General features: G+C 71.9%; 93 protein-coding genes, 1 pseudogene and 1 riboswitch (2 of these 95 running past the window's edge). Of the genes and pseudogenes, 34 read left to right on the forward strand and 60 right to left on the reverse strand.

Features of this window, described 5'->3' with window-relative positions; translation table 11 throughout:
• Both KB893_RS03975 and KB893_RS03980 read left to right on the forward strand, forming a co-directional pair.
• Positions 1-673 carry the 3' portion of a TonB-dependent receptor gene (locus tag KB893_RS03975; RefSeq protein ID WP_213173452.1) on the forward strand. It extends 2,321 nt beyond the left edge of the window, so the window shows 673 of its 2,994 coding nt (coding positions 2,322-2,994); its start codon lies off the left edge, out of view; the stop codon is at positions 671-673.
• Positions 674-842: 169 nt separating this feature from the next.
• Positions 843-2,342 carry a tetratricopeptide repeat-containing sulfotransferase family protein gene (locus tag KB893_RS03980; RefSeq protein ID WP_211926192.1) on the forward strand — a complete coding sequence of 500 codons (1,500 nt, stop codon included), beginning with the start codon at positions 843-845 and terminating at the stop codon, positions 2,340-2,342.
• Positions 2,343-2,360: 18 nt separating this feature from the next.
• On the opposite strand, the gene KB893_RS03985 is transcribed toward KB893_RS03980, so the two are convergent.
• On the reverse strand, positions 2,361-2,840 hold the full coding sequence (locus KB893_RS03985; RefSeq protein WP_211926193.1) for a peroxiredoxin: 480 nt from the start codon (positions 2,838-2,840) through the stop codon (positions 2,361-2,363).
• 160 nt (positions 2,841-3,000) lie between these two features.
• Between KB893_RS03985 and KB893_RS03990 the strand changes: the two genes are divergently transcribed.
• Together KB893_RS03990 and KB893_RS03995 are read left to right on the forward strand one after the other, a co-directional pair.
• Complete coding sequence (locus KB893_RS03990) at positions 3,001-3,453, forward strand: Hsp20/alpha crystallin family protein (protein ID WP_211926194.1); 453 nt, start codon at positions 3,001-3,003, stop codon at positions 3,451-3,453.
• Between the two features lie 126 nt (positions 3,454-3,579).
• A complete protein-coding gene (locus tag KB893_RS03995) occupies positions 3,580-4,464 on the forward strand; it encodes a DnaJ C-terminal domain-containing protein (RefSeq protein WP_211926195.1) in 885 nt (294 codons plus the stop codon).
• 21 nt (positions 4,465-4,485) lie between these two features.
• Here the strand turns inward: KB893_RS03995 and KB893_RS04000 are convergent, their stop codons facing one another.
• From KB893_RS04000 to purB, 10 genes are all read right to left on the reverse strand, one after another.
• Positions 4,486-5,850: a phospholipase D-like domain-containing protein gene (locus KB893_RS04000; RefSeq protein ID WP_211926196.1), complete on the reverse strand. Its 1,365-nt coding sequence runs from the start codon at positions 5,848-5,850 to the stop codon at positions 4,486-4,488.
• A gap of 40 nt (positions 5,851-5,890) precedes the next feature.
• Positions 5,891-6,286, reverse strand: a complete 396-nt coding sequence (locus KB893_RS04005; protein ID WP_211926197.1) for a response regulator — start codon at positions 6,284-6,286, stop codon at positions 5,891-5,893.
• Between the two features lie 134 nt (positions 6,287-6,420).
• The gene (locus tag KB893_RS04010) at positions 6,421-7,020 is read right to left on the reverse strand and encodes an LOG family protein (RefSeq protein ID WP_211926213.1); all 600 of its coding nucleotides are present in this window, start codon (positions 7,018-7,020) and stop codon (positions 6,421-6,423) included.
• A gap of 104 nt (positions 7,021-7,124) precedes the next feature.
• Positions 7,125-8,549, reverse strand: a complete 1,425-nt coding sequence (gene lpdA / locus KB893_RS04015) for a dihydrolipoyl dehydrogenase (RefSeq protein ID WP_211926198.1) — start codon at positions 8,547-8,549, stop codon at positions 7,125-7,127.
• Positions 8,550-8,659: 110 nt separating this feature from the next.
• On the reverse strand, positions 8,660-9,898 hold the full coding sequence (sucB, locus tag KB893_RS04020; protein WP_211926199.1) for a dihydrolipoyllysine-residue succinyltransferase: 1,239 nt from the start codon (positions 9,896-9,898) through the stop codon (positions 8,660-8,662).
• Between the two features lie 57 nt (positions 9,899-9,955).
• On the reverse strand, positions 9,956-12,796 hold the full coding sequence (locus tag KB893_RS04025) for a 2-oxoglutarate dehydrogenase E1 component (RefSeq protein WP_338026844.1): 2,841 nt from the start codon (positions 12,794-12,796) through the stop codon (positions 9,956-9,958).
• Between the two features lie 146 nt (positions 12,797-12,942).
• Complete coding sequence (locus tag KB893_RS04030) at positions 12,943-13,434, reverse strand: DUF7931 domain-containing protein (RefSeq protein WP_211926201.1); 492 nt, start codon at positions 13,432-13,434, stop codon at positions 12,943-12,945.
• 16 nt (positions 13,435-13,450) lie between these two features.
• A complete protein-coding gene (locus KB893_RS04035; RefSeq protein WP_211926202.1) occupies positions 13,451-13,891 on the reverse strand; it encodes a GNAT family N-acetyltransferase in 441 nt (146 codons plus the stop codon).
• Entirely contained in the window at positions 13,888-15,078 is a 1,191-nt protein-coding gene (locus KB893_RS04040) for a JmjC domain-containing protein (RefSeq protein WP_338026845.1), read from the reverse strand. The genes KB893_RS04035 and KB893_RS04040 overlap by 4 nt, the downstream gene beginning before the upstream one ends.
• A gap of 1 nt (position 15,079) precedes the next feature.
• Positions 15,080-16,459 carry an adenylosuccinate lyase gene (gene purB, locus KB893_RS04045; RefSeq protein WP_211926203.1) on the reverse strand — a complete coding sequence of 460 codons (1,380 nt, stop codon included), beginning with the start codon at positions 16,457-16,459 and terminating at the stop codon, positions 15,080-15,082.
• Positions 16,460-16,664: 205 nt separating this feature from the next.
• On the opposite strand from purB, the gene KB893_RS04050 reads away from it, so the two are divergent.
• Positions 16,665-18,071 (forward strand): class II fumarate hydratase, encoded by a 1,407-nt coding sequence (locus KB893_RS04050; protein ID WP_211926204.1) that lies wholly within the window; start codon positions 16,665-16,667, stop codon positions 18,069-18,071.
• 83 nt (positions 18,072-18,154) lie between these two features.
• On the opposite strand, the gene KB893_RS04055 is transcribed toward KB893_RS04050, so the two are convergent.
• The 5 genes from KB893_RS04055 to KB893_RS04075 are packed head-to-tail and all read right to left on the reverse strand — an operon-like array spanning position 18,155 to position 21,559.
• A complete protein-coding gene (locus KB893_RS04055) occupies positions 18,155-19,006 on the reverse strand; it encodes a DUF4097 family beta strand repeat-containing protein (RefSeq protein WP_211926205.1) in 852 nt (283 codons plus the stop codon).
• Between the two features lie 40 nt (positions 19,007-19,046).
• Positions 19,047-20,018, reverse strand: coding sequence for a hypothetical protein (locus KB893_RS04060; protein ID WP_211926207.1), 972 nt, complete (start codon positions 20,016-20,018; stop codon positions 19,047-19,049).
• The gene (locus KB893_RS04065; protein WP_211926208.1) at positions 20,015-20,929 is read right to left on the reverse strand and encodes an ABC transporter ATP-binding protein; all 915 of its coding nucleotides are present in this window, start codon (positions 20,927-20,929) and stop codon (positions 20,015-20,017) included. Before KB893_RS04065 ends, KB893_RS04060 begins: the two co-directional genes overlap by 4 nt.
• Positions 20,926-21,297 carry a GntR family transcriptional regulator gene (locus tag KB893_RS04070; RefSeq protein ID WP_211926209.1) on the reverse strand — a complete coding sequence of 124 codons (372 nt, stop codon included), beginning with the start codon at positions 21,295-21,297 and terminating at the stop codon, positions 20,926-20,928. The genes KB893_RS04065 and KB893_RS04070 overlap by 4 nt, the downstream gene beginning before the upstream one ends.
• Before the next feature lies 1 nt (position 21,298).
• Positions 21,299-21,559: a hypothetical protein gene (locus KB893_RS04075; RefSeq protein WP_211926210.1), complete on the reverse strand. Its 261-nt coding sequence runs from the start codon at positions 21,557-21,559 to the stop codon at positions 21,299-21,301.
• A 142-nt stretch (positions 21,560-21,701) separates the two neighbouring features.
• Here KB893_RS04075 and KB893_RS04080 point away from each other — a divergent pair, with 142 nt between their 5' ends.
• The 6 genes from KB893_RS04080 (at position 21,702) to KB893_RS04105 (ending at position 26,092) form a co-directional block, all read left to right on the forward strand.
• The gene (locus KB893_RS04080) at positions 21,702-22,244 is read left to right on the forward strand and encodes a glutathione peroxidase (RefSeq protein WP_275945909.1); all 543 of its coding nucleotides are present in this window, start codon (positions 21,702-21,704) and stop codon (positions 22,242-22,244) included.
• Between the two features lie 102 nt (positions 22,245-22,346).
• A complete protein-coding gene (locus KB893_RS04085; protein ID WP_213173453.1) occupies positions 22,347-23,159 on the forward strand; it encodes an FKBP-type peptidyl-prolyl cis-trans isomerase in 813 nt (270 codons plus the stop codon).
• 145 nt (positions 23,160-23,304) lie between these two features.
• Positions 23,305-24,591: a nucleotide sugar dehydrogenase gene (locus KB893_RS04090; RefSeq protein WP_275945910.1), complete on the forward strand. Its 1,287-nt coding sequence runs from the start codon at positions 23,305-23,307 to the stop codon at positions 24,589-24,591.
• 28 nt (positions 24,592-24,619) lie between these two features.
• Positions 24,620-24,832, forward strand: coding sequence for a SlyX family protein (locus tag KB893_RS04095; RefSeq protein ID WP_211927423.1), 213 nt, complete (start codon positions 24,620-24,622; stop codon positions 24,830-24,832).
• 45 nt (positions 24,833-24,877) lie between these two features.
• The gene (locus KB893_RS04100; protein ID WP_211927422.1) at positions 24,878-25,495 is read left to right on the forward strand and encodes a DUF2058 family protein; all 618 of its coding nucleotides are present in this window, start codon (positions 24,878-24,880) and stop codon (positions 25,493-25,495) included.
• A gap of 87 nt (positions 25,496-25,582) precedes the next feature.
• Positions 25,583-26,092, forward strand: a complete 510-nt coding sequence (locus KB893_RS04105; RefSeq protein ID WP_211927421.1) for a hypothetical protein — start codon at positions 25,583-25,585, stop codon at positions 26,090-26,092.
• 17 nt (positions 26,093-26,109) lie between these two features.
• Here KB893_RS04105 and cysG read toward each other — a convergent pair whose 3' ends face one another.
• Positions 26,110-27,537 (reverse strand): siroheme synthase CysG, encoded by a 1,428-nt coding sequence (gene cysG, locus KB893_RS04110; RefSeq protein WP_211927420.1) that lies wholly within the window; start codon positions 27,535-27,537, stop codon positions 26,110-26,112.
• A gap of 176 nt (positions 27,538-27,713) precedes the next feature.
• Between cysG and KB893_RS04115 the strand changes: the two genes are divergently transcribed.
• On the forward strand, positions 27,714-28,697 hold the full coding sequence (locus KB893_RS04115; protein WP_211927419.1) for a LysR family transcriptional regulator: 984 nt from the start codon (positions 27,714-27,716) through the stop codon (positions 28,695-28,697).
• 6 nt (positions 28,698-28,703) lie between these two features.
• On the opposite strand, the gene KB893_RS04120 is transcribed toward KB893_RS04115, so the two are convergent.
• From KB893_RS04120 to KB893_RS04130, 3 genes are read right to left on the reverse strand one after another with little or no spacing between them, the layout of a single operon-like run.
• Positions 28,704-29,420: a phosphoadenylyl-sulfate reductase gene (locus KB893_RS04120; RefSeq protein WP_211927418.1), complete on the reverse strand. Its 717-nt coding sequence runs from the start codon at positions 29,418-29,420 to the stop codon at positions 28,704-28,706.
• Positions 29,417-31,117: an assimilatory sulfite reductase (NADPH) hemoprotein subunit gene (cysI, locus tag KB893_RS04125; RefSeq protein WP_213173454.1), complete on the reverse strand. Its 1,701-nt coding sequence runs from the start codon at positions 31,115-31,117 to the stop codon at positions 29,417-29,419. Before cysI ends, KB893_RS04120 begins: the two co-directional genes overlap by 4 nt.
• A gap of 12 nt (positions 31,118-31,129) precedes the next feature.
• A complete protein-coding gene (locus KB893_RS04130) occupies positions 31,130-32,944 on the reverse strand; it encodes an assimilatory sulfite reductase (NADPH) flavoprotein subunit (RefSeq protein ID WP_213173455.1) in 1,815 nt (604 codons plus the stop codon).
• A 172-nt stretch (positions 32,945-33,116) separates the two neighbouring features.
• Here KB893_RS04130 and cysD point away from each other — a divergent pair, with 172 nt between their 5' ends.
• On the forward strand, positions 33,117-34,025 hold the full coding sequence (gene cysD, locus KB893_RS04135) for a sulfate adenylyltransferase subunit CysD (RefSeq protein ID WP_211928058.1): 909 nt from the start codon (positions 33,117-33,119) through the stop codon (positions 34,023-34,025).
• A complete protein-coding gene (cysN, locus tag KB893_RS04140) occupies positions 34,025-35,911 on the forward strand; it encodes a sulfate adenylyltransferase subunit CysN (RefSeq protein WP_213173456.1) in 1,887 nt (628 codons plus the stop codon). The genes cysD and cysN overlap by 1 nt, the downstream gene beginning before the upstream one ends.
• Positions 35,912-35,919: 8 nt before the next feature.
• On the opposite strand, the gene metH is transcribed toward cysN, so the two are convergent.
• The 3 genes and pseudogenes from metH to KB893_RS04155 all read right to left on the reverse strand — a co-directional run.
• A complete protein-coding gene (gene metH / locus KB893_RS04145; protein WP_211927740.1) occupies positions 35,920-38,616 on the reverse strand; it encodes a methionine synthase in 2,697 nt (898 codons plus the stop codon).
• Complete coding sequence (locus KB893_RS04150) at positions 38,613-39,722, reverse strand: homocysteine S-methyltransferase family protein (protein ID WP_338026847.1); 1,110 nt, start codon at positions 39,720-39,722, stop codon at positions 38,613-38,615. Before KB893_RS04150 ends, metH begins: the two co-directional genes overlap by 4 nt.
• A pseudogene (locus tag KB893_RS04155) lies at positions 39,722-40,648 on the reverse strand (ArsR/SmtB family transcription factor); the annotation flags it as partial. The pseudogene KB893_RS04155 and the gene KB893_RS04150, both read right to left, overlap by 1 nt.
• 154 nt (positions 40,649-40,802) lie before the next feature.
• Between KB893_RS04155 and KB893_RS04160 the strand changes: the two are divergent.
• The 4 genes from KB893_RS04160 to KB893_RS04175 all read left to right on the forward strand — a co-directional run bounded on the left by KB893_RS04160 (position 40,803) and on the right by KB893_RS04175 (position 49,440).
• Positions 40,803-41,966 carry an acyl-CoA dehydrogenase family protein gene (locus KB893_RS04160; RefSeq protein WP_338026848.1) on the forward strand — a complete coding sequence of 388 codons (1,164 nt, stop codon included), beginning with the start codon at positions 40,803-40,805 and terminating at the stop codon, positions 41,964-41,966.
• 417 nt (positions 41,967-42,383) lie between these two features.
• On the forward strand, positions 42,384-47,342 hold the full coding sequence (locus tag KB893_RS04165) for an NAD-glutamate dehydrogenase (protein WP_246505287.1): 4,959 nt from the start codon (positions 42,384-42,386) through the stop codon (positions 47,340-47,342).
• A 121-nt stretch (positions 47,343-47,463) separates the two neighbouring features.
• Complete coding sequence (locus KB893_RS04170) at positions 47,464-48,234, forward strand: NAD kinase (RefSeq protein ID WP_211926946.1); 771 nt, start codon at positions 47,464-47,466, stop codon at positions 48,232-48,234.
• Positions 48,235-48,465: 231 nt separating this feature from the next.
• Positions 48,466-49,440, forward strand: a complete 975-nt coding sequence (locus KB893_RS04175; protein WP_211926944.1) for a 5'-nucleotidase — start codon at positions 48,466-48,468, stop codon at positions 49,438-49,440.
• Between the two features lie 4 nt (positions 49,441-49,444).
• On the opposite strand, the gene KB893_RS04180 is transcribed toward KB893_RS04175, so the two are convergent.
• The 22 genes from KB893_RS04180 to rpsB all read right to left on the reverse strand — a co-directional run bounded on the left by KB893_RS04180 (position 49,445) and on the right by rpsB (position 75,241).
• On the reverse strand, positions 49,445-50,323 hold the full coding sequence (locus KB893_RS04180; RefSeq protein WP_211926943.1) for a polyprenyl synthetase family protein: 879 nt from the start codon (positions 50,321-50,323) through the stop codon (positions 49,445-49,447).
• A complete protein-coding gene (locus KB893_RS04185; protein WP_211926942.1) occupies positions 50,313-50,582 on the reverse strand; it encodes an exodeoxyribonuclease VII small subunit in 270 nt (89 codons plus the stop codon). The genes KB893_RS04180 and KB893_RS04185 overlap by 11 nt, the downstream gene beginning before the upstream one ends.
• Positions 50,583-50,586: 4 nt before the next feature.
• Positions 50,587-51,927, reverse strand: coding sequence for a tRNA lysidine(34) synthetase TilS (tilS, locus tag KB893_RS04190; protein ID WP_213173457.1), 1,341 nt, complete (start codon positions 51,925-51,927; stop codon positions 50,587-50,589).
• A 76-nt stretch (positions 51,928-52,003) separates the two neighbouring features.
• Positions 52,004-52,513 carry a methylated-DNA--[protein]-cysteine S-methyltransferase gene (locus tag KB893_RS04195; protein ID WP_211926940.1) on the reverse strand — a complete coding sequence of 170 codons (510 nt, stop codon included), beginning with the start codon at positions 52,511-52,513 and terminating at the stop codon, positions 52,004-52,006.
• Positions 52,462-54,000: a DNA-3-methyladenine glycosylase 2 gene (locus KB893_RS04200; RefSeq protein ID WP_211926939.1), complete on the reverse strand. Its 1,539-nt coding sequence runs from the start codon at positions 53,998-54,000 to the stop codon at positions 52,462-52,464. The genes KB893_RS04195 and KB893_RS04200 overlap by 52 nt, the downstream gene beginning before the upstream one ends.
• A gap of 236 nt (positions 54,001-54,236) precedes the next feature.
• Complete coding sequence (locus KB893_RS04205) at positions 54,237-55,196, reverse strand: acetyl-CoA carboxylase carboxyltransferase subunit alpha (protein WP_211926938.1); 960 nt, start codon at positions 55,194-55,196, stop codon at positions 54,237-54,239.
• 380 nt (positions 55,197-55,576) lie between these two features.
• Positions 55,577-59,131 carry a DNA polymerase III subunit alpha gene (gene dnaE / locus KB893_RS04210; protein WP_211927256.1) on the reverse strand — a complete coding sequence of 1,185 codons (3,555 nt, stop codon included), beginning with the start codon at positions 59,129-59,131 and terminating at the stop codon, positions 55,577-55,579.
• Positions 59,132-59,336: 205 nt separating this feature from the next.
• Positions 59,337-59,945, reverse strand: coding sequence for a ribonuclease HII (locus KB893_RS04215; RefSeq protein WP_213173458.1), 609 nt, complete (start codon positions 59,943-59,945; stop codon positions 59,337-59,339).
• Positions 59,942-61,147, reverse strand: coding sequence for a lipid-A-disaccharide synthase (gene lpxB / locus KB893_RS04220; RefSeq protein WP_213173459.1), 1,206 nt, complete (start codon positions 61,145-61,147; stop codon positions 59,942-59,944). The genes KB893_RS04215 and lpxB overlap by 4 nt, the downstream gene beginning before the upstream one ends.
• A 92-nt stretch (positions 61,148-61,239) precedes the next feature.
• A complete protein-coding gene (lpxA, locus tag KB893_RS04225; protein ID WP_213173460.1) occupies positions 61,240-62,010 on the reverse strand; it encodes an acyl-ACP--UDP-N-acetylglucosamine O-acyltransferase in 771 nt (256 codons plus the stop codon).
• 2 nt (positions 62,011-62,012) lie between these two features.
• Complete coding sequence (gene fabZ, locus KB893_RS04230) at positions 62,013-62,480, reverse strand: 3-hydroxyacyl-ACP dehydratase FabZ (RefSeq protein WP_211927259.1); 468 nt, start codon at positions 62,478-62,480, stop codon at positions 62,013-62,015.
• Positions 62,477-63,529, reverse strand: a complete 1,053-nt coding sequence (gene lpxD / locus KB893_RS04235; RefSeq protein WP_211927260.1) for a UDP-3-O-(3-hydroxymyristoyl)glucosamine N-acyltransferase — start codon at positions 63,527-63,529, stop codon at positions 62,477-62,479. The genes fabZ and lpxD overlap by 4 nt, the downstream gene beginning before the upstream one ends.
• A gap of 2 nt (positions 63,530-63,531) precedes the next feature.
• Positions 63,532-65,925 (reverse strand): outer membrane protein assembly factor BamA, encoded by a 2,394-nt coding sequence (gene bamA, locus KB893_RS04240; RefSeq protein WP_213173461.1) that lies wholly within the window; start codon positions 65,923-65,925, stop codon positions 63,532-63,534.
• A 99-nt stretch (positions 65,926-66,024) separates the two neighbouring features.
• A complete protein-coding gene (rseP, locus tag KB893_RS04245) occupies positions 66,025-67,383 on the reverse strand; it encodes an RIP metalloprotease RseP (protein ID WP_213173488.1) in 1,359 nt (452 codons plus the stop codon).
• A 16-nt stretch (positions 67,384-67,399) separates the two neighbouring features.
• Entirely contained in the window at positions 67,400-68,581 is a 1,182-nt protein-coding gene (locus KB893_RS04250; RefSeq protein WP_377730766.1) for a 1-deoxy-D-xylulose-5-phosphate reductoisomerase, read from the reverse strand.
• On the reverse strand, positions 68,578-69,387 hold the full coding sequence (locus KB893_RS18235; RefSeq protein WP_246505289.1) for a phosphatidate cytidylyltransferase: 810 nt from the start codon (positions 69,385-69,387) through the stop codon (positions 68,578-68,580). Before KB893_RS18235 ends, KB893_RS04250 begins: the two co-directional genes overlap by 4 nt.
• A 52-nt stretch (positions 69,388-69,439) precedes the next feature.
• Positions 69,440-70,186, reverse strand: a complete 747-nt coding sequence (uppS, locus tag KB893_RS04255; protein WP_211927842.1) for a polyprenyl diphosphate synthase — start codon at positions 70,184-70,186, stop codon at positions 69,440-69,442.
• Positions 70,187-70,217: 31 nt separating this feature from the next.
• Entirely contained in the window at positions 70,218-70,775 is a 558-nt protein-coding gene (frr, locus tag KB893_RS04260; protein WP_211927843.1) for a ribosome recycling factor, read from the reverse strand.
• 103 nt (positions 70,776-70,878) lie between these two features.
• Positions 70,879-71,610 (reverse strand): UMP kinase, encoded by a 732-nt coding sequence (pyrH, locus tag KB893_RS04265; RefSeq protein WP_211927844.1) that lies wholly within the window; start codon positions 71,608-71,610, stop codon positions 70,879-70,881.
• 164 nt (positions 71,611-71,774) lie between these two features.
• A complete protein-coding gene (locus KB893_RS04270; RefSeq protein ID WP_213173463.1) occupies positions 71,775-73,286 on the reverse strand; it encodes a sensor domain-containing diguanylate cyclase in 1,512 nt (503 codons plus the stop codon).
• Positions 73,287-73,437: 151 nt separating this feature from the next.
• Positions 73,438-74,313, reverse strand: coding sequence for a translation elongation factor Ts (gene tsf / locus KB893_RS04275; RefSeq protein WP_213173464.1), 876 nt, complete (start codon positions 74,311-74,313; stop codon positions 73,438-73,440).
• A gap of 136 nt (positions 74,314-74,449) precedes the next feature.
• Entirely contained in the window at positions 74,450-75,241 is a 792-nt protein-coding gene (gene rpsB, locus KB893_RS04280) for a 30S ribosomal protein S2 (protein ID WP_211926531.1), read from the reverse strand.
• A gap of 247 nt (positions 75,242-75,488) precedes the next feature.
• Here rpsB and map point away from each other — a divergent pair, with 247 nt between their 5' ends.
• The 6 genes from map to dapE all read left to right on the forward strand — a co-directional run bounded on the left by map (position 75,489) and on the right by dapE (position 81,868).
• On the forward strand, positions 75,489-76,265 hold the full coding sequence (gene map, locus KB893_RS04285; protein WP_211926532.1) for a type I methionyl aminopeptidase: 777 nt from the start codon (positions 75,489-75,491) through the stop codon (positions 76,263-76,265).
• Positions 76,262-78,907: a [protein-PII] uridylyltransferase gene (gene glnD / locus KB893_RS04290; protein WP_211926533.1), complete on the forward strand. Its 2,646-nt coding sequence runs from the start codon at positions 76,262-76,264 to the stop codon at positions 78,905-78,907. Before map ends, glnD begins: the two co-directional genes overlap by 4 nt.
• A gap of 44 nt (positions 78,908-78,951) precedes the next feature.
• On the forward strand, positions 78,952-79,827 hold the full coding sequence (gene dapD, locus KB893_RS04295; RefSeq protein ID WP_246505291.1) for a 2,3,4,5-tetrahydropyridine-2,6-dicarboxylate N-succinyltransferase: 876 nt from the start codon (positions 78,952-78,954) through the stop codon (positions 79,825-79,827).
• A gap of 17 nt (positions 79,828-79,844) precedes the next feature.
• Entirely contained in the window at positions 79,845-80,198 is a 354-nt protein-coding gene (locus KB893_RS04300; protein ID WP_211926534.1) for a Spx/MgsR family RNA polymerase-binding regulatory protein, read from the forward strand.
• A 100-nt stretch (positions 80,199-80,298) separates the two neighbouring features.
• Positions 80,299-80,625, forward strand: coding sequence for a hypothetical protein (locus tag KB893_RS04305; RefSeq protein WP_211926535.1), 327 nt, complete (start codon positions 80,299-80,301; stop codon positions 80,623-80,625).
• Between the two features lie 112 nt (positions 80,626-80,737).
• On the forward strand, positions 80,738-81,868 hold the full coding sequence (gene dapE / locus KB893_RS04310; protein WP_211926536.1) for a succinyl-diaminopimelate desuccinylase: 1,131 nt from the start codon (positions 80,738-80,740) through the stop codon (positions 81,866-81,868).
• A gap of 31 nt (positions 81,869-81,899) precedes the next feature.
• Here the strand turns inward: dapE and KB893_RS04315 are convergent, their stop codons facing one another.
• The 3 genes from KB893_RS04315 to parC all read right to left on the reverse strand — a co-directional run bounded on the left by KB893_RS04315 (position 81,900) and on the right by parC (position 87,199).
• Positions 81,900-82,334: a hypothetical protein gene (locus tag KB893_RS04315; protein ID WP_211926537.1), complete on the reverse strand. Its 435-nt coding sequence runs from the start codon at positions 82,332-82,334 to the stop codon at positions 81,900-81,902.
• Between the two features lie 173 nt (positions 82,335-82,507).
• Positions 82,508-84,856: a penicillin acylase family protein gene (locus KB893_RS04320; RefSeq protein ID WP_211926538.1), complete on the reverse strand. Its 2,349-nt coding sequence runs from the start codon at positions 84,854-84,856 to the stop codon at positions 82,508-82,510.
• Between the two features lie 96 nt (positions 84,857-84,952).
• Positions 84,953-87,199, reverse strand: a complete 2,247-nt coding sequence (gene parC / locus KB893_RS04325) for a DNA topoisomerase IV subunit A (protein WP_211926539.1) — start codon at positions 87,197-87,199, stop codon at positions 84,953-84,955.
• 151 nt (positions 87,200-87,350) lie between these two features.
• On the opposite strand from parC, the gene KB893_RS04330 reads away from it, so the two are divergent.
• From KB893_RS04330 to KB893_RS04355, 6 genes are all read left to right on the forward strand, one after another.
• Positions 87,351-87,800: a MarR family winged helix-turn-helix transcriptional regulator gene (locus KB893_RS04330; protein ID WP_211926540.1), complete on the forward strand. Its 450-nt coding sequence runs from the start codon at positions 87,351-87,353 to the stop codon at positions 87,798-87,800.
• A gap of 26 nt (positions 87,801-87,826) precedes the next feature.
• Complete coding sequence (locus KB893_RS04335) at positions 87,827-89,326, forward strand: efflux transporter outer membrane subunit (protein WP_246505293.1); 1,500 nt, start codon at positions 87,827-87,829, stop codon at positions 89,324-89,326.
• Positions 89,327-89,331: 5 nt separating this feature from the next.
• Positions 89,332-90,537 carry an HlyD/EmrA/EmrK family protein gene (locus tag KB893_RS04340; RefSeq protein WP_211926541.1) on the forward strand — a complete coding sequence of 402 codons (1,206 nt, stop codon included), beginning with the start codon at positions 89,332-89,334 and terminating at the stop codon, positions 90,535-90,537.
• A 7-nt stretch (positions 90,538-90,544) separates the two neighbouring features.
• Complete coding sequence (locus KB893_RS04345) at positions 90,545-92,110, forward strand: DHA2 family efflux MFS transporter permease subunit (RefSeq protein WP_213173466.1); 1,566 nt, start codon at positions 90,545-90,547, stop codon at positions 92,108-92,110.
• Between the two features lie 97 nt (positions 92,111-92,207).
• Complete coding sequence (locus KB893_RS04350) at positions 92,208-93,308, forward strand: hypothetical protein (RefSeq protein WP_246505295.1); 1,101 nt, start codon at positions 92,208-92,210, stop codon at positions 93,306-93,308.
• A gap of 70 nt (positions 93,309-93,378) precedes the next feature.
• The gene (locus tag KB893_RS04355) at positions 93,379-94,626 is read left to right on the forward strand and encodes a multidrug effflux MFS transporter (protein WP_211927338.1); all 1,248 of its coding nucleotides are present in this window, start codon (positions 93,379-93,381) and stop codon (positions 94,624-94,626) included.
• A 58-nt stretch (positions 94,627-94,684) separates the two neighbouring features.
• On the opposite strand, the gene KB893_RS04360 is transcribed toward KB893_RS04355, so the two are convergent.
• From KB893_RS04360 to KB893_RS04385, 6 genes are all read right to left on the reverse strand, one after another.
• Complete coding sequence (locus KB893_RS04360) at positions 94,685-96,688, reverse strand: M2 family metallopeptidase (protein WP_211927337.1); 2,004 nt, start codon at positions 96,686-96,688, stop codon at positions 94,685-94,687.
• Positions 96,689-96,774: 86 nt separating this feature from the next.
• On the reverse strand, positions 96,775-98,766 hold the full coding sequence (locus tag KB893_RS04365) for an AsmA family protein (protein ID WP_211927336.1): 1,992 nt from the start codon (positions 98,764-98,766) through the stop codon (positions 96,775-96,777).
• Between the two features lie 81 nt (positions 98,767-98,847).
• Positions 98,848-99,315: an MliC family protein gene (locus KB893_RS04370; RefSeq protein WP_211927335.1), complete on the reverse strand. Its 468-nt coding sequence runs from the start codon at positions 99,313-99,315 to the stop codon at positions 98,848-98,850.
• Positions 99,316-99,388: 73 nt separating this feature from the next.
• Complete coding sequence (trhA, locus tag KB893_RS04375) at positions 99,389-100,048, reverse strand: PAQR family membrane homeostasis protein TrhA (RefSeq protein WP_246505297.1); 660 nt, start codon at positions 100,046-100,048, stop codon at positions 99,389-99,391.
• Positions 100,049-100,138: 90 nt separating this feature from the next.
• Positions 100,139-100,330 carry a hypothetical protein gene (locus tag KB893_RS04380; RefSeq protein WP_213173467.1) on the reverse strand — a complete coding sequence of 64 codons (192 nt, stop codon included), beginning with the start codon at positions 100,328-100,330 and terminating at the stop codon, positions 100,139-100,141.
• A gap of 66 nt (positions 100,331-100,396) precedes the next feature.
• Positions 100,397-102,004 (reverse strand): peptide chain release factor 3, encoded by a 1,608-nt coding sequence (locus KB893_RS04385; RefSeq protein ID WP_213173468.1) that lies wholly within the window; start codon positions 102,002-102,004, stop codon positions 100,397-100,399.
• Between the two features lie 162 nt (positions 102,005-102,166).
• On the opposite strand from KB893_RS04385, the gene KB893_RS04390 reads away from it, so the two are divergent.
• Positions 102,167-102,970, forward strand: coding sequence for a DUF1521 domain-containing protein (locus tag KB893_RS04390; RefSeq protein ID WP_211926398.1), 804 nt, complete (start codon positions 102,167-102,169; stop codon positions 102,968-102,970).
• 32 nt (positions 102,971-103,002) lie between these two features.
• Here KB893_RS04390 and KB893_RS04395 read toward each other — a convergent pair whose 3' ends face one another.
• From KB893_RS04395 to KB893_RS04405, 3 genes are all read right to left on the reverse strand, one after another.
• A complete protein-coding gene (locus KB893_RS04395; RefSeq protein WP_246505399.1) occupies positions 103,003-103,848 on the reverse strand; it encodes a M23 family metallopeptidase in 846 nt (281 codons plus the stop codon).
• 128 nt (positions 103,849-103,976) lie between these two features.
• The gene (locus KB893_RS04400; protein WP_211926397.1) at positions 103,977-105,356 is read right to left on the reverse strand and encodes a phospholipase effector Tle1 domain-containing protein; all 1,380 of its coding nucleotides are present in this window, start codon (positions 105,354-105,356) and stop codon (positions 103,977-103,979) included.
• 25 nt (positions 105,357-105,381) lie between these two features.
• A complete protein-coding gene (locus KB893_RS04405; RefSeq protein ID WP_211926396.1) occupies positions 105,382-106,092 on the reverse strand; it encodes a hypothetical protein in 711 nt (236 codons plus the stop codon).
• Positions 106,093-106,197: 105 nt separating this feature from the next.
• Positions 106,198-106,321: riboswitch (SAM riboswitch) on the forward strand.
• A 95-nt stretch (positions 106,322-106,416) separates the two neighbouring features.
• Here KB893_RS04405 and metX point away from each other — a divergent pair.
• The 3 genes from metX to KB893_RS04420 are packed head-to-tail and all read left to right on the forward strand — an operon-like array spanning position 106,417 to position 109,732.
• Positions 106,417-107,472, forward strand: a complete 1,056-nt coding sequence (metX, locus tag KB893_RS04410) for a homoserine O-succinyltransferase MetX (RefSeq protein WP_213173469.1) — start codon at positions 106,417-106,419, stop codon at positions 107,470-107,472.
• Positions 107,469-108,674, forward strand: coding sequence for an O-succinylhomoserine (thiol)-lyase (locus KB893_RS04415; protein WP_211926394.1), 1,206 nt, complete (start codon positions 107,469-107,471; stop codon positions 108,672-108,674). Before metX ends, KB893_RS04415 begins: the two co-directional genes overlap by 4 nt.
• Positions 108,671-109,732: a homoserine dehydrogenase family protein gene (locus KB893_RS04420; protein WP_213173470.1), complete on the forward strand. Its 1,062-nt coding sequence runs from the start codon at positions 108,671-108,673 to the stop codon at positions 109,730-109,732. The genes KB893_RS04415 and KB893_RS04420 overlap by 4 nt, the downstream gene beginning before the upstream one ends.
• Positions 109,733-109,744: 12 nt before the next feature.
• Here the strand turns inward: KB893_RS04420 and KB893_RS04425 are convergent, their stop codons facing one another.
• From KB893_RS04425 to KB893_RS04435, 3 genes are all read right to left on the reverse strand, one after another.
• The gene (locus KB893_RS04425; RefSeq protein ID WP_211926392.1) at positions 109,745-111,295 is read right to left on the reverse strand and encodes a sulfatase family protein; all 1,551 of its coding nucleotides are present in this window, start codon (positions 111,293-111,295) and stop codon (positions 109,745-109,747) included.
• Between the two features lie 216 nt (positions 111,296-111,511).
• Positions 111,512-114,325, reverse strand: coding sequence for a TonB-dependent receptor (locus KB893_RS04430; protein WP_211926391.1), 2,814 nt, complete (start codon positions 114,323-114,325; stop codon positions 111,512-111,514).
• 111 nt (positions 114,326-114,436) lie between these two features.
• On the reverse strand, positions 114,437-114,482 hold the 3' portion of the coding sequence (locus tag KB893_RS04435; RefSeq protein ID WP_211926390.1) for an L-serine ammonia-lyase. It continues 1,337 nt past the right edge of the window; the window shows 46 of its 1,383 coding nt (coding positions 1,338-1,383); its start codon lies beyond the right edge, outside the window; its stop codon occupies positions 114,437-114,439.

Here is a 114,482-nt window from a genome sequence, read left to right on the forward strand (position 1 = left end):
ACCCAAGGCCAAGCGCAACTACCAGGCCGTCGAGTTCAACCTGCGCGGGCAGTGGGACGACCTGTTCCTGCAGGGCTCCTACGTCTGGGCCAAGAGCTACGGCAACACCGAGGGCGGGGTGAAGTCGGACATCGGCCAGGCCGACACCAACGTCACCCAGGACTTCGACTACCCGGAGCTGGCGATAGGTTCCAACGGCTACCTGCCCAACGACCGCCGCCACACCATCAAGCTCTTCGGTAGCTACGACTTGACCGAGGAGTGGACCGTTGGCGGCAACCTGCTGGTGCAGTCCGGGCGTCCGGTGAACTGCTTCGGGTTCCTCGGCGACGAGAACACCAGCCTGTACGGCAACTCCTACTTCTCGTGCGATCCGGGTGTGCCGGACGAGAACGCGGACAATGGCTCGACCGTCGTCTCGCGCGGCACCGCGGGCCGCACGCCGTGGATCTACACCTTCGACGCAAACCTGGCGTACACCCCGACGTTCGCCGACGGGCGCCTGCGCTTCCAGGTCGACGTATTCAACCTCTTCGGGGGCGAGCGCGCTCTGGCCGTGGACGAGGACGGCGAAGACTCGAGCGGCAACCCGGTCTTGGGCACCACCTACCGCAATCCTCTGGTGTTCCAGTCCCCTCGGCAGGTCCGCTTCATGGTCAGGTACCAGTGGTAAACAAGATCAGGGGGCTCTCTCTCCATTGAGTCTCTTCGCGGCCGCCTCAGGGCGGCCGCCTTTTTCGTGCGTGTTGATCTAGGCTCGAATGATGGACATGCGGTCGCAGCGGCGCTGGCAGCGCGCAGACGGATACTTCGCCGCCCGGCAGTGGCCGGCCGCAAAGGCGATGCTGGAGTCGATCGTGGCCGCACAGCCCGACGATGCCCGTGCCTGGCTGCAGCTTTCCTACGTCGAAAGCTGGCTCGGCGGCCACCGGGCTGCGCGCAGCGCGGTCCTGCAGGCGCATGCGCTGGCGCCGACCGATCCGGAGCGGCTGGTCGAGCTCGCGTCGCGGCTGCGGACCTTCAATCTGATCCCCGAGCTGCATGCGCTGGTCGCGCGACTGCCGCCGCCGGAGCGACTGCCGATCCCGGTGCTGCTGGGGCTGGCCGCGGTGCTGAGCTACATCAACGACCAGACCGGCGCGTTGCGCCTTCTCGACGAGGCGGTGCGTGCGGATCCGGACTACCCGCCCAGCCGGGTGAGCCGTGCGCAGGTGCTCGGCTACTTCGGGCGCAACAAGGAGGCGGCCCGGGACCTCGAGGCCTGCCTGGCGCGTGCGCCGGGGCTCGCGCAGGCGCACTGGCACCGCAGCCGGCTGCGTCGCCAGAGCGCGGAGCGCAACCACGTGCGCGAACTCGAGGTGCAGCTCGGACGGGTGCCTCGCGGCAGCGACGAGGAGGCGCTGCTCGCCTTCGCCCTGCACAAGGAGTGCGACGACATCGGCCGCACGGAACAGGCCTGGGCAGCACTGGAGCGCGGCTGCCGGGCCAAGCGCGCGCGCCTGCCGTACTCGGCGGCGGAATCGCGGACCCTGGTGGATGGGCTGGTCGCGCGCTGCGACGCGGCGTTCATGGCGGCGGAAGACGCTGCCGCGCCGGCGGCGGACGCGGTGGTTCCGGTCTTCATCGTCGGCATGCACCGCTCCGGGACCACGCTGCTCGAACGCATCCTCGCCGGGCACAGTGCCGTGCACGACGCCGGCGAACTCTACGACTTCACCGCACAGATGCGCCTGGCGACCGACCACCACTGCCGCGGACCGATCGACGGCGAGATCGTCGCGCGCGCCGGCTCGGTCGACTACACCGTCGTGGGTGCCGGCTACCTCGCCGGACTCGACTGGCGCCGGAACGGTCGCCGCTTCGTCAGCGACAAGCTGCCGTCGAACTTCCTCAATCTCGGCTTCATCCGCCGCGCGCTGCCGCAGGCCCGGATCCTGCACATGACGCGCGATCCGATGGATACCTGCTTTTCCAACCTGCGCGAACTGTTCTCCGATGCCTGCGCCTATTCCTACGACCAGGCCGAACTCGCGGACTACTTCCTGCAGTACCGCAGGCTGATGGCGCACTGGCACGCCGTCATGCCGGGCGCCATCCTCGATGTCGGCTATGCCGACCTCGTCGCCGAACCGGAAGCGGCGGCACGTCGGATCCTGGCGTTCTGCGGTCTGGACTACGAGCCTGGCGTGATCCGCATCGAAGAGGCCGGCGGCGCGGTCGCGACCGCCAGCAGTCCGCAGATCCACGGTGGCATCCACCGCCGCGGATTCGGCGCCTGGCGCCGCTACGAGCGCCAGTTGGAGCCGCTGCGGCGCGCGCTGGGCGACGCGGCGCCGCAGTGAACCGATCGGCGGCGTCGTTCAGTCCAGCTGGGCGAGCACGTGCTCGGCGCTGGAGGTGCGGAACTCGCCCGGTGCCTCGACGTTGAGGAGGCGCACCACGCCGTCCTCGGCGTAGAGCGCGAAGCGCTTGCAGCGCATGCCCATGCCGAAGGCGGTGGCGTCCATCTCCAGGCCCAGCGCCCGGGTGAACTCGCCGTTGCCGTCGGCGAGCATGCGGATGCCCGGCGGCACCTCGGCCGCGTCCGCCCAGGCGCGCATCACGAAGGCATCGTTGACCGAGAGGCAGGCGACCTCGATCCCGCGGCGGTCGAACTCGGGCATGGCCTCCACGAAACCGGGCAGGTGCTTGGCCGAGCAGGTCGGGGTGAAGGCGCCCGGCACGCCGAACAGCACCACCTTGCGGTCGCGGAAGACGCTTTCGGTATCGACGGTGCGGACCCCGTCGTCGAGCACGTTGAAGTTGGCGTTGGGGAGGCTGTCGCCGACCTGGATCGTCATGGATGTCCTTGGCTCCGGCCCAGTGCCGGCAGATGAACACAGTCTAGCCGCGCGGCGGCGGGCGGGCGCCCGCTGCCGGGGTTGAACTTGAAGCGTCGCCGCCGGGCCACATCTACCGGCCATCGGTGGCCACGGGCCGCCCCCATGTTCGGAGACATCCATGACCATCGTTCGCAATCCCGCCCGGGCCTGGACCCGGGTTCCGGCCGCCACCGCGCAGGCCGAACTCCGCCAGCTCTTCGGCCGCGTCTTCGGCGACGAGCAGGCGGCCGCCGACGCCGCGCCGTCGCGCTGGGCGCCGCGTGTCGACATCCGCGAGGAGGCCGGGCGCTTCGTCATCCTCGCCGACCTGCCGGGCGTCGACCCGCAGTCGATCGAGGTGCAGATGGACGCCGGCGAGCTCACCATCAGCGGCGAGCGCGCCATCGAGGCGCCTGGCGAGGGCGCACGCACGCTGCGCAGCGAGCGTTCGCAGGGTACGTTCCAGCGCCGCTTCACGCTGCCCGACAGCGTCGATGCGGACGGCATCGTCGCCACCGGCCGCCACGGTGTGCTGGAAGTCGTGATCCCGAAGAAGCCCGAGATCCAGCCGCGCCGCATCCAGGTGCAGTGAGCGGCGGTCCGCATCGGCTTCGGCCGGTGCGGGCGGGGCCTTAGAATCGGCCCGCGGCGCCCCCGCGGGCCTTTTCGTTTCCGTTCCCCCGGCGACCCGCGCGTCGCCCCTTCCACGGACCATCGCATGCAGTTCAAGGACTACTACGAGACCCTCGGCGTCGAACAGACCGCCGGCGATGCCGAGATCAAGACGGCCTACCGCCGGCTCGCGCGCAAGTACCACCCGGACGTGAGCAAGGAGCAGGGGGCCGAGGAGCGGTTCAAGGCCATCAACGAGGCCTACGAGGTACTGCGCGACAGGGACAAGCGCGCCGCCTACGACCAGCTGCGCTCGCGCGGCTACCGGCCGGGCGAGGAGTTCCAGCCGCCGCCGAACTTCGGCCAGGGCGGCCCGGGTGGCTTCAACTTCGAGGAGGTGTTCGGCGGCGGTGCGGGCGCCGGCGGCGCCGGGTTCAGCGACTTCTTCGAGTCGCTGTTCGGGCAGCGGCGCGGCGCGGGCGCGCGCGGCACACGCGGACCGCAGGCGGGCGGGGACACCCGCGCCAAGCTGTCGATTCCGCTGGAGCTGGCCTACACCGGGGGGCAGCAGCGCCTCGACGTCGGCGGGCGCATGCTCGACGTGCGGATCCCCGCCGGCATCCGTCCCGGGCAGGTGATCCGCCTGGCCGGGCAGGGCAGCGGCGGCGGCAACCTGCTGCTGGAGATCGACTTCCGCGCGCATCCGCAGTTCGAGGTCGACGGCCGCAACATCCTGCACACGCTGCAGGTCGCCCCGTGGGAGGCCGCGCTGGGCGCGACGGTGCAGGTGCCGACCCTCGGCGGCAACGTCGAGCTCAGGATCCCGCCGGATTCCGATGCCGGCCGCAAGCTGCGCCTGCGCGGCCGCGGCCTGCCGGGCACGCCCGCCGGCGACCAGATCGTCGAACTCGAGATCCGCGCGCCCAGGGCCACCACCGATGCGCAGCGCGCGCTCTACCGCGACATGGCCAGGGCCTTCGAGTCGGCCTGACCTGTCCGCTCGTGCCGGCGATCAGAGCTGGAAGGCGAGGGTGGTGACCAGGCCTTCGGCGGTGTCGCGCAGCACCCCGGGCCGATCGGCGACGTAGCCGCGCGCGCGGTCGCGGGCGAGCGCTTCGATCCAGCCCGCGAGCCAGGCGATGTCGTCGCCGTCGTGGAAGACGACGCCCGCCTCGTGGTTGAGCAGCAGGCTGCGCGGATCGAGGTTGAAGGAGCCGCACAGCGCCAGGCGGTCGTCGAAGACCAGGGCCTTGGCGTGGACCATGGCGTCGACCAGGCTGACCGTCGCGCCCGCCGCGGCGAGCTGGCGTAGCGCCCGGTGCCGCGCGAAGTCGGCGAGGCGATGGTTGCTGCGGGAGGGGATCACCAGGTGCACGTCGACGCCGCGGCGCGCGGCGAGCCGCAGCGCGGTCAGCAGGCCGTCGTCGGGCACGAAGTACGGGGTCACGGCCAGGATCCGCCGGCGCGCGTGCCAGCAGCCGGCGACGATCAACGCGTGCGCGGTGTCCTCGAGCTGGTCCGGTCCGCTCGGCAGGAACTGCGCGAGCCGGCCGTGCTCGGGCTGCGCGGGCGGCGCCAGTGGCGGCGCCCCGCGGCCGGTGGCGGCGAGCCAGTCGGCATCGAAGCGACGTGCTGCCGCCCCCGCGACGGCGCCCTTGAGATCGAAGCTGAGGTCGATCCACGGCGCCTCCCCGGCCCGGCCGAGGAAGTATTCGTCGGCGACGTTGCGTCCGCCGCTCCACAGGCGCGCGCCGTCGGCGATGGTGAGCTTGCGGTGGTTGCGCAGGTTTCGGGGGGCATCGCTGCGCAGCCGGGTGAGCGGGCGGAACAGCTCGACCTCGCCGCCCGCCTCTCGCAGCCGGCGGATGTCGGCCCATGGCAGCAGGGCGATGCTCAGGCCGTCGACCAGCACGCGCACGTGCACGCCGGCTTCGGCGCGTGCGCGCAGCCGCTGCATGACCTCGTGGCCGATGCCGTCGCGGGCGATGATGAAGCTGCACAGGTCGAGGCGCGCGCGGGCGGCGTCGATCGTGTCGAGCAGAGCCTGGCGTGCGGCACGGCCGTCGGCGTGGAAACGAACGGTTGCCGGCGCGGCCGGTTCGAGCTCGAAGGCCGCGGTCAGGGCCTGTGCCCAGCTGGCGACGGCCCCGGGCGCCGGTGCTGCCCGATGACGCGGCAGGCGCGGGAGCTTGCGCCGTCCGAAGCTCAGGTACAGCGGCAGGGCGAGCCACGGTACCAGGAGCAGGGAGAGCACCCAGGCGACCGCGCCCGCCGGCGCGCGGCGCTCGCGCGCGGCCCGGCTGCCGAGGATGTAGACCAGCACCGCGAGCGTGCTGGCGAAGAGATGGGAGGTGGTGAGGGCGGACCACGAGAACATGGCCCGCGAGCCTAGCAGGCGGGCGGGCGCCCGCCGTGGATCACGCCTTGGGCGCGGCCTCGCCGCTGGCGGCCGGCTGCAGCAGGTCGCGGATGACCTCGGTCAGCTGGGCCTCGTTGAAGGGCTTGGTGATGTAGGCCCTGGCGCCCTGGCGCATGCCCCACACCTTGTCGGTCTCCTGGTCCTTGGTGGTGACCAGCACGATCGGGATGTGGCCGGTGGCCGCGTCCTTGCTGATCGAGCGCGTCGCCTGGAAGCCGTTGAGGTTCGGCATGACCACGTCCATCAGGATCAGGTCCGGCAGTTCGCGCTTGGCGACCTCCACACCCGCGGCGCCGTCCTCGGCGCACAGCGGCTCGTGGCCGAGCTTCTCGACGATGCGCTTCATGCCCGCGAGCTGGGAGGGGGAGTCGTCGACGATGAGGATGCGTGCCATGGGTGTCCTGGCGCCTGGGCGCGTGCGGGCGCGGCTGCGCCGATGGTGCGCGAATTGTAGCGGTCCGCGCCGCGCGGTTGAACCGGCGGTGAAAGGCCGATGTCGGCCGGGTGACGGCTGTCGCGCCGCCGTGCTCAGCCGGCCTGCGTCTGCTCGGCGGCCGGGGGCACGATCCACTTCGAGACCGGCTCCACCCGGTAGCTCTGCATCCAGTCCAGCAGCGCGTCGATGTCGTCGCCGATCCAGACGTTGGCGCGCTGCGCGGCCCTGAGGAAGCCCTCGGCGACCATGTGGTCGAGCATCGCCTCGAGGTGACCGTAGTAGCCGGCGACGTCGAGGAAGGCGCAGGGCCGCGCGTGCATGCCGAGCTGGGTCCAGGTCAGCACCTCGAAGATCTCCTCCATCGTGCCGAAGCCGCCGGGCAGGGCGACGAAGCCCTGCGCGCGCTCGAACATGCGCGTCTTGCGCTGGTGCATGGTCTCCACGACCACCAGTTCGGTCAGCCCGGAGTGGGCGACCTCGGCCTCCACCAGCTGGCGCGGGATTACGCCGAAGGCGCGGCCGCCATCGGCGAGCACGGCATCGGCGACCGTGCCCATCAGGCCGACGCGGCCGCCGCCGTAGACCAGTTCCAGGCCGCGTCCGGCGAGCGCGCGGCCGAAGGCGCGCGCCCGGTCGGCGTAGACGGGCAGGCGCCCGGAGTTGGAGCCGCAGTAGACGCAGACGGCGGAGATCGGATCGCTCATGGTGTCCTCGTGCCGGCCCGGGCCGGAAAGCGAGAACCCCGGCGCTGAGCCGGGGTCCTGGGAGCGACGCGGCGCGGAAGGCGCCGGCGTCGTCAGTTCGCCTTGTGGATGGCGCGCTTGTCGACGGCGAGCGCCGCCTCGTGCACGGCTTCCGACAGGGTCGGGTGGGCGTGGACGATGCGCGCGAGGTCCTCGGCGGCGCCCTTGAACTCCATGGTCACCACCGCCTCGGCGATCAGCTCGGAGACGTTGGCGCCGACCATGTGCACGCCGAGCACGCGGTCGGTCTCGGCGTGGGCGAGCATCTTGACCATGCCGGCCGGCTCGTTCATCGCCACCGCACGGCCGACCGCCGCGAACGGGAAGCTGCCGACCTTGTACGGGATGCCCTCGTCCTTGAGCTGCTTCTCGGTCTTGCCGACCCAGGCGATCTCGGGCTCGGTGTAGACGACCCACGGGACGGTGTCCAGGTTGACGTGGCCCGGCAGCCCGGCGATGAGCTCGGCGACCGCGATGCCTTCCTCGAAGCCCTTGTGCGCGAGCATCGGGCCGCGCACGCAGTCGCCGACCGCCCACACGCCCTCGACCGCGGTCTTGCAGTGCGCGTCGACCTCGATGCGGCCGCGGTCGTCGAGCTTGACGCCGCAGTCCTCGGCCAGCAGGCCTTCGGTCGCCGCGCGACGGCCGACCGCGACCAGCAGCCTGTCGACGACCAGCGACTGGTCGGTCTTGCCGTCGTTGTAGGTCAGGTGCACCTCGTCGCCCTGCACCTCGGCCCTGGAGACCTTGGCGCCGAGCTTGATGTCGAGGCCCTGCTTCTTGAACTCCTTGGCGGCGACCTTGGCGACGTCGGCGTCGGCGGCGGCCAGGAACTCCGGCAGCGCCTCCAGCACGGTGACCTCGGCGCCCAGCCGCTTCCACACGCTGCCGAGCTCCAGGCCGATGACGCCGGCGCCGATCACGCCCAGACGCTTGGGCACGGCCTCGAAGTCGAGCGCGCCGGCGTTGTCGACGATGGTCTTGCCATCGAACTTCGCGAACGGCAGCTCGATCGGCACCGAGCCCGAGGCCAGGATCACGTGCTTGCCTTCCAGCGTCTGCGTGCCGCCGTCGGGTGCGGTGACCTCGACCTTGCGGCCGGCCAGCAGGCGGCCCTTGCCGAAGTACGGCGTGACCTTGTTCGCCTTGAACAGCATGGCGACGCCGCCGGTGAACTGCTTCACGATCTTGTCCTTGCGGCCGACCATGGTGCCGACATCGATCGCGGCGTTGCTGGCGGTGATGCCGTGGATCTCGAAGTTGTGCTGCAGGTTGTGGAACTGCTTGGAGGAATCCAGCAGCGCCTTGGACGGGATGCAGCCGACGTTGAGGCAGGTGCCGCCCAGGGCCTGCTTGCCGTCCTTGCCGGCGAAGGCGTCGATGCAGGCGGTCTTCATGCCCAGCTGCGCGGCGCGGATCGCGGCGTGGTAGCCGGCGGGACCGCCGCCGATGACGATGACGTCGAATTGCTCGCTCATGGCTGTTCCTTCTGGAGGCCCGACGCGGCGCGCGCGCGGGCTGAGGTTCCGAGAACCGTCATGCCCGCGGACGCGGGCATGACCGGGGTGGCACGGGACGCCGGCGGCGATCAGAGGCCGACCAGCATCCGGTGCGGGTTCTCGAGCTGGTTCTTGATGTCGACGAGGAACTGCACCGCGTCCTTGCCGTCGATGATGCGGTGATCGTAGGAGAGCGCGATGTACATCATCGGCGCGATCACGATCTGGCCGTTCTCGGCGATCGGACGCTCCTTGATCGCGTGCATGCCCAGGATTGCCGACTGCGGCGGGTTCACGATCGGCGTGGACATCAGCGAGCCGAAGGTGCCGCCGTTGGTGATGGTGAAGGTGCCGCCCTGCAGGTCGTCGAGGCCGAGCTTGCCGTCGCGCGCCTTCTTGGCGAAGCCGGCGATGGTCTTCTCGACGTCGGCGAAGCCCATCGACTCCACGTTGCGCAGCACCGGCGTGACCAGGCCCTTGTCGGTCGAGACCGCCACCGAGATGTCGGCGTAGCCGTGGTAGATGATGTCCTTGTTGTCGACCGAGGCGTTGACGACCGGGTAGCGCTGCAGCGCGTTGGCGCAGGCCTTGGCGAAGAAGCTCATGAAGCCGAGCTTGATGCCGTTGGCCTTCTCGAACTGCTCGTTGAGCGACTTGCGCAGCGCCATGACCTCGCGAAGGTTGACCTCGTTGAAGGTGGTGAGCATCGCGATGGAGTCCTTGGACTGCATCAGGCGCTCGGCGATGCGCTGGCGGATGCGCGTCATCGGCACGCGCTGCTCCGGCCGTGCGCCGCCCGGGGTGGACACGCCGCCGTCCTTGAGGAAGTTGACCAGGTCCTCCTTGGTCACCTGGCCGCGGCGGCCGGTGCCCTCGACGTCCTTCGGGTCGATGCCTTCCTGCTCGGCCACGCGGCGGCCGGCGGGAGACAGGCCGGAGGTGTCGCCCTTGGCCGCGGGCTCGGGCTTGCGCGCGTTGGATTCCTCCTTCGCCGGCGCCGTCTCGCTGGCGGCCTGTGCGGGCGCCTGGCCCTTGTCCTTGCCCTCGGTCTCGTCCTTGGCCGGTGCGGCTTCGGTGGCGGCCGCGGCGGCGCCTTCCTCGATCACCGCGATGACCTGCTGGCCGGTGACGGTGTCGCCCTCGGCCACCTTGAGCTCCTTGAGCACGCCGTCCGCGGGAGCCGGGACCTCGAGCACGACCTTGTCGGTCTCGAGGTCGACCAGGTTCTCGTCGCGCTTGACCGCGTCGCCGGGCTTCTTGTGCCAGCCGGCGATGACCGCGTCGGCGACGGATTCGGGAAGGACCGGGACTTTGACTTCGATGCTCATGGGTGGCTTTCCTGGGTCAATGCAGTGCTGTTGTAGGGGGCAGGCATCCGGCCGCGGTCAGTCGGTGCCGGGGTCGCCGTCGAGCGTGCCGGTGAGGGCGTCGGCGACCAGCTTGGCCTGCTCTGCGGCATGGGTGTTGGCGTGGCCGGCGGCCGGCGCGGCGGAGCGGGCGCGGCCGGCGTAGTGCAGGGACTGCCTGGCGCCGATGCAGGCGCTGAGGTGGTGGCGGATCTGGTACCACGCGCCCTGGTTGAGCGGCTCTTCCTGGCACCAGACGACGTCGGTCGCCGACGCCAGGCGCTCGAGCTCGGCCGCGACCTCGGTCCGCGGGAACGGATACAGCTGCTCCACGCGCAGCAGCGCGACCTGGTCCAGGCCCTGCTTCTCGGCTTCCTCGAGCAGGTCGTAGTAGACGCGGCCCGAGCACAGCACCACGCGCTTGATCTTCTTCGGGGCCGCGACGCGCGCGTCCGGGATCATGCGCTGGAAGCCGCCATCGGCCAGCTCGTCGAGCGTGGAGATCGCGAGCTTGTGGCGCAGCAGCGACTTCGGCGTCATCACGATCAGCGGCTTGCGCGTGGCGCGCTTCATCTGCCGGCGGATCATGTGGAAGGCCTGCGCAGGGGTGGTGGGCACGCACACCTGCATGTTGTTCAGCGCGCACAGCTGCAGGAAGCGCTCGAGGCGCGCGGAGCTGTGCTCCGGACCCTGGCCCTCGTAGCCGTGCGGCAGGAACAGCGCGAGCCCGCACAGGCGGCCCCACTTCGCTTCGCCGGAGCTGATGAACTGGTCGATCACCACCTGCGCGCCGTTGGCGAAGTCGCCGAACTGGCCTTCCCAGATGCACAGCGTGCGCGGGTCGGCGGTGGCGAAGCCGTACTCGAAGCCCATCACCGCCTCCTCGCTGAGCAGCGAGTCGATGATCTCCACGTCCTCGGCGCGCTTGCCCAGGTCGCGCAGCGGCAGCACGGTGCGGCCGGTGGCCTGGTCGTGGACCACGGCGTGGCGATGGAAGAAGGTGCCGCGGCCGGAATCCTGGCCGACCAGGCGCAGCTTGAAGCCTTCCTCGACGAGGGTGGCGTAGGCCAGGTTCTCGGCGAAGCCCCAGTCCATGGCCTGCTCGCCGGCGGCCATCCTGCGGCGGTCGTCGTAGATCTTGGCGACGCGCGCATGCGGCTTGACGCTCTCGGGCAGGGTGTTGATCCGCTGCGCCAGGCGGTCGAGCGTCTCGCGCGGCACCGCGGTCTCCACGGCGTCGGCGAGGCTGCCCTTGAGGTAGGGCGACCAGTCGGTGCTGCTGAAGGAGGTGTCCGGCCGGGCCAGGTCGGCGGCGGCCACGGCACCTTCGTCGAGCCCCTTGCGGTAGGCGTCGACCAGCGCCTGCGCCTCGTCCCCGGCGATCACGCCCTCGCCCTGCAGGCGCTGGGCGTAGAGATCGCGCGTGGTCTTGCGCGCGCGGATGGTCTTGTACATCAGCGGCTGCGTGGCCGCCGGCTCGTCGGCCTCGTTGTGGCCGTGGCGGCGATAGCAGACGAGGTCGATGACGACATCCTTCTTGAACTGCTGGCGGAAGTCGAGCGCGAGCTTGGCGCAGTAGGCCACCGCGTCCGGATCGTCGCCGTTCACGTGCAGGATCGGCGCGCCGACCATCTTGGCGACGTCGGTGCAGTACAGCGTGGAGCGGGCGTCGTCGGGGCGGCTGGTGGTGAAGCCGACCTGGTTGTTGATCACCACGTGCACGGTGCCGCCGACGGCGAAGCCGCGCGCCTGCGACATCTGGAACAGCTCCATCACCACGCCCTGGCCGGCGAAGGCGGCGTCGCCGTGGATCAGGATCGGCATGACCTGGTCGTGCGTCGCGTCCTGGCGGTTCATCTGCCGGGCGCGTACGGAGCCTGCGACCACCGGGTCGACGATCTCCAGGTGCGAGGGGTTGAAGGCCAGCGCCAGGTGCACGCCCTTGCCCTCGGGCGCGACGTCGGCGGAGAAGCCCATGTGGTACTTCACGTCGCCGGAGTGCGCCGGGTCGTCGACGTGCTCGAAGCGGCCCTCGAACTCGGCGAAGAGCTGCTGCGGCGGCTTGCCGAGCACGTTGACCAGCAGGTTCAGGCGGCCGCGGTGGGCCATGCCGATGACGATCTCCTTGATCCCGCCGACGCCGGCGTCGTGGATCAGGGTGTCCATCATCGGGATCAGGCTGTCGCCGCCCTCGAGCGAGAAGCGCTTCTGGCCGACGTACTTGGTGTGCAGGTAGCGCTCCAGCCCCTCCGCGGCGGTGAGCCGTTCGAGGATGCGCTTGCGCTGCTGGGTGCCGAAGCCGAACTGGCCGGCGGTGCGCTCGAGCCTGCTCCACACCCAGCGCCGCTGCTCGGTGTCGGTGATGTGCATGAACTCCGCGCCGATCGAGGCGCAGTAGGTCGCGCGCAGGCGCTCGACCAGTTCACGCAGGCGCAGGCGCTCGGGACCGCCGAACGGGCCGGTCGGGAACTCGACGTCGAGGTCGGCCTTGCCCAGGCCGTGGAATTCGATCCCGAGGTCGGGCGCCTCCGGCTTCTCGCGCATGCCCAGCGGATCGAGGTCCGCGGCGAGATGGCCGCGCGAGCGGTAGGCGGTGATCAGCTTCTGCACCGCGCCCTGCTTGCGCGCGTCGGCGTCGCCGCCCGGGGCGGCCGGGGCCATGCGCCCGGCCTGCTTCGCGGCCTCGGCGATCTGCGCGATCACCGCCGAATGCGGCAGGTCGCGCGCCTCGCGGCCCTTGACGTCGTCGAAGTAGCGTTTCCACTCCGGCCCGATGCTGTCCGGCGCGACCAGGTACTGCTCGTACAGGTCCTCGATGTATGCGGCATTGCCGCCGCCGAGCTGGGAGGTGCGGGAGAACTGCTTCAGTAGATTGTCCACGGCAGAGGCTGGCCTAGCGATCGAGTCTTGGGATGTGGATCCGGAGGCTGGGCGACGGGCCGTGGGGGCGAAACGAGAACGGCGTTCGCCGCGTCGCAGCATGAATCCTCGGGAGTATAGTCCTTGACCTCGCCACCCGGAACCGCTTACAGGCCCAGCGCGCGCAGTTCGACGCAGGGCCGGGCGCGTTCCCAGAGGGTGTCGAAGTGCATCTGCAGCTGGCGCGCGCGGGCCGGATCGCCCAGCGTCGCCTCGCCCTCGGAGCGGCCGGCGACGGGATGGAACAGCGCGTCCCCGCCGTCGCCGGCAAGATAGGCGGACGGGTAGTCCAGGTCGACGGCTTCCTCGACCACCCGCACCTGCAGCGCGCTCGACAGCCGCTGGACCAGCGGGATCAGGGCGTGCTGGTCGCGGGCGAGGAGGCCGGGGTTCTGGACCAGGAACAGCGCCTGCCCGCCGCGCCCGGCGATCGCGAAGGCCTTGAAGGCCTCCACCATCGCAGGCTGCGCGTAGAGTGTGGGGTCGAGGTTCGGGCTCAGCACGCTGAGGCGGCGGCGGGCGCCGCGCACGATCCGCAGCGCGGTGTCCAGGGCGACGTCCCGGCTGCGGACCGCGAAATGCTGGCTGTCGTCGCTCATCGGCACGGACCCCGGATCAGGTGGACAGGGCGCGCCGCATCCGGCGGTGCGCGATCCCAGCCTCCATGAACTCGTCTCCATACGCGGTGAAGCCGGCGCGCGCGTAGAAGGGAATCGCCTGGACCTGGGCGTGCAGGCTCACCTCGTCCCAGCCGCGACGCACGGCCTCCTCGACCAGCGCCTGCAGCAGTGCGCTGGCGACGCCGCGGCCGCGCCAGGCCTGCAGGACCGCCATTCGGCCGATCTTGCGCTCCGGGGTCAGGCGGCCGGTGCCGACGGGCGATCCCGAGGCGTCGAACGCGAGCACGTGGAAGCAGTGCGGGTCGAGCGCGTCCCATTCCTCCTCGATCGGCACCGCCTGTTCGACCACGAACACCGGCTCGCGCACCGCGCGCAGGGCGGGAAAGTCGCGGGTGTAGTCGGCCGGGCGGACCCGCCAGCCGGCGTCGGCGCTCATCGCCGCCTCCGTGCCGGAGCGATCGCGTAGTGGCCACGGGCGGCGAGGACCTCGAGCGCGGCGCGTCCGCGCGCGTCCAGGCGCGCGAGCGCAGCGGCGTCGAGTTCGTCCGCGGCGGCGAGTGCGCGGGCGCTGGCCGTGCCCATCGCGAAGGCGTCGCCGTGCGCGTAGAGCACCCCGCCGCGGCCGGCGCGCGCCCAGGCGTGGCGGGCGTGGGGATGCCGGACCAGGCGCCCGCCCGCCTGCAGGCGGCGCTCGATGTCGGCCGGGCGCAGCGGGCGCGGCGGCGCGGCGATGTCGCCGGCGCTGCGGTAGGTGGTCATGAAGCCGCCGAACCAGTCGCGCAGCGCCGCGTCGGGCAGCTCGCGCAGGCCCACGAGCGCCGCGCGCACGCGCTCCAGGGCCGCGGCGTCGATCTCGGTCGGGTCGGTCGGCGGCACCAGGTCGGGGTCGGCGTAGCGCGTCTCCTCGGGCAGCTGCGCCGCAAGGTGTTCGGCGAGATCCACCATGAGCTCGGCGACCGAGGGCGCGCGCATGCCGATCGAGAAGGTCAGGCAGGCATCCTCGGCCACGCCGTGGTGCGGCACGCCCGGCGGCAGGTAGAGCATGTCGCCCGGCGCCAGCACCCACTCGTGGCTGGGGGCGAAGTCGCGCAGCAGCTTGATCTCGACGTCGTCGCGGAAGTCCGCGGGCGGGTTCGGCCGCGCGTCGATCTGCCAGCGCCGGTGGCCGTGGGCCTGCAGCAGGAACACGTCGTACTGGTCGACATGCGCGCCGACCGACCCGCCGGGCGCGGCGAAGCTGACCATGATGTCGTCCACGCGCCAGCGCGGCAGGAAGCCGAACGCCGGCAGCAGCGCGCGCACGTCGGCGTCCCACTTGTCGACGTCCTGCACCAGGAGCGTCCAGTCGTGGTCGGGCAGGCCGGGGAACTCCGCCTCGTCGAAGGGGCCGGTGCGCAGGGCGTAGTGGTCGCGGCGCCGGTCGTGGCTGATGATCCGGGCCAGCACGCCGTCCTCGCAGGCCAGGCCGGCGAGATCCTCCGGCGCGAGCGGGGAGACGAAGTCCGGGAAGGCGCTGCGGATCAGCAGCGGCTTCTTCTGCCAGTAGTCGCGCAGGAAGTCGGCCGCCGGCATGCCGAGCGGCGGCAGGCCACGCGCGTCGACCTCGATGGGATGCCGCGCCACGTCAGATCTCCGCGGCCAGGCGCGCGGCGAGACCGGTGTAGCGTGCCGGCGTCAGCGCCAGCAGTGCGTCCTTCTCGGCCTGCGGCAGGTCCAGACCCTGCACGAAGGCGCGGATCGTCTCGCGGGTCATGCCCTGGCCGCGGGTCAGCGCCTTGAGCTGCTCGTAGGGCTCGGGCAGACCGTGGCGGCGCATGACCGTCTGGATCGGCTCGGCGAGCACCTCCCACGAGGCGTCGAGGTCCTCGGCCAGGCGCGCCTCGTTGGTGCTGAGCTTGCCCAGGCCGCGCTCCAGCGCGTCGACGGCGATCAGGGTGTGCGCGAACGCCGTACCCAGCGCGCGCAGCACGGTGGAGTCGGTGAGGTCGCGCTGCCAGCGGCTGATCGGCAGCTTGGCGGCGAAGTGCTCGAACAGCGCGTTGGCGATGCCGAGGTTGCCCTCGGCGTTCTCGAAGTCGATCGGGTTGACCTTGTGCGGCATGGTCGACGATCCGACCTCGCCCGCCTTCAGCGCCTGCTTGAAATAGCCCTGCGAGATGTAGCCCCAGATGTCGCGGGCCAGGTCGATCAGGACGGTGTTGATGCGCTTGTGCGCGTCCGACAGCTCGGCGATGCCGTCGTGCGGCTCGATCTGGGTGGTGTAGGACATCCAGGCCAGGCCGAGCGACTCGACGAAGCGCCGAGACAGCGTCGGCCACTCGACCTCCGGATACGCGGCCACGTGCGCGTTGTAGTTGCCGACCGCGCCGTTGATCTTGCCGGCGATCTGCACCGCGTCGAGCGTCGCCAGCTGGCGGCGCAGGCGGTGCACCACGTTGGCCAGCTCCTTGCCGACGGTGGTCGGCGAGGCGGTCTGGCCGTGGGTGCGCGAGAGCATCGGCAGCGCCGCGTGGCGATGGGCGAGGTCGCGCAGGGTCTCGACCAGCCCCGCCAGGCGCGGCGCCAGCACGCCGCCCACGCCCTCGGCCAGCATCAGCGCGTAGGACAGGTTGTTGATGTCCTCGGAGGTGCAGGCGAAATGCACGAACTCCAGCGCCGGGCCGAGTTCGGCGTCGTCCTTCAGCCGCTCCTTGATGAAGTACTCGACCGCCTTGACGTCGTGGTTGGTGGTGCGCTCGATCGCCTTGACCCGTGCCGCGTCGTCCACCGAGAAGCCGTCGGCCAGCGCGCGCAGGCGCGCGGCGGCGCCGTCGGAGAAGGCCTCCAGCTCGACGATGCCCGGCTCGGCGGCCAGCGCCAGCAGCCACTCGACCTCGACCCGCACCCGCGCCCGGATCAGGCCGTATTCCGAGAACACCGGACGCAGCGCCTCGACCTTGGCAGCGTAGCGGCCGTCGACCGGCGACAGGGCGAGGAGGGGGGCGGAATCGGCAGTGGTGGACATCGCGCGCTCGTGTCTGCGGCGAGCCGGCAGGCCTCGCTCACCGCGGGAAGGAAGAGGCCGGGGCGGCACGGGTCGCGCGGGCGCCTGCGCCCGTGGATCGCGGCCGGCGATTGTACATCCGCAGGGCGCGCGGCCGGTGCGCGAGAGCGTCACCGGCGCGGCCTATACTCGGTCGCTTCCCCCGCCGCGACGCATTGGAGTGGAGATGAGCAAGCAGCAGACCCGCATCGAGCACGACAGCATGGGCGAGCTCAAGGTGCCCGCCGACGCGCTCTACGCCGCGCAGACCCAGCGCGCGGTGCAGAACTTCCCGATCTCCGGCCTGCGCATGCCGCGCCAGTTCATCCGCGCGCTGGGCCTGATCAAGTCGGCCTGCGCCGCCGCCAACCTCGAGCTCGGCCACCTCGGGAAGGCCGAGGCCAAGGCGATCCGCAAGGCGGCCGAGGTGGTGGCGCGGGGCGAGGTCGATGCGCACTTCCCGATCGACGTGTTCCAGACCGGGTCGGGCACCTCGTCGAACATGAATGCCAACGAGGTCATCGCCACCCTGGCCAATGCAGGCGGCAAGGTCGCGATCCACCCCAACGACCACGTCAACATGGGGCAGAGCTCCAACGACGTCATCCCGACCGCCATCCAGGTCTCCGGCCACCTCGCCGTGCAGGAGCACCTGCTGCCGGCGCTGAAGCACCTGAAGAAGACCATCGAGGCACGCGCGAAGGAGCTGTCGAAGGTCACCAAGACCGGCCGCACCCACCTGATGGACGCGATGCCGGTCACCTTCGGCCAGGAACTGGGCGGCTGGGCGGCGCAGATCGGCTCGGCCATCGAGCGCATCGAGGACGCCGGCAAGCGCCTGCGCCGGCTGCCGCAGGGCGGCACCGCGGTCGGCACCGGGATCAATGCCGATCCGAAGTTCGGGCGCCAGGTCGCCGCGGAGCTGACGACGCTGTCGGGGGTGAAGTTCGAGGCGGCGGCCAATCTCTTCGAGGGCATCTCGGCGCAGGACGCGGCGGTGGAGATGTCCGGCCAGCTCAACACCCTGGCCTGCGTGCTGATGAAGATCGCCAACGATCTGCGCTGGATGAACTCCGGGCCGCTGGCGGGCCTCGGCGAGATCGAGCTGCCGGCGCTGCAGCCGGGCTCGTCGATCATGCCGGGCAAGGTCAACCCGGTGATCCCCGAGGCCACCGCCATGGTCTGCGCCCAGGTGATGGGCAACCACACGACGGTGACGGTGGCGGGCGCCAGCGGCAACTTCCAGCTCAACGTGATGCTGCCGGTGATCGCGCTGAACCTGCTGCAGTCGATCGAGATCCTCGGCAACGCCGGCCGCCAGCTCGCCGATGCGGCGATCGCGGGCTTCCGCGTGCGCGAGGACAACATCCGCGCCGCGCTGGACCGCAACCCGATCCTGGTCACCGCGCTGAATCCGGTGATCGGCTACGAGAAGGGCGCGGCCACCGCAAAGCAGGCCTACAAGGAAGGCCGCCCGATCCTGGAGGTGGCGATGGAGACCACGGGGATGTCGGAGAAGGAGCTCAGGAAGCTTCTCGATCCGGCCGTGCTCGCCAAGGGCGGCATCCACGGCGGCGGCGGCGGGGGCGGCTGAGCCGTCGGCTCCGACCGGGCGCCAACGAGAACGCCCCGGCCTGCCGGGGCGTTTGCGTTCGGGGCCATCGCGGCAGTGCGGGCTCAGTCCTCGGGCACGTCGACCTGGCCGCCGACGCCGCTGTGCCGCACGTCGCCGCTGCCGAGCGTGCGCACCCGGAGGTTGCCGCCCACGCTCTCGACCCGGAGGTCGCCGGAACCGATGGCGCCGGCCTCGACGTTGCCGCCGACGCCGCTGAGCTCGACGTCGCCCGAGCCGATCGAGCCGATGTCCACGTTCCGCTTCACCTCGCGAAGCGTCGCGTCGCCGGAGCCCACGCTGCCGATGCGCGCGTCGCCGTCGATCCCGGTCACCTCGGCGTCGCCGGAACCCACCGCCCCGAGATCCAGCGCGCCGATATCGGAGGCGTCGAGATCGCCCGAGCCGACCGTCGCCTCCAGCGGGCCGCCGAGCTGTTCGACGACCAGATCGCCCGAGCCGACGTTGGCCTCCAGCGAGGCCGCGCCGTGGACGAGGCCGTCGCCGGAGCCGACCTTCATCTCGACCGCAAGGTCATCCGGGATGGCCGCGCGCATCTCGATGTAGGCGTAGTCCGAGCCGAACAGCCGGGTCACGATGGCGCTGTCGTCGCCGTCGCCGCGCTGCGGGCGCACGATCAGGCGCTCGCCCCTGCGCTCCTGGTGGATCTGCAGCCGGTCGAGGTCCTTTTCCGCCGCGGCGCAGGCCCGCGCCTCGACGCGGCCGTCGCCGCTGCCGCTGGCGACCAGGTGCACGGTGTGCGCGCCCCCGTCGACCACCAGGGTCTTGATGCCGGCGAGGTCGAGGGTGGTGTCGCGCGGTGCCTCGTACTCGCACTCGGCTTCGAAGATGTCGTCGGCGTGGGCCGCGGCCGGCGCGAGCAGCAGCGCGCCGGTGCACAGGATGAGATGTTTCATGGTCCCTCCGGATGGGGTGGGTGATGGGACGGAACGGGGTTCAGCCTTCGTCGCGGCGGCCGCGCAGCCACACCGCGACGGCGATCATCGCGACGCCGGCCACGGCGCCGATCCACAGGTCGGGCATGCGCAGGGCCTGGGCGGTGTTCGCCAGCGACAGCATCGACAGCACCCCCTCGGGCGACTGGCCGGCGGCGGAGGCCATTTCCGCCAGGTCACCCCGGTATAAGAGGTCCATGCCCGGGAAGGTGCCCAGCGTCAGCCGCGCGACGATGTGCTTCCAGTACCAGCCGGAGCTCTCGATCACGCTCATCAGCGCCAGCCAGCCGACCAGGATTCCGGAGAACAGCGGGATCAGCACGGCCCACAGGAAGGGCTTGCCGCGCGCCCAGGCCGAGACCAGCAGCAGCCAGCCGACGGTCGGCAGCGCCCAGAGCACGTAGACCGGAAGCGAGGCCAGCAGCAGGCCGCCGACGCGGAACGGGCTGCCCAGGCCCCACACCAGGGCGAAGGGATTGCCGCCGTGCACCGCCACCGCCAGGCTGACCAGAAGCAGCAGCCCGAGGCCGGTCAGCACCCCGACCACGGTGGCGAACACCGGCACGAGCACCAGCGCGCTCACCGCCTTCGACAGCACCGTCTGCAGGTCGGAAACCGGCAGCGACTTCCAGAACAGCACGCTGCGGTCGCGGCGGTCGTCGTACAGCGCGCCGAGGCTGTAGAAGAACACCACGAAGGCCATCACCAGCAGGGGCCAGCTGGCGATCAGGGCGGTGGCCACGTCGAGCGCCTGCCCGGCCTCGGCGCGTTCCTGCGCCGACATCTGCGCGCTGAGCGCCGCGAGGTCGACGCCGCCGATCTGCACGTCGCTGCCGCGCGCGGCCACCTCGACCAGCACCCACGCCATCAGCGTGAGCACCAGCACCACGATGCCGGCGATCACCGGCGCCCAGACGAAGCCGCCGCGGTGCTCCCAGTATTCGCGGCGGAGCAGGACGGGAAAGGTGTTCATGCGTAGGTCCCCTTCATGGTGGCGACGAACAGGTCTGCGATACCGGGGCTGCGTGTCTCGCCGAGCGCGCCGAGGGTGGCGGCGTCGGCCTGCGGCGAAGCCTGGCGGTCGTAGAGGAAGATCGACTTGCCGAAAACCTGGCGCTCGTCGAGCGGGCCCAGCGCCCGCGCCGCCTCGACGCGGTCGGCCGGCACCATCACCTCGACGAAGCGCTGGCCGACGGCCTCCATGTCCGCGTCGAGCGCGATGCGGCCGTCGCGGATGAAGATCAGGTCGGTGAGGATGTGCTGGATCTCCTCGACCTGGTGCGTGGTCACGATGATCGTGCGGTCGTGGTCGAAGTACTGCTCCAGCAGGTCCTGGTAGAACTGCTTGCGGTAGAGGATGTCCAGGCCCAGCGTGGGCTCGTCGAGCACCAGCAGCTTGGCGTCGATCGCCATCACCAGGGCCAGGTGCAGCTGCACGATCATGCCCTTGGACATCTCGCGCACCCGCATCTTCGGGTTGAGCTTTGTCTTGGCCAGGAAGGCCTCGCACTTGGCGCGGTCGAAGCCTGGATGCACGCCCTCGACGAAGGCGATCGCCTCGCGCACGCGGATCCAGCGCGGCAGCACGGCGACGTCGGCGATGAAGCAGACCTGCCGCATCAGTTCGTCGCGATCCCTGCACGGGTCCAGTCCCAGCACCTTGAGCTCGCCCTCGAACGGGATCAGCCCGAGCAGGGCCTTGAGCGCGGTGGTCTTGCCGGCGCCGTTGGGGCCGACCAGGCCGACGATGCGGCCGGTGGGGATCGCCAGGTCCACGCCCTGGAGTGCCGCGCTGCCGCGATAGGTCTTGCGCAGGCCGCGGGCCTCGACGACCAGCGGCGCCCCGGCCTCGCGCGGTGCGGTGGTATCGGCGACGGCGTTCATTTGTTCTCCTCGGGCTGGACGAGTTGCATGAGGTGCTCGGGGTCGAGGCCGAGGCGTTGGATGCGCTCGACGATCAGCGGCCACTCCTCGTGGAGGAAGCGCTCGCGCTCGCTCGACAGGAGCTGGCCGCGCGCGCCCTCGTTGACGAACATGCCCAGGCCGCGGCGCTTCTCTACCAGCTGCTCGTCGGAGAGCTCCTGGTAGGCGCGCGAGACGGTGATCGGGTTGAGCTGGTAGTCCGCCGCCACCTGGCGCACGGAGGGCAGGGGATCGCCCGGTTTCAGGATCCCGTCCAGGATCATCGCCACGACGCGCTCCTTGAGCTGCTTGTAGATCGGACTGCTGTCGTTCCAGGTCACGCCACTCATGTCAGGACTCCGAGGCAACCGGCAGCATCCGTGCGAAGGAAAAGAAGGGCATGGCCAGGTCCACCCGCGGATGGCGCGACGGGCCGGCGCCGGACAGCACGTCCGCCGGCAGGTCCAGTGCCGCGTCCAGTTCCTCGATCGACGTGGTCTCGAGCGCCATCTCTTCCCCGGCCGCTACCGGCTCCGCGAGCAGTGCGCCGGCGCCAAGCATCAGCAGGGCGGAGAGGAGGGCGACGGCGGTGTTCTTCAGCTGGGTGACCATGGCACGACTCCCGTGTCTGGTGGTTCGTTGAACCGGTGTTGTAGGTAACTATAACACTACAATCGAGCGCGTCAAGCTCCCGCTGCCCGAGGCGACGGTCCCGGCCTACACTGCGGCCTCCCTCCTGCCCATGGGTGCTGCGATGCGCGGCCTGCTCCTGACCTGCCTGCTGGCGTGTGCGCCGCTCGCGCACGCCGCCGATCTCCTCGACGTCGACATGCGCCCGCTGGCCGGGCGCGAGGCGGTGAACCTGGCGCAGGCGTTCGCCGGCCAGGTGCTGCTGGTGGTGAACACCGCCAGCAAGTGCGGGTTCACACCGCAGTACGAGGGCCTGGAGGCGCTGCACCAGCGCTATCGCGGGCGCGGGTTCGCGGTCGTCGGCTTCCCCTCCAACGACTTCAAGGGCCAGGAGCCCGGCAGCGAGGCCGAGATCCAGTCGTTCTGCACGCTGACCTACGGGGTGAAGTTCCCCATGTTCGAGAAGGTGCACGTGGTCGGCGACGACGCCACCCCCTTGTACCGCCGGCTCGCCGCCGAGGCGGGCGAGGAACCCGGCTGGAACTTCCACAAGTACCTGGTGGGCCGCGACGGCACGGTCCTGGCCAGCTTCGGCAGCCGCACCGCGCCGGAGGATCCCGCCCTGGTCGCGGCGCTGGAGGCCGCGCTGGCCGCTCCCGCAGATTGAACCTTCCGGGGCGGGCGCTGTCGCATTTGCTCGGCCGCCCGTGGCGCGGCAACAATGCCCTGCGCGCCCACTTTCCGCGCACCACCCAACCAGGAGTCACGAATGAAGGTATTCCCTCGCACCGCCCTGATGCTGGCGGTGGCTCTGTCGCTGGCCGCCTGCAACCAGGCCGCCGATGACGCCGCGCCGGACGATGCCGCTCCCGCCACTGCCGAGAGCGCCGGGACCGCGACCGAGGGCATGCCGGCGATCGAAGGCCTGCCGAGCGAGAAGGACCGGGTCAGCTACATGCTCGGCATGGACATCGCCCGCAACCTCGAGCCGATCAAGGACGAGGTCGACCCCGAGGTCGTCGCCCGGGCGATGGGAGATGTCTTCGCCGGCAACGAGCCGCTGATGACCGAGGAGCAGGGCCGCCAGGTCGCGCAGGCCTTCCAGACCAAGATGCAGCAGCGGCAGATGGAAGAGGCGCGTGCGCTGGCCGAGAAGAACAAGACCGAGGGCGATGCCTTCCTCGCCGACAACGCCGGGAAGGAAGGCGTGCAGACCACCGAGTCCGGCCTGCAGTACCAGGTGGTGACCCAGGGTGAGGGCGAGACGCCCGACGCCACCGACACCGTGCGCGTGCACTACGTCGGCACGCTGCTCGACGGCAGCACCTTCGACAGCTCGCGCGAGCGCGGTGAGCCCGCCGAATTCCGCCTCGACCAGGTCGTGCCCGGCTGGAGCGAGGGCGTGGCCCTGATGCCGGTCGGCAGCACCTACAAGTTCTGGATCCCGCCGGCCCTGGGCTACGGCGAGAGCGGCGTGCCCGGCGCGATCCCGCCGAACGCGGTGCTGAGCTTCGAGGTCGAGCTGCTCGACATCGTCGACCAGGGCGACGCGGCCGAGGAGGCCGCCCCGGCGAGCGAGTAGGCGCCGCCGCGGCAGATCCCGAGGACGCCGGCCGTTCGCGCCGGCGTTTTCGTTTCCGGCACCCGCGCCGCGCTGGACCCGGCCCGGTGCCGGCACCGACAATCCCGCACCCGCGGCGCGCCGCGTCCCGTCGAGCCACCGCCCCATGCCGCAGCTGCCCCAGGTCGAGTCCGCCCGCATCGCCGTGATCGGCCTCGGCTACGTGGGGCTGCCGCTGGCCGCCGCCTTCGCCCGCGCGGGACTGGACACGGTGGGCTTCGACATCGACCCCGCGCGCGTGGCCGAGCTCGCCGCCGGCCGCGACCGCACCGGCGAACTCGACGCCGACGAGCTCGCGCACCTGGCCGGCGTGCGGCTGGCGGCCGATCCCGCGGTGCTCGCCGACCGCGACGTGTTCGTGGTCGCGGTGCCGACGCCTGTCGACCGCCGCAAGCTGCCCGACCTCGGGCCGATGCTGGCCGCCACCCGCACCGTCGCCGCGCACCTGCGCACGGGCGCGGTGGTCGTGTACGAGTCGACCGTCTATCCCGGCGCGACCGAGGAGGCCTGCGTACCGGTGCTCGAGCGCGCGTCGGGGCTGGCCTGCGGGCGCGACTTCGCCGTGGGCTACAGTCCGGAGCGGATCAACCCCGGCGACCGTACGCGGCGCCTGCCCGACATCGTCAAGGTGGTCTCGGCGTCCTCGCCCGACGCCGCGGCCTTCCTCGAGGCGCTGTACGCGCGGGTGGTGCCGGCAGGCATCCACGTGGCGCCCGACATCCGCACCGCAGAGGCCGCCAAGGCCATCGAGAACACCCAGCGCGACGTCAACATCGCCCTGGTCAACGAGCTGGCGATGGTGTTCGCGCGGCTGGGGATGGACACCGAGGCGGTGCTCGCCGCGGCGCGGACCAAGTGGAACTTCCTGCCGTTCTCGCCGGGCCTGGTCGGCGGGCACTGCATCGGCGTCGATCCCTACTACCTGATCCACAAGGCGACCGAGGCCGGCCACGTGCCCGACCTCATCACCGCCGCGCGCCGGGTCAACGAGGGCATGGCGCCCTACGTCGCCGCGCAGCTGATCCGGCTGATGGCCCGCGCCGGGCGACCGATCGCCGGCGGCCGGGTGCTGGTGCTGGGGGTGACCTTCAAGGAGGACTGCCCGGACCTGCGCAACTCGCAGGTCGGTACCATCGTCGAGGAACTGCGGGCCTGCCGGATCGAGGTCGACCTGCACGATCCCTGGGCCGACGCATGGGCCTGCGAGGCGGAATTCGGCCTCGCACCCGTGGCCGAACCGGCCGCCGCCGCCTACGACGCGGTGCTGCTGGCGGTCGCGCACCGGGAGTTCCGCGAGCGCGGCGCGGGGCTCCGCCGTCACCTGGTGCCCGGGGGCGTGCTCTACGACGTCAAGCGCGTCCTGCCGCGCGAGGCCGCCGACGCCCGGCTCTGACGCCGGCGCCTCGTCTAGAATTCACGCGATGGATGATCTGATCGAACGCCTGGTCGAACTGGAAATGCGGGTGAGTTTCCAGGAGCAGGCCATCACCGAACTGAGCGACGCCCTCGCCGAGGCGCGGGCCGAATCGGCGCGCAATGCCCTGCAGCTCGAGCGCGTGCTCGCCGACCTCGGCCAGATGCGCGGCCTGCTCAATTCCGACCCGGGCGCGGAACCCCCGCCGCCGCATTACTGATCCGCGCGTGCCGGTCCTCCCAGCGACTTCCCAGCGATCCACCTCATGAGCAACAGCCTCCGCGACCAGCTGACCCAGCTCGGCTTCAAGTCCGCCCCGCAGCCGGAGCGCCGGTCGAAGCCGGCCGGGCCGCGTCCCGACCGCAGCGAGCGCAGGGGCGAGGGCAAGCCGCGCGACAAGGCGCCGCCGCCGCGGCGGCAGGGCGGCGAGCGCGCCGCCAAGGGCAGGCCGCGCGGCGGCGAGATGGACCTGGCCAAGGCCTACGCGATCCGCGCCCAGACCGAGAAGAACGAGCGCATCGCCGCCGAGAAGCAGAAGCAGGAGGAGGCGCGCGCGCGGCGGGAGGCGCGGGCGAAGCTCGCCGAACTCGTCAGGGACCGGACGCTCAACGTCGAGGACGCCGACATCGCGCGGCACTTCGAGTATGGCGGCAAGATCAAGCGCATCTACGTCACCGCCGACCAGCTGAAGGCGCTCAACGCCGGGGAACTCGGGGTACTGCAGATCGACGGGCGCTACAAGCTGGTGACCGCGGCGGTGCTGGCCGAGGCCGAGGCGGTGTTCGCGCCGGCGGTGGCGCTCAAGGTCGATCCCGATGCGCCCGCGGCCGACGATCCCTATGCCGACCCCAAGTACCAGGTGCCCGACGACCTGGTCTGGTGACCTCGCGCCGCGCCGTCACGTTCACGGGCGTTGCGCGCCGGTGGCGCCTAGACTCGTCGCCTCCCGAAGTGCAGGAACCCATCCGCCATGACTGAGCAGACCCACGACGCCCGTCCCGCCCGCCGCAGGAAGAGCCCCGTGCTGCCGATCGTCGCCCTGGTGGTCGCGGTCGTGCTGTTCGGCCTCGGCTTCTGGCTCGGCCGTGCCGGCCCCGCGGCCGAGGTCGAGTCGCTGACCACCGAGCTCGCCGACGCCCGCGCCGCCGGCCGCGATGCCCAGCGCCAGCAGGCGGTGGTCGAGGACTGGCTGCAGCTGCGCGAGGCCCAGCTCACGGTGCAGGGCGCGGCCGAGGAACTCGACCGCCGCAACTTCGGCAGCGCCGAGGACCGCATCAAGCAGGCGGCCGCCGCGCTGGGCGACATCGACGCCGAGGCCATGGGCATCGACCGCCAGCGGCTCGAGCAGCTGCGCCAGCGCATGGAGTCGATCACGCTTGCGGTCACCCCCGACCTGCAGCCGCAGCGCGAACGCGTGCAGCAGCTTTCCGCGCAGCTCGACGCGCTGGCGCCGTCGCCCGAGCGTCGTCGCGCCCGCTGAGGCTGCGCGCCGGCCGCTCAGGCGGCGGCCGGCAGGGGGTGCTCGCCGCGCAGCGGCGGCGCCCCGAACCAGGCCAGTTCCGTCGCCAGCCCGGCGACCTCGCCGAGGATCAGCAGCGCGGGCGAACGCACCGCATGGCGCGCCGCGTCCTCGGGCAGCCGCGCGAGCTGCCCGGCGATCACCCGCTGATCCGGCCGCGAGCCGTTCTCGACCAGGGCATAGGGCGTGGTGCCGCCGCGCCCGGCGGCGATGAGGCGCTCGCGCAGGGTGGCGAGGCTGCCGACGCCCATGTAGACCGCGAGCGTCTGCCGCTCCTGCGCCAGCGCGTCCCAGTCGAGCGTGTCCAGCGAATCGCTGCAGTGCGCGGTGACCAGGCGCACCGACTGGGCGTGCGCGCGGTGGGTCAGCGGCACGCCGGCGTAGGCCGCGCAGGCCACCGCCGCGGTGATGCCGGGGACCACGGACCAGGCGATGCCCTCGGCGCGCAGGAACTCGAGTTCCTCGCCGCCGCGCCCGAACACGAACGGATCGCCGCCCTTGAGCCGCACCACGCGGCGCCCGGCGCGCGCGTGCTCGCGCATCAGCGCGTGGATCCGGCTCTGGGCGACGCTGTGCCCGCCCGCGCTCTTGCCGACCGCGACGAAGTCGGCGTCGCGCCGCGCCAGCGCCAGCACCTCGGCGCTGACCAGCTGGTCGTGGAGGATGACGTCTGCCTCGTTCAGCGCGCGCAGCGCGGCCAGGGTCAGCAGGCCCGGATCGCCGGGGCCCGCGCCGACCAGCACCACCGAGCCGGCGGCGGCAGTCGACGCCTGCGGCTGCGCGAGGGCGGCGTCCAGCGCCGCCTCCGCCTCGGCCATGCGGCGCCGGCGGACCAGGCCGGGAAGCGGGCCGTCGAGCAGGGCGTCGAAGAAGCGGCGCCGGTCGGCGGGCGCCGGCAGGCGCGCGCGGATGTCGCCGCGGCGGCGCGCGAGCAGCGTCGCGAGGTCGCCGATCGAGGCATCGAGCTCGGTCTCGAGCCGCCGGCGCAGCAACCGCGCCAGCATCGGGACCCCGCCGCCGCTGGAGATCGCGACCTGCACCGGACCGCGATCGACGACGGCCGGCACCTGCACGCTGGACAGGGCGGCGTCGTCGACCACGTTGGCCAGGATCCGGCGCGCCTCGGCGGCGGCGGCGACCTCGCGGTTGACCTCGACGTCGTCGGTGGCGGCGACGACCAGCCAGGCGGCGTCCAGCCGCGCCGGTTCGAAGCGGCCGCGCCACCAGCGCACCGTACCGTTCCCGGCCTGGCGCAACAGGCCCTCGCACAGCGCCGGCGCCACCACCTCGACGCTGGCGCCGGCCGCGAGCAGCGCGGCGACCTTGCGCTCGGCGACGGGACCGCCGCCGACCACCACCACGGTGCGTCCGGCGAGGTCGGCGAACAGGGCGAAGAGACGGGGCATGGCGCACCTCGGGCGCGATCGCGATGCAGTCACGCTAGGCCCGCGGCGGGCGCGCCGGAAATGATTTGGCGTGCCGACGATATGCAGTGTGGTCATGAGTGCGGACCCTGCCCGCGCGGCGATCGCCTAGAGTCCCGGGACGGGCCGTGCCGCCCGCCGCCGCCGGACCCGCAAGGATGACGCTCACCCAGCTCCGCTACCTCGTCGCCATCGCCGACGCCGACCTCAACATCACCCTGGCCGCCGCGCGCGTGCACGCGACCCAGCCGGGCCTGTCCAAGCAGCTCAAGCAGCTCGAGGACGAGCTCGGTTTCCTGCTGTTCTCCCGTCGCGGCCGCAGCCTCGGCGCGGTGACCGAGGCCGGCGCCGAGATCATCGCCCATGCGCGCACGGTGCTGGCGGAGACCAACAACATCCGCAGCGTCGCCGCCAACCGCCGCCGCGAGCGCCGCGGCCGCCTCGGGGTGGCGACCACCCATACCCAGGCCAGCTTCGTGCTGCCGCCGGCGATCGCGCAGGTCCGTCGCGCCTTCCCGCTGATCAACGTGCACCTGCAGCCGGTGCCGGAGGACGCCCTGCTCGACCTGCTGCGCGCCGGCCGCGCCGATCTGGCGATCATCAGCACCGCGGGCAGCGTGCCGGTGGGCGGCGTGGCCGTGCCCCTGTACCGCTGGCGCCGCAAGGTGGTCGTGCCGACCGGCCACGCGCTGGACCGGCCCGGCCCGTCGCCCGGCCTGCGCACGCTCGCCGAGCACCCATTGATCAGCTACGAATCCTCCAACAACGACGATTCGTCGTTGCGCGGCGCCTTCGCCGCCGAGGCGCTGGAGCCGACCTTCTCGCTCACCGCGATCGACGCCGACGTCATCAAGACCTACGTGCGGCGCGGCTTCGGCGTCGGCCTGCTCGCGGAGATGGCGCTGACCGCCGCCGACACCGACCTGCGGGTGATGGACGCGCCGGCCGACATCCCCGAATGCATCACCTGGGCCCTGCTGCCGCGCGAGAGCGTGCTGCGCGACTACACCGTGGAGCTGGTGCACGCGATGGCGCCCCAGGTCGATGGCCGCGAGCTGCGCGCGGTGATGGAGGGCAACCGCGAGGCCGCGTGGAACACGCCGCCGACCTGGCAGGAGCTGACCCAGACCATCACGGTCTGAACGTCCTCAGATCTCCACGTGCAGACCGCACTCGCGGACCAGGCCGTGGAAGCGGGTGTCCTCCGGGTCCATGCCATCGGCGAGCGGGCGGGTCGAGTGGGTATCGCCTACCGACACGTAGCCCTGCTCCCACAGCGGGTGGTAGGGCAGGTCGTGGGCGCGCAGGTACTGCCAGACATCGCGGTCGCTCCAGTCGGCGAGCGGGTTGAGCTTCCACAGCGCGTCGTGGCGCTCGAGCAGGCCGATCCCGGCGCGGCTGCGCGCCTGGCGGCGGCGCAGGCCGGTGATCCAGGTGCCTGCGCCGAGCTCGGCGAGCGCGCGGCGCATGGGTTCGACCTTGCGGATCCGGTTGTAGGTCGCCAGGCCTGCGGCGCCCTGTTCCCACAGGCGCCCGTGGCGCGCCTCCATCCAGGCGGCGCCGACCTCGGCGCGGTAGACGCGCAGGTCGAGGCCGAGGCGCTCGCGCAGGGCGTCTGCGAAGCGGTAGGTCTCGGCGAACAGGTAGCCGGTGTCGATCAGCACCACCGGGATGTCGGGGCGCAAGGTCGCCGCCATGTGCAGCGACACCGCCGCCTGGGTCCCGAAGCTGGAGGACAGCACGTGTGCGCCCGGCAGCGTCGCCAGCGCCCAGGCGAGTCGTTCGGGTGCGCTGCGGTCGGCGAGCCAGGCGTCGCAGGCGGCCAGCGCCGCGTCGTCGCCTGGAACGTGCGGTGCAGCGCTCATGCCGGCGCCTCCTCCACGACGCGGTGGGTGGGGTACGGCGGCAGGGCGACGATGCCGGTGCGGTGCAGGAAGTCGCCGAAGCCCTCGTCGCCGCCGCGTTCGGCGGCGAAGCGGGCCAGCAGCGGATCGAGCGTGGCCAGGATCTCCTCCTCGGCGACGTTCTCGCGGTGCAGGGTGTTGAGGCGCTGGCCGCGGCGGTCACCGCCGAGCATGAGGTTGTAGCGACCCGGCGCCTTGCCGACCAGGGCGATCTCGGCGAGATAGGGCCGCGAGCAGCCGTTCGGGCAGCCGGAGATGCGCAGCACGATCGGCACCTCCCGCAGCCCGTGGCCATCGAGCAGCGCGTCGAGCCGTGCGCTGAAGTCCGGCAGGTAGCGCTCGGCCTCGGCCATCGCCAGGCCGCAGGTCGGCAGCGCCACGCAGGCCAGCGCACCGCGCGCCAGGGCGCTGCCGCGCAGGCCGGCGTCGAGGCCGTGGTTTTCGACGAGGGCGTCGATCCGCGCGCGCTCGGCGGGCTCGACCCCGGCCACCACCAGGTTCTGGTTCGGGGTCAGGCGGAACTCGCCGCGGTGGATCGCCGCGATCGCGCGCAGCCCGGTCAGGTGCAGCGCACCGGGACGGTCGGCGATGCGCCCGGCGACGACCTGCAGGGTCAGGTGCCAGCGTCCGTCGTCGCCCTCGGTCCAGCCGAAGCGGTCGCCGTTGTGCTCGAACCGGCCGGCACGCGGCGGCGCGAAGGCGATGCCGGCACGGCGCTCGATCTCGGCGCGGATCGCATCCAGACCGCGGTCGTCGATGGTGTACTTGAAGCGTGCGCGCTTGCGGATCTCGCGGTTGCCGAGGTCGCGCTGGGTGGTGACCACTGCGGTCGCCACCTCCAGCAGGCGCTCGCGCGGGACGAAGCCGATCACGCTGCCGACCCGCGGGTAGGTCTCGGCGTCGCCGTGGCTCGCGCCCATGCCGCCGCCGATGCTGACGTCGTAGCCGAGGATGCTGCCGTCGTCGCCAGCAACGCCGATCAGCCCCAGGTCGTTGGCGAACACGTCGACGTCGTTCAGCGGCGGCAGCGCGAAGCCGATCTTGAACTTGCGCGGCAGGTAGCGCTCGCCGTAGACCGGCTCGGTCTCCTCGCCGCTGCCGGCCACGCGCTCCTCGTCGAGCCAGATCTCGTAGTAGGCGCGGCTGTTGGGCAGCAGGTGTTCGGACACCGCCGCGGCGTCCGCGTACAGCGTGGCATGGGCGGCCGAGAGCAGCGGGTTGGCCGCGACCTGCACGTTGCGGTTGACGTCGCCGCAGGCGGCGAGGGTGTCGATGAGGCTGGCGTTTATCGCCTGCATCGTCGCCTTGAGCTCGCGCTTGATCACGCCGTGGAACTGGAACGCCTGGCGCGTGGTGATGCGCAGCGAATGGTTGGCATGGCGGGTGGCGATGGCGTCCAGCGCCAGCCACTGCGCCGGGGTGACCACGCCGCCCGGCGTGCGCGTGCGGATCATGAACTGGTAGGCCGGCTCGAGCTTTTGCCGGCGGCGCTCGTCGCGCAGGTCGCGGTCGTCCTGCTGGTAGCTGCCGTGGTACTTGATGACCGTGGTGTCGGCCTCTGACAGGGCGCCGGTGACCGGATCGGCGAGGCCGGCCTCGATCGTGCCGCGCAGGCGGCGGCTGTGCTGCTTGATGTCCTCGACGGAGTGGGTGCTCATGGTGGGTCCGGCTCAGTAGACGTCGCGGCTGTAGCGGCCTTCGGCCTGCAGCGCGGCGAGGGTGGCGGCGGCGTCCTCGGGGTCGGCGCCGGTGTGGGTGGCGAGGATCTCGACCAGCGCCGCGTGCACGTCGCGGCCCATGGCCACCGCGCCGCAGACGTAGAGGTGGGCGCCGCCGTCGATCCACTCGACCAGGGTGCGGCCGTGCTCGCGCAGGCGGTCCTGCACGTAGACCTTCTCCGCCTGGTCGCGCGAGAAGGCGAGGTCGAGGCGGTGCAGCGCACGCTCGCGCAGGGCCTGCTGCCATTCCAGCTGGTAGTGGAAGTCGCTGTGGAAGTGGCGTGCGCCGAACAGCAGCCAGTTGCGCCCGGAGGCGCCGGTCTCGGCGCGTTCCTGGACGAAGCCGCGGAACGGGGCGACGCCGGTGCCGGGGCCGATCATGACGATGTCGCGGCTGCCGTCGGCCGGCAGGCGGAAGCGCGGGTTGGGCTCCAGCCGGACCGGCACGCGGTCGCCGTCGGCGAGCCCGGCGAGGAAGCCGCTGGCGGTGCCGGTCCGCGCCTCGCCGAAGGCGTCGTAGCGCAGCACGTCGACCAGCAGGTGGGCCTCGTCGCCGACCCGGCGCCGGCTGGAGGCGATCGAGTACGAGCGCGGCGCCAGCGGGCGCAGCGCCTCGACCAGGGCCTGCGCCTCCCAGCGCGCGGGCCAGCGCCGCAGCACGTCGACCACGCGGTGGCTGGCGAGCAGCAGGGCGAGGTCGCCGGCGCCGTCGCCCTCCAGCATCGCGGTCAGCTCGCCGGCGCCGGCGCGGGCGGCGTGCGCGGCGAGGAAGGGGCGGGCGGGCCTGCCGAGCTCGCGGGCGGTGCGCAGCGCCTCGCGCAGCGGCAGGCGGGCGTCGCCGAGGACGACCTCGGCATCGGCGTCCAGCCCGGTCGCGGCCAGGACCGCCGCCGCCGCGGCCGCGTCGTTGGGCGCGTGCACGGCCAGGGCGTCGCCGGGTTCGTAGGCGAGGCCGGCGCCGTCGAGCAGCAGTTCGATGTGGCGCACGTCCTTGTCCGCGGGCGCATGCACGCCGCGCAGGCCGCGGCCGCTCAGCGGCTGGTTGGCGACCACCTCGGCCTCGACCGGGCCGGCGGGCGCCGGCACGTGCGGCACCACCCGCAGCGGCGTGACCGTACCGCCGGCGGCCGGCCGCGCCAGCAGCGCCCGCGCCTCGGCGAGGACGCGCTCGCGCCACGGGCCGGCCACGGTCTCGATGTCGAGATCGGCCTGCGCCGCCGGCAGCACGCGGCGGGCGCCGAGTTCGGCCAGGCGCGCGTCGAGGCGGTCGCCGATGGCGCAGAACTGCGGATAGCTGGAGTCGCCGAGGCCGAGCACGGCGTAGTGCAGCTCGGGCAGCTTCGGTGCGCGGCGGCTGCCGAGGAATTCGAGCAGGGCCACCGCGTCGTCCGGCGGATCGCCTTCGCCCTGGGTGCTGATGACCACGTAGAGCAGGCGCTCCTTGGCGAGTTCGCGCTGCGGATAGGCGCCCGCGGCGAGCACGCGCACCGCGAGGCCGGCGGCCTCGGCGGCGGCGGCCAGGCGCTCGGCCTCGCGCCGCGCGTTGCCGGTCTGGCTGCCGTGGACGATGGTGAGGCTCGCCGCGGGCGGCGAGGCCGCGGCCGGCGTCGCCGGAGGCGCGGCGGCCGCGCCGCCGCGGGCGAGACCGGCGGCATAGCCCGAGATCCACCACAGCGCATCGCGGTCCAGCCCTTCCAGCGCTGCGGCGAGCTGGGCGCGGCGCGGCTCGGGAAGCGGCAGCGCGAGGGCGTCGGGGAGAGAGGGCATGGCGTGACGGCTGCGGGACGGGACGGGGCGATCCTAAAAACCCGGCCCGCTGCCACGGAAAGGACGGCTGGTTATGGACTCATGCCGCGGCTTCATTTCATCCGTGCGGACGCCTGCGCGAATACTCCGCCGCAATCCGGCCCGTCCGGCTCCCCTCGCTTCCGATCCCAGCATGAGCACGCGCACCCTCACCCATCTGGACCGCCTCGAGGCCGAGAGCATCCACATCCTCCGCGAGGTGGCGGCCGAATTCGAGAACCCGGTCCTGCTGTACTCGATCGGCAAGGACAGCTCGGTGCTGCTGCACCTGCTGCTGAAGGCCTTCGCCCCGGCGCCGCCGCCGATCCCGCTGCTGCACGTCGATACCACGTGGAAGTTCCGCGAGATGATCGCCTTCCGCGACCGCCGCGCCGCCGAGACCGGCGTGCGCCTGCACGTGCACGTCAACCGCGAGGGGCTGGCCGCCGGCATCGGGCCCTTCAGCCACGGCGCCACCGTGCACACCGACGTGATGAAGACCCAGGCGCTGCGCCAGGCGCTCGCGCTGCACGGGTTCGACGCGGCCATCGGCGGCGCGCGTCGCGACGAGGAGCGCACGCGCGCCAAGGAGCGCGTGTTCTCGTTCCGCAACGCGCACCAGCGCTGGGACCCGCGCAACCAGCGGCCGGAGCTGTGGAACCTCTACAACGCGCGCATCGCGCGCGGCGAGGGTGTGCGCGTGTTCCCGCTGTCGAACTGGACCGAGCTCGACGTCTGGCTCTACATCCACCGCGAGGCCATCCCGGTGGTGCCGCTGTACTTCGCCGCGGAACGTCCGGTGGTGGAACGCGACGGCGCGCTGGTGATGGTCGACGACGCGCGCCTGCCGCTCGCCCCGGGCGAGGTGCCGCAGCGCCGCCGCGTGCGTTTCCGCACGCTGGGCTGCTACCCGCTGACCGGCGCGATCGAGTCCGGGGCGGACACGCTGGAGAAGGTCATCGCCGAGATGCTGGTCGCCCGCAGCTCGGAGCGCCAGGGCCGGATGATCGACCGCGACCAGGGCGCGTCGATGGAGAAGAAGAAGCTCGAGGGTTATTTCTGATGGACATGCACGTCGCCGCGCCGGACGCCATCGACGCCTACCTGAAGCGGCACGAGGACAGCCGTCTGCTGCGCTTCATCACCTGCGGCAGCGTCGACGACGGCAAGAGCACCCTGATCGGGCGCCTGCTGTTCGACAGCAAGCGCCTGTTCGACGACCAGCTCGCCGCGCTGGCCGCCGACAGCCGCCGCCACGGCACCCGCGGCGGCGAGATCGACTACGCGCTGCTCCTCGACGGCCTGGCCGCAGAGCGCGAGCAGGGCATCACCATCGACGTCGCCTGGCGCTACTTCGCCACCGACCGCCGCCGCTTCATCGTCGCCGACTGCCCCGGCCACGAGCAGTACACGCGCAACATGGCGACCGGCGCCTCGCAGGCGGAGCTGGCGATCGTGCTGGTCGACGCGCGCAGGGGCGTGCTGACCCAGACCCGGCGGCACAGCTACATCCTGTCGCTGTTCGGCGTGCGCCACGTGGTGCTGGCGGTCAACAAGATGGACCTGGTCGACCACTCGCAGCGACGCTTCGACCGCATCGCCTCGGACTACCTCGAGCTCGCCGAGCAGCTCGGCATCTCCCGGGTCACCTGCATCCCTATGTCGGCGCTCGAGGGCGACAACCTGTCGACGCCCTCGCGGGCCATGCCGTGGTACGCCGGTCCGACCCTGCTCGAGCACCTGGAGACGGTCGAGATCGCCGATCCCGCCGAGGCCGGCGCGCTGCGCATGCCGGTGCAGTGGGTGAACCGGCCGCACCAGGACTTCCGCGGCCTCGCCGGCACCGTCGCGGCGGGCACGGCGGTGCCGGGCGACGAGGTGGTCGCGTTGCCCTCGGGCCGGCGCTCGCGCATCGCCCGGGTGCTGCGCGCCGACGGCTCCGACGCGCCGGCGGTGGCCGGCGAGGCGGTGACCCTGGTGCTCGCCGACCAGATCGACGTCGCCCGCGGCGACGTCATCGCCGCCGCGGCCGACCCGGTGCAGGTGGCCGACGGCTTCGCCGTGCGCCTGCTGTGGATGGACGACGCGCCGCTGCTGCCGGGTCGGCGCTACCTGATGAAGCTGGGCACGCGCAGCGTGCCGGCGAGCGTCGGCGAGATCCGCCACCGCGTCGACGTCAACACCCAGCAGGAGATCGCCGCGCGGCGGCTCGAGCTCAACGAGGTCGGCCTCTGCCACCTCGTCGCCGAGGCGCCGGTCGCCTACGCGCCCTTCGTGCGCGACCGCACGCTCGGCGGCTTCATCCTGATCGACCGCGAGACCAATGCCACCGCCGCGGTGGGCACCATCGAGCACGCCCTGCGCCGCGCCGAGAACGTGCACTGGTCGGCGGCCGGCGTGGACGCCGCGGCGCGCGCCCGCATCAAGGGTCAGCGCCCGCGCGTGGTGTGGTTCACCGGGCTGTCGGGGGCAGGCAAGTCGACCATCGCCGGGCGCGTCGAGGAACGGCTCAACGCGCGTGGACTGCACAGCTTCCTGCTCGACGGCGACAACCTGCGCCACGGCCTCAACCGCGACCTCGGCTTCGGCGAGGTCGACCGGGTCGAGAACGTGCGCCGCGCCGCCGAGGTGGCGCGGCTGATGGCCGACGCCGGCCTGATCGTGCTGGTCAGCCTGATCTCGCCGTTCCGCGCCGACCGCGAGATGGCGCGCGCGCGCTTCGCCGGCGATGAGTTCGTCGAGGCCTTCGTCGACGTGCCGCTGGCGGTGGCGGAGGCGCGCGATCCCAAGGGCCTGTACCGCAAGGCGCGCTCCGGCGCGATCGCCAACTTCACCGGCATCGGCTCGCCCTACGAACCGCCCGCCGCACCGGAGCTGCACCTCGACGCGGCCGCGCGCACGGTGGACGAACTCGCCGACGCCGTGCTCGCCGCGCTCGGCATCGACTGACGCCGGCGCTACTCCGGGTCGTAGTCCAGGTTCGAGGCCAGCCAGCGCTCGACCCGGGCGCGCTCGACGCCCTTGCGCCGCGCGTAGTCCTCGACCTGGTCGCGGCCGACGCGGCCGACCACGAAGTACTGGCTGTCGGGGTGGGCGAAGTAGAAGCCGCTCACCGCCGCGGTGGGCAGCATGGCGAAGCTCTCGGTGAGCGTCATGCCGGCGTTCGCGCCGGCATCGAGCAGCTCGAAGATCGTGGTCTTCTCGCTGTGCTCGGGACAGGCCGGGTAGCCCGGTGCGGGACGGATGCCGCGGTAGCGCTCGCCGATGAGCGCGTCGTTGTCCAGCGCCTCGTCCGGCGCATAGCCCCAGAGCCCGGTGCGCACGCGCCGGTGCATGGCTTCGGCCAGGGCCTCGGCCAGGCGATCGGCGAGCGCCTTGAGCAGGATCGCGTTGTAGTCGTCGTGGGCGGCCTCGAAGCGGGCGACGTGGGCGTCGATGCCGAGCCCGGCGGTGACCGCGAAGGCGCCGATCCAGTCGCCGCGCCCGCTGTCCTTCGGCGCGACGAAATCGGCCAGGCAGAAGTCCGGCCGCTCCGGCGGCTTGTCGACCTGCTGGCGCAGGAAATGGAAGGTGGCGATGCGCCGGGCTGGATCGTCGGGCGCGTAGACCTCGACGTCGTCGCCGACCGCGCTCGCCGGCCACAGCCCGACCACCGCCCTGGCCTGCAGCCACTTCTCGCCGACGATGCGCGCGAGCATGGCCTGCGCGTCGGCGAAGAGTTCGGTGGCCTGCGCGCCGACGATCTCGTCCTCGAGGATCTGCGGATAGCGCCCGGCCAGCTCCCAGGCGTTGAAGAACGGCGACCAGTCGATGAAGGGCAGCAGGATGTCGAGGGCGACGTCGTCGAAGACGTGCACCCCGGGCCGCGCCGCCGGCGGCGGCGCATAGTCGTTCCAGCGCCCGTCGAAGCGCTGGCCGCGCGCCTTGCCCAGCGGCACCAGGCGTTTGGCGTCGCCGCGGTTGGCATGGCGACGGCGGATCTCGGCGTAGTCGGACTCGTTGGCGGCGACGAAGGCGCCGCGCAGCTCCGGGCTGATCAGCGACTGCGCCACGCCGACCGCGCGCGAGGCGTCCTTCACCCACACCGTCGGATGCGGGTAGTGCGGCGCGATGCGCAGCGCGGTATGCGCGCGCGAGGTGGTCGCACCGCCGATCAGCAGCGGGATCTGGAACCCCTGCCGCGCCAGCTCGCGGGCGACGTGGCTCATCTCCTCGAGCGAGGGCGTGATCAGGCCGGACAGGCCGATCAGGTCGGCGCCGACCTCGCGGGCGCGGTCGAGGATGGTCTGCGCCGGCACCATCACGCCGAGGTCGACGACCTCGAAGTTGTTGCAGGCCAGGACCACGCCGACGATGTTCTTGCCGATGTCGTGCACGTCGCCCTTGACCGTGGCCATGAGGATGGTGCCGTTGTTGCGGCCGACGTCGCCGGACTTCGCCTTCTCCGCCTCGATGAAGGGCAGCAGGTAGGCCACCGCCTTCTTCATCACCCGCGCGGACTTCACCACCTGCGGCAGGAACATCCTGCCCGCGCCGAAGCGGTCGCCGACGACGTTCATGCCGTCCATCAACGGGCCCTCGATGACGTCGAGCGGGCGCGTCGCGGCGGCGCGCGCCTCCTCGGTGTCGGCCTCGATGTACTGGTCGATGCCGTGCACCAGCGCGTGGCTCAGGCGCGCGCGCACGTCGGCCTCGCGCCAGGCCAGGTTCTCGACCCTGGCCGCACCCTTGCTCTCGCGGAAGCGCTCGGCGATCTCCAGCAGGCGCTCGGTGCCGTCGGCGCGGCGGTTGAGGATGACGTCCTCCACGCGCTCGCGCAGCTCCGGGTCGAGATCGTCGTAGAGCGGCATCGCGCCGGCGTTGACGATGCCGAAGTCCATGCCCGCGGCGATCGCGTGGTAGAGGAACACCGCGTGGATCGCCTGGCGCACGGTCTCGTTGCCGCGGAAGGAGAACGAGACGTTGGAGACGCCGCCGGAGACGTGGCAGTGCGGCAGGGTGCGGCGGATGATCCGCGTGGCCTCGATGAAGTCGACCGCGTAGTTGTCGTGCTCGGCGATGCCGGTGGCGACCGCGAAGATGTTGGGGTCGAAGACGATGTCCTCGGGCGGGAAGTCGAGTTCGTCGACCAGGATCCGGTAGGCCCGCGTGCAGATCTCGACCTTGCGCGCGCAGGTGTCGGCCTGGCCCTGCTCGTCGAACGCCATCACCACCACCGCCGCGCCGTAGCGGCGCACCGTCGCCGCGTGCGCGCGGAACGCGTCCTCGCCCTCCTTGAGCGAGATCGAGTTGACGATGCCCTTACCCTGCAGGCACTTCAGCCCGGCCTCGATCACGCTCCACTTCGAGCTGTCGACCATGACCGGCACCCGCGCGATGTCGGGCTCGGCGGCGATCAGGTTGAGGAAGGTCACCATCGCCTGCTCGGAATCGAGCAGGCCCTCGTCCATGTTGACGTCGATGATCTGCGCGCCGCCCTCGACCTGCTGGCGGGCGATGTCAACGGCCTCGGCGAAGCGGCCTTCCTTGACCAGCTTGCGGAACTTCGCCGAGCCGGTGACGTTGGTGCGCTCGCCGACGTTGACGAAGTTGCTCTCGGCGGTGACGACCAGCGGCTCGAGGCCGGACAGGCGCAGCGGGCGTCGCGCGCTCATGCCGCTGCTGCCGTGGGCGCGGGCAGGGCGCGCGGCGGAAGGCCGGCCACCGCCTGCGCGATCGCGGCGATGTGCTCCGGCGTGGTTCCGCAGCAGCCGCCGACGATGTTGAGCAGGCCGCTCGCGGCGAACTCGCGCAGGGTCTCGGCCATCTGCTCGGGGCTCTCGTCGTACTCGCCGAAGGCGTTCGGCAGGCCGGCGTTGGGATGGCAGGAGATCGCGGCGTCGGCGACCTGGGCCAGCACGTCGACATGCGGGCGCAGGTCCCTGGCGCCGAGCGCGCAGTTCAGGCCCACCGCCAGCGGTCGCGCATGCGCCAGCGAGATCCAGAACGCCTCGGCGGTCTGGCCCGAGAGGGTCCGTCCGGAGCGGTCGGTGATGGTGCCGGAGACCAGCACCGGCACCCGCGCGCCGCGCGCGTGGAAGCTCTCGGCGATCGCGAACAGCGCGGCCTTGGCGTTGAGCGTGTCGAACACGGTCTCGACCATGAGCACGTCGGCGCCGCCGTCCACCAGCGCGTCCGCCGCCTCACGGTAGAGCGCGACCAGATCGTCGAAGCCGACCGCGCGGAAGCCGGGGTCGTTGACGTCGGGGCTGATCGAGGCGGTGCGGCTGGTCGGGCCGATCACCCCGGCCACGAAGCGCGGTCGCGACGGATCCGCGGCCTCGGCGGCGTCGCAGGCCTCGCGCGCCAGGCGTGCGCCTTCGAGGTTGAGTTCGCGCACCAGGTGCTCGAGGTGGTAGTCGGCCTGCGACACCGAGGTGGCGTTGAAGGTGTTGGTCTCCACCATGTCGGCGCCGGCGGCGAGGTAGGCGGCGTGGATGTCGCGGATGATCTCCGGCCGGGTCAGGGTCAGCAGGTCGTTGTTGCCCTTGAGGTCGTGGCCGATGCAGCCGCAGCCGGCGCCGTGCACGTGGTCGTCGAGATGCACCAGCGCGTCGAAGCCGTGGGCGAAGCGCTCGCCGCGGTAGTCGGCCTCCTCCAGCCGGTGGCGTTGGATCATGGTGCCCATCGCGCCGTCCAGGATCAGGATCCGCTCGCCGAGCGCGGCCTGGAGCGCGGCGACGCGCGCGGGACGCAGCCAGGGCAGGGCGCGCGCGCTCACGGCTTGCGCGCCGTCATCGACAGCACCTCGAAATGCGGCGGGCGCTTCTCGCGCGTCACCGTCTCGCACACCAGGACCTGCAGGCCGGCCTTCTCCGCGAGCCGGCGCAGTTCCTTGGCGCCGAAGCCGAGGTTGGCGTGGCCGTAGGGCTGCACCACCGCGGCGTGCTCGTGGCGGGCGAGGTTGACCGCGACCAGGCGTCCGCCCGGGCGCAGCGCGCGCGCGGCTTCGGCCACCGCCTGCGCGGGCTTGGCCGCGTAGCTCAGCGCGTGCATCAGCAGCACCAGGTCGAAGCTCGCGTCCGGGACCGGCAGGGCGTGCATGTCGCCGGTCTCGACGCTGACCTGCTTCAGCGGCGCGAGCCGCTCGCGCGCGGCGGCGACCACGCGCTGGCTGGAGTCGATGCAGACATAGCGGTGCGAATGCGGGGCCAGCAGCTCGGCGAGCACGCCGTCGCCGGAGGCGATGTCGAGCACGTCGCCGGTCTCGAGCAGGGGCAGGATCGAGCGCGCCATCGCCTCCCAGGTGCGTCCGGGCGAGTAGTGGCGTTCCATGTCGCCGGCCACCGAATCCGCCCAGTTGCGGTCGGCGGCGCGCGCGGCCAGCACCACCGGCAGGCGCTCGGCGTCCTGGCGCAGCAGCGGGTCGTCGGCGTCCTGCGACAGCGTGCTCCACAGCGCGCCGGCGGCGCCGTCGAGGCCTTCCGGATCGAAGCGGTAGTAGGCCGAGACGCCGGCGCGGCGGTCGCGCACCAGGCGCGCCTCCTTGAGCTTGGCCAGGTGCGTGGACACGCGCGGCTGCGCCAGGCGAGTGATCGACGACAGCTCGGCCACGGTCAGCTCCTCGCGCTCGAGCAGGGCCAGCAGGCGCACCCGGGTCGCATCCGAGAGCACGCGCAGGCAGGCCGACCAGGCATCGAGGTCCATGCATATCCTTCTATTCGGATTCGGGGATGGAAGGCTAGGAGCCGGCTCCGGAGGCGTCAAGGCGAGCAGGTCCCGAGATCTCGATACGTCCGCGTATGGATCTGTAGAATCCGCACTCCCTCACCCGCATTCGCACCCCGCAACGGAGCAGCCCGTGGATTTCGACTTCACCGAAGAGCAGCTGATGATCCAGGACATCGCGCGGCGCATCGCGCGCGAGCGGATCGCCCCGACCGCGGCCGAGTTCGACCGCACCGGCGAGTTCCCGATGGACAACGTCCGCCTGCTCGGCGAGAACGGCCTGATGGGCATCGAGGTGCCGGTCGAATACGGCGGCGCCGGCCTGGACGCGATCGGCTACGCGCTGGCGATGATCGAGATCGCCGCGGCCGACTGCGCGCACTCGACCATCATGTCGGTCAACAACTCGCTCTACTGCGCCGGGCTGCTGAAGAACGGCAGCGAGGAGCAGAAGCAGCGTTTCGTCACCCCCATCGCCTCGGGCGAGGCGATCGGCGCCTACGCGCTGACCGAGCCGCAGTCCGGCTCCGACGCCTCGGCCATGCGCACGCGGGCGGTACTGTCGGCCGACGGCAGCCACTACGTGGTCAACGGCAAGAAGAGCTGGATCACGTCGGGCCCGGTGGCCAAGTACATCGTGCTGTTCGCGATGACCGATCCCGAGCAGGGGGCCAAGGGCATCAGCGCCTTCGTGATCGACACCGAGGAGCCCGGCTTCCACCGCGGCAAGACCGAGCCCAAGCTCGGCATCCGCGCCTCGGCCACCTGCGAGATCGAGTTCGTCGACTACCGCGTGCCGGTGGCCAATCGGATCGGCGAGGAGGGCAGGGGCTTCGGCATCGCCATGAGCGTGCTCGACGCCGGCCGCATCGGCATCGCCTCGCAGGCGGTGGGCGTGGCGCGCGCCGCATACGAGGCGACGCTCGACTACGTCAAGGAGCGCAAGTCCTTCGGTCAGCCGATCGGCAGCTTCCAGATGACCCAGGCCAAGATCGCCGACATGAAGTGCCGGCTCGACGCCGCGACCCTGCTGACCCTGCGCGCGGCCTGGGCCAAGCAGAAGGCGCAGGCTTCCGGCGGGCGCTATTCGACCGAGGCTTCGGTGGCCAAGCTCACCGCCTCGGAGACGGCCATGTGGATCGCGCACCAGGCGGTGCAGATCCACGGCGGCATGGGCTACTCCAAGGAGATGCCGCTGGAGCGCTACTTCCGCGACGCCAAGATCACCGAGATCTACGAGGGCACCAGCGAGATCCAGCGCTTGGTCATCGCCCGCAACGAGACCGGGCTGCGGTGAGGGCGGTGGGGCGGGAGCGGGAAGGATGAAGCGGGAACGGGGAACTGGAGGCAGGCGGTAGCTGGCACCACCGCCCCTGTAGGAACGGCTTCAGCCGCGACGGGGCATGGAGCGGAGTGGTAGAGCGGGAGTGGTAGAGCGGGAGTCGGGAATCGGGACCCGAAGGCACCGCGCATCCGGCGCCGCCTTCCTGTAGGAGCGGCTTCAGCCGCGACCCAGCCCAACACGAGGCGGTCGCGGCTGAAGCCGCTCCTACAGGGGAGGCATGCGCGCCGGCGGACCGACGCCGCGGGTCCCGATTCCCGCTTCATCCCTCCCGGTTCCCGCTCCACCCACCCTCCATGCTGCTGCGCAGATCGCCTGCCTTCACATCCGGGCCCTAGAATGTGCGGTCAACCCAGCCGCCCTGACGGACCCATGAGCGCGCAGCCCGCAGCAGCACCGAACGACCCCATCGAGGTCTCCCTCACGCCCATCCTGGATGCCCTGCGCGAGGTCGCGCCGGCGGAGCGATACGAGGAGGCGGCGGCGTTCGTGCGCACCTTCTACGTGCGCATGTCCAGCGAGGAATACGCGGTGCGGTCGCCGGCCGGCTGGGCGGCGCTCGCGCTGGGCGTGCTCGACTTCGCGCGCGAGCGCCAGCGCGGCAGCGCCAAGGTGCGGGTGTTCAATCCGTCCGAGGAAGGCCACGGCTGGAGTTCGCCGCACAGCGTCGTGCAGATCGTCAACGACGACATGCCGTTCCTGGTCGACTCGGTGAGCATGGCGCTGGCGCAGTCGAAGGTCGCCATCCACGTGCTCGGCCATCCGGTGCTGACCGTGCGCCGCGACGAGGCGGGCAGGCTGGTCGAGCTCGGCGCGGGCGAGGCCGAGTCGCTGATGCACATCGAGGTCGACCGCCTCGGCGACGGCGACGAGCTGGAGGCCGTGCGCGACCGCATCTGCGCGGCGCTTGCCGACGTCCGCATCTGCGTGCGCGACTGGGCCGCGATGCGGCAGGCGATGCGTGCCACCGCCGATGCGCTGCCGGGCTGGGAATCGCCGGTCTCGCCGCAGCTGCGGGCCGAGGCGCAGGAGTTCCTGCGCTGGGCCGCCGACGACCACTTCACCTTCCTCGGCTCGCGCGAATACGCATTCCGGCCGGTCGACGGCGACGAGATGCTGACCGCGGTGCCGGACACCGGCCTGGGCATCCTCGCCGACGACGACCGCGCCGGGCGTCCGCGCTCGCTGCGGTCGCTGGCGGCGCAGGGCGTAGTCGCCTCGTCGACGCCCGAGCCGGTGATCCTGACCAAGACCAATGCGCGCTCGACGGTGCACCGTCCGGGCTACATGGACTACATCGGGGTGCTGCGCTTCGGCACGGACGGCCGGCCGGTCGGCGAGGTGCGCTTCGTCGGTCTGTTCACCTCCAGCGCCTACAACCGCCGGCCCTGGGACATCCCGCTGGTGCGGCACCGCTACGAGTACGTGATGGAGCGCTCCGGCCTGCGCTCCGACAGCCACAGCGGCAAGGCGCTGCGGCACATCCTCGAGACCCTGCCGCGCGACGAGCTGTTCCAGGCCTCCGACGAGGAGCTCTACCGCACCGCGATGGGCATCCTCGGCCTGCAGGAACGCGTGCGCTCCAAGCTGTTCCTGCGCCGCGACCGCTACGGCCGCTTCTATTCGGCCCTGGTCTACATCCCGCGCGACCGCTTCAACACGGAGGTGCGCCAGCGCATCGAGGCGCTGCTGATGGAGGCGATGGGCGGCCAGCGCATCGACACCACCCTGCAGATCGGCGAGTCGCCGCTCGCCCAGCTGCACCTGATCGTGCGCCCGAAGGCGGGCACGCACGCGGTGGACCAGGCCGAGATCGACGCGCGCCTGGCCGAGATCGTGCGCAACTGGCACGACGAGCTGCGCGACCTGCTGGTGCGTCGCTGCGGCGAGGCCGAGGGCCTGCGCCTGGCCCGCGTCTACGGCCGCGCGCTGCCGGCCGGCTACATCGAGGAGGTCACCCCGGAGGGCGCGGCCGCCGACGTCGAGCGCGTGGCCGCCCTGCGCGGCCCGGACGATCTGCGCCTGAGCTTCTACCGCGCGCGCCGCGGCGACCGCGAGGGGCTGCGCTTCAAGCTGTTCCGGCAGGGCGACGACATCCCGCTCTCCGACGTGCTGCCGATGATGGAGAACATGGGGCTGCGCATCATCAGCGAGCATCCCTACGCGCTGCACACCGAGGACGGCGCGGTCTACATCCAGGACTTCGAGGTCGAGCGCTCCGGCGGCGGCGACATCGACGAGGCCACCGTGGCGCGCGTGCACGCCCGCTTCGAGGCGGCGTTCGAGCACGTCTGGCGCGGCACCGCGGAGAGCGACGGCTTCAACCGCCTGATCCTCGCCGCGGGGCTCGACTGGCACCAGGTCGCGATGCTGCGCGGCTACAGCAAGTACCTGCTGCAGACCGGCGTGCCGTTCTCGCAGGCCTACATGGAGCAGACCCTGGTCGACTACCCGCTTGCCGCGCGGGTGCTGGCGGAGCTGTTCGCCGCGCGCTTCGATCCCGGCCACGCGGCGCCCGAGCGGCGCGAGATGGAGCCGTGCCGGAAGGCGCTGCAGGCCGAGCTCGAGAGCATCGCCTCGCCCGAGCAGCGCGATCAGATCGCGACCGTGATCGAGCAGGTCGCCTATGCGCGCGGACTCGACCGCGAGGCCCAGGCCGACGCCTGCCGCGACGCGCTGGCGATCCTGCTCGACCGCGTCTCCAGCCTCGACGAGGACCGCATCCTGCGCAGCTTCCAGGGCGTGATCGAGGCGACCCTGCGCACCAACTACTACCAGTGCGACGACGCGGGCGCGCCGCGCGACTTCATCAGCTTCAAGTTCGACTCCGCGCAGGTGCCGGACCTGCCGAAGCCGCGGCCCTACCGCGAGATCTTCGTGTATTCGCCGCGGGTCGAGGGCATCCACCTGCGCTTCGGCCCGGTGGCGCGCGGCGGCCTGCGCTGGTCGGACCGGCGCGAGGACTTCCGCACCGAGGTGCTGGGCCTGGTCAAGGCGCAGATGGTCAAGAACACGGTCATCGTGCCGGTCGGCGCCAAGGGCGGCTTCATCGTCAAGCGGCCGCCGCCGGCCGGCGACCGCGACGCGGTGCAGGCCGAGGGCATCGCCTGCTACCGCATCTTCATCAGCGGCCTGCTGCAGATCACCGACAACCTCGTCGACGGCGAGGTGGTGCATCCGCAGGACGTGGTGCGCTACGACGCCGACGACCCGTACCTGGTCGTCGCCGCGGACAAGGGCACGGCGACCTTCTCCGACATCGCCAACGCGCTGTCCATCGAGCACGGCTTCTGGATGGGCGACGCCTTCGCCTCCGGCGGCTCGGTCGGCTACGACCACAAGGCGATGGGCATCACCGCCAAGGGCGCCTGGGAATCGGTGAAGCGGCACTTCCGCGCGCTGGGCGTGGATTCGCAGAGCCAGGACTTCACCTGCGCCGGCATCGGTGACATGTCCGGCGACGTGTTCGGCAACGGCATGCTGCTGTCCGGGCACATCCGCCTGGTCGCCGCCTTCGACCACCGCCACATCTTCCTCGACCCGGATCCCGACGCGGCGCGCTCGTTCGCCGAGCGCCAGCGCATGTTCGCGCTGCCGCGCTCGAGCTGGGCGGACTACGACACGTCGCTCATCAGCCGCGGCGGCGGCGTGCACCCGCGCACCGCGAAGTCGATCGCGCTGACGCCGGAGGTCAAGGCCGCGCTCGGCATCGACGCGTCGGTGCAGAAGATGACGCCCAGCGAGCTGATGACCGCGATCCTCAGGGCGCCGGTCGACCTGCTGTGGAACGGCGGCATCGGCACCTACGTCAAGGCCTCGACCGAGTCGCACGCCGACGCCGGCGACCGCGCCAACAACGCCATCCGCGTGGACGGCTGCGACCTGCGCTGCCGGGTGGTGGGCGAGGGCGGCAACCTCGGCCTGACCCAGCGCGGTCGCATCGAGGCGGCCCGCAACGGCGTGCTGCTCAACACCGACTTCATCGACAACTCCGCCGGCGTCGACACCTCCGACCACGAGGTCAACATCAAGATCCTGCTCAACGCCGCGGTGAAGGGCGGCGGGCTGGGCGAGGCCGAGCGCAACGCGCTGCTGGCGGAGATGACCGACGAGGTCGAGCGCCTGGTGCTGTGGGACAACATCCGCCAGAACCAGGCGATCAGCGTGATGGAGCGCATGAGCGTGCCGCGCCTGGGCTCCAAGCAGCACTTCATCCAGGTGCTCGAGGCGCAGGGCCTGCTCGACCGCGCGATCGAGTTCCTGCCGACCGACGCGGAGTTCGCCGACCGCCGCGAGCGTGGCGAGGGCCTGACCCGGCCGGAGCTGTCGGTGCTGCTGTCTTACTCGAAGATCGTGGCCTTCAACCAGCTGCTCGAGTCCGACGTGCCGGAGGATCCCTACCTCTCCAAGGAACTCGCGCGCTACTTCCCGGTGCCGCTGCAGGAGCGCTACGCCGACCTCATGGAGAACCACCGCCTGCGTCGCGAGATCATCGCCACGGCGGTCACCAACTCCATGGTCAACCGCATGGGCGCGACCTTCCTGCTGCGCATGCAGGAGGACACCGGGCGCGGTCCGGCCGACGTCGCCAAGGCCTACTCGATCGCGCGCGAGGCGATGGACGCGCGCGCGCTGTGGAGCGAGATCGACGAGCTCGACCTGGTCGTGCCGGAGGCCGCCCAGCTCGATGCCCTGCTGGCGGTGTGGAGCCTGCTGCGCAACCTCTGCCGCTGGCTGCTGAACCGGCCGGGCCTGTCCCTGGACATCGCCGAGGCGGTGGAGCGCATGCATCCGCGCCTGCAGGACCTGCGCGGCGCCTTTCCGGAGGTGCTGCCGGAGGCCTGGCAGGAGGAGTTCGCCGCCGCGTGCCAGGGCTGGGTCGAGCGCGGCTTCCCCGAGACGCTGGCGCGCCACCTGGCGGTGCTGCCCTACCTCAACGTCGCGCCGGACATCATCGCCGTGTCGATCGAGCGTGGGCGCCCGGTGGCGGAGATCGCACGCGCCTACTACGCGCTCGGCGAGGCCCTGCACCTGCGCTGGATGCTCGAGCGCATGGAGGAGCTGCCGGTCGAAGGGCGCTGGCATGCGAACGCGCGCGGCGTGCTCCGCGACCAGCTGCAGGCCCAGCAGGGCGCCCTGGTCGGGCAGATGCTCGACGTCGCCGGCGACAGCGCCGATCCGCTCGCCGCCTGGATCGGTCGCGACGACGCCACGCTGGCGCTGACCCGGGCCACGCTGGACGACATCCGTGCGCAGAAGGCGCTCGACTACCCGACCGCCTTCGTCGCCGTGCGGCGCGTCGCCCAGCTGCTCGGCAACATGACCGGCTGAGTGCCGCGGCGCGATGCGGCGCGGCCACGGCCGCCCGCATCGCGCGCCGTGCCACGCGATGCCGCCGGCGCGCTGGGTTAGGCTTGCGCGGCCCATTCCTCCAGGGATCCCGCTCCCGGTGCTGCCCGACCATCCCCGCATCGCCTTCCTCGCCAGCCGCGCCGACGATGCGCAGGCGGCGCTCGCCTGGTTCACCGAGCGCTACGACCAGCACGCCCCGCAGGACGCCGACGTGCTCTGCGCGCTCGGCGGCGACGGCTTCATGCTGCAGACCCTGCATCGCCACGGTGCGCTGGGCCTGCCGGTGTTCGGGATGAAGCGCGGCACCGTCGGCTTCCTCATGAACCACTACCGCGAGGACGACCTGCACGCGCGTCTCGCCCAGGCGCAGGGCGCCGTGCTCAAGCCGCTGGAGATGCAGGCGGTGACCGAGAGCGGCGCGAGTGTGCAGTCGCTGGCCTACAACGAGGTCTCGCTGCTGCGGCAGACGCGGCAGGCCTCGAAGATCGCCATCCACCTCAACGGCCGCCGCCGCCTCGATGAGCTGGTCTCCGACGGCGTGCTGGTGGCCACGCCCGCCGGCAGCACCGCCTACAACTACTCGGCGCACGGCCCGATCCTGCCGCTCGGCGCCGGCGTCATCGCGCTGACCCCGATCGCCCCGTTCCGCCCGCGCCGCTGGCGCGGCGCCCTGCTGCGCGCCGGCACCGAGATCCGCTTCGAGGTGCTCGATCCGGACAAGCGCCCGGTCAGCGCCACCGCCGATTCGCACGAGGTCCGCGACGTGGTCGAGGTCACCGTGCGCGAATCCCAGGCGCACACGGTCACCCTCCTGTTCGACCCCGAGCACAATCTCGAGGAGCGGATCATGAACGAGCAGTTCGTGACGTGAGGGATGGAGCGGGAAGCGGGCGTGGTGAGGCGGGACTCGGGACCTGGAGGTCGCGCTGAAGCTGGGCGCAGGGTCAGGGGTCCAAGGCTCGAAGCCCGGCATGAAGTTCCTGCCCGCCTCACGCCCTGGGCCCCGCAGCCCGTTCGGGCCCCGTCATTCCCGATTCCCGATTCCCGCTCCATCCCTCCCGCTTCACCCCACGAACCCATGCCCACTCCCGACCCCAGCCCCATGCCGCCCGCCGAACCCGATCCCGACCGCCTGGTGGTGGCGATCACGGCGCGGGCGCTGTTCGACCTGGAGGAGAGCCATCGCCTGTTCGAGGCGGAGGGGCTGGATGCCTATTCCGACTACCAGCGCACGCACGAGAACGAGCCGCTGTCGCCAGGCATCGCGTTCCCGCTGGTGAAGAAGCTGATCGGGCTCAACGCCAACGACGACCCGGAGGCGCCGCGGGTCGAGGTGATCCTGCTGTCGCGCAACTCCTCGGACACCGGCCTGCGCATCTTCAACTCGATCGAGCACTACGGCCTGCGCATCATCCGCGCGGTGTTCACCGGCGGCGCGCCGACCACGCCCTATATCCGCCCGTTCGGCGCGCAGCTGTTCCTGTCGGCGAACCCGGAGTCGGTGCGGCATGCGCTCGACCACGGCGTGGCTGCCGCCACCATCCTGCCGGCGCGGGCGACCTCGATGGAGCCGGCGCATCCGCAGCTGCGCATCGCCTTCGACGGCGACGCGGTGATCTTCTCCGACGAGTCCGAGCGCATCTCGCAGGAGCGCGGCGTCGCCGCCTTCCACGCCAACGAGCGCGAGCTGGCGAACACGCCGCTGTCGGGCGGCCCGTTCCGCGCCTTCCTCGCCGCACTGCATTCGCTGCAGCAGGCCTTCCCGCCCGAGGACTCGCCGATACGCACCGCCCTGGTCACCGCGCGCTCGGCACCGGCGCACAAGCGCGTGATCCTGACGCTCCGCGAATGGGGCGTACGCCTGGACGAGGCGCTGTTCCTCGGCGGCCGCGACAAGGGGCCGTTCCTGCGCGCGTTCGGCGCCGACCTGTTCTTCGACGACTCCCAGCGCAACATCGACAACGCCAGCCTGCACGTCGCCGCCGGCCACGTTCCGCACGGCGTGTCCAACCCGCGCCCCGCGGCCGCCGACCTCGCCCGCGCCGCCTTCGTCCCGCCCGACCCGGACGGGCCCTGAAGGCTCAGCGGTCGCGCTCGACCGCGAGGCGGCCGAGGGCGAGGAGGGCGCCGGCGCGCTCGCCGTCGGCGGCGAGGAGCGCCTGCATGCTCCGCCACTGCGCCTGCAGGTGGGCGCGGGCGCCGTCGAGGCCGAGCAGGGCGGGATAGGTCGACTTGGCCTGCGCCGCGTCCTTGCCGGCGGTCTTGCCGAGCGCGGCCGCGTCGCCTTCGACATCGAGGATGTCGTCGCGGATCTGGAAGGCCAGGCCGAGTGCCGCGGCGTAGCGGTCGAGCCGCGCCAGGGTCTCGATGTCGGCCTCCGCCGCCAACGCGCCCATGCGCACCGCGGCGCGGATCAGGGCGCCGGTCTTGGCGCCGTGCATGCGCTCCAGCGCGGCGAGCGGCTGTGGGCTCCCGGTCGCCTCGATGTCGAGCGCCTGGCCGCCGCACATGCCCGCCGCGCCGCTGGCGTCGGCCAGCGAGCGCACCAGGGCGACGACCGTCGCCGCCGGCAGCGGCGCGCGCGCCAGGGTCTCGAAGGCCAGGGTCTGCAGCGCGTCGCCGGCGAGGATGGCGGTGGCCTCGTCGTAGGCCACGTGCACCGTCGGCCGCCCGCGGCGCAGGGCGTCGTCGTCCATCGCCGGCAGGTCGTCGTGGACCAGCGAATAGGCGTGGACCAGCTCCACCGCCACCGCGGGCGCGTCGAGCAGGGCTTCGTCGGCGCCGGCGAAGGTGCCCGCGGCGTAGACCAGCAGCGGGCGCAGGCGCTTGCCGCCGCCGAGGCTGGCGTGGCGCATGGCGGCGAGCAGGCGCTCGGGGACCGTCCCGGACGCGCCCAGCAACGCCTCGAGGCCGGATTCGGTGCGGACGCGCCAGGCGTCGAACCGCGGCTCAGGTGGCATCGGGCTCGAACGGCTGCGCGCTGTCCGGGTCGGCGGCGTCGCTGAGCAGCCTGACCCGCAGCTCGGCCTGTTCCAGCGCGCTGCGGCACTGGCGGTACAGGCCGACGCCGCGCTCGTAGGCGGAGAGCGATTCGTCGAGCGGGAGATCGCCCTGCTCCATCTTCTGCACCAGGGCCTCGAGCGCGTCGAGCGACTGCTCGAAGGCGGCCACGGCGGAGGGCGGGGCGGCGCTGGCGTCGTTGTTCGGGGGCGTCGGCATGCGCCTAATTTTGCCACACCAGCCGCAGTGCCCGGGCGTCGAGCAGGTCGCGCATCCGTGCGGAGACGACGAGGTCGCCGGCGGCGAGCAGCTCGCCGTCGAGGCTCGACACCAGCGGCAGGCGCGTGCGCTCCCAGGGCGGCACGCCGAGGTCCTGCAGGACGTGCTTGAGCGCGTGCGAATGGGCGCGGCCTGGCAGGCGGATGCGTTCGCCGCCGCGCCGGGCGTGCACGCGCAGGCGCAGGGGCTCGCCCGTGCCCGGGGTGGCGCCGGCGACCGGTTCGACATCGAGCCAGCCGCCGCCGGGCAGGGCGAGGCGGCCGCGCGCCTCCCAGGCCAGGTCGAGGTCGGCGGGCAGGGGCGCACGCGCGGTACCGGCGTGGAGCAGGCCACCCCAGCGCAGGATGCGCACGTCGCGCCAGGCGAAGGCCGGCAGCGCGTCGGCCGGCGCCGGCAGGAGTTCGCGCTCGATCGCGTCGATCCCCACGGCCGGCAGGGGCGGCAGGCCGAGGCCGGCGACCCAGCGGCGCAGCAGGCGTGCGCGTCGCGGCGCCGGCTGTGCGGCCAGCGCGTGCACGTGCAGGGTGGCCGGGTCCAGGCCCTGTGCCCGCGCGAGCGCCGCGGCGTCCTCGCGCTCGAGCAGGTCGGCGGCCTCGGCGCACAGCGCCGCGCTGCGCGCGAACGCCGCGGCCACGTGCGGCCAGCGCGCGGCCAGGCTCGGCATCACCTCGCCGCGCAGGCGGCTGCGGTCGTGGCGCAGGTCGGCGTTGGCGGGGTCCTCGACCACCGGCAGGGCGTGCGCGCGGACGTAGTCCGCGAGTGTCGCCCGCGACAGATCGAGCAGCGGCCGCCACAGCAGCCCGCGGCCGAGCGGGCGCAGCGTGCGCATCCCGCGCAGCCCGTCCGGCCCCGAGGCGCGCAGCGCGCGCAGGAGGAAGGTCTCGGCCTGGTCGTCCCGGTGATGCGCGACGACCAGACGCTCGCCCTCGTGCAGCGCAGCGCCCAGCGCACGGTAGCGGGCGTCGCGGGCGGCGGCCTCGAGTCCGTCGCCGGCATCGCGTGCGACGTCGACGCGGACCACCTCGAGCGGCACCTCGAGGCGCCGCGCGAGCGTGCGGCAGGCCTGTGCCCACTGCCGGCTGTCCGGCGCAAGGCCATGGTCCACATGCAGCGCCCGGAGCCCCAGCGCCCGCGCGCGCGGAAGCGCGGCCAGCGCGTGCAGCAGGGCGGTCGAGTCGGGGCCGCCGCTGTAGCCGACGCACAGGCCGGCGTCGACGTCGTCGAGCGCACGGGCCAGATGGGTGCCGAGGGGGCAGGACGCGGCGTCGGCGGGTGGCACGGGCATGGGCGGAACGGGGCGCGGGCTCCTGCGGCCGGCCATGGTGAGCGCGGGCAGGGCCGCCCGCAACGGCGGACGCCGGTCAGGCCGCCCGCGCCGCCGCGTGGCGGCGTTCGTGCTGCAGCAGCCAGCGCTTGACCGGGAGCCCCCACAGGAAGCCACCGAGGCTGCCGTCGCTGCGCAGCACGCGGTGGCAGGGCACGACCACGGCGATGCGGTTGCCGGCGCAGGCGCCGCCCGCGGCACGCACCGCCGTCGGGCGGCCGGCGCGTGCGGCGAGGTCGCGGTAGCTGAGCGTGGTGCCGGCAGGAATCGCGCGCATCGCCGCCCGCGCCGCCTGCACGAAGCCGCCGCCCGGCTGCGCGACCGCGAGCGCGCCGACCGCCTCCACGTCGCCCTCGAGGTAGGCGCGCAGCGCCCGGGTGACGGCGCCGAGCTCGCCCCGCTCCCGCCACCTCGCGTCCGGACGCGGCAGCAGGGCCTGCGGCCGGGCGGTGAAGCCGGCGGCGTGGAGCACGCCGTCGGCGTCGGCGAGCAGGCTCAGCGGGCCGGCGGGCGTGGCGAGGGTGGTGCCATCGGGACAGGCGGGCATGACGGGCTCCGGCGTGCGGTGGAAGCGGGGCGCGGCGTCGCCGCGGCGAGATGCGCCCACAGGTGCAGGGCGGCGTAGGCGCGCCAGGGTCGCCAGCTTTCGGCGCGCGCCTGCAGGCTGCGCGGATCGTCGGGCAGGCAGAGCAGGCGCAGGGCGTTGCGCAGGCCCAGGTCGGTCAGCGGCATCGCGTCCGGGTCGCCGAGCGCGCGCATCGCGATGTAGTCGGCGGTCCAGGCGCCGAAACCGGGCAGGGCGAGCAGCGCGTGCCGGGTGGCCGCACGATCGGCGCCGGCATCGAGCTGCAGCCGGCCTTCGACCACCGCGTTCGCCAGCGCATGCAGCGCGCGGATGCGGCCCCCGGTGAGACCGAGGCCGGAGAGGGCGTCGCCGGCGATCGCCGCCGACGTCGGGAAGAGGTGGGTCAGCCCATCGACCTGCCGTTCGAGCGGCGCACCGAGGCGGGCGACCAGGCGCGCGGCCAGGGTGCGCGCGCCCTGCACCGTGACCTGCTGGCCCAGCACCGCGCGGACCGCCAGCTCGAAGCCGTCGACGTGTCCCGGCACGCGCAGGCCGGGCCGTGCGGCGACCAGTGGCGCCAGGGCCGGATCGAGGGCGAGCACGCCGGCGACGGCCTGCGGATCGGCGTCCATGTCGAACAGGCGCCGGCAGGCGGCGACGGCCGCGCCGAGATCGCGCAGGTCGCCGAGGCGCAGGCGCAGCTGGGCGTAGCCGCCGTCGCCGTCGGGCGTGACCGCGACCAGCGCCGTGCCATGGGCCAGGCGCAGGCTGCGTCGGTAGGTGCTGCCGTCGCAGGCCTCGATGCCGGGCACGGCGCGCGTGGCGAGAAACGCCAGCAGGCCGCGCGCGTCGTACGGACGCCGCACCGCGAGCCGCAGCGCCAGCTCGCCGCTGTCGTCGGCGGCAGCGGGCCGCCGCGCGCGCAGTGCGCCCGGCGCGCAGCCGTAGGCCTCGCGGATGTGCGTGTTGAACTGGCGCACGCTGCCGTAGCCGGCGACGAAGGCGATCTCGGTGGCCGGCAGCGCCGTGGCCTCGAGCAGCAGGCGGGCGGTCTGCGCGCGTCGGGTGCGGGCAAGCGCCAGTGGACCGACGCCGACCTCGGCCAGCATCTCGCGGTGCAGGTGGCGCGGACTCACCGCCAGGCGCGCGGCCAGCGCGCCGACGCCGGCATCGTCCAGCGCGCCGGCGTGGATCAGCCGCAGCGCGCGGGCGACGCGGTCGGCGCGCACGTCCCAGGCGCTCGAGCCCGGGGTGGCGTCGGGCCGGCAGCGCCGACAGGCGCGAAACCCCGCCGCCTGCGCCGCCGCCGCGGTGTCGAAGAAGCGCACGTTCTCCGCCCGCGGCGTTCGCGCCGGGCAGCTCGGTCGGCAGTAGATGCCGGTCGTGCGCACCGCGGTGAAGAACACGCCGTCGTAGCGCTCGTCGCGGCTGGCGATGGCCCGGTAGCGGGTGTCGAAGCTGTCGCTCATGGCCGCAGTATCGGCCGCGCCAGGGCGGCGGGCTGGCGGGTTTCGGACGGGGCGGTGGGGGTGAAGCGGGGTGGGAAGGCGGGGGTAAACGGGAATCGGGAATCGGGACCTGGAGGGTCTCGCGCTTGTCGCGGCCGCCCTTCGTGCGGCGCTGCCCAGAGGCGAAGCGGGTCGGGCGATCGCCGAAGCCGGGGTCCCTATTCCCTATTCCCGATTCCCTCGCCACCGACGAGGCATCACGCCCCCTCGTACGCCCCGTAGGAGCGCAGCCGCTCGTAGCGGCGCTGCAGCAGGACGTCGACGTCGAGCGTCTCCAGCGCCTTGATCTCGTTGAGCAGCACTGCCTTCAGGCGGACCGCCATCGAGCGCGGGTTGCGGTGCGCACCGCCGGTGGGCTCGCGCACCACCTTGTCGATCAGGCCCTGCCTGTGCAGGCGCGACGCGGTCAGGCCCATGGCCTCGGCGGCGTCCCTGGCCTTGTCGGCCGACTTCCACAGGATCGAGGCGCAGCCTTCCGGCGAGATCACCGAGTAGGTGCTGAACTCCAGCATCAGGGTGCGGTCGCCGACGCCGATGGCCAGCGCGCCGCCGGAGCCGCCCTCGCCGATCACGGTGCACACGATCGGCACCCGCAGCTCGCTCATCTCCAGCAGGTTGCGCGCGATCGCCTCGGACTGGCCGCGCTCCTCCGCGCCGACGCCGGGATAGGCGCCGGGCGTGTCGATGAAGGTCAGGATCGGCAGGCCGAAGCGTTCGGCCAGCTTCATCAGCCGTAGCGCCTTGCGGTAGCCCTCCGGGCGCGGCATGCCGAAGTTGCGGCGGATCTTGCTCTTGGTGTCGCGGCCCTTCTGGTGGCCGATCAGCACCAGCGGACGCCCGCCGATGCGCGCCAGGCCGCCGACGATGGCAGGGTCGTCGGCGAAGGCGCGGTCGCCGGCCAGCTCGTGGAACTCGTCGCAGATGAGCCCGACGTAGTCGAGCGTGTAGGGCCGCGCGGGATGGCGCGCGACCTGGGAGACCTGCCAGGGCGCGAGGTTGCGGAAGATCTCGGCGCTGCGCTGGCGCAGCTTGGCCTCGAGCGTGCGGATCTCGGCGGTGGCGTCGACCTCGGAGCCGGTGCTGGCGTGCCGCAGTTCCTGGATGCGTGCTTCTAGGTCGGCGATGGGCTGTTCGAAATCGAGGAAATTCGGGTTCATGCGGTCGTGGATCGCGGCCCGGAGGGCACAAGACGGGCAGGATAGCCGATCGCCTCCGAGGGCCCCAGTTCGCGGGGGTATGGTGGGGGGGCGGGTGAAGCGGGAAGAGGGAAGAGGGAAGAGGGAATCGGGAAGCGGGAACGGGGAACGGGGAACGGGGAACAGGGAACAGGGAACAGGGAACGGGGAACAGGGAACAGGGAACAGGGAACAGGGAACAGGGAACAGGGGGCCTGCCCAGGCACGGAGCTGGCGCCTCTGCGCGACGCTCTGGAAACACGATCGCAGCCGCGCAGCCTCCAGGTCCCGGTTCCCGATTCCCGATTCCCGATTCCCGGTTCCCGCTCCACCCTTCCCCGTTCCCGCTTCACCGCCATACCTCAGTCAGCCCACGGCCTCCCCAGCGCCAGGGCCACGTTGCTGACGAAGGGCAGGGCGCGGAGGTGGCCGAGCAGTTCGGCGCTGGGGCGGATGGAATGGCTGCCGTTGAGGTCGAGCACGCCCCTGGAGCCGCGGGTCACCAGTTGCAGGCGCATCGGCACCCGGCCGGGGCGATACGGCGCCAGCGCGCTCTCGAAGCGGTCGAGCGCGCCGTCGCCGCGGACGTCGAGGGTCAGCTGCAGGCGGCGGCCGTTCTGGGCGCAGACCTGGTCGAACTCCCAGCAGCCGCGCACGCGCAGCGCGTAGCCGCCGGAGAATTCGTCCTCGCGCAGGCCGCCGTCGAGGATCAGCACGCGGTCGCGGCCCAGCAGCGGCGCGTACTGGCCGAAGGCCTCGCCGAAGAAGGCGCATTCCAGCCGCCCGTGGCCGTCCTCGATCTGCACGAAGGCCTGGGTCTCGCCCTTGCGCCTCACCGCGGTCACCACGCCGGCGACCTTGACCTGCACCTCGCGGCGGCCGCGGGTGTCGCCGAGCATCTGCGCCAGTTCGCCCAGGCTGCGCCCGGTGAGCGAGGCGAGCTCAGGTCGGTAGGGATCGAGCGGATGGCCGCTGCGGTAGTGGCCGAGCGTGTCGCGCTCGCCGTCCAGGCGCTGCTTGAGCGGCCATTCGTCGACGCGCGGCAGGTCCAGGTGCAGGGCCGGCGCGGCGTCGTCGCTCGCGCCGCCGAACAGCGAGACCTGGCCGGCCTCGCGCTCGCGCGCCATCTGCTCGGTGGCGCGCATCACCTCCGGCAGCTGCAGCATCAGCGTGGCGCGGTTCTCGCCGAGGCCGTCGAGCGCGCCCGACAGCACCATCGCCTCGAGCACGCGGCGGTTGAGCCTGCCCGCCTCGACGCGGCGGCAGAACGTGAGCAGGTCGGTGAACGGACCGCCGCTCTCGCGCGCGGCGACCACCGCCTCGATCGCGCCCTGGCCCACGCCCTTGATCGCGCCGAGGCCGTAGCGGATGGTCTTCGGGTCGGTGGCCTCGAACATCCAGGTCGAGGCGTTGACGTCCGGCGACAGCACCGTGAGGCCCATGGCCCGCGCCTCCTCGAGGAAGCCGGTCACCTTCTCGGTGTTGTCCATGTCCGAGGACATCACCGCGGCCATGAACTCCGCCGGGTAGTGCGCCTTGAGCCACGCGGTCTGGTAGGCGACCAGCGCGTAGGCGGCCGAATGCGACTTGTTGAAGCCGTACTCGGCGAACTTCTCCATCAGGTCGAAGATCGAGGTCGCCGTCTGCGGATCGACCCCGCGCTCGGCGGCGCCCGCCTCGAACATCTGGCGCTGCTTGGCCATCTCCTCGGGCTTCTTCTTGCCCATCGCGCGGCGCAGCAGGTCGGCGCCGCCCAGCGAGTAGCCGGCCAGGACCTGGGCGATCTGCATCACCTGTTCCTGGTAGACGATGACGCCGTAGGTCGGCTTCAGCACCGGCTCCAGCGACGGGTGGGGGTAGGTCACCTCGGCGTTGCCGTGCTTGCGGTCGACCCAGTCGCGGTCCATCCCCGAGCCCAGGGGGCCGGGACGGAACAGCGCGGCGAGCGCGATGATGTCCTCGAACACGTCGGGCTTGGCGCGCTTGAGCAGCTCGCGCATGCCGCGGGATTCGAACTGGAACACGGCCACCGTGTCACCGGCGGCGAAGATGCGGTAGGCCTCGCGGTCGTCGAGCTTGAGCGCGGTGATGTCGAGCGCCGGCCGGCCCTCGCGCGCGTGGCGCGCGTTGATGGCCTTCACCGCCCAGTCGATGATGGTGAGCGTGCGCAGGCCGAGGAAGTCGAACTTCACCAGGCCGACGGACTCGACGTCGTCCTTGTCGTACTGGGTGACGATGCTCTTGGCGGTCTCGCCCTTGGCCGCCTGCTCGGCGAACAGCGGCGCGAAGTCGGTCAGCGGCGACGGCGCGATGACCACGCCGCCGGCGTGCTTGCCGGCGTTGCGGGTGAGGTCCTCGAGCTTGAGCGCGAGGTCGATGAGGTCGCGGACCTCCTCCTCGGTCTCGTAGCGCTGCATCAGCTCGGCCGAGGACAGCTCCGGATCGGCCTGCGCCTTCTTGGTGCGCCCGAGCGCGTCGGAGAGGGTGATGCCCAGCGTGTTCGGGATCAGCTTGGCGATACCGTCGACGAACCCGTACGGGTGGCCCAGCACGCGGCCGCAGTCTCGCACCACCGCCTTCGCGGCCATGGTGCCGTAGGTGATGATCTGGCTGACCCGGTCGCGGCCGTACTTGCGCGCGACGTAGTCGATGACCTCGTCGCGGCGGTCCATGCAGAAGTCGATGTCGAAGTCCGGCATCGACACGCGCTCGGGATTGAGGAAGCGCTCGAACAGCAGGTCGTAGGGCAGCGGGTCGAGGTCGGTGATGCCCAGCGCCCAGGCCACCAGCGAACCCGCACCCGAGCCGCGGCCCGGCCCCACCGGGATGCCGTTGTGCTTACCCCAGTTGATGAAGTCCGCGACGATCAGGAAGTAGCCCGGGAACCCCATCTTGATGATGACGTCGAGCTCGATGTCCAGCCGTGCCTCGTAGCTGGCGCGGTCGTGCCCCGGCGCCAGCGGCTGCCTGGCCAGCCGCGCGTCCAGCCCCTCGTGCGCCTGCTTGCGGATCCAGGTCTCCAGGGTCTCGTCGTCGGGCACCGGGAACTGCGGCAGGTAGTAGGTGCCGAAGCTCAGCTCGATGTTGCAGCGCTTGGCCAGCTCGACCGTGTTCTCCAGCGCCTCGGGAAGGTCGGCGAACAGCTCGGCCATCTCGGCCGCCGACTTCAGGTACTGCTCGGGGCTGGTGTCGCGCGGCCGGCGCGGGTCGTCGAGGACGCGGCCGGTGGAGATGCACACCCGCGCCTCGTGCGCGTCGAAGTCCTCGCGCGCGATGAAGCGCACGTCGTTGGTCGCCAGCAGCGGCAGGTCGCGGCGCGCGGCGAGTTCCAGCGCCGCGGCGTTGAAGGCCTCCTCGCCGTCGCGGCCGGTGCGGGTCAGGGCGAGGTACAGGCGCTCGTCGAAGTGGCGCAGCCAGGGGTCGAGCGTGCGCTCGGCGAGCTCGATCTTCCCGGCCGCGGCGTCGGCGCCGACCATGCTCTCGCGCCCGGCCAGCACGAACAGCCCGGCGCCGTCGTCGAACAGCCACTGCGGCCGCGCCACCACGCAGTCGCCGCGATGGCCCTCCAGGTAGGCGCGGGAGAGCAGGCGCGACAGCGAGAGGTAGCCGTCGCGGTCGCGGCACAGCAGGGTCATCCGCGACGGGGCTTCCTCGCCCTCGGCGAACCAGACGTCGGCGCCGGCGATCGGCTTGACCCCCGCGCCCTCGGCGGCGCGATAGAACTTGACCAGGCCGAAGAGGTTGCTGTCGTCGGTCAGCGCCAGCGCGGGGTGGCCGTGCTCCAGCGCGCGGCTGAGCAGGTTCGGCGTCGGCGCCTTGGCCGGGTCGACGTACTCGGACTTTTCCGGCAGGCGGATGATCGAATCCCGCAGCGAGAACTCGCTGTGGATGCGGAGGTGGACGAACCCAGGAGACATGACGACCGTGGCGCAGCGCGACCGGACAGCTTAGGTCCGGTGCGGATGCCCCACAAGCTTTCCTTTTCGAGGGAATGCATTCCCGAACGGGCTACCGATCATGCCGCGGCGGCGCCGGTCAGCGGGGCAGTGGGTAGTGGCCGTCGGGTGCCGGGAATCGGGAACCGGGAATTGGGACCTGAGCCCTGAGGAGCCCCGGCCCGCCTCACCCCACGAACAGGTCCCGCGCCATCCGTTCCCGCACCGGCGCGAAGCTGCGGCGGTGGATCGCGCAGGGCCCGAGCGCCGCCAGCCGCTCGAGGTGCTCGGGCGTGCCGTAGCCCTTGTGCCGGGCGAAGCCGTAGCCAGGATAGACGCGGTCGAGGTCGCACATCAGGCGGTCGCGGGTGACCTTGGCGAGGATCGAGGCGGCCATGATCTCGCGCACGCGCGCGTCGCCGCCGACCACGGCCTCGCCGGGGCAGCACAGGGCCTTCGGCACCAGGTTGCCGTCGATCCGTGCGCGCGCCGCCGCCGGGGCCAGCGCGGCGACCGCGCGGCACATGCCGGCGAAGGTGGCCTGCAGGATGTTGATGCGGTCGATCTCGTCGACGTCGACGATCTCCACCCGCCAGGCGATGGCGCGCGCCTGGATCTTCGGGAACAGCGTCTCGCGCGCCGCCTCGTTGAGCGCCTTGGAGTCGCCGAGGCCGTGGAAGCGCCGCTTCGGATCGAGGATCACCGCCGCCACCACCACCGGCCCGGCGAGCGGCCCGCGACCGGCCTCGTCGACGCCCGCGATCAACGCGCGTGCGGTTTCGATCACGGCACTCATGGCGCCTCCACGAGGTCGACCACCGCGTCCGCCGCGAGCCGGTCGGCGTCGCGGCGCAGGCGCTCGTGCTGGGCGCGGAACACCGGAACCAGCGCCGCGGCCTCCTCCGGATGCTCGAACCAGCGCGCCACCGCCTCGGCGAGCCTCGGCCCGGTGCAGTCGTCCTGCATCAGCTCCGGGATCACCTCGGCGTCGGCCAGCACGTTCGGCAGGCTGTAGCGCTGGATCTTGAGCATCCCCAGGCGCCTGACCAGGAAATGGGTCGAGGGCGCGATGCGGTAGCCGACCACGGTCGGACGCTTGGCCAGCATCGCCTCCAGGGCCGCGGTGCCGGAGGCGAGGAGAACCACGTCCGCGGCGATCATGGCCTCGTGCGAGCGACCGTCGATCACGTGCAGCGCGGCGGTCAGGGCGTCGCGGGCATGGTGCGCGGACAGCGCGGCCTCGAAGCTCGCCCGTGCCGCCGCACCGGCCATCGGCGCGACCGCCAGCAGGCCGGGGATGCGGTCGAGGAGCAGGGCGAGCGCATCGAGGAAGGGCGGCGCCAGGCGCTGGATCTCGCCGCCGCGGCTGCCGGGCAGGAGTGCCAGGAGCGGACGCCCGGCCGGCAGCGCCAGCGCCGCGCGCGCGGCGGCATGGTCGGGCGCCATCGCGAAGCGCTCGGCCAGCGGATGGCCGACGAAGCGCGCGTCGACGCCGAAGCGGGCATAGATCTCCGGCTCCATCGGGAACAGGCACAGCACCCGGTCGGCGCTGACGCCGATCTTCTGCGCGCGCTTCTCGCGCCAGGCCCAGACCGAGGGACTGACGTAGTGGACGGTGCGGATGCCCCCCGCCTTGAGCCGCTTCTCCAGGCCGAGGTTGAAGTCCGGCGCGTCGATGCCGACGAAGACGTCAGGGCCCCAGTCGAGCAGGCGGCGGGTCAGGTCGCGGCGCAGCCTCAGCAGGCGAGGCAGGTGGCGCACCACCTCGGCCAGGCCCATCACCGCGAGCGCCTGGCTGTCGTGCCAGGCCTCGAAGCCCTCGGCGCGCATGCGCTCGCCGCCGATGCCGGCGAACTCCGCGTCCGGCCAGCGCGCGCGCAGGGCGCGGAGCAGGCCGGCGCCGAGCTGGTCGCCCGAGGCCTCGCCGGCGACGAGCGCCACGCGCCGGGGCCGGCGCGCTGCGGGCTGGAGATCGGTGATCGGGGGTTCGGGTGGCATCGCGGGAATCGCAGGAGGCGCCGCGGCGGTCGCGCCGCGGTCCGCGCATCCTAGGTCAGGCACGCATGCCGGCGCGACCGGCCGCGGGGTCGTCAGCGCGCGAGCGGGCGCCCGGCGGTGGCGAGGAAGTCGACGAAGCCGCGCACGTCGTCGCTGTCCTCGGCCGCGGCGTGCAGGGCGGTCATCGCCTCGGCGCGTGGCAGGCCCGACATGTACAGCGTGCGGTAGGCGCGGCGGATCGCGCCGATGCGCTCGGCGTCGAAGCCGCGCCGCTTGAGGCCCTCGGCGTTGATCCCGCGCGGGCGGCCGTACTCGTCGGCCACCATCACGAAGGGCGGCACGTCGCCGTTGACCAGGCAGCCCATGCCGATGAAGGCGTGGGCGCCGATCCGGCAGAACTGGTGCACCCCGGCGAAGCCCGACAGGATGGCGTGGTCGCCGACCTCGACGTGGCCGGCGATCGTGGCGTTGTTGGACATGATCACGTGGTTGCCGACGCAGCAGTCGTGGGCGACGTGCGCGTAGGCCTGGATCCAGTTGTCGTCGCCGATGCGGGTGATGCCGCCGCCTCCCTCGGTGCCGCGGTTGATGGTGACGAACTCGCGGATGTGGTTGCGGTCGCCGATCACCAGTTCCGCGCGCTCGCCGTGGAACTTCTTGTCCTGCGCGTCGCCGCCGATCGCGGCGAAGGCGTGCACGCGGTTGTCGCGGCCGATGCGGGTGGGCCCCAGCACCACGCAGTGCGCGCCGATGTGGGTGCCGTCGCCGATGCGGACGTTCGCGCCGATCACGCTGAACGCGCCGACGTGGACGTCGGCGCCGAGCTCGGCGGCCGGATCGATCTGCGCGGTGGGATGGATCATGGTCAGGCGCTCCGGTCGGCGCAGACGATCTCGGCGCGCGCCGCCTCCTCGCCGTCCACCAGCGCGCGCGCGCTGTAGAAGCCCATCCGGCGCAGCGTGCGGCGCAGCTCGACCTCGAGCACCAGCTGGTCGCCCGGCACCACCATGCGCGAGAAGCGGACCTCGTCGACCTTGACCAGGAAGTACTGCTTGTTGTCGCAGGCGCTGGCCTGCTCGGAGAGCTGGGTCAGCAGGCCGCCGGCCTGGGCCATGGCCTCGATGATCAGCACGCCCGGCATCACCGGCTTGTTCGGGAAGTGGCCGTCGAAGAAGGGCTCGTTGCGGGTGACGTTCTTCAGCGCGCGGATGCGCTTGCCCGGTTCGACCTCGACCACGCGATCCACCAGCAGGAAGGGATAGCGGTGCGGCAGCATCTCCTGGATGCGCGCCGAGTCGATCGGCAGCGTGATCTGGGGTGCGGTGTCGGTCATGTCGGGTCCTTCGTGGCCGCGTTGATCCTGCGGGCCAGGGTGTCGAGGTGCTTGAAGCGGGCGGCGTTGCGGCGCCAGCTGCGGTTGTCCTGGATCGGCGTGCCGGAGGAGTACTCGCCCGGTTCGCGGATCGAATGGGTCACCAGGCTCATCGCGGTGATGGTGACGCGGTCGGCGAGTTCGAGGTGGCCGAGCACGCCGGCGCTGCCGCCGATCAGGCAGTAGCGGCCGATCTTCGCCGACCCGGCGACCGCGCTGCAGCCGGCCAGCGCCGAATGCGCGCCGATGACCACGTTGTGCGCGATCTGGATCTGGTTGTCGAGGCGCACGTCCTCGCCGAGCACGGTGTCGTCGAGGGCACCGCGGTCGATGGTGGTGTTGGCGCCGATCTCGCAGTCGTCGCCGACCACGACGCCGCCGAGCTGCGGGACCTTGAGCCAGCGCCCCTGTTCCATCGCCAGGCCGAAGCCGTCCGCGCCGAGCACGGCGCCCGGATGGACCAGCACCCGCGCGCCCAGGCGCACGCGCGTAACCAGGGTGACGCGGGCGACCAGGCGGCTGTCCGCGCCGACGGTGCAGTCCTCGCCGATCACGCAGCCCGGTCCGACCACGGCGCCGGCCTCGATCACGCTGCGCGCGCCGATGCTGACGAAGGGGCCGATCTCGGCGGCGGGATCGACCCGCGCATCGGCGGCGACGACCGCCGAAGGATGGACACCCGCTCGCGGTGCCGGCGTCGGATCGAACAGCGCGGCGATGCGGGCGAAGGCGGAGTAGGGGTCGCGCGCGACGAGGCAGGCGACCGGGCACTCGCCGGCATCCTCCTCGCGCAGCACCACCGCTTCCGCGCCGGTGGCCATGAGTTCGGCGCGGTAGCGCGGATTGGCGAGGAAGGCGAGCTGTCCCGCCGCGGCGCGCGCCAGCGTGGCCACGCCGGTGACCGGAGTGGCGGGATCGCCGCGCAGCCCCAGACCAAAACGCTCGGCGAGGGCGCCGAGCGTGTGGGGGGAGCGGACCGCATGCGGCGCCGTGGAGGTCGGCGTCGCCATCCTCAGAACGTGCTGCCGAAGGTGAACTGGAGGCGCTCGAGCTCGTCGTCGTCCTCCTTCTTCACCGGGTAGGCGTAGCTGATCGAGATCGGGCCGATCGGCGCGCGCCACTGCAGCGCGATGCCTGCCGAGGCGCGCAGGTCGCCGGTGTCGAAGTCGTCGGTGTCGCTGTAGACGTTGCCGACGTCGACGAAGGCGGACACGCGCGCGGCGGGGGTATCGAGCAGGCGCGGGAAGAAGAACTCGAGCTGGCCGACGGTCTTGATCGCGCCACCCAGCGGCTGCCGGTAGCTGGAGCCGGTCGCGTAGGCGTAGGGGCCGAGCGTGTTGTCGCGGAAACCGCGTACCGAGTTGACGCCACCGGCGTAGAAGTTCTCGAAGAACGGCAGGCCGCTGGCGGTCAGGGTCACCGTGCAGCTCTCCTCCTCGTCCGGGCAGTCGGCGCGCGGGCCGGTCACGGTGCGGGTGAAGTCGTCGCCGTAGGAGTCGCCGTAGCCGAGGTCGAGGCCGGTGCGCATCACCAGCCAGGAGGTCAGCGGCCAGTACTTGGAGTACTGGTAGTTGAGCTTGTAGTACTCGACCGTCGAACCCGGCAGCGCGATCTGCGCGCCCACGCGCTGGTAGGTGCCGCGGGTCGGCTGGAAGAAGTCGTTGCGGGTGTCGCGCGCCCAGGCGAGCTCGAGGCTCCAGGTCTTGAACGTGCGGTTTCCGACCGCGTCGATGTAGTCGACGATCTCCTGCGGCGTGTAGCCGGGATAGGCGAAGATCTCGTTGCTCTCGATGCCGAAGTTGGCGGAGACGGTGTCGGTCTCGGTGATCGGCAGGCCGAACAGCGCGCGGGCGCCGCGCGCGGTCGAGGAGAACTGGGCGATGTTGTAGTTCGACTGGTCGAACTCGCGCCAGTACAGGTTGTAGCCGAGCGACATGCCGTCGTCGGTGAAGTAGGGATCGAGGTAGGTGAAGTCGTAGCGCTGCAGGTAATCGTTGCGCTGCGCGGCGATCGAGAACTGGTTGCCCGAGCCCAGGAAGTTGTTCTGCGACAGCTGCACCTGGGTGATCAGGCCGGACAGCTGCGAATAGCCGAGGCCGAACACGAAGCTGCCGGAGGTGGTCTCCTTGACCGTCACCACCACGTCGACCTGGTCGGGCGAGCCCTCGACGCGCGGGGTCTGCACCTCGACGCCGCCGGACTCGAAGAAGCCCAGCCGCTGCAGGCGGATCTTGGACCGGTCGATCGCGGCCTGCGAATACCAGCTGCCCTCGAACTGGCGCATCTCGCGGCGCAGGACCTCGTCGGAGGTGCGCGCATTGCCCTTGAACTCGATGCGGCGCACGTACACGCGCGGGCCCGGCTGCACGTTGAAGTTCAGCGCGACGGTGCGGTTCTCGCGGTCGATCTCGGGGATCGGGTTCACCTCGGCGAAGGCGTAGCCGATGTTGGCCAGCACCGTGGTGATGCGCTCGGAGGTGGCCTCCAGCAGGCGCCGCGAGAAGATCTGCTCGGGGCGCACGATGACCATCTGCTCGATCTGCTCCTGCGGCAGGATGGTGTCGCCGGTGACCTTGACGTCGGAGATCGTGTAGACCTCGCCCTCGCTGACGTTGGCGACCAGGGACATGTCCTGCTTGTCCGGGCTGATCGAGACCTGGGTGGAATCGATGTTGAAGTCGACGTAGCCGCGGTCGAGGTACCAGCTGTCGAGCTTCTCCAGGTCGCCGGAGAGCTTTTCCTGCGAGTACTGGTCGTCGCGGCGGTACCACGACAGCCAGTTGCTGGTGTTGGACTCCCAGCTCTCGCGGATCGTCTCGTCCTCGTAGGTCTCGTTGCCGACCAGGTTGATGTGGCGGATCTTGGCCGCCTTGCCCTCGACGATGACGATGTTGACGTCGACGCGGTTGCGGTCGAGCTGCTTGACGTCGGGGGTGATGGTGACGCTGTACTTGCCGCGGTTGTTGTACTGGCGCGTGAGTTCCTGGGTGACCCGCTCCAGGCTCAGGCGGTTGAAGGTCTCGCCCTCGGCCAAGCCGATGTCGCGCAGGCCGCGCTGCAGGTCTTCGGTCTGGATGTCCTTGTTGCCGCTGAGGGTGATCTGGTTGATCGCCGGGCGCTCGCGCACGTTGACGACCAGGATGTCGCCCTCGCGCGAGAGGGTGATGTCCTCGAAGAAACCGGTGGAGAACAGGGCGCGGATGGCGTCGGCCGAACGCGTCGCGTCGAGCGTGTCGCCGCGCTCCACCGGAAGGTAGGTGAACACGGTACCGGCGGAGATGCGCTGCAGCCCGTCGACGCGGATGTCGGAGACGGTGAAGGGGGCCACGTTCTGCGCGGCGACCGGAGCACAGACCGCCGCCGCGAGGGCGAGGGCGAGCAGGCGGCGGTTGACGGTTCGCTTCATGTCACGTCCGGTTGAGCGGATCGCGCTGCGCGCGCCCCGCGGTTGGAGATGGGGAGTCGAGGAATCGGGCATCCGGCGTTCGCTCGGTCGTCGCCGCCGTCAGGAGACGACAAGGCGCAGGATGTCGTTGTAGAAGGCCAGCCCCATCAGGCCGGCGAGCAGCGCCAGTCCGACGTATTGGCCAGCCATGACGGCGCGTTCGCTCAACGGGCTGCCTTTGATCAGCTCGATAAGGTAATACAGCAGGTGTCCGCCGTCCAAGACGGGGATGGGAAGCAGGTTCATGACCGCCAGGCTCAGCGAGAGCAGGGCGAGGAAGTTCAGGAACCAGGCCAGGCCGAGCTGCGCCGAGCTGTTGGCGTACTGGGCGATGGAAATGGGCCCGGAGATGTTCTTCAGCGAGGCCCGGCCGTCGACCATGCGGGCGAGCATGCCGAAGGTCTCGCGGGTCAGGCGCCAGGTCTCGGCGACGGCGGCCGGCAGCGCGTCGACGACGCCGTGCTCGAGCGTGGTGTCGTAGGCGGCCTCGCCCTGCGGCGGATCGAGTCCGAGGATCCAGCGTGCGCCGCCGGCGTCGTCCTCGTACCACTCGGGCGTCAGCCACAGGCGACGGCGCTCGCCGCCGCGCTCGACCTCGACCTCCAGTGCCTGCCCGTCCGCGGCCTGCGCCTGCACCGCCGCGCCGATCTCGTCCCAGGAGCGGACGTCCCGGTCGCCGATGCGCAGCAGGCGATCGCCGGCCTCGATGCCGGCGCGGGCCGCCGGCGAATCCGCCCTGATCGCGCGGGGGGTGGCCGGCAACAGGAGCTGCTGGCGCACCAGGCCGATCTCCGACAGCAGGCGCCGCTCCTCGACGCCTTCGGGGATGCGGCTGAGCTCGAGGTCGCGGATCGCGGTACCGCCCGCCGCCGCGCGCACCTCGACCGCGACGTCGCGCCGATCCATCGCCGCGGTGACCAGGGCGAGGCCGGCGTCGGTCCAGGTCGGCACCGGGGTCTGCCCGATCCGCAGGATGCGGTCGCCGGGCTCGAATCCGGCCTCGGCGGCGATGCCTTCGGCGCGCCCGACCAGGGGCAGGTAGTCGGGCTTGCCGACCGCGAACATCGCCCACAGCAGGGCGACGCAGAGCACGAGGTTGGCGCCGGGTCCGGCGGCGACGATGGCGATGCGCTTCCACACCGGCTTGCGGTTGAAGGCGAAGTCGCGCTCCTCCGGCGCGACCTCGCCCTCGCGCTCGTCGAGCATGCGCACGTAGCCGCCGAGCGGCAGCGCCGCGACCACGTACTCGACGCCGTCGCGCCCGACGCGCTTCCACAGCGGACGTCCGAATCCGACCGAGAAGCGCAGCACGCGCACGCCGCAGCGGCGGGCGACCCAGAAGTGGCCGAACTCGTGGAAGGTGACCAGCAGCCCGAGGCTGACGATCAGCCACCAGACGGAGCCGAAGAAGGTTTGCATCATCGGGCGCGGATCATCAGGCGGCGAACCGGTGGATCAGCGCGTGCGCGGCATCGCGGGCGCGCGCGTCGGAGGCGAGCAGGGCGTCGAGCCCCTGGTGCGGCGCGTCGTGCAGCGCATCCATCACCGCGGCGATCAGGACAGGGATGTCAAGGAAACGCAAACGGCGCTGAAGAAAGGCTGAAACCGCCACCTCGTTGGCGGCGTTGAGCACGGCCGCCGCGGCGCCGCCTTCGTCCAGCGCGCGGTAGGCCAGGCGCAGGCAGGGAAAGGTGGCGTGGTCGGGCGGTTCGAAGTCGAGGCGGCCGATGCGCGCGAGGTCCAGCGGCTCGACGCCCGACGCGACCCGCTCCGGCCAGGCCAGCGCATAGGCGAGGGTCGTGCGCATGTCGGGACGGCCGAGCTGCGCGAGCATCGAGCCGTCGACGTAGTCGACCATCGAGTGCACCACGCTCTGCGGGTGCACCACGACGTCGATCCGCTCCGGCGGCATTGCGAACAGCCAGTGCGCCTCGATCACCTCCAGCCCCTTGTTCATGAGCGTGGCGGAATCCACCGAGATCTTGCGGCCCATCGACCAGTTCGGATGCGCGCAGGCCTCGTCGGGGCCGATCGCGGCGAGCGACTCGCGGCTGCGGCCGCGGAACGGGCCGCCGGATGCGGTCAGCAGCAGGCGGCGCACGCCGCCGCGGTCGGCGTCGCCGTCGTGCGGCAGGCACTGGAAGATCGCGCTGTGCTCGGAATCCACCGGGATCAGCGTCGCCCCGCCGGCGGCGACCGCATCCATCAGCAGGCGCCCGGCCAGCACCACCGACTCCTTGTTCGCCAGCAGCAGGCGCTTGCCGGCGCGGGCGGCGGCAAGCGTCGAGGCCACGCCGGCGGCGCCGACGATGGCGGCGACCACGGTGTCGACGGCGGCTTCCGAGGCCAGCGCGCACAGCGCGTCGGTGCCCGCGTGCGCCCGCGTGGCCAGGCCGGCCTCCGCCAGGCCGTCGCGCAGCCGCGGGTAGTGCGCGGCGTCGACGATCACGGCGTGCTCGGGCCGGAAGCGGCGGCACAGCGCCAGCAGCTCCTCGACCCGCGCGTGCGCGCTCAGCACCGTCGCGCGGAAGCGCTCCGGATGGCGGGCGATGACGTCGAGCGCCGAACTGCCGATGGACCCGGTCGCGCCGAGGACGGCGATGCGCTGCACGCTCACAGTCCGAACAGCCCCTTGAGCACGACGAAGACCGGCATCGCCGCGAGCACGCCGTCGATGCGGTCGAGGATGCCGCCGTGGCCGGGCAGGACGGAGCCGGAGTCCTTGATGCCGCTGTGGCGCTTCATCAGGCTCTCGAACAGATCGCCCACCACCGAGGCCACCGCCGCCACCGCGGCGGTCGCCGCCAGCCCGGGCAGCGAGGTCTCGAGTCCAAGCAGCAGCGCGAAGGCCGGCGTGATCACCACGCAGCCGACGACGCCGCCCCAGAACCCGGCCCAGGTCTTGCCGGGACTGACCCTGGGCGCGAGCTTGCGGCGGCCGAGGAAGCGCCCGGCGAAATAGGCGGCGCTGTCGGCGGCCCAGATGCCGGCCACGGCCGCCAGCGCCCAGCGCGGCGACTCCGCATGCAGGACCGCCAGCGCGGTCCAGGCCGGGATCACGCAGAGGCTGCCGGCGGCGAGCTTGAGCATCCGCATGCCCCCGCGGTCCTCCGCGCCGAAGCCGGGGCGCAGGATCCACAGCAGGGCCAGCACCCACCACAGCGCCCCGAGCAGGGTGATCAGCATGAACAGGCCGTTCTGCCCGCCCCACGTCCATGCCAGTGCGGCGAGCACCGCGGCATGCGCGAGCACGAGCACCGCACGCGGCACCGTCTCGCCGATGCCGACCAGCCGCGTGTACTCCCACAGCCCCCACAGGAACACCGCGGCCACCAGGGCGACGAACCATGCCGTCGGCAACAGCAGGACGGCGGCGATCGCCAGCGGAGTGAGCAGCAGTGCGGTGATCACGCGGGTGCGCATCTGGAACGGTCCTCGAAGACGGCGGCGGGAACGGCGATGCCGTCCCCGCGGTTCATGATGCCGGCCCGGCGGCGATCTGCGCACCGGTGAGGCCGAAGCGCCGCTCGCGCATCGCGAAGTCGGCGAGCGCCGCGCGCAGGACGTCCTCGTCCAGGTCCGGCCACAGGGTCTCGGTGAACCACAGTTCGGTGTAGGCGAGCTGCCACAGCAGGAAATTGCTGATGCGCATGTCGCCGCCGGTGCGGATGAAGAGGTCGGGCGGGGCGATGTCGGCCAGCGCCACGTGTGCGCCCAGCGCGGCTTCGTCGATCGTCGCCGGGTCGAGCCGGCCCGCCGCGGCCTCGGTCGCCAGCATGCGCGCGGCCTGGGCGATGTCCCAGCGCCCGCCATAGCCGGCGGCGATGGTGAGCTCCAGCGCGCGGTTGCCGGCGGTCAGCGCCTCGGCGTCGCGCATGCGGGCCACGATCCGCGCCGAGAAGCCGGAGCGGTCGCCGATGAAGCGCAGGCGCACCCCGCGGCGGTGCAGTTCCTCGACCTCGCGCTCGAGCGCCGACAGGAACAGGCGCATGAGCGCGCCCACCTCCTCGGCGGGACGGCTCCAGTTCTCGCTGGAGAACGCGAACAGGGTCAGCGCGCCGATGCCCTCGCGCAGGCAGAAGTCGATGCAGAGGTTGACCGCGCGCGCGCCGGCGCGGTGGCCGATCGAGCGCGGCCGGCGTCGCTGCTGCGCCCAGCGCCCGTTGCCGTCCATCACGATCGCGACGTGGCGCGGCACGCGTGCGGGAATCCGTTCGTTCATGGCATCGCACGGCGGGCGGACCCGCCCGGCCTCAGATCGCGAGCAATTCCTGCTCCTTGGCCTTGACGACTTCGTCGATGTCCTTGACGAACCTGTCGGTCAGCTTCTGCACGTCCTCCTCGGCGCGACGCTGGTCGTCCTCGGTGATCTGCTTGTCCTTGAGCAGTTCCTTGACCTGCTGGATCGCGTCGCGGCGGATGTTGCGCACGGCGATCTTGGCGTCCTCGCCGTCGGCGGCCACGCGCTTGCCCAGCTCCTTGCGCCGCTCCTCGGTGAGCGGGGGCAGGTTGATGCGGATGGTGGTGCCGGCGGTGTTGGGGGTGAGGCCCAGGTCGGAGGCGAGGATGGCCTTCTCGACCGCCTGCACCATCGGCTTCTCCCACGGCGTGATGGTGAGCGAGCGCGCGTCGGTGACCGCGACACTGGCGACCTGGGACAGCGGCACGTCCGAGCCGTAGTAGTTGACCTTGAGGTGGTCGACCAGGCTGGCCGAGGCGCGGCCGGTGCGCAGCTTGGTGAGCTCGTGCTGCAGCGCCTCGACGCTCTTGGTCATGCGCTGGCTGGCGTCCTTCTTGATCTCGTCGAGCATCGGTGACTCCGCGTCGGATTCTGTGGGCATGTCAGCAGGCCATTATAGGCCCACGGGCGCGGGCGCCCACGCCCAGCCGCCAAGCTCGGCGGACGCGCGGCGTTCAGGCCTTGGCCGCGTGCACCAGGGTACCGATCGCCTGGCCCTTGAGGATGCGCATGAGATCGCCGGGGCGGGTCATGTCGTAGATCCGCAGCGGCATGCCGTAGTCGCGGCACAGGGCGATGGCGGCGGTGTCCATCACCTGCAGGTTGCGCGCGATCACCTCGTCGTAGGACAGCTTCTCGTAGCGGCGCGCGTCCTTCTTCTTCTTCGGGTCGGCGTCGTATACGCCGTCGACCTTGGTCGCCTTGAGCAGCAGGTCCGCGCCGATCTCCACCGCGCGCAGCGCCGCCGCAGAGTCGGTGGTGAAGAAGGGATTGCCGGTCCCAGCCGCGAACAGCACGACCCGGCCCTTCTCGAAGTGGCGGATCGCGCGGCGGCGGATGAAGTCCTCGCAGACCTCGTTGATCTTGATCGCGCTGGTGGTGCGGACCTCGACGCCCAGCTTCTCCAGCGCGTCCTGCATCGCCAGGGCGTTCATGACCGTGGCGAGCATGCCCATGTGATCGCCGGTGACGCGGTCCATGCCTGCCTCGGCCAGCCCCGCGCCGCGGAAGATGTTGCCGCCGCCGATGACCACGCCGACCTCGACGCCGGCCTGCTGCACGTCGCGGATCTCCCGCGCCAGCCGGCCGATCACCTCGGGATCGATGCCGTAGTCCATGCTCCCCATGAGCGCTTCGCCGGAGAGCTTGAGGAGGATGCGGCGGTACTTGATCGGCTTGTCGGTCACGGCAGGGCTCCGGGCAGGCGCCCACCGGGCCGTTGGAACTGTGCGACGGCGCGGCGGTGGGCAGGGGGCGGCGCGGACGGCGACGGCGGGGTCGACATCGGATCAGGCGCCGGGGGCGCGGGGATTGTAGCGCCTCGGTCGCGGCGCGGGTGACCGCGATCGCCTCAGGCGTCGGGCGGCGAGGGCGGACGCGTCTCGCGCATCATGCGGTTGCGGCCGGCGCGCTTGGCGTCGTAGAGCGCCTCGTCGGCGGCGCGCAGCAGCGCCTCGACGCTCTCGTACTGCTCGTGGCCGCCCTGGGTGGCCAGGCCCGCGGACACGGTGATGTGGACGATCTCGCCCTCGGCTTCGGCCATCGGCGTCTGCGAGATGATCTCCACCAGCCGCTGCAGCACCGCCGAGGCGGCGTCGGTGGCGGTGCCCGGCAGGACCAGAAGGAATTCCTCGCCGCCGTAGCGGGCGACGATGTCGGAGCCGCGCAGGGTGTTCATGACCACCGCCGCGAACGCCCGCAGCACGTCGTCGCCGACCAGGTGCCCGAAGCGGTCGTTGATGAGCTTGAAGTCGTCGAGGTCGAGGAACGCCACCGACAGCGGCCAGCCGAAGCGGGCGGCGGAGTCGAACTCGTCGCGCAGGACCTCCTCCAGCCGCATCCGGTTGTAGAGGCCGGTGAGCGGATCGCGCCGGGACTGCTCCTCCAGCGCGCGGGCGCGGTCGGCCAGGCGCTCGCTTTCCTGGGCGCGGCGGGTCGATTCCTGGAGCTGGTTGAGGTTGCGCAGGATGATGAGCTCGCGCGCGTGCTCCAGGATCGTCTCCACCCGCTCCGGATCGGCTCCCTGCCGCTCCAGCTCGAACAGGGCGTTGATCTCCGGCAGCGCGTTGCTGACCTGGGCGAGGATCTCGGCGAAGTCGCCGCGGTCCAGGCCGAGGCGCTCGCGCAGCATCTGCCCGGCGGCGCGACGCGCGGCGACGGGGTCGTCGCGCAGCCAGATGTCGGCGACCAGGGCGGAGGCGGCGACGCAGGTGGCGAAGGTGCCGGCGCCGTCGCGGCCGTCGCTGCCGCCGATGGCCTCGACCAGGTAGTCGGGCAGCGACCATTGCCGCGCCATCCAGATGCCGATCTCGACGTGGTCGGCCTCGAAGTGTTCCAGCTCGAGGCGGCGCAGGTGCGCATCGTCCGTCGCCTCCTGCAGGACGCCGGCATAGATCCGCGGCTCGAGGTGGGCGAGGGCGAGCATGCCGAGGTCCTGCAGCAGCCCGGCCAGCATCAGCTCCTCTCCCTGCGGCAGGCGCAGGCGGGTGGCCAGCACCCGGCAGGTGGTAGCAGCCAGCGCCGCGCGCTGCCAGATGCGCGCCATGTCGGGGGAGCCGGCGGCGTCGGGGCTGCGCAGCGAGCGCGCCAGGATGAAGCCGAGCGCCAGGGTGAGTGCGGCGTTCAGCCCCAGCATCGTCAGCGCCTGGCGCAGGTTGTCGATGCGGCGCTGGGTGCCGTAGAGCGGCGAGTTGGCGATGCGCATGATCTTCGCCGCCAGCGCAGCATCCCGCGACAGCACCTGGGCGACCTCGGCCAGCTCGGCCTCGGGATTCTCGGCGAGCGCGATCATGCGCAGCGCCGCGCCCGACGGCGAGGGCAGGTTGCGGGTGTGCAGCAGGCGCGAGGCGATCTCCGGGTGCATGCGGGTCCTGCGGAGGGTCACCCGAAGTCGGGACGTCGGTTCTTGTTATCGGCCGGATGGACTCCGGCTGAACGTCATTCGACCAAGAGTGGCAGAAACGAAACGACCGCGGAAGTCCGCGGCCGTTTCGTGACGCCATTCGCAGGTCGGATCAGGCCAGGCCGGCCTGCTTCATCACCTCGGCGGCGAAGTCGTCCTGCTGCTTCTCGATGCCCTCGCCGACGGCCAGGCGCTGGAAGCCGATGACCTCGGCACCCTCCTTCTTCAGCGCCTCGCCGACGCTGACGTTGGTGTCGAGCACGTAGGCCTGGCCGGTCAGGGTGATCTCCGAGACGATCTTGTTGACCTTGCCGGAGACGATCTTGTCGAGGATGTCGGCGGGCTTGGCCTTGTCCTTGTCGGTCATCTGGCCGAGCGCGATCTCCTTCTCCTTGGCCAGGAACTCGGCCGGGACGTCCTCGGCGCGGGCGTAGGCCGGGTTCATCGCGGCCACGTGCATGGCCAGGCCGCGGGCCAGCTCCTCGCTGCCGCCCTTGATCTCGAGCAGCACGCCGATGCGGCCGCCGTGGACGTAGGCGCCCAGGGTGTTGGCGCTGTCGATGCGGACCAGGCGACGGACCTGCACGTTCTCGCCGACCTTGGCGATCAGCGCCGAGCGCGCCTCCTCGACCGTCGCGCCTTCGAGCGCGACCGCCTTGAGCGCCTCGGCGTCGGCGGCGCCGCTGGCCAGGGCGGCCTCGGCGACGGCGCGCGAGAACTTCACGAAGTTCTCGTCCTTGGCGACGAAGTCGGTCTCGGAGTTGATCTCGACCAGCACCGCCTTGCCGGCGTCCTGGGCGAGGACGACCAGGCCTTCGGCGGCGACGCGGCCGGCCTTCTTGTCGGCCTTGGCCAGGCCGGACTTGCGCAGGTGCTCCATCGCGGCGTCGATGTCACCGTTGTTCTCGGTGAGCGCCTTCTTGCATTCCATCATGCCGGCGCCGGAACGCTCGCGCAGTTCCTTGACCAGGCTGGCAGTGATTTCCATGGATAACCTCGATGCGTGGATATGTGGGCTGCGGCATACCGCACGGGTATTGCCGCCGTGGGACCGGCCTTGCGCCGGTCGCGGATTCGAAGCCGGCGCGGGCACGGTGGTCGCCCACCGTGCCGCGGGGCGCCGCTTACTGCGCGGCGTCGGCCTTGGCGCCGCGCTTGGCGGGGGCGCGGCGGGCGTCGGCGTTGTCCTCGACCTCGACGAACTCGTCGGCGTCGCTGGCGCCGGCGTTCGGCGCGGCGGCCTTGCCTTCCAGCACCGCATCGGCGGCGGCGCGGGCGTACAGCTGCACCGCACGGATGGCATCGTCGTTGCCGGGAATCGCGTAGTCGACCAGGCCCGGGTCGTAGTTGGTGTCGACCACCGCCACGACCGGAATGCCGAGCTTCTTGGCTTCCTGCACGGCGATGTTCTCGTGGCCGATGTCGATCACGAACAGCGCGTCGGGCAGGCGGCCCATGTCCTTGATGCCGCCCAGCGAGCTCTCGAGCTTGTCGCGCTCGCGGCGACGCTGCATGACCTCGTGCTTGACCAGGCGCTCGAAGGTGCCGTCGGTCTCGGCGGCCTCGAGCTCCTTGAGGCGCGCGACCGACTGCTTGACGGTGCGGAAGTTGGTCAGCGTGCCGCCCAGCCAGCGCTGCGAGATGTAGGGCATGCCGGCGCGGGTGGCCTCGTCCTTGATCGCCTCGCGCGCGGAGCGCTTGGTGCCGACGAACAGGATGGTGCCCTTCTTCTGGGCCAGGCCCGAGAGGAAGTTCATCGCGTCGGTGAACAGCGGGACGGTCTGCTCGAGGTTGATGATGTGGATCTTGCCGCGGGCGCCGAAGATGTAGGGCGCCATCTTCGGGTTCCAGTAGCGGGTCTGGTGGCCGAAATGCACGCCGGCTTCCAGCATCTGGCGCATGGTGACTTGAGGCATGGTGCGGTTCTCGCAATGGGGAGCCGGCCGCAGTGAGGGCGCGGGTCGTGGCTCCGGGGTTGGGCCTCCCCGCGACCGCCGTAGCCGAACTCCCTGAGGGAGCACCCCGGTACGGGTGGATGTCGCGGGTGTGGATTCGCCGGTGACGCCCGGCGTGGGCGGATCCGTCCCGGAACGGGCCGGGAACGAAGCCGCGGGATTCTAACGGGTGGCCCGGCTGCCCGCAACTGATGGATAATCGCCGGTTATGGCCATCACCCTGAAATCCGCAAGCGACATCGAGAAGATGCGCGTCGCCGGCCGCCTCGCGGCCGAAGTGCTCGACATGATCGGCGAGCACGTCCGCCCGGGCGTGAGCACCGAGGAGCTGGACCGCATCTGCCACGACCACATCGTCAACGTGCAGAAGGCGGTTCCCGCCAACGTCGGCTACAAGGGCTACACCAAGACCCTCTGTACCTCGGTCAACAACGTCATCTGCCACGGCATCCCGAGCGAGGCCAAGGTCCTGCGCGAGGGCGACATCGTCAACATCGACGTCACCGTGATCAAGGACGGCTGGCACGGCGACACCTCGCGCATGTACTTCGCCGGCGAGCCGTCGGTGATGGCGCGGCGCCTGGTCGAGGTGACCCACGAGGCGATGTGGCGAGGGATCCGCGCGGTACGCCCCGGCGCGACTCTGGGCGACGTCGGCCACGCCATCCAGAGCTACGCCGAGGAGCAGCGCTTCTCGGTGGTGCGCGAGTACTGCGGGCATGGGATCGGGCAGGTCTACCACGACGAGCCGCAGGTACTGCACTACGGCCGTCCCGGCACCGGCGTCGAACTCAAGCCGGGCATGACCTTCACCATCGAGCCGATGATCAACGAGGGCAGCCGCTACACCCGCGTGCTGCCCGACGGCTGGACCGTGGTGACCAAGGACCGCAAGCTCTCGGCGCAGTGGGAGCACATGGTCGCGGTGACCGAGGGCGGCGTCGAGGTGCTGACGCTCGGCGCCGGGGACAGCACCCGCCCGTGAGCGCACCCGCGCCTGCCGATGCGCTGGTGGCGCGGCTGGCGGACGCCGGCGCGGACGACGCGGCATGGCGCGAGGCGGCGCGCGAGGCGCTGGCGGCGGTCGACGCCGACCTGGCGCGGCGCTACCGCGAGGACGAGGACATCGACGTCCTGCTCGGCGACCGTGCCGCCGCGGTCGATGCGGTCGTGCGCTCGGCCTGGCTGCACTGCGTCGGCGACGATGCGCCCCTGCACCTGCTGGCGACCGGAGGCTACGGGCGGGGCGAGCTGTTCCCGCATTCCGACGTCGACCTCCTGGTGCTTGCCGAGCCCATCGCGCAGGCGGCGAACGCGGACGGGCTGGCGCGCTTCTTCACCGCGCTCTGGGACGCCGGCATCGCCCCGGGCCATGCGGTGCGCTCGCTCGACCAGTGCACGGAGGTCGCCGCCGTCGACGTGTCGGTGGCCACCGCGCTGATGGAGACGCGGCTCCTGGCCGGCGACAGCGATGCGCCGGAGTGGCTGGCGCGGGCGATCGCGCCGGATGTGATCTGGCCGGCGCACGCCTACTTCCTGGCCAAGCGCCAGGAGCAGCGCGAGCGCCACGCGCGCTTCAACGACACCGCCTACAACCTGGAGCCGAACGTCAAGGACGGCCCCGGCGGGCTGCGCGACCTGCACACCGTGCTGTGGATCGCGCGACGCATCGCCGCGGTCGGCGAACTCGGCGACCTGGTGCCGCTCGGCCAGCTCGGCGCCGACGAGCTGGCGACCCTGCGCCGCGAGCGGCGCGCGCTGTCGCACCTGCGCTTCGGCCTGCACCTGGTCGCCGGGCGCCGCGAGGAGCGCCTGCTGTTCGACTACCAGAAGCCGCTGGCGGCCTACGTCGGGCTGCGCGACCTGCGCCGCGACAATCTCGCCGTCGAGCAGATGATGCAGGGCTTCTTCCGCTGCGCGGCGACCGTCCTGCGGCTCAACGACCGCCTGCTGCAGCGCTTCGAGGAGCAGCTCGAGGGTGCCGGCGAGCAGAAGGCGCTGGATGCGGAGTTCGCGGTCCGCCGCGGCTATCTCTACGCCCGTGAACCGCAGCGGCTGGCGCGCGATCCGGAGCGGGTGTTCCGCCTGTTCGCGATGTGGGCGGCGCATCCGGAGCTGCGTGGCCTGCATTCGCAGACCGCGCGCGTGCTCGCCGAGGGGCTGCCGGACTTCCCGCCCTACGAGCGCGCGGCACCCGCGGTACGCGAGGCCTTCATGGCGCTGCTGCGCGGCGAGGGTGCGGTGTCGACCCTGGCGCGGATGGCGCGCAGCGGCGTGCTGGCGCGCTACCTGCCGGTGTTCGGCCAGGTCGCCGGGCGCATGCAGTACGACCTGTTCCACGTCTACACCGTCGACCAGCACACACTGGTGGTGCTGCGCAACCTGGAGGGCTTCGAGCGCACCGAGCGCGATCCGCGCTTCGTGCTGGCGCAGGAGATCCGCGCCACGCTTCCCGCGCCCGAGCTGCTGCTGCTGGCGGCGTTGTTCCACGACCTGGCCAAGGGCCGCGGCGGCGACCACTCCGAGCTCGGCGCCGAGGACGTGCGCGCGTTCTGCGCGGCGCACGGCCTGCCGCAGGCCGATGCTGAGCTCGTGTCCTGGCTGGTCCTGCGCCACCTGCTCATGTCGGTGACGGCGCAGAAGCAGGACATTTCCGACCCCGGGGTGGTCGCCCGCTTCGCCACCGAGGTGGCCGACCGCGAGCGCCTGGACTATCTCTACCTCCTGACCGTGGCCGACATCGCCGGCACCAGCCCGAAGCTCTGGAACGCGTGGAAGGACCGCCTGCTGGCCGACCTCTACACCGCCACCCGCCTGGCGCTGCGGCGCGGCCTGGAGAACCCGCTGCGGGCCGAGGAGCGCATTGCGCAGACGCGGCAGGCCGCGCGCGAGCGCCTGGTCGCCGAGGGCGTCGAGGCGGCACGTATCGATGCGCTGTGGCAGGAGTTCCCGCAGGAGATGTTCCTGCGCTGGCGCGCCGACGAGATCGCCTGGCAGACCCGCGGCATCCTCGAGGCGCCGCGCGACCGGCCGCTGGTGCTGGCGCGGCCGCACGTGGCGGGCAAGGGCGCGCGGCCCGGCGCGCTCGAGGTCTTCGTGCACACCTCCGACCGCGACAGCCTGTTCGCGGCGCTGGTGGCGACGCTGGATCGCATGGGCCTCAACATCGTGCAGGCGCGGGTGCTGACCTCGCGCGACGGCATGAGCCTCGACGGGCTGCGCGTGCTGGTTCCGGAAGGTCGCGAGATCGCCTGCGAGGAGGTGGAGCGCGCGCTCGCCGCGGTGCTGCTGCGGCCGCTCGAGGAAGCGCGGCCGACCCGGCGCAGCACCCCGCGCCAGCTCAGGCACTTCCGGGTGCCGGCGCGGATCGAGTTCAGCCCCTCGCGCACGCCCGGACGTACGCTCATGAGCCTGGTCTGCACCGACCGGCCGGGTCTGCTCGCCGACGTCACCCAGGTCCTGCGCCGCCATCGGCTGCGCGTGCACGACGCCCGCATCGCCACCTTCGGCGAGCGCGTGGAGGACCTGTTCCAGATCACCGACGAGGGCGACCGGCCCTTCGAGGATCCCGACCTGCAGCAGGCGCTGCGCGAGGCGCTGTTCGCCAGCGTCGGCGGCGACGCCTGATCGCATCATCCGCGGCCGCGGCCGCGGATCCCCATCCCAGGAGAATGCCCGCAATGCCCCGCAAGACCCCCAGCCGCGTCGCCACCGCCCGCGACGGTACCGAGGAACTGAAGGTGATCATCGAGGGCGCCTTCGAGCGTCGCGGCGCGCTGACCTCGGCCGAGATCGAAGGCTCGACCCGCCCTGCCGTCGAGCGGGCGCTGGAGGGCCTGGAGTCCGGCGAGTTCCGCGTCGCCGAGCCGCGTGCGGACGGCGGCTGGCAGGTCAACGAGTGGCTGAAGAAGGCGGTGCTGCTCTACTTCCGCCTGCAGGAGAACCAGCTGGTCGAGGCCGAACCGTCGAGTTTCTGGGACAAGGTGCCGCTGCGCTTCGCCGGCGCCGACGAGACGACCTTCCGCGATGTCGCCGCGCGCGTGGTGCCCGGTGCGCTGGTGCGCCGCGGCGCGCACATCGGCCGCGACGTCGTGCTGATGCCGTCCTACGTCAACATCGGCGCCTTCGTCGGCGAGGGCACGATGGTCGACACCTGGGCCACGGTGGGCTCCTGCGCGCAGATCGGCCGGCACTGCCACATTTCCGGCGGCGCCGGCATCGGCGGCGTGCTCGAGCCGCTGCAGGCGGCACCGACGATCATCGAGGACGGCTGCTTCATAGGCGCGCGCTCCGAGGTGGTGGAGGGCGTGATCGTCGAGGCCGGCAGCGTCATCGGCATGGGCGTGTTCCTGGGCCAGTCCACCCGCATCTACGACCGCGCGACCGGCGAGATCGGCTATGGCCGCGTGCCCGCGGGCAGCGTGGTGGTCGCCGGTTCGCTGCCGGCGGCGGATGCCAGCCACTCGCTGTACTGCGCGGTCATCGTCAAGAAGGTCGATGCGCGGACCCGCGCCAAGACCTCGGTCAACGAGCTCCTGCGCGCCTGACCGGGAGACCCGTCGCCATGACCACCCTTTACGGCCTCGACAACTGCGACACCTGCCGCAAGGCCCGCAACTGGCTGAAGCGCTTCGGGATCGAGCACCGCTTCGTCGACTACCGCGCGGACCGGCCCGCCCCGGACCTGCTCAAGACCTGGGCCTCGCAGCTCGGCGGCTGGGACAAGCTCGTCAACCGCGGCAGTCCGACCTGGCGCAACCTGCCCGAGGCGCGCAAGACACCGGCCAGCGACCCGGAGTGGACGCTGCTGATCAAGGAGCACCCGACCCTGGTCCGGCGCCCGGTCACGGTGACCGACGACGGCGCGGTGAGCGTGGGTTTCAGCGACAACGCCTACAAGAAGCGCTTCGGCCGCTGAACGGGGCGACGGTCGCGAAGGCGGGGTGAGCGGCGCGGCGACGCTTCCACCACGCGCGGGGTGGTTTGGTGTCGGCCACATCCCTTGAACGGAGGTCGAGATGAAACTTGCTTCTTCCGCAGCCGCTTTCGCCGCGTTCGCCCTGGTCGCCGGCGCGTCGTTCGCCAATGAGCAGGACGGCAACGAGATGGACCACAAGCGCCCGTCCAGCATCCAGGCCACGCGCATCCAGTTCAACGAGATGGACGACGACCGCAGCGACACGCTCTCCCGCGAGGAGATCGGCTCGGACCTGGTGCTGGGACGCGACTTCATGACCTACGACACCGACGCCAATGGCGAGATCTCGCCGGCCGAGTTCAACCACTACCTGGAAATGCAGGAAGACAAGGAGCAGCGTCAGAACGCGCACGACGGCCACATGTGACGCTCCGCCTGCATCGTCCCGCTGCCGCGTCCCGCAAGGGGCGCGGCATTTTCATGTGCGGACGTCGCGCGCACTCGCGCTAGGATGCGCGCCGCTCCCGCAGGATCCGTGCATGTCCGCCGTCTTCGAACTCGCCCACGCCCTGATCGCGCGCCGGTCCGTCACGCCCGACGACGCCGGCTGCCAGGCCCTGATCGCGCAGCGCCTGCGCGCCTGCGGGTTCCGCATCGAGACCCTGCACCGCGGCGACGTGTGCAATCTGTGGGCGACGCATGGCGAGGAGGGGCCGGTGCTGGCCTTCCTCGGCCATACCGACGTGGTCCCTGCGGGCCCCGTGGAGGCGTGGTGCAGCGATCCCTTCGAGCCCAGCGCGCGCGAAGGGCGGCTCTACGGCCGTGGCGCGGCGGACATGAAGGGCAGCGTGGCCGCGTTCGTGGTCGCGCTGGAGGCGTTCGTCGCCGCGCACCCGCGGCACCCGGGCACGCTCGCGCTGCTGCTCACCTCGGACGAGGAGGGTGCCGCGATCGACGGGGTGCGCCACGTGGCGCGGGTCTTCGCCGGGCGCGGGCAGCGGATCGACTGGTGCCTGGTCGGCGAGCCGTCCTCGCGCGAGGCGCTGGGCGACGTGGTGCGTGTCGGCCGCCGCGGCTCCCTGACCGCCACGATGACGGTGCACGGCGTGCAGGGCCACGTCGCCTATCCCGATCTCGCCGACAATCCGATCCATCGCGCGCTGCCGGTCCTGGCCGAGCTCGTCGGGCGCGACTGGGATCCGGATCCGTTCCCCGACTTCCCGCCGACCGGCTTCCAGATCGCCAATGTCGAGGCCGGCACCGGCGCGAGCAACGTGATCCCCGGCACTGCGCGGATCCAGTTCAACCTGCGCTACTCCCCGCGCTGGAGCGCCGATGCGCTGGTCGCCGAGATCGAGGGCATCGTCGCGCGGCACGGCCTGCGTGCGGACATCGAATGGCACCGCTCGGGCGAGCCGTTCCACACCGCCGAGGGTGCGCTGCGGTGCGCGGTGCGCGAGGCGCTGGCGGAGGAGGGCGTGGTGCCCGACGAGAACACCGGCGGCGGCACCTCCGACGGGCGCTTCATCGCACCGCTGGGCGCGGACGTGGTGGAGCTGGGGCCGGTCAACGCGAGCATCCATCAGGTCGACGAGCACATCGCGCTCGCCGACCTGACCCGGCTGCCGGCGATCTACCGCCGCATCGCCGAGGCGCTTCTCCTGCGCTAGCCGGTCGCGCGCGAAACGCGCGACCGCGGGGTCAGGCGGTGGCGACCTCGATCTCGTGCTCGCGGGCGGCGCGGGCGGCGTAGCTGCCCTTGAGGTCGCCCAGCATGCCCAGCACCTCGCGGTGCACGCCGGCGAGGCCGGGGTGGGGGCTGTTGAGGGTTTCGTAGTAGGCGACGGCGATCCACTGCGCGACGCCCTTGACCTTGAGCTGCAGCGCGCCCGACTGGGTGCGCGCCACGGCCTGCTCGGCGACGTCGGACCAGGGCTGCAGCGGAGGCACCCCGTCCGCGCCGTGCAGGTGCGGGCACTGCAGGCGGCCGGCCTTGTCCATTTCGGCGGTGGCGTGTTCGGCGGCGGCGAGGCGCGCCTCGCGCGGCAGTGCCTCCACGACGCGACGGATCTCGCGCGCCTGCCGTGAGAGCGCACGTGCGCGCAGGGTCATCAGGACCTTGAAAACCAGGCTCATGTTCTACCTCGCCATTCGACGTTGGAATGCCGGGTAGATCGCCCCCTACGATCCACACCACCCCCGGACGCCTCGCGCGTGTGACGCAGCGGGTCAGCCGGGCGCGCGCATTGTGTGCCCAGCGGCAGGTGCTGACAAGATTCGTCGCTGCCGGACGTCGGGCTGCGTGGGTTTCAGCCCCCTGGCCGCAGCTGCGGCAGCGGATCGAGCTGCAGGCGGTGCCTTGCCGCGCCGGGCAGGAACGGCGACGCCCGGCCCTGCGCCCAGTCCGCGTGCCCGGCGCCCCAGAATGGCGACAGCGGATGGCCGCTCTGGCCGCCGGGCATGTGGAAGAAGCCATCCTCCTCGTGCCCCGGCGCGACCACCATCCGTTCGGATGCGCCGAAGTCCGGACCCTGCACCCGCGGCATGTTGACGTCGCCCGGCAGCGGCTCGCGCGGCATGCACAGGCGCTCGCCCAGCAACGCCGGCAGCGCCGCCGCGAGGGGGTGGCAGATGGCGGTGGTGTCGCGCTCGCCCCAGCTGCCCGCCGCTCCGGTGTCGGCGGGGCGCACGGCGGCCCGCGCGTCGGCGAGCAGCGCATCCCAGCTGGCGAAGGCCGGCGGCAGGAGGTGGGGCGGGCGCTGTTCGACCAGGGCCCAGAGCGTGGTCTCGAACTGCGGCAGGCCCGGCGCCTCGAACTCGGCACCGAGGCGCGCGCGCACCGGCCCCAGCAGGCCGTCGCGGACGCGCTGCAGCACCTCGCCGCGGAAGGCGCGTACCAGCCGGTAGTCGATCGCGTCGATCGCGGCGCGGCCGCTCCAGGCACGGGTGGCCCGGTCGAGGCCGGCATCGGCGGGATCGTCCTCGCGTTCGATGACCTGGCGCAGCAGGCGGTGCCAGCGCGCCAGGAACAGCGCGCGGTCGTCGAGCTGGATGGCGAGGAGATCGGCCTCGGTGAAGCGTTCGCGCGCGTGCAGGGCGTCGCGGATCTGGCGCTGCCGGGCGCCGAGATCGTAGCCGCCGTCGCCGATCGCCGCCAGCGCATCGCCGTCGGCCACGCGCGCGTTCGCCGTCCACAGCCGGTCCCGGCCCAGCAGTGCCGGATGTCCGCCCCTGGGCGGAGGGAAATCGGCGTTCCGGGTCGGATCGATCGGCGCGAGGTCGGGCAGGGCCCGGCCGTCCAGCGTGCGCGGCAGCGCCGGACCGGCGATGGTCCAGGCGATCGCACCGCCGGTGTCGCCTGCCACCAGGTTCTGGGCCGGGACGCCCAATCGCGGCGCGAGCGCGACGAGGTCCTCGACGCTGCCGGCACGGGCGACGTCGAGCAGGCCCAGCGCCAGCGCCCCCGGTTCGTGCGCCTGCCAGTGCAGGGCGAGGCGGCGGCCGTCCCCGCTGCGCTCGAGCACCGGCCCGAAGCGGCTTTCCTCGACCCGCAGCAGGTCGGCGTCGGCGCCGGCCACCTCGATCTCCTCCTCGAACGTCGCCACCGCCGCCCCGTCGGGCAGCGCGATCCAGTCGGCCCAGTCGCCGTAGCTGTTGGTGAAGCCCCAGGCGACGTGGCGGTTGCTGCCGACGATCACTCCCGGCACGCCCGGCAGGCTGACGCCGGTGACGTCGACCTCGCCCTGCGGCGCGCGCGGGTCGCGGTAGCGCAGGCGCACGCGGAACCAGATGTTGGGCGCGCGCAGTCCCAGGTGCATGTCGTCGGCGACGATGGCGCGGCCGTCGGCGGTGAGCGCCCCGGACACGGCGAAGTTGTTGCTGCCGATCGTGCGCGCGTCGGCGTCCGCGGCGGCGCGCGCCACGGCGGTGGGCGCCACGTGGTCGAGCGTGCGCAGGTCGAGCTGGGCGACGTCCGGCAGGCGCGCCGGCGCGCGCGCAGCGCCCATCAGCGGCGCGTCCCACTCCCCGCCCTCCGGTGCGAGCAGGCGGTAGAGCGGCGGCGGCACGACCTCGCGCATGCGCCACAGCGCCAGTTCGCGCGCGTTGTCCTCGTCCTGCAGGTCGAAGAACATCGCATAGCCGACCATGGCGGTGTCCTCCTGCGACCACGGAACCGGTGCCGTGCGGAGCAGCAGGTAGGGCCACGGGCGCACGCGCAGGTCCTCGAGCCCCGCGTTGACGCCGTCGCGGTAGGCCGCCAGCGCGGCGCGGTGGTCGCCGGCGAAGGCGTCGAAATGTTCGCGCACCCGCGCGCGCAGACGGTGCACGCGCACCCTGCGGTCGTGCGCCAGCGCGCGCGGACCGAACAGCGCGGCCAGTTCGCCGGCGGCGGCCCGGCGCGCGAGATCCATCCCGAAATAGCGCTCCTGCGCGTGGACGAAACCGAGCGCACGCATCGCGTCGGCCTCGCTCGCGGCGACGATGGTCACCGTGCCCTGCGCGTCGCGCTCGACCTGCACCGGGCCGGCGAGGCCGGGCAGGGTGGCAGCGCCGTCGAGCACGGGCAGGCTGCCGCGCAGCAGCCACCATCCAGCCGCCAGCAGCAGCACGGCCAGCACCAGCACCGCCAGCATCGGGCGGAGGATCCATCTGCGCATCGTCGTCCCCGGTCGCGGCGCGCGGCGACGCCGCCGCGCGCGTCCGCTCCGGATCATACCGTCGCCGCAGGGCGGCGACGGCTACCGCTACCGCCCTCAGCCGGCGGCGATCGCATCGACGCGCTGGAAGCCGCGCGGCAGCAGGTGCCCGCGCTGCGCGCGGCTGCCGAGGTAGCTCTGCAGGTCCTTCCAGGTCAGGGTCAGCTTGCGCTGGCCGCAGAACAGGGTCAGCTCGCCGCCCTGGCGTACGCTGGCGATCGCCAGCACGCGCTCGTCCCCCGACTTCAGCCGCGCCGGCGGGATCTGGATCAGCTTGTTGCCCTTGCCGCGGTCGAGCTCGGGCAGTTCACCGAGCGGGAAGGCGAGCAGGTGCCCCGCGGAGGTGATCGCCACGGTCAGGTCGTCCGCGCCGTTGACCGTCACCGGCGGCAGCGCCTCGGCGCCGTCGGGCACGCTCAGCAGCGCCTTGCCCGCCTTGTTGCGCCCGAAGAAGTTCTCAAGCCGGGTCACGAAGCCGTAGCCATGGCTCGAGGCCACGATCTGGCGCGATTCGCCCTCGCCGAAGGCCACGCCGATGAAGGCGGTGCCGGCGGGCGGCGCGAACCGCCCGGTCAGCGGTTCGCCGTTGCCGCGCGCCGAGGGCAGGGTGTGGGCGAGGGCGGAGTAGGCGCGGCCGCCGGCATCCAGGAACGCGACCTGCTGGTTGCTGCGCCCGCGCGCGAAGGCGCGCAGGGTGTCGCCCTCCCGGTAGCCGAGCGAGGCCGGGTCGATCTCGTGGCCCTTGGCCGCGCGCGCCCAGCCCTTCTCCGACAGCACCACGGTCACCGGCTCGCTCGGAGTCAGGTCGGTCTCGGCCAGGGCCTGGGCGGCGCCGCGTTCGACCAGCGGCGACCGCCGCTCGTCGCCGAACTTCCTGGCGTCGGCGAGCAGCTCCTTCTTGACCAGGTTGCGGAGCTTCGTCTTCGAGCCCAGCGTCGCGATCAGGTTCTCGCGCTCCCTGGCGAGCTCGGCCTCCTCGCCGCGGATCTTCATCTCCTCCAGGCGCGCGAGCTGGCGCAGGCGGGTCTCGAGGATGTAGTCGGCCTGCACCTCGTCGAGCCCGAAGCGCGCCATCAGCACCGGCTTCGGCTCGTCCTCGCTGCGGATGATGCGGATCACCTCGTCGAGGTTGAGGAAGGCGACCAGCAGGCCGGCGAGGAGGTGCAGGCGACGCTCGACCCGCTCGAGCCGGTGGCGCAGGCGGCGGGTCACCGTCTCGATGCGGAACGCCAGCCACTCCGACAGCATGGCCTTCAGGTCGCGCACGCGTGGACGGCCGTCGATGCCGATCACGTTGAGGTTGACGCGGAAGCTCTTCTCCAGGTCGGTGGTGGCGAACAGGTGCCCCATCAGGACCTCGGCGTCGACCCGGTTGGATCGCGGCACCAGCACCAGGCGCACCGGGTTCTGGTGGTCGGACTCGTCGCGGAGGTCCTCCAGCCAGGGCAGCTTCTTGGCCCGCATCTGCTGCGCGATCTGCTCCATCACCTTGGACGGCGAGACCTGGTGCGGCAGCGCGGTGATGACCAGGTTGCCGTTCTCGCGGGTGTAGACCGCGCGCGCGCGGACCGAGCCGTTGCCGGTCTCGTACATCCTGAGCAGGTCGGCGCGCGGAGTGATGATCTCGGCCGATGTCGGGTAGTCCGGGCCGAGCACGTGCTCGCACAGGTCGCGCACGCTGGCGCCGGGTTCGTCGAGCAGACGGATGCAGGCGGTCACCACCTCGTTGAGCTGGTGCGGCGGCACGTCGGTGGCCATGCCCACGGCGATGCCGGTGGTGCCGTTGAGGAGCAGGTGCGGCAGGCGTGCCGGCAGCCAGGTCGGTTCCTCCAGCGTGCCGTCGAAGTTCGGCGACCAGTCCACCGTGCCCTGGCCGAGTTCGCCAAGCAGCACCTCGGCGATCGGGGTCAGCTTGGCCTCGGTGTAGCGCATGGCCGCGAACGACTTGGGATCGTCCGAGGAGCCGAAGTTGCCCTGGCCTTCGATCAACGGGTAGCGGAAGGAGAAGGGCTGCGCCATCAGCACCAGCGCCTCGTAGCAGGCCGAGTCGCCGTGCGGGTGGTACTTGCCGATCACGTCGCCGACGGTGCGCGCGGCCTTCTTCGGCTTGGCGGCGGCGTTGAGGCCGAGCTCGCTCATCGCGTAGACGATGCGCCGCTGCACCGGCTTGAGCCCATCGCCCAGGAACGGCAGGGCACGGTCGAGCACCACGTACATCGAGTAGTCGAGGTAGGCGCGCTCGGCGTACTCGCGCAGCGGGATCTGCTCGAAACCGTGGAAGGTGGGGCGGACGAGATCGGTCATCGGGGACTCCAGGACGCAGCCGCGCATTATCGGGCAGGGGCGGGCGGGCTCAAGCACCGTCGCGCGGCGTTGCGACGCTGCGACGCAGCATCTGTCTGCCGCGGATATATTTGCCTTGACAATTATATCTGCGGCAGCAGAATGGGCGGCCATGACCAGTCCCCGCCAGCACAGCCTGTCCAACTTCGGCCTGCTCCTGCGCCAGGTGAAGGACGGCCTCGGACGCCGGCTCGAGCACGAGCTCACCGCCGGCGGCTACGACCTCAACCTGAGCCAGTACGTGGTGATGAAGCACCTGGCCCAGCGCGGCGAGATGACCGCGATCGAGCTGGCCCGCCACCTCAACCACAACCCCGGCGCCATGACCCGCCTGCTGGACCGCCTGCAGGCCCGCGGCTGGGTCGAGCGCCGTCCGCACGGCGTCGACCGGCGCGCGCTGCTGGTCTCCCTGACCGGGGACGGCCGCGCGATGTGGGAGATCGTCCAGGTCTGCGGGCGCCGCGCGATCGACGCCGCGCTCGGGGGTCTGACGGCCGAGGAGAACGACGCGCTGCAGCGGACGCTGGAACGCATTCGCGACAACCTTTCGGGCACCCCATGAACACCTTCCGATCTTCCCTCCGGCGCATGCGTCCGCGCCGCGTCCTGCCGTTGGCCGCGCTGGCGGCGTGCGTGCTGTCGGGCTGCGTCAGCATGGGCGGGCTCGCTCCCGGCGGTCGCGTGCACGATGCCGACGCGCTCGCGACCGCGGCCTCGTTCGCCGCGGTGCGCGTGTCGCCGGGCGCCTGGCCGCGCCGCGACTGGTGGACCGACCTCGAGGCGCCGGCGCTCGACGGCCTGATCGTCGAGGCGCTGCAGGGCAACCCGGACCTCGACCTCGCCGCCGCCCGCGTGCGCCAGGCGCAGGCACGCGCGGCTGCGGCCGACGCCGCGCGGCTGCCGACCCTCGGCGCTAATGCCGGCCTGGCCACCGTGCACCTGCCGGAATCGCTCGTCCCCGCGCCCATCGGCGGCAGCACCGAGACCAGCGCCATGGTCCGGCTCGACGCCAACTGGGAGGCCGATCTCTGGGGCGGCCAGCGTGCCGCGTACGCGGCGGCGGTCGGCAGCGCCCGTGCCGCGGAGATCGACGCCAATGCCGCGCGGCTGACGCTGTCGGTGCAGGTCGCCAGCGCCTATGCGGAGCTGGCGCAGGCCGGCACCGACCGCCGCATCGCCACCGCTGAACTCGAACGCGCGCAGCACACCCTGTCGCTGGTCGACCAGCGCGTGCAGGCCGGCATCGACAGCCGCCTGCAGCTGCGCCGCGCGGAGGCGGCGGTGCCGGCCGCGCGCCAGGAGATCGAGGCCGCCAACCAGCGCATCGACGCCGCCCGCAACGCGCTGGCCGCGCTGCTCGGCGCGGGTCCCGACCGCGGCCAGGCGATCGCGCTGCCGGAGCCGCTGTCGCCGCTCGATCTCGCGCTGCCGTCGACGCTGCCGAGCGACCTGCTCGCGCGCCGCCCCGACCTCGTCGCCGCGCGCTGGCGCGTGGAGGCGGCCGACCGCGGCGTCGAGGCCGCCCGCACCGAGTTCTATCCGAGCTTCAACGTGATGGCGATCGTCGGCAGCGTCGCCGGCAGCGCCGGCGACCTGTTCACCGCGGCCTCGGGCCTGGGCCTGGCGACGCCCGGCTTCAGCCTGCCGCTGTTCGACGGCGGCCGGCTGCGGGCCAACCTCGACGCCGCCGACGCCGACTACGACCTTGCCGTGGCCGACTACAACAGCCGCGTGGTCGCGGCGCTGCGCGAGGTCGCCGACCGCGTCAGCGCAATCCGTTCGCTCGACGTCCAGGCCGTGCAGCAGGCCGACGCGGTCGCCGCCGCGCGATCGGCCTACGACCTTGCCCAGCAGCGCTATGGGGGCGGCGTCGGCAACCTGCTCGACGCCCTCGACGCGCAGGCCGTGCTGTTCCAGACCGAACGCCGCGCCGCCGCCATCGATGCCCAGCGCATCGAGGCCTCGATCGGGCTGGTACAGGCGCTCGGCGGCGGCTTCGATCCGGCCGACGCCGGCGACCTCGCCACCCTCGCATCCTCCACCTCGTCGCCACAGCCTGCCGCGGATGCGGCGGCGCAGACGGACTGACCGCCATGACCACCGAAGCCAACACCTCCAATCCGACCTCCCCCAAGCCCGGCGGCCGCCGCCGCCTGTTCCTGCGCCTGCTCGGCCTGGTGCTGGTCGTCGCGGCGATCGCGGCGGCCGCCTGGTACCTGCTGGTCGCGCGCTGGCACGAGGAGACCGACGACGCCTACGTGCAGGGCAACGTCGTGCAGATCACGCCGATGGTCGGCGGTACCGTCGTCGGCATCGATGCAGAGGACGGCATGCTCGTGCACGCCGGGCAGCGTCTGGTGCAGCTCGATCCCGCCGACACCGAGATCGCGCTGGAACAGGCCGAGGCGAATCTCGCCCGGACCGTGCGCCAGGTGCGCGGCCTGTACCGAAACGTCGGCGGCGCCCAGGCCGACGTCGACACCCGCCGCGTCACCCTGTCCCGCGCCCGTGCCGACTACGAGCGGCGCAGGGCGCTGGTCGAGACCGGTGCGATCTCGGCCGAGGAGCTGGCCCACGCCCGCGACGCGCTGGCCGCCGCCGAGGCCGCGCTTTCGGCCTCCAGCGAGCAGCTCGAGGTCAGCCAGGCGCTGGTCGAGGATACTGAGGTCCGCAGCCATCCGGACGTGATGGCCGCCGCCGCACAGGTACGGCAGGCCTGGCTCGCCCACGAGCGCTCGGAGATCCTCGCGCCGGTCACCGGCTACGTCGCACAGCGTGCGGTCCAGCTCGGCCAGCGCGTGCAGCCGGGCGCCACGCTGATGGCGGTGGTGCCGCTGGACGAGGTCTGGGTCGACGCCAACTTCAAGGAGACCCAGCTGGAGAAGATGCGCCTCGGCCAGCCGGTGACCCTGCACGCGGACCTGTACGGCGACGACGTCGCCTACCGCGGCACCGTCGAGAGCCTCGGCCTCGGCACCGGCAGCGCCTTCAGCCTGCTGCCGGCGCAGAACGCGTCGGGCAACTGGATCAAGATCGTGCAGCGCATCCCGGTGCGCATCGCGCTGGATCCGGAGACGCTGGAGGCCCACCCGCTGCGCATCGGCCTGTCGATGAACGTCGAGGTCGACCTGCACGGCGAGGGCCGGGGCGTGCTGCCGACCCAGCCGGCGAGCGAGCCGGTGCTGACCACCGACATCTATGCGCGGCAGCGCCACGAGGCCGATGCCCGCGCGCAGTCGATCATCGACCAGAACCTGCCGTCCGGGGACGGCGAGTCGGTCGCCGCCGCCACGCGCTGAGCCGGTCATGGCCGATACCCCCAATGCCGTGGCGCCCGAGGCGCCGCGCGAGTTCCGGCCGCCGAGCCTGGCGCTGGCGACGATCGGCCTGTGCCTGGCCAGCTTCATGCAGGTGCTGGACACGACCATCGCCAACGTCTCGCTGCCGACCATCGCCGGCAACCTCGGCGCCAGCGCGAACCAGGGCACCTGGGTCATCACCTCGTTCGCGGTCTCCAACGCCATCGCGCTGCCGCTCACCGGCTTCCTGAGCCGGCGCTTCGGCGAGAGCCGCCTGTTCATCTGGGCGACGCTGGCGTTCGTGGCCGCGTCGCTGCTGTGCGGCGTCGCCGCGAGCATGGAGTTCCTGGTCGGCGCGCGCGCGCTGCAGGGCTTCGTCGCCGGGCCGATGTACCCGATCACCCAGGCGCTGCTGATCTCGATCTATCCGCGTGACAAACGCGGCACCGCGCTGGCGATCCTGGCCATGGTGACGGTCGTGGCGCCGATCGCCGGCCCCATCCTCGGCGGCTGGATCACCGACAACTACAGCTGGGAGTGGATCTTCTTCATCAACGTGCCGATCGGCATCGTCGCCGCGCTCGTCGTCGGCACCCAGATGCGCGGCCGGCCCGAGAGGACCGAGCGCCCGAAGATGGACTACGTCGGCCTGGTCACCCTGGTGATCGGCGTCGGCGCGCTGCAGACCCTGCTCGACCTGGGCAACGAGCGCGACTGGTTCGCCGATCCCTTCATCGTGGTGCTGGCGGTGGTGGCGGCGGTCGCGCTTTCGGTGTTCCTGATCTGGGAGCTCACCGACGAAGACCCGATCGTCAACCTGCGCCTGTTCCGGCACCGCAACTTCTCCGCCGGCACCGCTGCGCTGGTGGTGGCCTATGCGGCGTTCTTCAGCGTCGGCCTGCTGGTGCCGCAGTGGCTGCAGCGCGACCTCGGCTACACCGCGATGTGGGCCGGGTTCGCCACCGCGCCGATCGGCGTGCTGCCGGTGCTGCTGACGCCGCTGGTGGGCAAGTTCGCGCCGCGTTTCGACCTGCGCATCCTCGCCAGCATCGCCTTCGTGGTGATGGCGATCACCAGCTTCTGGCGCTCGGACTTCAACCTCGAGGTCGACTTCGCGCGCGTCGCCGAGGTGCAGCTGCTGCAGGGCCTGGGCGTGGCGCTGTTCTTCATGCCGGTGCTGTCGATCCTGCTTTCCGATCTCGACGGCAACGAAATCGCCGCCGGCTCGGGCCTCGCGACCTTCGTGCGCACGCTCGGCGGCAGCTTCGCCGCGTCGATCACCACCTACCTCTGGAACGAGCGCACCACCGTGCACCATGCGCAGCTCACCGAGCACATCACCCCATACCAGCCGCAGGCCGCGCAGGCGGTGCAGCAGCTGGGGCAGGGCGACGTGCAGCACGGCGCGGCGATGCTCAACGCGATGATCGGCAACCAGGCCTCGCAGATCGCGTTCAACGAGATCTTCCATCTGCTCGGCTGGGCCTTCCTCAGCGTGATCGTGATGGTCTGGATCGCGAAGCCGCCGTTCACCGGCCGCGCCGGCGGCGCCGCGGCGGCGGGCGGACACTGAGCGGCCGCAGTGTGGCGCTGCGGCGCCGTGCCGCTACACGCGGCATGCATGGCGCGCCGGAGAGACTGCACCGCGTTTCGCATACGAGGTGACGGCCATGCCACGGCGACATGCCGCCATGGCGCTTGCGCTGGGGGCCCTGTGCGCGCCGCCCGAGGCGGCGGCGCAGGACATCGACGAGGGGCTGCGCCTGGGCGGTGCGATCCGCTTCACCACCGGCTGGCGCGACTACGGGCCGTCCGAGGGCAACGGCGATGCCGATCTCGAGCTGCTGCGCGTCGATGCCAGCGGTCGCCGCGACGCGCTCGAGTTCTCGCTGCAGTACCGCTGGTACGAGACCTTCGATGCCGTGCACCACGCCTGGGTCGGCTGGCGCTTCGACGAGGGCCGCGGCCTGCGAGCGGGCGTGCAGCAGGTGCCGATCGGGCTGCTGCCGACCGCCTCGCACAGCTTCTGGTTCGGGTCCGGCTATTACCTCGGCGTCGAGGACGATTACGACCTCGGCCTGGTCTGGCGCGACATCGGCCCGGGCTCGAGCTGGCACGTGGGGCTGTTCGCCGGCGACGAGTACGGCACCGGCGACCGCTACGGGCGCTACTCCTTCGATGTCGCCGATGCGGGAGGACTCCGCTATCGCGAACGCGGGCAGCTCGTGGTCCGGCACGCGCGCCAGTTCGCTGCGGGCGACTGGGACATGGAGTTCGGCGCGACCGGCGGGCTCGGCCGCATCGAGAACCTCGACGACGGCGGCCACCCGCGGCGCGCGCTGGGCGCGGTGCACGCCCAGGCCACCCGCGGCGGCCTGTCGCTGCAGCTGCAGTGGCTGCGCTACCACCATTCGGTGGACGGCGAGCGGATCGCGCTGGCGGCGTTCGACTTCCCGTTCGAGATCGCCGCGCGGGCCGACGTGCACACGTTCAACCTCGCCTACGCCTTCGACATGGACGGCCGCTGGCTGGATTCGCTGACCTGCTACAACGACTTCAGCACCACCCAGGCCGGCGGCGGAGAAGGACTCGCCGATTCCTACCAGAACGTCACCGGCTGCAGCCTCGGGAAGGGGCCGATGCTGACCTACGTGGACCTCATCACCGGGCGCAACATGTGGTTCGTCGGCGGCCCCGGGGTCGGCATCGACGCCGGCGACAGCGACCGTTGGCACTCGCGCCTCAACATCAACGTCGGCTTCTATTTCTGACCCGCGCGGTGCGCAGGGGCGCCATCGCGCGCTGCTATCCTGCCGCGCGCCCCGCTCCGCACCCATCCCCATGACCCCACAGCCTGCGGTACCCCGCGGCCGCATCGCCCTGCTGCTCGCCGGGCTGGCGATGTTCGGCCCGTTCACCATCGACACCATCTTCCCGGCCTTCGGCGCGATCGGTCGCGACTACGCGGCGGGCAAGGTCGCGGTGCAGCAGACCATCAGCGTCTATCTCGTCGCCTACGCCGCGACCTGCCTGCTGCACGGGCCGCTGTCGGACGCGTTCGGGCGCAGGCGGGTGATCCTCGTCGGCGTCTCGGTGTTCCTGCTGGCGTCGATCGGCTGCGCGCTGGCCACCGACCTGCCGATGCTGCTCGGCTTCCGCGCGCTGCAGGGCGTCTCCGCCGGCGCCGGCCTGGTGGTCGGACGCGCGGTGATCCGCGACCTGTACGAAGGGCAGGACGCGCAGAGGCTCATGAGCCTGGTGATGCTGCTGTTCGGGGTGGCGCCGGGCATCGCGCCGATCATCGGCGGCTGGATCATGGCCTGGGCGGAATGGCACGCGATCTTCTGGTTCCTCGCGGCCTTCGCCGGGCTGCTGTTCCTGGCGACCGCGCTCGGACTGCCGGAGACGCATCCGCCGCAGGCGCGCACGCCGCTGCGCATGGGCCTGCTCTGGCGCAACAGTGCGGCGATGGTGCGCGACGGCGTGTTCATGCGCCTGGCCGTGGCCGGTGCCTTCAACTTCGGCGCGCTCTTCCTCTACATCGCCTCGGCGCCGGAGATCGTGCAGCGCTTCCTGGGATTGAACGAGCAGCAGTACGGCTGGCTGTTCGTGCCGGTGATCGTGGGGATGATGACCGGGTCGTTCCTGGCAGGACGTCTGTCCGGGCGCGTCGCGCCTACCCGGCTGGCGAACGTGGGTTTCGGATTCTGCGTGGCCGGCATGGCGCTGAACCTCGCCTACAGCGTGCTGGGCGAGCCGATGCTGCCGTGGACCATCCTGCCGCTGCCGCTGCTCTCCTTCGGCGTGGCGCTGGCCTTCCCGATCCTCACCCTGGTGCTGCTGGACATGTATCCGCAGCAGCGGGGCGCGGCCTCGTCGATGCAGGCCTTCGTCGGCCTGGTCAGCAATGCGGTGATCTCGGGCCTGCTGTCGCCGCTGCTGAGCGGTACGCCATTGCGGCTGGCGCTCGGCGCGGCCGCGTTCACGGCGACCGCGTGGGTGCTGTGGCGCTGGCACGTGGCCCACGCGACGCGCCTGCCGGCGCGGACGGAGCCGCCGGACGCGCTGCAGGCGGCGGACCGGCTCTGAGGCGGAACGGAGACGCCCGGCATGGCCGGGCGTCTCCGCAGCACACCGACCGGTGTCCTCAGCCGGCGGCGGCCGGCGTCGCCGCGGGATCCCAGCCGCAGGCGCGGCCCTGGTTCTGCTGGTCGAGCCAGTCGGACAGCGGCTGGAAGTAGTCCAGGATCGCACTGGCGTCGAGCTCGCCCTTGCCGGTCAGCTCCTCGAGCGTCTGCTGCCACGGCTGGCTGGCGCCATGGGCGAGCATCGCCTGGAACTTCCGCCCGGCTTCCTCGTTGCCGTAGAAGCTGCAGCTGTGCAGCGGGCCCTCGTGCCCGGCCGCGTCGCAGAGCGCGCGGTAGAACTGGAACTGCAGGATGTGGGCGAGGAAGTAGCGCGTGTAGGGGGTGTTGCCCGGCACGTGGTACTTCGCGCCCGGGTCGAAGTAGTCCTCTCCGCGCGGGCCCGGCGGGGCTATGCCCTGGTACTCGGCGCGCAGGCGCCACCACGCGGCGTTGTACTCCTCGGGCGGGATCGACCCGTCGAACACGCCCCAGCGCCAGCGGTCGATCAGCAGGCCGAACGGCAGGAAGGCCACCTTCTCCAGCGCCATCTTCATCTGCGCGTTGATCAGCGCCTCGTTGCTCTGCGAGGGCGCGTCGAGCATGTCGATCGAGGCCAGGTACTCGGGCGTCATCGACAGCACGATGGTGTCGCCGATCGCCTCGTGGAAGCCGTCGTTGGCGCCGCTCTGGAACAGCGGCGGCTGGCCCTCGTAGGCGATGTAGTAATAGACGTGGCCGAGCTCGTGGTAGATGGTCGCGAAGTCCTCCTCGATCGGGCGGATGCACATCTTGATGCGCACGTCGTCGGCGAAGTCCATCGACCAGGCGCTGGCGTGGCAGACCACGTCGCGGTCGCGCGGCTTGACCAGCTGCGAGCGCACCCAGAAGCTCTCCGGCAACTCGGGCATGCCGAGCGAGACGTAGAAGTCCTCCGCGCGCTCGGTCATCTCGCGGGCGATGGCGACATCGGCCTCGCGCTCCAGCGTCATGGTCTCGGCGGGCGAGGGGGCATGGCCGAGCGCACGCCGGCGTTCGCCGAGCAGCGCCTCGCGGCGCGCCTCCAGCGCCGGGGTGAGGCTGATGCCGGACTCGGCCGGGTAGGGCGCCAGGATCGGCCACAGATTGCCCCACGACTGCGCCCACATGTTGCCGGTGAGGTGGGCCGGGATCATGTCGCCGACCTGGCCGCGCTCGGGGCCGTACTCCTCGACCAGCTTGGTGCGGGTGTAGCACTGCAGCTTGTCGTAGAGCGGCTTGACCTGGTTCCAGAGACGATCGGTCTCGGCCTGGAAGGCGGCGGGCTCCATGTCGTAGCCCGAGCGCCACAGCGCGCCGGTGTCGGCGAAGCCCATCGCCTGCGCGCCCTCGTTGGAGAGCTCCACGAAGCGGGCGTAGTCGTCGCGCATCGGCACCGAGATCGAGCGCCAGCCGGTCCAGGCGTCGAGCTGATCCTCGTAGCTGCTGTCCGGGTCGGCCAGCACCTCCTCGAGTTCGCCGAGCTGGCGGCACTGCTGCTGCCCGTCCACCTCGCGGCAGTAGGTGCCGGCGCCGTAGGCCTGGTCGAGTCCGGTGGCGATGCGGGTCAGCTCGGCGAGGCGTTCGGGATCCTTCGGCGCCGGCATCGGCGTCGCCAGCTTCAGCAGCGACAGCGCGCGCACGGTCTGCGCGCCGGCCCCGGCATCCTCGTACTGCCGCGCCTCCTCGACGAACTCGCCGAGCTGCTTCAGTCCGCGCTCGGTGGCCTTGGCGCTGACGGTGGCGCTGTCGGGCCCGATGTAAGTCTGCGACAGCCACTGCGCCGCGGTCTGCTCCGGATATTCCTCACGCATCGCCTGGTTGACGCGGGCGATGAAGGCGTCGGCGCCGGCGGCATCGCCTGCCGGGCGATCCGGACCGGCGGCCGACGCCGTGGCGTCCGCGGGCGGGGTGGCGGTGCCGGCCGGCGCGGCGGGTTCGGAGCCGCAGGCGGACAGGAGCAGGGTGGCGGCGATCGCGAACGCGAGCGGAGAGGATCGGAGAGTCACGGCGCAAATCCGGCGGGCGCCTCGAGGCGCGGGACCCGAAGGCTAGTGGGCGGCTCCCGCACCATGCAAGACGAGGCGCCGCACGCTCAGCCCTGCTGCTGCGCGGCGTCCTGCGCCGCGTCCGGGACCTGGCCGCAGTCGGCGTTCTCGCCGCCGCCGAAGTCGAGCAGGGCCAGCAGGGCGGCCGGCGGTGCGATGGCGCCCAGGGCCGCGGCCGCAAGACCGCGCCTGGCCAGGCCGCCGGCGTCCGGTACGATGGCGGGATCGGCCATCGTGCCGCGGATCCAGATCGGCGTGCGCACGCTCAGGAAGGTGTTGTCCTTGGGCTCGGGCTCGACGCGCAGGTCGATCTCCTCGGTCGAAAGGTTCACGCTGCCGCTGCCGACGATCAGGGTGTCTGTGGTGTCGAAGGCCAGCGCGCGTGCGCTGGCGGTGCCGTCCTCGACCTCGAGGTCGGCGAACGCGCAGCGCACGGTGACCTCGCGGTCCCTGCCGAGCCAGTAGCGCACCGACTGCGCGACGTCGAGTCCGGCCAGCTCGAGCAGCAGGTTGCTCATGTGCCCGCTGCCCATGCCGAGCCTGACCTCGCCGTTCGAGGTGCCCAGCATCTGCGCCACCGAGTTGCCGCGGCCTTCGAGGCTGATGTCCCCGGCGATGCGTCCGGCCGCCTGCTCCAGGAGGTCGGATGCCGGCACCAGACGCGGCAGTTCCAGGTTGCGCACGCCGATGTCGGCGCGCGTGCGGATCTCGGGTCGTCCGGCGTCGAGCTGGATCGTGCTGCGCACTTGGCCGCCGGCGACGCCGAAGTTCAGCGGATCCAGGCGCACCAGGCCCTTCTCCAGGGTCAGGTGCGCCTCCATGTCGTCGATCGGCCACCGCGGGGCCTCGATCCGCTGCGCGCGCAGGCGCACGTCGGCGTCGAGACTGTTGAGCTTCTCGAGGTCGTAGGGCTCGTCGGGCAACAGGCGGCCGCTGGCTTCCTGCTCGGCGGCGAGCTGCTCCTGTTCCTCGCTGGCGGTCTCGCCCTCGCCGGTCTCCGGCGGTGCGCCGATGAAGCCGGCGAGGTCGTCGATGTCCAGCAGCTGCGAGGTCAGGTCGGCCTCGAGGCGCAGGCGGTCGCCACCGATGTCGATGCTGACGTCGCCGTGGAGGTCGCTGTCACCGACCTCGCCGTCGAACCCGCGGTAGGTGAACGTGGTGCCGGCATAGCCGAAGCGGCCGTCGAGCGAATACGGCGGCGTGTCGGGCAGGGCCACGCCCAGCAGCGGGTAGAGGTCGGCGAGATTCGCGCCCGACAGCGCCAGCATGACGTCCACGCCTTCCAGCTGCAGGGCTCCCGTGACCGAGCCGCGGACATGGGCGCGGGTCGCCCCGGCGCGGGCGCTGAGGTCGAGCCGGTAGGGCGCGTCCTGATCGAGCAGCTCGAGCGGGGACTCGATCGTACCCTCGAGACTGAAGGGCGCGCCGCGGTAGGAGCCCTCACCCGCCAGCGCGACCGGCGCGGCGGCATCCTCCTGGTCGGGCTCGCGCGTCTCCACCGCCAGGCTGAGGTCGGTGCGGCGGTTGCCTTCGCGGAACACCAGCTCGCCGTCGGACACGCGCAGCGCGCGGAGGTCGGGCAGATCCGGCGGCCCCTCGTCCTGCTGCGGCTCGTCGTCGCCGAACTCCCAGTTGCCGACGCCCTCCTCGTTGGTCTCGAGGACCACGCGGGGCGCCTCGAGGTCCAGGCGCGGCAGCACGATGTCGCCCGCGAGCAGCGGGAAGAGCCGGATCTGGGCCTCCAGCCGGCCGACCTCGACCATGGCCGGATCCTCCGACCACTCGGCGTTGCCGAGGCGCAGCCCGTCGGCCCGGACCACCGGCGCCCAGGGTGGGAAGTCGACGTCGAGGTCGCCGCGGATCTCGAACTCGCGGCCGGTGGCGGCCTCGACCTGGCGCTCGATCGGCCCCTTGAACCAGTTCCAGTCCCAGATCAGGGCGAGCACGAGGATGACGACGGCCACAACGGCGAGCGCGATCAACCATCCGCGCCGCCGCGTGCGCTTGCCCTGCCGGGCACGGGTCACGGGAGTGTTCATCGCCGCAGGATCGGCGGCGCGATGTTCACGACGTGCGAAGCGTCGCGCGGGCGGGCCGCCTGCCGCCGCGCGCGGCCTGCGTCAGCGCGCGCGGGCGATCTCGACGCAGTCCAGCGACGGCTGCGCGTCCTGCTCCAGCGTGCCGGCGTTGCCCTTGTTCCACCACGAGACGCCTTCGGCCTCGTAGTGCGCGCCATCGGCGGAACGCACCTGCGGCGCTTCGACGGTGCGGCTGTTGGACAGCTTCACCGAAGCACGGTCGGGGAAGTAGGTGACGTGGAAATGGAAGCCGTTCTGGCACTCGTAGGTGACCGGACCGGCCACCGGAGTGTCCGGATCGGGCTGCGGTGGAGGCGCGGGCTCCGGCTCCGGCGCCGCGGGTTCGGGCTCCGGCTCGGGAACCGGCTGCGGCGCTTCGGGCGCCGGCTGCGGCGCGGGTTCGGGAGCAGTGGCGGCGTCGCGGTCGGCTTCGCTCCCGTCGCGGCCGCAGCCGCCGAGGACGAGGACGCCGAGGAAGAGGGAGATGGCGAGGTGTGCGGGTCGGATCATGCCGGGCTCCGGATCGATACGGGCGGCACATTAGAACCCGCCGCGGCGCGGGATGGTGAAGCCCGCTCTCCGATCAGCCCGGCTCGCCCAGTACCTGCGAGGCCACGGCGACGAAATGGCACACGCTGCCGCCGAGGACGAAGAGGTGCCAGATCGCGTGCGCGAAGGGCAGCTGCTCGCGGTGGTAGAAGACCGTGCCGAGGGTGTAGGAGATCCCGCCCGCGAGGAGCCAGCCGAAGGTCCAGTCGTCGATGGCGCGCAGCAGCGGGACGATCGCGACGATCACCAGCCAGCCCATCGCCACGTAGATCGCGGTCGACAGCAGCTTGAAGCGGCCGGTGAAGAACAGCTTGAACACCACCCCCGCCAGCGCCAGCGACCAGATCGCCGCGAACAGCCCCCAGCCCCAGGCGCCGCGCAGGCCGATCAGGGTGAAGGGCGTATAGGTGCCCGCGATCAGCAGGTAGATCGCGCAGTGGTCGAAGACCTTGAGACAGGCCTTGGCGCGTGCGAAGGGGATGGCGTGGTAGAGGGTGGACGCCGTGTAGAGCAGCAGCAGCGCGATGCCGAAGACGATGGCGCCGGCGAGCTGCCAGCCGTCGCCGTGGATCGCGGCCAGCGTGATCAGGACGGCGCCGCCTGCGAGGCTGGCGATGACGCCGAAACCATGCGTCAGCGCGCTCGCGACCTCCTCGCGGACCGGCGCCTCGGGCTCGTGCATGACCTGGATCATGGACTGATTGTTCGGTGCTCCTCGATGCGGCGCAAGCCGTGCCCGCGGCCGGCCTTCATCCGCCGTGCGGCAGGAGGCCGCCGGCGGCGGTCAACGCAGGCCGGCGACGGCGCGCCCCGTCGTGGCGCATGCAGCGCCGCCGTCGGCGCAGAGCGCCTGGCTGGACTTGCCGGTCGCGGCGTCCGCCGCCGGCGCCGCCGGCTGCGGCGGGTGCAGGTTCGCCACCACGGTGAGCACGACCGCGAGCGCGAGCGTGCCCAGGGAGAAGCCGACATCACGCATGGGAGGACTCGATGCTGGGGGGCGGCGACAAGCCTCGCCGCCGCCGCGTCGAGACGCGATGAAGCCTCAGCTCCGCTCGGCCAGCGCCTGCGCGTGCTCGCGGGTGGCGGCGAACTCGAAGTCCGGCCAGCGCTCCTGGGTCAGCTGCAGGTTGACCCGCGACGGCGCCAGGTAGACGAGCTCGCCGGCGGCATCCAGTGCGAGGTTGGTGGCGTTCTTCTCGCGGAACTCCTCGCGCTTCTTCTCGGTGCCGCCGCGGATCCAGCGCGCGGTGGCGACCTGCACCGGCTCGAAGCTGGCGTCCACCCCGTACTCGTCGCGCAGGCGATAGGCGACCACGTCGAACTGCAGCACGCCGACCGCACCCAGGATCAGGTCGTTGGACATCAGCGGGCGGAAGAACTGGGTGGCGCCTTCCTCGGACAGCTGGGCCAGGCCCTTCTGCAGCTGCTTGAGCTTGAGCGGGTCGCGCAGGCGCGCGCGGCGGAACAGCTCCGGCGCGAAGTTGGGAATTCCGGTGAAGGCCAGCGACTCGCCGGCGGTGAAGGTGTCGCCGATCGAGATCGTGCCGTGGTTGTGCAGGCCGATGACGTCGCCCGGCCAGGCCTTGTCGACGTGCTCGCGGTCGGAGGCCATGAAGGTCAGCGCATTGGCGAGCTTGGCGTCCTTGCCGGTGCGCACGTGAAAGGCCTTCATGCCGGCCTCGTAGTGCCCGGAGCACACGCGCAGGAAAGCCACGCGGTCGCGGTGCTGCGGGTCCATGTTCGCCTGGATCTTGAACACGAAGCCGGAGAACGCCTCTTCCCCGGGCTGCACCTCGCGGCTGGTGGTCGCGTGCGACTTCGGCGGCGGCGCGTGCTCGACGAAGAAGTCCAGCAGCGGCTGCACGCCGAAGTTGGAGACCGCCGAACCGAAGAACACCGGCGTCTGCCGTCCGGCCAGGTATTCGCCCTTGTCGAAGGGATGGCTGGCGCCCTGTACGAGCTCCAGCTCGTCGCGCAGCTCGGAGAGCATCGCCGCGCCGATGCGCGCCTCGACGCCGGGGTCGTCCAGCGACGGGAAGATGGTCGAGTCCTGGCGGGTGAAGTTGCGGCCCGGCTCGTACAGGTGCACCTCGCCGGTGACCAGGTGCACGACGCCCTTGAGGCGCTGGCCCATGCCGATCGGCCAGGTCACCGGCGCGCACTGGATGCCCAGCACCGACTCAACCTCGTCGAGCAGCTCGATCGGCTCGCGGCCCTCGCGGTCGAGCTTGTTGATGAAGCTCATGATCGGCGTGTCGCGCAGGCGGCAGACCTCCATCAGCTTGATCGTGCGCTCCTCCACCCCCTTGGCCACGTCGATGACCATCAGCGCCGAGTCCACCGCGGTGAGCACGCGATAGGTGTCCTCGGAGAAGTCGGCGTGGCCCGGGGTGTCGAGCAGGTTGACGATGCGCCCGGCGTAGGGGAACTGCATCACCGAGCTGGTCACCGAGATGCCGCGCTCCTTCTCCAGCGCCATCCAGTCGGAGGTGGCGTGGCGGGCGGCCTTGCGCGACTTCACCGAGCCCGCCATCTGGATCGCCCCGCCGAACAGCAGCAGCTTCTCGGTGAGCGTGGTCTTGCCGGCGTCGGGGTGCGAGACGATCGCGAAGGTGCGGCGACGGCCGGATTCGGTGCGTTGTTCGGACATGCGCGAACGCGCCGCTGCGGCGGCGCCCTGGGCGAGGGAAACCGCGGATTATAGCCTGCACCCCGGTCTAGGGCCGACCCCAGCTAGGGTCCGTACCGGCTGTCGCCCCTCCTGCGCAGGCGCTTGACTGTCGCCACCAATCAACCGGCGAGGGGACGTTCGATGACCACCACCACGGAAGCCAGCTTCTCGATCGACATCCGCGTGAACCTGGAGACGGCGCAGCGTGCGGAGGGGCCGACCACCTCGAGGACGCCGGACGGCCAGGTCCGCTGGGAGAACGACAGCTACAAGATCGACGTCAGCGACGACGGCACCGTGCACGTCTTCAACAAGGAGACCGGCGAGGACTACCGGGTGTGGGGCGATCCGCACGTGGCCGTCGACGGCAAGCAGGCCTTCGATTTCTACGGCGACACCACCTTCGTCCTCGACGACGGCAGCAAGCTCACGATCCAGACCAAGCCCGCTCCGAACAACGACAGCGTGACCTACGCCTCGCAGGTCACCATCACCGACGGCGCCAGCGGCGAGACCGCGCAGATCTCCGGCGTGGATCCCTTCACCCGCGGCGACCTCGAGTTCACCGAGTACGCCGCGCTCGGTGGCGCGATCGAGGCTGCCGTGGACGACGGCAACACGATCTACGAGAACCCCTTCGGCAGCGGCTTCATCGGCGTGGACGCCAATGGCGGCATGAGCGTGGTCGACCAGGCCTTCATCAACGACACCGACCTCATGCTCAACGGCCAGCAGACCGGGTCGACGATCGAGCCGTCGCTGGAGGCGGCGCTGCAGCCCTATGCCAACATGATCGCGCTGTTCTCGGGCCTGGTGGGCATGGTCTTCTCGGGTTCGCTCGCCGGGCTCGACCTCGGCGGGAACGAAGGCGCGCCCGACATGACGCACGGCCTGCCGGCGCAGTTCTCGTTCTCGCTCAGCGCATCGTTCGGGTATTCCGCCTGAGACGCGCTCCGCCGTCGCGGCAGCGGCGGTTGCTAGCGGCCACCGGCGCCGGGTGCGCCGGTCGCCACCGGCGTCGTCGCCGCATCCAGCCCCTCCATGCGGAACGGCACCGACTCCACGCGCATGCCGCGGTTGACCTGCACCGCGAAGTGCAGGTGCGGTCCGCTCGAGAAGCCGGTATCGCCGGAGAGCGCAAGCACGTCCCCCGCCTCCACGTGCTGGCCGGCACCGACCGCGATGCCGTCGGCGGCGAGGTGGGCGTATAGCGCCATGCTGCCGTCCTCGTGCAGCACCCGCACGACATTGGCCCGGCGCGCAAGCGCCGGGTCGGTACCGCCCTCGACGAAGCCGCTCTCGACCTGCATCACCGTGCCCGCCCGCGCCGCCAGGACCGGCGTGCCCGGGGGAAGGGCGAAGTCCACTGCGTAGCGCGACTCGCCGGTGGCATGGCTGAACCCGCCGAACCAGCCCTGGGCGACGGCAGCGCTGCCCGCGAAGGGCTGCAGGTAGTCGACGTCCGCCGCCGTCGCCGCCGGGTCGCCAGGCGCGCTGCGCGCCGCCATCCGGTGCCGCGCCGGCAGGCGCGCATCGCGCACCGCGAGCCGCGCGACCAGCCGTTCCTCGTGCGCGCCGAGCACGGCACGCGTGGGCAGGTCGGGCAGGCTGCGCATGTTCTCGGCCTCGACGAATGCCACCTCGACCTCCAGCGGCCCCGCGGTGCGGTTGCGCACCAGCACGTCGAACTGGCGCCCGTTCTGCACCGTGCGCAGCTGCGCCGGTTCCGGCGTGCCGTCGGCGGTACGCAGGACGGTACGGGTGGCGGTGGGCGACGCCGCGTGCGCCGACACCGCGAAGGCGGCGAGGGCGACGAGCGGCATCCAGGACACGCGGGGCATCGGCAGGCGGCGGGGCATCGCCGGAGTATGCGTGCCGCTTCGGGGTCCAGATCGAACGCGCGTGCATAAGCGTGCACGCCATCGCAGGTCGTCAGGCGCGGACGACGGCGTCAGTACACCATCGTCGGCTGCGCCGGGGCCTGCTGCACCGGGACCTGCAGGCCCGGCTGTGGCGGTCCGCTGCGCTCGGCCTCCTGCAACTGCGCCTGGCCGCGCTGCAGCCAGGCCTGGCCTTCCGCACTTGCGGCATGGTCGCGGGTGAGCCGCTCGACCTTCGCGATGTCGCCCTCGCGCGCCGCCTCGAGCAGGCGGCCGACCATCGACACGTGGGGCAGCGCCTCGATCTGCGCCGCCATGCCGGGCGGCACGGGACCGATCGCCACCGGCCGCCACGTCAGGCCTGCCGCCATGACCTCGTTCCGGGGCTCCGCGTCGCGGCAGTCGATCCGGCACAGCGCCGGCGGGGCGAGCAGGTCCACATGGCCACGTTCGCCGGTGCGGTCGTGGATCGAGGTGCGGTAGATGAAGAGGTGTTCCTCGGAGCGGTGGATCACGTTGCGTCGTGGGTCCGTCGGCTCCTCGGCCTTCTGCAGGAAGGGCCGGTCGCTGAGCGAATTGAGGTAGTCGATCATCAGGTTGCCACTGCGGATGCCCAGCCCGTCGAGCGCGTAGCCGCGGCCGATGTCGCTGTGGGCGCCGGCGACGCGGACGCTGAGGAAGCGGCCGTCGGCGGTCGCCCCGGGATCGAGGATGTAGGTGCCCTTGAACAGGTCGCGGAATTCGTCCGCGGCCCAGATCTGGAAGCCCGACACGACTGCGGGCGGCGGCCGGCGGTCGTGGTCGCGCGGCTCGCCGGTGCCCACGGGGTCGAACAGGCCGACCGCCTGCACCACGCTGCCGGGCGCGCGCAGCGGCGGGCCGGGATAGGTCGCGCTGGTGATCAGGCCGTGGCGGTCGCGCTCGATCACCGCGCCGACCGGGTTCTGGATGCCGCGCTCCTCGACCAGGCGGGTGAAGCCCGCCGCCTGCTCGCCGCCGCGGCTGAAGCCGATGGTGGCGAGTCGGACCTCGGCACCGGGATCCTTGAGCATCCATTCGTGCGCCTGCCTCACGAACTGGAGGTACATCTCCTCCAGGCGTGGATCGTAGGTGCGGCCGGTCATCTGGTCCCACAGGCCGGACCACCCGCCCTGCGTGCCGACGCCCTCGACATAGCCGCCGCGGATGGTGTCGACGCCGCTGTCGTTTAGTTGCTCGACCTGCTGATAGATTCGTGCAACGTTCGTATGCCTCTCCGGCTCGTCGTGCAACATGCTGTTGCCGGTGCCGTCGAAGGCGGCGAGGTAGAGCCGTTCGTGCGGCCGGGCGTCGCTGACCAGCACGGGCGACCGGAAGGCCGCCAGCTCCTGACTTGCGCGTGCATACGTCTCGAGATCTTCCGCCGTCGCCGGCACGGTGGAGACACCGTCCGGATGCTTCTCGCCGCCCATCTCGACACTCCCTGTCGTGTTCGGATCAGTAGGTCCTGCTCCACACCAGTACCGGCTCGTCCCTGGCGTTGCTGATTTCATTGCCGGGGATCTGCGGCGTCTTCATCGGGATGAAGGCGCGCATCCAGACATTGATCGTGCGGTCGTTGACCTCGAGGATGATGTCGGGGTTCATGATCGACGAGCCTTCGAGCACCTCCTCGCGCGGCACCTCGTGGCGGATCAGCTGGTCGGCGAAGATGACCGCCATGTCGACGTCCGCCTCGTGCGATGCGCCGTCCTTCGATCGCCAACGAACCTTTGCCGGCGGCGGGAAATTGAAGATGCCCAGCCAGCCTCCCCGTAGGTTGTCGGGGTACTTGTCGCCAAGCGACTCGGATGAAAGCTTGAGCTGGTCATCGGGCTCGTCCCTCACCAGCCGGCCCGCATAGGTGATGTGGCAGCCATACGTGGAATAGCACGCCACACCGAAGTTGTGCTGCACGAACTTCAGCGGCCAGTCCGCCACCGTGTTGTCCGGCCGGATCGTCCGTCCGTCGTCTGTCTTCGCGGTCACGCCCTGGCATCCCGTCGTCGTGATAAGTGCCGCCAGCAGGGCGATCGTGAGCGGGCGCGCGCGCCGACGTGGCGTCGGCCGCAGGTTGCATCCATCGTCCATGACAGCGTCCCGAAGCTTCCGCGAGGCGGAAGTGCCGGCCGACTCTAGCGGCGGCGGATGGTGGCGGGCAACCGGCATCGGCGCGTCCTGTCGTCGGGGCTGCGGCAGTTCCGACGGAAGTGCATCGCATGATCCGGATGAAAGGATTTGACACGGCCGCGGCGGCACGGCAGGCTGCGCGACATTCCATCGAGACCGGCTGAGGGACAGGCCCGAAGACGCCGGGGCAACCTCTGCGGTGGCGCAAGCCGCCGTACAAGGTGCCAATTCCTGCGGGGACGCCGTGCCGTCCACCGGAAGATGGGTCGTGTCATGGCTGCCGTGCAGCCCTGGTCCGACGATCGACCGTTCTATCCGCGGAATGTCCCGGTGGGCGCTGCCCAATCTGCCGAGGATCCGCCGATGACGCTCAACGCCTGCCTGACTCCCTTCGCCGAATCGCTGCGCGAGTCGCTGTTCGACGATGCCGATGCTCCGACCGCGCTGCCCGCGGCGCAGCGGATCGAGTTCGACCACATCCTCCACCTGCGCCACGCCGGAGAGACCCGCTGCCGCCTGCGCGCCGAGCTGGTGGGCGCGGAAGGCGCACCGCTGGTCGCCGTGCTCGGCGGCATCTCCGCCGACCGCCACCTCGCCGCCAACGGCGCCTGCGCGGCGCCGGGGTGGTGGGAGGCGCAGGTCGGCGAGGGCAGGCCGGTCGATACCGCGCGGCTGCGGGTGCTGTCGTTCGACTGGCTCGGAGCCGACGGTGGTCTCGACGTGCCGATCGACACCGCGGACCAGGCCGATGCGCTGCTCGCCGTGCTGGACCACCTGGCGATCCCGCGGATCGAGGTCCTGGTCGGCGCATCCTACGGCGCCATGGTCGGCCTGCAGTTCGCCGCCCGCTTCCCGGAGCGGATCGGCGAACTGGTCGCGCTGTCCGGCGCGCACCGGCCGCATCCCTATGCCAGCGCCTGGCGGGCGATCCAGCGCAAGATCGTCGCGCTGGGCCAGCTGCAGTGCGCGGACGCACAGGGCGTCGCGCTGGCGCGCCAGCTCGCGATGCTGAGCTACCGGGCGCCGGAGGAGTTCGCCGATCGCTTCGCCGCCGAGGCCACCGTCGAGAACGGCCGCGTGCGGGTCGCCGCCGAGGACTACCTCGACAGCTGCGGCCTGCGCTACGCGCAGAAGTGGCAGGCGACGGCCTTCCTGCGCCTCTCGGAGTCGATCGACCTGCACCGCGTCGAGGCATCCGCGATCCGCATCCCGCTGAGCCTGCTCGCGGTCGAGGGCGACCGCCTGGCGCCGCCGGAGGAGATCTACGCGCTGGCCGAGGGCTGCGCCGCCGACTGCCGCGTGCGCGTGCTGCGCTCGAAGTACGGCCACGACGCCTTCCTGAAGGAGGTGGACGCCATCGGCGAGGTGCTGGCCGACGCGCTGCAGGACCTGGTCTGCCGCGAGGAGGACCGGGCATGAGCGCGGGCGATGCGCCCTGTCGTCCCGCCACCGCGGCGGTGCGCGCCGGCATCGACCGCGATGCCGCCTTCGGCGCGGTGACGCCGCCGATCGTGCTGTCGTCGAACTTCAGCTTCGCCGGCTTCGGCAACAAGCGGCAGTACGACTACACCCGCAGCGGCAACCCGACCCGCGACTTGCTCGCCGAGGCGCTGGCCGAGCTGGAGGGCGGCGCCGGCGCGGTGGTGACCTCGACCGGCATGTCGGCGATCACCCTGGTGCTCAACGCGCTGCTGTCGCCCGGCGACCGCCTGGTGGTGCCGCACGACGCCTACGGCGGCAGCTGGCGGCTGTTCGACGCGCTCGCGCGCAAGGGCCATTTCGAGCTGGTCACCGCCGATCTCACCGATCCGCGCGCGCTCGCCGAGGCGCTCGCCGCGGCGCCGAAGCTGGTGCTGGTCGAGACGCCGTCGAACCCGCTGCTGCGCATCACCGACCTGCGTTTCGTCATCGAGGCCGCGCAGCGCGCCGGCGCGCTGGCGGTGGTCGACAACACCTTCCTGTCGCCGGCGCTGCAGCGCCCGCTCGCCTTCGGCGCCGACGTGGTCCTGCATTCGACGACCAAGTACATCAACGGCCACAGCGACGTGGTCGGCGGCGCCGTCGTCGCGCGCGATGCGGAACTGCATGCGCAGCTGGTCTGGTGGGCGAACGCGCTCGGCCTCACCGGCTCGCCGTTCGACAGCTTCCTGACCCTGCGCGGCCTGCGCACGCTGGATGCGCGCCTGCGCGTGCACCAGGAGAACGCGCAGGCGGTGGCCGCCACGCTCGAGGCGCATCCGGCGGTGGCGCGCGTGCATTACCCGGGCCTGGCCTCGCATCCGGGGCATGCGCTGGCGAAGCGGCAGCAGGCCGGGTTCGGGGCGATGCTCAGCGTCGAGCTGGACGGCGGCGAGGCGGCGGTGCGCGCCTTCATCGACGCGCTGCGCCACTTCACCCTGGCCGAGTCGCTGGGCGGGGTCGAGAGCCTCGTCGCACATCCGGCGTCCATGACCCACGCGGCGATGACGCCGGAGGCGCGCGCGCGCGCCGGCATCCCCGACGGCCTGCTGCGCCTGTCGGTGGGCATCGAGGCGGCCGAGGATCTGCTCGCCGACATCGCCGCCGGGCTCGCCGCGGCCGGTGCCGCCGCGGCCGCGCAGGCGCGGCGGGTCGACGCATGAGCGCGCTCGCGACGGCGGCGACGACACCGGTTCCGGCGCCGCGCCTCGCCCTGCTCGGCACCGGCCTGGTCGGCAGCGCCTTCGTCGCGCGGCACGCGCGGCTCGGCGGCGCGGCGGCCGGCCTGCCGGGTTTCCGCTGGTTGGCCAACTCGCGCACCTGCGCCGGCTGCGGCGAGGATGCGGGCACCGCGCTGGACGCGGCCCGGGCGGCGCCGCAGGGCGCCGCGGGCCACGTGCTGGCGGCGATCGAGCGCGGCGACATCGTCGTCGACGCCACCGCCAGCGACGCCGTCGCCGCACGCCACGCGGAGTGGCTCGCGCGCGGCATCCACGTCGTCACCGCCAACAAGCTCGGCCACGGCGCCGGGATCGACCGCTCGCGCGCGATCTGCGATGCGCAGGCGCGGCACCGCAGCCGCTACGGCGATGGCGCCACGGTGGGCGCGGGCCTGCCGCTGCTGGCCAGCCTGCGCACGCTGGTCGCCGGCGGCGACCGCGTGCATGCGATCGAGGGCGTGCTGTCGGGCTCGCTGGCCTGGCTGTTCAACGGCTACGACGGCCGCGAGCCGTTCTCCGCGCGCCTGCGCGCCGCGCGCGAGGCCGGCTACACCGAGCCGGACCCGCGCATCGACCTTTCCGGCGAGGACGTGCGCCGCAAGCTGCTGATCCTGGCCCGTGCCGCCGGCTGGCCGATCGCGGCCGAGGCGGTCGCGGTGCGCTCGCTGGTCCCCGCGGCCCTGGCGTCGGTGCAGGGCGAGGTCGCCGACGAGGCATGGCGCGCCCTCGACGTCCCGCTCGCGGACCGGCTCGCCGAGGCGCGCCGCGACGGCGGCGTGCTGCGGATGGTGGGCCGCGTCGACGCGGCCGGTGCGACGGTGGGCCTGCGCGTGCTCGCGCCGACGCATCCGCTCGCCGGCGGCGAGGGCACCGACAACCGCGTGGCGATCTGGTCGGACCGCTATCCGGCGCAGCCGCTGGTGATCCAGGGCCCGGGCGCCGGCGCCGAGGTCACCGCCGCCGCGCTGCTGGACGACGTGCTGCGCATCGCCGCCGGCTGATCCGCCCGGTGCTCAGGCCGGGCATTTGCCCGGCTCCAGCGCGGGCGCGACCGCGCCGGGCGGATCGATGTCGCCGGTCTCGGCACGCAACTGCGCCAGGCGCTGCCTGAGCAGGGTGACCGTGGTCGCGTGCGCGGGGTCGTCGATCAGGTTGCGCTGTTCGTCGGGATCGTTCTCCAGGTCGTAGAGCGCCCACTCGTCGGGCTCCTGGTAGAAGTGCATGAGCTTCCACCTGGCGGTGCGGACGCCGCGGTGCTTGCGCGCGCAATGCACCGCCGGGTACTCGAACCATTCGTAGAGGAAGGCGTCGCGCCAGGCGACCTCGGCGTCGGCATCGAGCAGGAAGGGCTTCCAGCTTTCGCCCTGCATCCACGGCGGCGGCGCCTGGCCGGCCAGGTCGAGCAGGGTCGGGGCCACGTCGATGTTGAGCACCATGTGCTCGGCGTCCACGCGGCCGGGGCGGATCCTTTCGGGCCAGCGCAGCATCATCGGCACCCGGATCGAGGGCTCCAGCATCTGGCGCTTGTCCCAGAAGTTGTGCTCGCCCAGGAAATTGCCGTTGTCCGAGGTGTAGACGACGATCGTGTTGTCGGCGAGCCCTTCGGCGTCGAGGAAGTCGAGCACCCGGCCCACGTTCTCGTCGACGCCGAGCAGCACCCGGTAGTAGTTGCGCAGGTAGGCCTGGTAGACCGCGCGCAGGCGCTCGTCCTCGGGCAGGTCCTCGTCGACCTGCGGCGGCCTGCGCTCGGCGGCGCGGAAGAACATGTTCATGTCCTCCATCTCCTGCGTGGTCCTGGAGAAGGCCTCCGGCGCGCCTTCCGGCTGCGGCTTGCCGAAGCCGACCGGATAGGGGAACTCGACGTCGGCGAACTTCTCGTAGAAGCGCGGGTCCGGCTCCCATGGCCCGTGCGGCGCCTTGAAGTGGAAGCACAGCGCGAACGGCCGGTCCTTCGGCCGATGCCGCAGGTAGGCCATGGCCTGGTCGGTGATGACGTCGTCGGTGTGGCCGCGGAACTTGGCCGGCTCGCCGTTGATGAGGAAGTCCGGGTCGAAGTAGCTGCCCTGGCCGGGCAGGATCGACCAGTGGTCGAATCCGGTGGGTTCCGACTTGATGTGCCACTTGCCGACCAGGGCGGTGTGCCAGCCGGCCTCGCGCAGCAGCATCGGCCAGGTGACCTGGTCCGGACGCAGCGCGCCCTGGCCGTACCAGCCGGGTTCCTCGCCGTTGGTGGTGACGCCGTGGCTGTGGGCGTAGAGGCCGGTCACGTAGGAGGCGCGGCTCGGCGAGCACAGCGAGGTCGTCACGAAGGACTCGGTGAAGCGAAGCCCCTCGTTGCCGATGCGGTCGAGGTTGGGCGTCGCGATGATGGGATCGCCGTAGACGCCCAGCGCCTTCTGCGCGTGGTCGTCGGTCATGATGAAGACGACGTTCGGCGCTGCCGCGCCCGGCTTCTGGGCGCGCGCGGCGGCGATCACGCCGGGCACCAGGCCGGCGGCGGTCAGCCCGAGGGCGCCGCCCCCGAACAGGCGCAGCGCGCGGCGGCGCTGGTGGTCATGCTGCATCAGGGTCTCCCGTCTGGTGGTCGCCGGCGCGGGGCGCCAGGCACGGGACGACCCTAGCGCCTGATGTAAACGTTTACATGCTGCTTCGCAGCACGCCGCCCATGGATGTCCTGCGCTTCCGGCGCAGCCGCGTCCCCGCGTACCCGGCATGACCGCCCGGCGACGCCGGCGGGCGGCTGCGGGGCCGCACGCGCCGCCGCCCCCCGCGCCCCGACCTCAGAAATTGACCTGCAGGCCCAGCTCGAACGTGCGCCCGTAGCTCTCGAACTGGCTGTTGAAGCGGCGCTGGCCGAGATAGGCGTACAGCGGCCGGTCGTTGAGGTTGATCGCGTTGAAGTACAGCTGCGCGGCGTCGCTGAAGCGGTATTTCGCGGACAGGTCGAGCTGGAAATGGTCGTCGACGTAGCGGTCGAAGGCCGGATCGTCGAGCTCCTCCAGCGAGTCCAGGTAGGCGCTGCGGTAGTTGCCGGCCAGGCGCAGTGACACCGTCTCGTTCTCGTAGCCGAGGGCGACGTTGCCGACGCGGTCGGACTGTCGCGGCAGCGGGAACTCGCCCTCGCGCGAGGGCAGGGTGGATTCGCTGTCGATCCAAGCATGGTTGATCGAGAACAGCATGCCGTCGAAGGGGGCGGGCAGGAAGGCCAGCTTCTGCGTCCACGCGAGCTCGAGGCCGCGGACCGAGGCCTCGTCGCCGTTGAGCGGCTGGATCGCCTCGTCGAAGTCGGCGAAGGCGCCGCTGCCGGCGACGTCGGCCAGCACGATGAAGTCGGCGATGTCCTTGTAGAACAGCGCGGCCGAGAGCATCGAGACGTCGCCCGGATAGAGCTCGACCGACAGGTCGACGTTGGTCGACCGCAGCGGCTCGAGCTCGGGGTTGCCGAGTTCGGCGTTGCGCTCGAAGTCGCCGTCGTCCTCCTCGATCTCCACCACCTGGTAGGGGGCGGCGTAGGCGAAGTTCGGCCGCGACACGGTCTTGTTGGCGGAGGCGCGGACGACCAGGCCGTCGCGCGGCTCCCAGCGCGCGTGCAGGCCGGGCAGCCAGTTGGTGTAGCTCCTGCCCAGGGCCACCGGTGCAAACACCGGATCGCCGCTGCCGTTCTCCTCGTCGATCTCGATGCGCGTGCCGGCCGCGTCGAACTCGGTGCGCTCGGCGCGCACGCCGCCGATCAGGCGCAGGCCGCCGAGGTCGAAGGTGGCCATGGCGTAGGCGGCGTGGATGTCCTCGTCGACCCGGTAGTCGCCGCCCTGGCGCTCGATCGCGGTCTCCTCCTCGTCGATCTCGAACTCGTCGCGGTTGGCGTCGATGAAGTCGGCCAAGTCGCCGGCGTCGGCGATCGGCTGGAACGGCGCATAGGGGTAGTCGAGCCCGGCGCGGGCGAAATCGGCGAGGCTGTAGTCGCCGCCGTAGCCGCCGAACACGGTCGAGTCGAAGTCGGCGCTCTTGTCGCGCAGCCTGGACTTGGCGCCGAACTTGATCGAGCCGACGTTGTCGCCGATGTCGAAGTCGCGCTGCAGGTCGAGCTTCAGCGCGGTCTCGGTCTCCTCGGTGGTGTAGGGCTCGAGCACGATCTCGTCGAGCGCGTACGCGGCGGCGTCCTCGAAGGCGGCCGGGTCGAGCGCGAAGAAGTGCGGGCGCTTGCCGCCGCCGCCGATGTCGTAGCCGAGGTCGATGCCTTCCTGGCGCCATGCGGCGCCGTAGGAGTCGGTCTCCTCGGTCTCGGCCAGCGAGTAGGCCGCGCTGTAGTCGATCGTCCAGCGCCCGCGGAACGCGCGGCCGCCGAGCGTGGTGGCGAAGATGTCCTGGGTCTGGATGCGCGCCTCGGTGAGCTTGTCGACCGTGGCGCCGGCGAAGCGGCCGCCGTCCTCGCCGAGGGCGACGGTGTCGCCATCGTCGAAGGTGAACACGTTGGTGGACTGGACCTCGTCGTCGCGGAAGCGGCTGTAGAGGTTGCGCCAGTAGAACTCGTCGTCCATTCCCGGACGCCAGTCGAAGTTGAGGTTCGCGCTCAGGCGCTCGCGCGTGATCATGTAGTCGCGCTGCTCGCCCTCGGCGATGCCCTTGATCTCGCTGCCGTCCGGGGCCTCCAGGAAATCGGCGCTGGCGGTCTCGATGCCGTCGCTGGCGAAGTCGCGCTCGTACCAGCTCACCGAGGCGGCGACGCCGAGGTCGTCCTCCGCGCCGAAGCGGTCGGTGACGGTGGCGGCGAGCTTGGGATTGGTGCTGTCGCGGCGCTGGTTGTGGCTGGCCTCGACGCGGCCGCCGATGCTGCGTCCGGAGCGGTCGAAGGCGGTGAGGCTCTTGATCTCGATGTGCCCGCCGACCGCGTCGCCGTCCATGTCCGGCGTCACCGTCTTGACCACCTCCAGCGTCTCCAGGAGATCCGAGGAGACGACGTCGAGGTTGACCGCGCGGGAGTCGTCCTCGGGTCCGGGCACGCGCACGCCGTTGATGCTGGTGCTGTTGAGCGAGGCGTCGAGGCCGCGCAGGACGACGAAGCGGCCCTCGCCCTGGTCGCGTTCGAGCGATACGCCGGGCAGGCGCTGCAGCGATTCGGCGACGTTCTGGTCCGGGAACTGGCCGATCGCGTCGGCGGACACGATCGACACCAGGTTGTCGGCGGCGCGCTGCTGGCTCAGCGCGGCGGCCTGCCCGGCGGTCTGGCCGACGACCAGCAGCGAGTCGAGGCGTGCCGCGGTGGCCGCGGCGCCGAGCGCGACGTCGCCCATGGCGATGCCCGGCTCGATCACCTCGACCACGCTCTGTACCGGTGCCGCGCCGACGTAGCTGAACTCCAGCGTGTATTGGCCGGCGGCCAGTCCGCCGATGCGGAAGCTGCCGTCGTCGCCGCTGACCGCCTGCCGGTTTTCGCCGAGCACGCGGACGGTGGCGCCCTCGAAGCCGACGCTGCCGTCGGCGGCGGTGACGCGGCCGGACAGCGTGGCGGCCGTGGCCGGCAGGTGCAGGGTGGCGAGCAGGGACGCGGCGACGGCCACCGCGATCGGGTGGCGCTGGAACGGACGGGACGACATGCGGACTCCGGGAACGACCAGGGACGGCGTCGCCGGACCTCCCCGCCCCGCGACGGCCGCCGATGCTCGACCGTTCCGGTGACAGGCGGATGACCGCGTGTCACACGGCCGTCAGCACTCGATCACGTTGACCGCGAGCCCACCTCGCGAGGTTTCC

Source organism: Coralloluteibacterium stylophorae, from assembly GCF_018122625.2.
GTDB classification, from domain to species: Bacteria; Pseudomonadota; Gammaproteobacteria; order Xanthomonadales; family Xanthomonadaceae; genus Coralloluteibacterium; species Coralloluteibacterium stylophorae.

Excerpts from the sequence above, each read along its gene's own strand:
- KB893_RS04195 (WP_211926940.1), bottom strand. The coding sequence starts at position 52,513 with ATGCCCGCCTGTCCCGATGGCACCACCCTCGCCACGCCCGCCGGCCCG.
- KB893_RS04115 (WP_211927419.1), top strand. The coding sequence starts at position 27,714 with ATGACGCTCACCCAGCTCCGCTACCTCGTCGCCATCGCCGACGCCGAC.
- metX (WP_213173469.1), top strand. The coding sequence starts at position 106,417 with ATGACGCTCAACGCCTGCCTGACTCCCTTCGCCGAATCGCTGCGCGAG.
- dapE (WP_211926536.1), top strand. The coding sequence starts at position 80,738 with ATGTCCGCCGTCTTCGAACTCGCCCACGCCCTGATCGCGCGCCGGTCC.
- KB893_RS04385 (WP_213173468.1), bottom strand. The coding sequence starts at position 102,004 with ATGTCCGAACAACGCACCGAATCCGGCCGTCGCCGCACCTTCGCGATC.
- frr (WP_211927843.1), bottom strand. The coding sequence starts at position 70,775 with ATGCTCGACGAGATCAAGAAGGACGCCAGCCAGCGCATGACCAAGAGC.
- KB893_RS04090 (WP_275945910.1), top strand. The coding sequence starts at position 23,305 with ATGCCGCAGCTGCCCCAGGTCGAGTCCGCCCGCATCGCCGTGATCGGC.
- KB893_RS18235 (WP_246505289.1), bottom strand. The coding sequence starts at position 69,387 with ATGCGCACCCGCGTGATCACCGCACTGCTGCTCACTCCGCTGGCGATC.
- KB893_RS03995 (WP_211926195.1), top strand. The coding sequence starts at position 3,580 with ATGCAGTTCAAGGACTACTACGAGACCCTCGGCGTCGAACAGACCGCC.
- KB893_RS04180 (WP_211926943.1), bottom strand. The coding sequence starts at position 50,323 with ATGCCACCTGAGCCGCGGTTCGACGCCTGGCGCGTCCGCACCGAATCC.
- KB893_RS04105 (WP_211927421.1), top strand. The coding sequence starts at position 25,583 with ATGACTGAGCAGACCCACGACGCCCGTCCCGCCCGCCGCAGGAAGAGC.
- rseP (WP_213173488.1), bottom strand. The coding sequence starts at position 67,383 with ATGCAAACCTTCTTCGGCTCCGTCTGGTGGCTGATCGTCAGCCTCGGG.
- KB893_RS04370 (WP_211927335.1), bottom strand. The coding sequence starts at position 99,315 with ATGATCCGACCCGCACACCTCGCCATCTCCCTCTTCCTCGGCGTCCTC.
- KB893_RS04000 (WP_211926196.1), bottom strand. The coding sequence starts at position 5,850 with ATGTTCTCGTGGTCCGCCCTCACCACCTCCCATCTCTTCGCCAGCACG.
- cysD (WP_211928058.1), top strand. The coding sequence starts at position 33,117 with ATGAGCACGCGCACCCTCACCCATCTGGACCGCCTCGAGGCCGAGAGC.
- KB893_RS04030 (WP_211926201.1), bottom strand. The coding sequence starts at position 13,434 with ATGAGCGACGACAGCCAGCATTTCGCGGTCCGCAGCCGGGACGTCGCC.
- KB893_RS04335 (WP_246505293.1), top strand. The coding sequence starts at position 87,827 with ATGCGTCCGCGCCGCGTCCTGCCGTTGGCCGCGCTGGCGGCGTGCGTG.
- sucB (WP_211926199.1), bottom strand. The coding sequence starts at position 9,898 with ATGAGCATCGAAGTCAAAGTCCCGGTCCTTCCCGAATCCGTCGCCGAC.
- KB893_RS04175 (WP_211926944.1), top strand. The coding sequence starts at position 48,466 with ATGCCGCCCGCCGAACCCGATCCCGACCGCCTGGTGGTGGCGATCACG.
- trhA (WP_246505297.1), bottom strand. The coding sequence starts at position 100,048 with ATGATCCAGGTCATGCACGAGCCCGAGGCGCCGGTCCGCGAGGAGGTC.
- KB893_RS04060 (WP_211926207.1), bottom strand. The coding sequence starts at position 20,018 with ATGAACACCTTTCCCGTCCTGCTCCGCCGCGAATACTGGGAGCACCGC.
- KB893_RS04065 (WP_211926208.1), bottom strand. The coding sequence starts at position 20,929 with ATGAACGCCGTCGCCGATACCACCGCACCGCGCGAGGCCGGGGCGCCG.
- KB893_RS04420 (WP_213173470.1), top strand. The coding sequence starts at position 108,671 with ATGAGCGCGCTCGCGACGGCGGCGACGACACCGGTTCCGGCGCCGCGC.
- lpxA (WP_213173460.1), bottom strand. The coding sequence starts at position 62,010 with ATGATCCATCCCACCGCGCAGATCGATCCGGCCGCCGAGCTCGGCGCC.
- KB893_RS04055 (WP_211926205.1), bottom strand. The coding sequence starts at position 19,006 with ATGAAACATCTCATCCTGTGCACCGGCGCGCTGCTGCTCGCGCCGGCC.
- KB893_RS04200 (WP_211926939.1), bottom strand. The coding sequence starts at position 54,000 with ATGAGCGACAGCTTCGACACCCGCTACCGGGCCATCGCCAGCCGCGAC.
- KB893_RS03980 (WP_211926192.1), top strand. The coding sequence starts at position 843 with ATGCTGGAGTCGATCGTGGCCGCACAGCCCGACGATGCCCGTGCCTGG.
- KB893_RS04185 (WP_211926942.1), bottom strand. The coding sequence starts at position 50,582 with ATGCCGACGCCCCCGAACAACGACGCCAGCGCCGCCCCGCCCTCCGCC.
- lpdA (WP_211926198.1), bottom strand. The coding sequence starts at position 8,549 with ATGAGCGAGCAATTCGACGTCATCGTCATCGGCGGCGGTCCCGCCGGC.
- KB893_RS04035 (WP_211926202.1), bottom strand. The coding sequence starts at position 13,891 with ATGAGCGCCGACGCCGGCTGGCGGGTCCGCCCGGCCGACTACACCCGC.
- KB893_RS04005 (WP_211926197.1), bottom strand. The coding sequence starts at position 6,286 with ATGGCACGCATCCTCATCGTCGACGACTCCCCCTCCCAGCTCGCGGGC.
- bamA (WP_213173461.1), bottom strand. The coding sequence starts at position 65,925 with ATGAAGCGAACCGTCAACCGCCGCCTGCTCGCCCTCGCCCTCGCGGCG.
- KB893_RS04340 (WP_211926541.1), top strand. The coding sequence starts at position 89,332 with ATGACCACCGAAGCCAACACCTCCAATCCGACCTCCCCCAAGCCCGGC.
- KB893_RS04345 (WP_213173466.1), top strand. The coding sequence starts at position 90,545 with ATGGCCGATACCCCCAATGCCGTGGCGCCCGAGGCGCCGCGCGAGTTC.
- KB893_RS04395 (WP_246505399.1), bottom strand. The coding sequence starts at position 103,848 with ATGCCGCTCGTCGCCCTCGCCGCCTTCGCGGTGTCGGCGCACGCGGCG.
- map (WP_211926532.1), top strand. The coding sequence starts at position 75,489 with ATGGCCATCACCCTGAAATCCGCAAGCGACATCGAGAAGATGCGCGTC.
- lpxD (WP_211927260.1), bottom strand. The coding sequence starts at position 63,529 with ATGGCGACGCCGACCTCCACGGCGCCGCATGCGGTCCGCTCCCCCCAC.
- uppS (WP_211927842.1), bottom strand. The coding sequence starts at position 70,186 with ATGAACGAACGGATTCCCGCACGCGTGCCGCGCCACGTCGCGATCGTG.
- KB893_RS04330 (WP_211926540.1), top strand. The coding sequence starts at position 87,351 with ATGACCAGTCCCCGCCAGCACAGCCTGTCCAACTTCGGCCTGCTCCTG.
- cysG (WP_211927420.1), bottom strand. The coding sequence starts at position 27,537 with ATGCCCCGTCTCTTCGCCCTGTTCGCCGACCTCGCCGGACGCACCGTG.
- KB893_RS04120 (WP_211927418.1), bottom strand. The coding sequence starts at position 29,420 with ATGAGCGCTGCACCGCACGTTCCAGGCGACGACGCGGCGCTGGCCGCC.
- parC (WP_211926539.1), bottom strand. The coding sequence starts at position 87,199 with ATGACCGATCTCGTCCGCCCCACCTTCCACGGTTTCGAGCAGATCCCG.
- KB893_RS04365 (WP_211927336.1), bottom strand. The coding sequence starts at position 98,766 with ATGAACACTCCCGTGACCCGTGCCCGGCAGGGCAAGCGCACGCGGCGG.
- KB893_RS04390 (WP_211926398.1), top strand. The coding sequence starts at position 102,167 with ATGACCACCACCACGGAAGCCAGCTTCTCGATCGACATCCGCGTGAAC.
- dnaE (WP_211927256.1), bottom strand. The coding sequence starts at position 59,131 with ATGTCTCCTGGGTTCGTCCACCTCCGCATCCACAGCGAGTTCTCGCTG.
- KB893_RS04425 (WP_211926392.1), bottom strand. The coding sequence starts at position 111,295 with ATGCAGCATGACCACCAGCGCCGCCGCGCGCTGCGCCTGTTCGGGGGC.
- purB (WP_211926203.1), bottom strand. The coding sequence starts at position 16,459 with ATGTCCACCACTGCCGATTCCGCCCCCCTCCTCGCCCTGTCGCCGGTC.
- KB893_RS04100 (WP_211927422.1), top strand. The coding sequence starts at position 24,878 with ATGAGCAACAGCCTCCGCGACCAGCTGACCCAGCTCGGCTTCAAGTCC.
- KB893_RS04050 (WP_211926204.1), top strand. The coding sequence starts at position 16,665 with ATGAGCAAGCAGCAGACCCGCATCGAGCACGACAGCATGGGCGAGCTC.
- KB893_RS03985 (WP_211926193.1), bottom strand. The coding sequence starts at position 2,840 with ATGACGATCCAGGTCGGCGACAGCCTCCCCAACGCCAACTTCAACGTG.
- metH (WP_211927740.1), bottom strand. The coding sequence starts at position 38,616 with ATGAGCGCGCGACGCCCGCTGCGCCTGTCCGGCCTCGAGCCGCTGGTC.
- KB893_RS04270 (WP_213173463.1), bottom strand. The coding sequence starts at position 73,286 with ATGCACCCGGAGATCGCCTCGCGCCTGCTGCACACCCGCAACCTGCCC.
- tsf (WP_213173464.1), bottom strand. The coding sequence starts at position 74,313 with ATGGAAATCACTGCCAGCCTGGTCAAGGAACTGCGCGAGCGTTCCGGC.
- dapD (WP_246505291.1), top strand. The coding sequence starts at position 78,952 with ATGCCCGCAATGCCCCGCAAGACCCCCAGCCGCGTCGCCACCGCCCGC.
- KB893_RS04080 (WP_275945909.1), top strand. The coding sequence starts at position 21,702 with ATGCGCGGCCTGCTCCTGACCTGCCTGCTGGCGTGTGCGCCGCTCGCG.
- rpsB (WP_211926531.1), bottom strand. The coding sequence starts at position 75,241 with ATGCCTCAAGTCACCATGCGCCAGATGCTGGAAGCCGGCGTGCATTTC.
- lpxB (WP_213173459.1), bottom strand. The coding sequence starts at position 61,147 with ATGCCACCCGAACCCCCGATCACCGATCTCCAGCCCGCAGCGCGCCGG.
- KB893_RS04355 (WP_211927338.1), top strand. The coding sequence starts at position 93,379 with ATGACCCCACAGCCTGCGGTACCCCGCGGCCGCATCGCCCTGCTGCTC.
- KB893_RS04380 (WP_213173467.1), bottom strand. The coding sequence starts at position 100,330 with ATGCGTGATGTCGGCTTCTCCCTGGGCACGCTCGCGCTCGCGGTCGTG.
- KB893_RS04215 (WP_213173458.1), bottom strand. The coding sequence starts at position 59,945 with ATGAGTGCCGTGATCGAAACCGCACGCGCGTTGATCGCGGGCGTCGAC.
- KB893_RS04405 (WP_211926396.1), bottom strand. The coding sequence starts at position 106,092 with ATGCCGGTTGCCCGCCACCATCCGCCGCCGCTAGAGTCGGCCGGCACT.
- tilS (WP_213173457.1), bottom strand. The coding sequence starts at position 51,927 with ATGCCCGTGCCACCCGCCGACGCCGCGTCCTGCCCCCTCGGCACCCAT.
- KB893_RS04085 (WP_213173453.1), top strand. The coding sequence starts at position 22,347 with ATGAAGGTATTCCCTCGCACCGCCCTGATGCTGGCGGTGGCTCTGTCG.
- KB893_RS04095 (WP_211927423.1), top strand. The coding sequence starts at position 24,620 with ATGGATGATCTGATCGAACGCCTGGTCGAACTGGAAATGCGGGTGAGT.
- KB893_RS04400 (WP_211926397.1), bottom strand. The coding sequence starts at position 105,356 with ATGGGCGGCGAGAAGCATCCGGACGGTGTCTCCACCGTGCCGGCGACG.
- KB893_RS03990 (WP_211926194.1), top strand. The coding sequence starts at position 3,001 with ATGACCATCGTTCGCAATCCCGCCCGGGCCTGGACCCGGGTTCCGGCC.
- KB893_RS04300 (WP_211926534.1), top strand. The coding sequence starts at position 79,845 with ATGACCACCCTTTACGGCCTCGACAACTGCGACACCTGCCGCAAGGCC.
- KB893_RS04075 (WP_211926210.1), bottom strand. The coding sequence starts at position 21,559 with ATGGTCACCCAGCTGAAGAACACCGCCGTCGCCCTCCTCTCCGCCCTG.
- KB893_RS04350 (WP_246505295.1), top strand. The coding sequence starts at position 92,208 with ATGCCACGGCGACATGCCGCCATGGCGCTTGCGCTGGGGGCCCTGTGC.
- KB893_RS04430 (WP_211926391.1), bottom strand. The coding sequence starts at position 114,325 with ATGTCGTCCCGTCCGTTCCAGCGCCACCCGATCGCGGTGGCCGTCGCC.
- KB893_RS04205 (WP_211926938.1), bottom strand. The coding sequence starts at position 55,196 with ATGAACCCGAATTTCCTCGATTTCGAACAGCCCATCGCCGACCTAGAA.
- KB893_RS04165 (WP_246505287.1), top strand. The coding sequence starts at position 42,384 with ATGAGCGCGCAGCCCGCAGCAGCACCGAACGACCCCATCGAGGTCTCC.
- KB893_RS04415 (WP_211926394.1), top strand. The coding sequence starts at position 107,469 with ATGAGCGCGGGCGATGCGCCCTGTCGTCCCGCCACCGCGGCGGTGCGC.
- KB893_RS04130 (WP_213173455.1), bottom strand. The coding sequence starts at position 32,944 with ATGCCCTCTCTCCCCGACGCCCTCGCGCTGCCGCTTCCCGAGCCGCGC.
- cysI (WP_213173454.1), bottom strand. The coding sequence starts at position 31,117 with ATGAGCACCCACTCCGTCGAGGACATCAAGCAGCACAGCCGCCGCCTG.
- fabZ (WP_211927259.1), bottom strand. The coding sequence starts at position 62,480 with ATGACCGACACCGCACCCCAGATCACGCTGCCGATCGACTCGGCGCGC.
- cysN (WP_213173456.1), top strand. The coding sequence starts at position 34,025 with ATGGACATGCACGTCGCCGCGCCGGACGCCATCGACGCCTACCTGAAG.
- KB893_RS04070 (WP_211926209.1), bottom strand. The coding sequence starts at position 21,297 with ATGAGTGGCGTGACCTGGAACGACAGCAGTCCGATCTACAAGCAGCTC.
- KB893_RS04320 (WP_211926538.1), bottom strand. The coding sequence starts at position 84,856 with ATGCGCAGATGGATCCTCCGCCCGATGCTGGCGGTGCTGGTGCTGGCC.
- KB893_RS04315 (WP_211926537.1), bottom strand. The coding sequence starts at position 82,334 with ATGAGCCTGGTTTTCAAGGTCCTGATGACCCTGCGCGCACGTGCGCTC.
- KB893_RS04305 (WP_211926535.1), top strand. The coding sequence starts at position 80,299 with ATGAAACTTGCTTCTTCCGCAGCCGCTTTCGCCGCGTTCGCCCTGGTC.